This is a genomic window from Nonomuraea angiospora, from assembly GCF_014873145.1.
GTDB classification, from domain to species: domain Bacteria; phylum Actinomycetota; class Actinomycetes; order Streptosporangiales; family Streptosporangiaceae; genus Nonomuraea; species Nonomuraea angiospora.
The window spans coordinates 4,666,397-4,781,739 of sequence record NZ_JADBEK010000001.1; the positions used below are offsets into that span (position 1 = coordinate 4,666,397).

At 70.5% G+C, this 115,343-nt stretch carries 97 protein-coding genes and 1 tRNA gene (2 of these 98 running past the window's edge); 58 read left to right on the top strand and 40 right to left on the bottom strand.

What is annotated here, in order from left to right; translation table 11 throughout:
- Window positions 1–1,285, bottom strand: the 5' portion of a protein-coding gene (locus H4W80_RS21060) for an MFS transporter (RefSeq protein WP_192786660.1). It extends 26 nt beyond the left edge of the window; the window shows 1,285 of its 1,311 coding nt (coding positions 1–1,285); the start codon lies at window positions 1,283–1,285; the stop codon falls past the left edge of the window.
- Between the two features lie 207 nt (window positions 1,286–1,492).
- Window positions 1,493–1,969 carry a GNAT family N-acetyltransferase gene (locus H4W80_RS21065; RefSeq protein WP_192786661.1) on the bottom strand — a complete coding sequence of 159 codons (477 nt, stop codon included), beginning with the start codon at window positions 1,967–1,969 and terminating at the stop codon, window positions 1,493–1,495.
- A gap of 126 nt (window positions 1,970–2,095) precedes the next feature.
- On the opposite strand from H4W80_RS21065, the gene H4W80_RS21070 reads away from it, so the two are divergent.
- From H4W80_RS21070 to H4W80_RS21090, 5 genes are all read left to right on the top strand, one after another.
- Window positions 2,096–3,907 carry a hypothetical protein gene (locus H4W80_RS21070; protein ID WP_225966530.1) on the top strand — a complete coding sequence of 604 codons (1,812 nt, stop codon included), beginning with the start codon at window positions 2,096–2,098 and terminating at the stop codon, window positions 3,905–3,907.
- Between the two features lie 37 nt (window positions 3,908–3,944).
- Window positions 3,945–5,399, top strand: coding sequence for an aminotransferase-like domain-containing protein (locus H4W80_RS21075; RefSeq protein WP_192786662.1), 1,455 nt, complete (start codon window positions 3,945–3,947; stop codon window positions 5,397–5,399).
- Between the two features lie 41 nt (window positions 5,400–5,440).
- A complete protein-coding gene (locus H4W80_RS21080; RefSeq protein ID WP_192786663.1) occupies window positions 5,441–6,418 on the top strand; it encodes an aldo/keto reductase in 978 nt (325 codons plus the stop codon).
- A 265-nt stretch (window positions 6,419–6,683) separates the two neighbouring features.
- Window positions 6,684–7,415, top strand: coding sequence for a helix-turn-helix transcriptional regulator (locus H4W80_RS21085; RefSeq protein WP_192786664.1), 732 nt, complete (start codon window positions 6,684–6,686; stop codon window positions 7,413–7,415).
- Window positions 7,416–7,500: 85 nt separating this feature from the next.
- Complete coding sequence (locus H4W80_RS21090) at window positions 7,501–7,857, top strand: VOC family protein (RefSeq protein WP_192786665.1); 357 nt, start codon at window positions 7,501–7,503, stop codon at window positions 7,855–7,857.
- Between the two features lie 164 nt (window positions 7,858–8,021).
- On the opposite strand, the gene H4W80_RS21095 is transcribed toward H4W80_RS21090, so the two are convergent.
- The 3 genes from H4W80_RS21095 to aceE form a co-directional block, all read right to left on the bottom strand.
- Window positions 8,022–8,756, bottom strand: coding sequence for a maleylpyruvate isomerase family mycothiol-dependent enzyme (locus H4W80_RS21095; RefSeq protein ID WP_192786666.1), 735 nt, complete (start codon window positions 8,754–8,756; stop codon window positions 8,022–8,024).
- A gap of 10 nt (window positions 8,757–8,766) precedes the next feature.
- The gene (locus H4W80_RS21100) at window positions 8,767–10,260 is read right to left on the bottom strand and encodes an alpha/beta hydrolase (protein WP_192786667.1); all 1,494 of its coding nucleotides are present in this window, start codon (window positions 10,258–10,260) and stop codon (window positions 8,767–8,769) included.
- 182 nt (window positions 10,261–10,442) lie between these two features.
- Window positions 10,443–13,190 (bottom strand): pyruvate dehydrogenase (acetyl-transferring), homodimeric type, encoded by a 2,748-nt coding sequence (gene aceE / locus H4W80_RS21105; protein WP_192786668.1) that lies wholly within the window; start codon window positions 13,188–13,190, stop codon window positions 10,443–10,445.
- Between the two features lie 716 nt (window positions 13,191–13,906).
- On the opposite strand from aceE, the gene H4W80_RS21110 reads away from it, so the two are divergent.
- The 7 genes from H4W80_RS21110 to H4W80_RS21140 all read left to right on the top strand — a co-directional run bounded on the left by H4W80_RS21110 (window position 13,907) and on the right by H4W80_RS21140 (window position 17,271).
- A complete protein-coding gene (locus H4W80_RS21110) occupies window positions 13,907–14,089 on the top strand; it encodes a DUF1918 domain-containing protein (RefSeq protein WP_192786669.1) in 183 nt (60 codons plus the stop codon).
- A gap of 9 nt (window positions 14,090–14,098) precedes the next feature.
- Window positions 14,099–14,506 (top strand): secondary thiamine-phosphate synthase enzyme YjbQ, encoded by a 408-nt coding sequence (locus H4W80_RS21115; protein WP_192786670.1) that lies wholly within the window; start codon window positions 14,099–14,101, stop codon window positions 14,504–14,506.
- A 117-nt stretch (window positions 14,507–14,623) separates the two neighbouring features.
- Entirely contained in the window at window positions 14,624–15,052 is a 429-nt protein-coding gene (locus tag H4W80_RS21120; RefSeq protein ID WP_192786671.1) for a DUF3052 domain-containing protein, read from the top strand.
- Between the two features lie 36 nt (window positions 15,053–15,088).
- Window positions 15,089–15,544 carry a peroxiredoxin gene (locus H4W80_RS21125; RefSeq protein ID WP_192786672.1) on the top strand — a complete coding sequence of 152 codons (456 nt, stop codon included), beginning with the start codon at window positions 15,089–15,091 and terminating at the stop codon, window positions 15,542–15,544.
- Between the two features lie 14 nt (window positions 15,545–15,558).
- On the top strand, window positions 15,559–15,882 hold the full coding sequence (locus H4W80_RS21130; RefSeq protein ID WP_192786673.1) for a hypothetical protein: 324 nt from the start codon (window positions 15,559–15,561) through the stop codon (window positions 15,880–15,882).
- 298 nt (window positions 15,883–16,180) lie between these two features.
- Window positions 16,181–17,182, top strand: coding sequence for an ROK family protein (locus tag H4W80_RS21135; RefSeq protein WP_192793641.1), 1,002 nt, complete (start codon window positions 16,181–16,183; stop codon window positions 17,180–17,182).
- Window positions 17,183–17,199: 17 nt separating this feature from the next.
- Window positions 17,200–17,271, top strand: a tRNA-Val gene (locus H4W80_RS21140).
- 59 nt (window positions 17,272–17,330) lie between these two features.
- On the opposite strand, the gene H4W80_RS21145 is transcribed toward H4W80_RS21140, so the two are convergent.
- Complete coding sequence (locus H4W80_RS21145; protein ID WP_225963578.1) at window positions 17,331–17,780, bottom strand: site-specific integrase; 450 nt, start codon at window positions 17,778–17,780, stop codon at window positions 17,331–17,333.
- On the opposite strand from H4W80_RS21145, the gene H4W80_RS21150 reads away from it, so the two are divergent.
- Window positions 17,779–18,654, top strand: a complete 876-nt coding sequence (locus H4W80_RS21150; RefSeq protein WP_192786675.1) for a GntR family transcriptional regulator — start codon at window positions 17,779–17,781, stop codon at window positions 18,652–18,654. The genes H4W80_RS21145 and H4W80_RS21150 overlap by 2 nt on opposite strands.
- Here the strand turns inward: H4W80_RS21150 and H4W80_RS21155 are convergent.
- Complete coding sequence (locus tag H4W80_RS21155; protein WP_192786676.1) at window positions 18,651–19,238, bottom strand: DUF4240 domain-containing protein; 588 nt, start codon at window positions 19,236–19,238, stop codon at window positions 18,651–18,653. The genes H4W80_RS21150 and H4W80_RS21155 overlap by 4 nt on opposite strands.
- 1,420 nt (window positions 19,239–20,658) lie before the next feature.
- Here H4W80_RS21155 and H4W80_RS21160 point away from each other — a divergent pair.
- The gene (locus H4W80_RS21160) at window positions 20,659–21,435 is read left to right on the top strand and encodes a hypothetical protein (RefSeq protein WP_318786977.1); all 777 of its coding nucleotides are present in this window, start codon (window positions 20,659–20,661) and stop codon (window positions 21,433–21,435) included.
- 234 nt (window positions 21,436–21,669) lie between these two features.
- On the opposite strand, the gene H4W80_RS21165 is transcribed toward H4W80_RS21160, so the two are convergent.
- Complete coding sequence (locus H4W80_RS21165) at window positions 21,670–22,056, bottom strand: tyrosine-type recombinase/integrase (RefSeq protein WP_192786677.1); 387 nt, start codon at window positions 22,054–22,056, stop codon at window positions 21,670–21,672.
- A 358-nt stretch (window positions 22,057–22,414) separates the two neighbouring features.
- Between H4W80_RS21165 and H4W80_RS21170 the strand changes: the two genes are divergently transcribed.
- Window positions 22,415–22,723: a CPCC family cysteine-rich protein gene (locus H4W80_RS21170; protein ID WP_225963580.1), complete on the top strand. Its 309-nt coding sequence runs from the start codon at window positions 22,415–22,417 to the stop codon at window positions 22,721–22,723.
- A gap of 605 nt (window positions 22,724–23,328) precedes the next feature.
- On the opposite strand, the gene H4W80_RS21175 is transcribed toward H4W80_RS21170, so the two are convergent.
- The gene (locus tag H4W80_RS21175) at window positions 23,329–24,771 is read right to left on the bottom strand and encodes an ATP-binding protein (protein WP_192786679.1); all 1,443 of its coding nucleotides are present in this window, start codon (window positions 24,769–24,771) and stop codon (window positions 23,329–23,331) included.
- Between the two features lie 858 nt (window positions 24,772–25,629).
- Here H4W80_RS21175 and H4W80_RS21180 point away from each other — a divergent pair.
- Window positions 25,630–25,878: a hypothetical protein gene (locus H4W80_RS21180; protein WP_192786680.1), complete on the top strand. Its 249-nt coding sequence runs from the start codon at window positions 25,630–25,632 to the stop codon at window positions 25,876–25,878.
- A 124-nt stretch (window positions 25,879–26,002) separates the two neighbouring features.
- On the opposite strand, the gene H4W80_RS21185 is transcribed toward H4W80_RS21180, so the two are convergent.
- A complete protein-coding gene (locus H4W80_RS21185) occupies window positions 26,003–27,202 on the bottom strand; it encodes an MFS transporter (RefSeq protein ID WP_225963581.1) in 1,200 nt (399 codons plus the stop codon).
- Between the two features lie 515 nt (window positions 27,203–27,717).
- On the opposite strand from H4W80_RS21185, the gene H4W80_RS21190 reads away from it, so the two are divergent.
- Window positions 27,718–28,911 (top strand): FUSC family protein, encoded by a 1,194-nt coding sequence (locus H4W80_RS21190; protein ID WP_192786682.1) that lies wholly within the window; start codon window positions 27,718–27,720, stop codon window positions 28,909–28,911.
- Window positions 28,912–28,918: 7 nt separating this feature from the next.
- On the opposite strand, the gene H4W80_RS21195 is transcribed toward H4W80_RS21190, so the two are convergent.
- Both H4W80_RS21195 and H4W80_RS21200 read right to left on the bottom strand, forming a co-directional pair.
- On the bottom strand, window positions 28,919–29,215 hold the full coding sequence (locus H4W80_RS21195; protein ID WP_192786683.1) for a hypothetical protein: 297 nt from the start codon (window positions 29,213–29,215) through the stop codon (window positions 28,919–28,921).
- Between the two features lie 114 nt (window positions 29,216–29,329).
- Entirely contained in the window at window positions 29,330–30,055 is a 726-nt protein-coding gene (locus H4W80_RS21200) for a LysR family substrate-binding domain-containing protein (protein ID WP_318786978.1), read from the bottom strand.
- A gap of 55 nt (window positions 30,056–30,110) precedes the next feature.
- On the opposite strand from H4W80_RS21200, the gene H4W80_RS21205 reads away from it, so the two are divergent.
- Window positions 30,111–30,491 carry a DUF5997 family protein gene (locus tag H4W80_RS21205; protein ID WP_192786684.1) on the top strand — a complete coding sequence of 127 codons (381 nt, stop codon included), beginning with the start codon at window positions 30,111–30,113 and terminating at the stop codon, window positions 30,489–30,491.
- A 304-nt stretch (window positions 30,492–30,795) separates the two neighbouring features.
- Here H4W80_RS21205 and H4W80_RS21210 read toward each other — a convergent pair whose 3' ends face one another.
- Together H4W80_RS21210 and H4W80_RS21215 are read right to left on the bottom strand one after the other, a co-directional pair.
- Window positions 30,796–32,283, bottom strand: a complete 1,488-nt coding sequence (locus H4W80_RS21210; protein WP_192786685.1) for a hypothetical protein — start codon at window positions 32,281–32,283, stop codon at window positions 30,796–30,798.
- A gap of 112 nt (window positions 32,284–32,395) precedes the next feature.
- A complete protein-coding gene (locus H4W80_RS21215; RefSeq protein WP_192786686.1) occupies window positions 32,396–32,998 on the bottom strand; it encodes a hypothetical protein in 603 nt (200 codons plus the stop codon).
- Between the two features lie 146 nt (window positions 32,999–33,144).
- On the opposite strand from H4W80_RS21215, the gene H4W80_RS21220 reads away from it, so the two are divergent.
- On the top strand, window positions 33,145–33,354 hold the full coding sequence (locus H4W80_RS21220; RefSeq protein WP_192786687.1) for a hypothetical protein: 210 nt from the start codon (window positions 33,145–33,147) through the stop codon (window positions 33,352–33,354).
- Window positions 33,355–33,471: 117 nt separating this feature from the next.
- Here the strand turns inward: H4W80_RS21220 and H4W80_RS21225 are convergent, their stop codons facing one another.
- Genes H4W80_RS21225 through H4W80_RS21235 form a run of 3 tightly spaced genes read right to left on the bottom strand, consistent with a single transcriptional unit; the run spans window position 33,472 to window position 36,460 of the window.
- Window positions 33,472–34,560 carry a LacI family DNA-binding transcriptional regulator gene (locus H4W80_RS21225; protein WP_192786688.1) on the bottom strand — a complete coding sequence of 363 codons (1,089 nt, stop codon included), beginning with the start codon at window positions 34,558–34,560 and terminating at the stop codon, window positions 33,472–33,474.
- Window positions 34,561–34,590: 30 nt separating this feature from the next.
- Window positions 34,591–35,451: a PfkB family carbohydrate kinase gene (locus tag H4W80_RS21230; protein ID WP_192786689.1), complete on the bottom strand. Its 861-nt coding sequence runs from the start codon at window positions 35,449–35,451 to the stop codon at window positions 34,591–34,593.
- Window positions 35,452–35,458: 7 nt separating this feature from the next.
- On the bottom strand, window positions 35,459–36,460 hold the full coding sequence (locus tag H4W80_RS21235; protein WP_192786690.1) for an SIS domain-containing protein: 1,002 nt from the start codon (window positions 36,458–36,460) through the stop codon (window positions 35,459–35,461).
- 210 nt (window positions 36,461–36,670) lie between these two features.
- Between H4W80_RS21235 and H4W80_RS21240 the strand changes: the two genes are divergently transcribed.
- Genes H4W80_RS21240 through H4W80_RS21250 form a run of 3 tightly spaced genes read left to right on the top strand, consistent with a single transcriptional unit; the run spans window position 36,671 to window position 39,701 of the window.
- Complete coding sequence (locus H4W80_RS21240) at window positions 36,671–37,984, top strand: ABC transporter substrate-binding protein (protein WP_192786691.1); 1,314 nt, start codon at window positions 36,671–36,673, stop codon at window positions 37,982–37,984.
- An 11-nt stretch (window positions 37,985–37,995) separates the two neighbouring features.
- Window positions 37,996–38,871 (top strand): carbohydrate ABC transporter permease, encoded by an 876-nt coding sequence (locus H4W80_RS21245; protein WP_192786692.1) that lies wholly within the window; start codon window positions 37,996–37,998, stop codon window positions 38,869–38,871.
- Complete coding sequence (locus H4W80_RS21250; protein ID WP_192786693.1) at window positions 38,865–39,701, top strand: carbohydrate ABC transporter permease; 837 nt, start codon at window positions 38,865–38,867, stop codon at window positions 39,699–39,701. The genes H4W80_RS21245 and H4W80_RS21250 overlap by 7 nt, the downstream gene beginning before the upstream one ends.
- A 3-nt stretch (window positions 39,702–39,704) precedes the next feature.
- On the opposite strand, the gene H4W80_RS21255 is transcribed toward H4W80_RS21250, so the two are convergent.
- A complete protein-coding gene (locus H4W80_RS21255; protein WP_192786694.1) occupies window positions 39,705–40,727 on the bottom strand; it encodes a PHP domain-containing protein in 1,023 nt (340 codons plus the stop codon).
- 90 nt (window positions 40,728–40,817) lie between these two features.
- Here H4W80_RS21255 and H4W80_RS21260 point away from each other — a divergent pair, with 90 nt between their 5' ends.
- From H4W80_RS21260 to H4W80_RS21300, 9 genes are all read left to right on the top strand, one after another.
- Complete coding sequence (locus H4W80_RS21260; protein ID WP_192786695.1) at window positions 40,818–41,219, top strand: hypothetical protein; 402 nt, start codon at window positions 40,818–40,820, stop codon at window positions 41,217–41,219.
- Between the two features lie 3 nt (window positions 41,220–41,222).
- Entirely contained in the window at window positions 41,223–42,365 is a 1,143-nt protein-coding gene (locus H4W80_RS21265; RefSeq protein ID WP_192786696.1) for a glutathionylspermidine synthase family protein, read from the top strand.
- Between the two features lie 31 nt (window positions 42,366–42,396).
- Window positions 42,397–42,828 carry a DUF350 domain-containing protein gene (locus H4W80_RS21270; protein ID WP_192786697.1) on the top strand — a complete coding sequence of 144 codons (432 nt, stop codon included), beginning with the start codon at window positions 42,397–42,399 and terminating at the stop codon, window positions 42,826–42,828.
- Window positions 42,829–42,944: 116 nt separating this feature from the next.
- Window positions 42,945–44,069, top strand: coding sequence for a PucR family transcriptional regulator (locus H4W80_RS21275; protein ID WP_192793644.1), 1,125 nt, complete (start codon window positions 42,945–42,947; stop codon window positions 44,067–44,069).
- A gap of 103 nt (window positions 44,070–44,172) precedes the next feature.
- Entirely contained in the window at window positions 44,173–45,069 is an 897-nt protein-coding gene (locus H4W80_RS21280) for an ACP S-malonyltransferase (RefSeq protein ID WP_192786698.1), read from the top strand.
- On the top strand, window positions 45,066–46,022 hold the full coding sequence (locus H4W80_RS21285) for a beta-ketoacyl-ACP synthase III (protein WP_192786699.1): 957 nt from the start codon (window positions 45,066–45,068) through the stop codon (window positions 46,020–46,022). Before H4W80_RS21280 ends, H4W80_RS21285 begins: the two co-directional genes overlap by 4 nt.
- A gap of 76 nt (window positions 46,023–46,098) precedes the next feature.
- Window positions 46,099–46,338 carry an acyl carrier protein gene (locus tag H4W80_RS21290; RefSeq protein WP_192786700.1) on the top strand — a complete coding sequence of 80 codons (240 nt, stop codon included), beginning with the start codon at window positions 46,099–46,101 and terminating at the stop codon, window positions 46,336–46,338.
- A 37-nt stretch (window positions 46,339–46,375) separates the two neighbouring features.
- Window positions 46,376–47,608 (top strand): beta-ketoacyl-ACP synthase II, encoded by a 1,233-nt coding sequence (fabF, locus tag H4W80_RS21295; RefSeq protein ID WP_192786701.1) that lies wholly within the window; start codon window positions 46,376–46,378, stop codon window positions 47,606–47,608.
- Window positions 47,609–49,033, top strand: coding sequence for an acyl-CoA carboxylase subunit beta (locus H4W80_RS21300; protein ID WP_192786702.1), 1,425 nt, complete (start codon window positions 47,609–47,611; stop codon window positions 49,031–49,033).
- A 306-nt stretch (window positions 49,034–49,339) separates the two neighbouring features.
- On the opposite strand, the gene H4W80_RS21305 is transcribed toward H4W80_RS21300, so the two are convergent.
- Complete coding sequence (locus H4W80_RS21305; protein WP_192786703.1) at window positions 49,340–49,834, bottom strand: DUF3145 domain-containing protein; 495 nt, start codon at window positions 49,832–49,834, stop codon at window positions 49,340–49,342.
- Window positions 49,835–50,009: 175 nt separating this feature from the next.
- Here H4W80_RS21305 and H4W80_RS21310 point away from each other — a divergent pair, with 175 nt between their 5' ends.
- The 4 genes from H4W80_RS21310 (at window position 50,010) to H4W80_RS21325 (ending at window position 54,692) form a co-directional block, all read left to right on the top strand.
- Window positions 50,010–51,023, top strand: coding sequence for a S8 family peptidase (locus H4W80_RS21310; RefSeq protein WP_192786704.1), 1,014 nt, complete (start codon window positions 50,010–50,012; stop codon window positions 51,021–51,023).
- Between the two features lie 73 nt (window positions 51,024–51,096).
- Complete coding sequence (locus tag H4W80_RS21315) at window positions 51,097–51,624, top strand: RNA polymerase sigma factor (protein WP_192786705.1); 528 nt, start codon at window positions 51,097–51,099, stop codon at window positions 51,622–51,624.
- Entirely contained in the window at window positions 51,621–52,067 is a 447-nt protein-coding gene (locus H4W80_RS21320; protein ID WP_192786706.1) for a hypothetical protein, read from the top strand. The genes H4W80_RS21315 and H4W80_RS21320 overlap by 4 nt, the downstream gene beginning before the upstream one ends.
- Before the next feature lie 99 nt (window positions 52,068–52,166).
- Entirely contained in the window at window positions 52,167–54,692 is a 2,526-nt protein-coding gene (locus H4W80_RS21325; protein WP_192786707.1) for a CHAT domain-containing protein, read from the top strand.
- Window positions 54,693–54,723: 31 nt separating this feature from the next.
- Here the strand turns inward: H4W80_RS21325 and H4W80_RS21330 are convergent, their stop codons facing one another.
- The 4 genes from H4W80_RS21330 to H4W80_RS21345 all read right to left on the bottom strand — a co-directional run bounded on the left by H4W80_RS21330 (window position 54,724) and on the right by H4W80_RS21345 (window position 60,221).
- The gene (locus H4W80_RS21330) at window positions 54,724–55,542 is read right to left on the bottom strand and encodes a sulfurtransferase (RefSeq protein ID WP_192786708.1); all 819 of its coding nucleotides are present in this window, start codon (window positions 55,540–55,542) and stop codon (window positions 54,724–54,726) included.
- A gap of 54 nt (window positions 55,543–55,596) precedes the next feature.
- Window positions 55,597–56,781, bottom strand: coding sequence for an alkaline phosphatase family protein (locus H4W80_RS21335; protein WP_192786709.1), 1,185 nt, complete (start codon window positions 56,779–56,781; stop codon window positions 55,597–55,599).
- A gap of 32 nt (window positions 56,782–56,813) precedes the next feature.
- The gene (locus H4W80_RS21340) at window positions 56,814–57,401 is read right to left on the bottom strand and encodes a DUF5998 family protein (protein WP_192786710.1); all 588 of its coding nucleotides are present in this window, start codon (window positions 57,399–57,401) and stop codon (window positions 56,814–56,816) included.
- Between the two features lie 135 nt (window positions 57,402–57,536).
- Window positions 57,537–60,221, bottom strand: coding sequence for a GNAT family N-acetyltransferase (locus tag H4W80_RS21345; RefSeq protein WP_318786979.1), 2,685 nt, complete (start codon window positions 60,219–60,221; stop codon window positions 57,537–57,539).
- Window positions 60,222–60,389: 168 nt separating this feature from the next.
- On the opposite strand from H4W80_RS21345, the gene H4W80_RS21350 reads away from it, so the two are divergent.
- Together H4W80_RS21350 and H4W80_RS21355 are read left to right on the top strand one after the other, a co-directional pair.
- On the top strand, window positions 60,390–61,283 hold the full coding sequence (locus tag H4W80_RS21350; protein ID WP_192786712.1) for a carbohydrate kinase family protein: 894 nt from the start codon (window positions 60,390–60,392) through the stop codon (window positions 61,281–61,283).
- A 78-nt stretch (window positions 61,284–61,361) separates the two neighbouring features.
- Complete coding sequence (locus H4W80_RS21355) at window positions 61,362–64,070, top strand: ABC transporter substrate-binding protein (RefSeq protein ID WP_192786713.1); 2,709 nt, start codon at window positions 61,362–61,364, stop codon at window positions 64,068–64,070.
- Between the two features lie 6 nt (window positions 64,071–64,076).
- On the opposite strand, the gene H4W80_RS21360 is transcribed toward H4W80_RS21355, so the two are convergent.
- Together H4W80_RS21360 and H4W80_RS21365 are read right to left on the bottom strand one after the other, a co-directional pair.
- Window positions 64,077–66,182: a RecQ family ATP-dependent DNA helicase gene (locus H4W80_RS21360; RefSeq protein ID WP_225963583.1), complete on the bottom strand. Its 2,106-nt coding sequence runs from the start codon at window positions 66,180–66,182 to the stop codon at window positions 64,077–64,079.
- 54 nt (window positions 66,183–66,236) lie between these two features.
- A complete protein-coding gene (locus tag H4W80_RS21365) occupies window positions 66,237–67,058 on the bottom strand; it encodes a TauD/TfdA dioxygenase family protein (RefSeq protein ID WP_192786714.1) in 822 nt (273 codons plus the stop codon).
- Between the two features lie 156 nt (window positions 67,059–67,214).
- Between H4W80_RS21365 and H4W80_RS21370 the strand changes: the two genes are divergently transcribed.
- Entirely contained in the window at window positions 67,215–69,716 is a 2,502-nt protein-coding gene (locus H4W80_RS21370; RefSeq protein WP_192786715.1) for a DNA gyrase/topoisomerase IV subunit A, read from the top strand.
- 112 nt (window positions 69,717–69,828) lie between these two features.
- Complete coding sequence (locus H4W80_RS21375; RefSeq protein WP_318786980.1) at window positions 69,829–72,876, top strand: glycoside hydrolase family 3 N-terminal domain-containing protein; 3,048 nt, start codon at window positions 69,829–69,831, stop codon at window positions 72,874–72,876.
- Between the two features lie 85 nt (window positions 72,877–72,961).
- Here H4W80_RS21375 and H4W80_RS21380 read toward each other — a convergent pair whose 3' ends face one another.
- Window positions 72,962–73,333, bottom strand: coding sequence for a VOC family protein (locus H4W80_RS21380; protein WP_192786716.1), 372 nt, complete (start codon window positions 73,331–73,333; stop codon window positions 72,962–72,964).
- Between the two features lie 56 nt (window positions 73,334–73,389).
- On the opposite strand from H4W80_RS21380, the gene H4W80_RS21385 reads away from it, so the two are divergent.
- Window positions 73,390–73,953: a thioredoxin family protein gene (locus H4W80_RS21385; protein ID WP_192786717.1), complete on the top strand. Its 564-nt coding sequence runs from the start codon at window positions 73,390–73,392 to the stop codon at window positions 73,951–73,953.
- A gap of 556 nt (window positions 73,954–74,509) precedes the next feature.
- On the opposite strand, the gene H4W80_RS21390 is transcribed toward H4W80_RS21385, so the two are convergent.
- Window positions 74,510–74,827 carry a hypothetical protein gene (locus H4W80_RS21390; RefSeq protein ID WP_192786718.1) on the bottom strand — a complete coding sequence of 106 codons (318 nt, stop codon included), beginning with the start codon at window positions 74,825–74,827 and terminating at the stop codon, window positions 74,510–74,512.
- A gap of 139 nt (window positions 74,828–74,966) precedes the next feature.
- Here H4W80_RS21390 and H4W80_RS21395 point away from each other — a divergent pair, with 139 nt between their 5' ends.
- The gene (locus H4W80_RS21395; protein WP_192786719.1) at window positions 74,967–75,461 is read left to right on the top strand and encodes a beta-class carbonic anhydrase; all 495 of its coding nucleotides are present in this window, start codon (window positions 74,967–74,969) and stop codon (window positions 75,459–75,461) included.
- Window positions 75,462–76,409: 948 nt separating this feature from the next.
- Here H4W80_RS21395 and H4W80_RS21400 read toward each other — a convergent pair.
- Entirely contained in the window at window positions 76,410–78,476 is a 2,067-nt protein-coding gene (locus tag H4W80_RS21400) for a DNA gyrase/topoisomerase IV subunit B (protein WP_192786720.1), read from the bottom strand.
- A 247-nt stretch (window positions 78,477–78,723) separates the two neighbouring features.
- Between H4W80_RS21400 and H4W80_RS21405 the strand changes: the two genes are divergently transcribed.
- Entirely contained in the window at window positions 78,724–78,954 is a 231-nt protein-coding gene (locus H4W80_RS21405; protein ID WP_192786721.1) for a DUF7455 domain-containing protein, read from the top strand.
- Window positions 78,955–79,495: 541 nt separating this feature from the next.
- Here the strand turns inward: H4W80_RS21405 and H4W80_RS63695 are convergent.
- The gene (locus tag H4W80_RS63695) at window positions 79,496–80,236 is read right to left on the bottom strand and encodes a GNAT family N-acetyltransferase (protein WP_192786722.1); all 741 of its coding nucleotides are present in this window, start codon (window positions 80,234–80,236) and stop codon (window positions 79,496–79,498) included.
- A 331-nt stretch (window positions 80,237–80,567) separates the two neighbouring features.
- Here H4W80_RS63695 and H4W80_RS21415 point away from each other — a divergent pair, with 331 nt between their 5' ends.
- The gene (locus tag H4W80_RS21415; RefSeq protein WP_192786723.1) at window positions 80,568–81,314 is read left to right on the top strand and encodes a YaaA family protein; all 747 of its coding nucleotides are present in this window, start codon (window positions 80,568–80,570) and stop codon (window positions 81,312–81,314) included.
- Window positions 81,315–82,287: 973 nt separating this feature from the next.
- Here the strand turns inward: H4W80_RS21415 and H4W80_RS21420 are convergent.
- From H4W80_RS21420 to H4W80_RS21430, 3 genes are all read right to left on the bottom strand, one after another.
- Complete coding sequence (locus H4W80_RS21420) at window positions 82,288–83,940, bottom strand: RNA polymerase sigma factor (protein ID WP_192786724.1); 1,653 nt, start codon at window positions 83,938–83,940, stop codon at window positions 82,288–82,290.
- Window positions 83,941–84,182: 242 nt separating this feature from the next.
- Window positions 84,183–86,279, bottom strand: coding sequence for a SpoIIE family protein phosphatase (locus H4W80_RS21425; RefSeq protein WP_192786725.1), 2,097 nt, complete (start codon window positions 86,277–86,279; stop codon window positions 84,183–84,185).
- A gap of 246 nt (window positions 86,280–86,525) precedes the next feature.
- The gene (locus tag H4W80_RS21430) at window positions 86,526–87,089 is read right to left on the bottom strand and encodes an HhH-GPD-type base excision DNA repair protein (RefSeq protein WP_192786726.1); all 564 of its coding nucleotides are present in this window, start codon (window positions 87,087–87,089) and stop codon (window positions 86,526–86,528) included.
- A gap of 154 nt (window positions 87,090–87,243) precedes the next feature.
- On the opposite strand from H4W80_RS21430, the gene H4W80_RS21435 reads away from it, so the two are divergent.
- From H4W80_RS21435 to H4W80_RS21460, 6 genes are all read left to right on the top strand, one after another.
- Entirely contained in the window at window positions 87,244–87,468 is a 225-nt protein-coding gene (locus tag H4W80_RS21435) for a hypothetical protein (protein ID WP_185078019.1), read from the top strand.
- A 175-nt stretch (window positions 87,469–87,643) separates the two neighbouring features.
- Window positions 87,644–89,134 (top strand): hypothetical protein, encoded by a 1,491-nt coding sequence (locus H4W80_RS21440; RefSeq protein ID WP_225965114.1) that lies wholly within the window; start codon window positions 87,644–87,646, stop codon window positions 89,132–89,134.
- Window positions 89,135–89,222: 88 nt separating this feature from the next.
- Window positions 89,223–89,993: a thioesterase family protein gene (locus H4W80_RS21445; protein ID WP_192786727.1), complete on the top strand. Its 771-nt coding sequence runs from the start codon at window positions 89,223–89,225 to the stop codon at window positions 89,991–89,993.
- Window positions 89,994–90,015: 22 nt separating this feature from the next.
- The gene (locus tag H4W80_RS21450) at window positions 90,016–90,771 is read left to right on the top strand and encodes a LamB/YcsF family protein (RefSeq protein WP_192786728.1); all 756 of its coding nucleotides are present in this window, start codon (window positions 90,016–90,018) and stop codon (window positions 90,769–90,771) included.
- The gene (locus tag H4W80_RS21455; protein WP_192786729.1) at window positions 90,768–91,382 is read left to right on the top strand and encodes a 5-oxoprolinase subunit B family protein; all 615 of its coding nucleotides are present in this window, start codon (window positions 90,768–90,770) and stop codon (window positions 91,380–91,382) included. The genes H4W80_RS21450 and H4W80_RS21455 overlap by 4 nt, the downstream gene beginning before the upstream one ends.
- Window positions 91,379–92,215, top strand: a complete 837-nt coding sequence (locus H4W80_RS21460; protein WP_192786730.1) for a 5-oxoprolinase subunit C family protein — start codon at window positions 91,379–91,381, stop codon at window positions 92,213–92,215. The genes H4W80_RS21455 and H4W80_RS21460 overlap by 4 nt, the downstream gene beginning before the upstream one ends.
- On the opposite strand, the gene H4W80_RS21465 is transcribed toward H4W80_RS21460, so the two are convergent.
- Window positions 92,193–93,023: a PhzF family phenazine biosynthesis protein gene (locus tag H4W80_RS21465; RefSeq protein WP_192786731.1), complete on the bottom strand. Its 831-nt coding sequence runs from the start codon at window positions 93,021–93,023 to the stop codon at window positions 92,193–92,195. The genes H4W80_RS21460 and H4W80_RS21465 overlap by 23 nt on opposite strands.
- A gap of 60 nt (window positions 93,024–93,083) precedes the next feature.
- Between H4W80_RS21465 and sthA the strand changes: the two genes are divergently transcribed.
- Window positions 93,084–94,499 carry a Si-specific NAD(P)(+) transhydrogenase gene (sthA, locus tag H4W80_RS21470; protein WP_192786732.1) on the top strand — a complete coding sequence of 472 codons (1,416 nt, stop codon included), beginning with the start codon at window positions 93,084–93,086 and terminating at the stop codon, window positions 94,497–94,499.
- Here sthA and H4W80_RS21475 read toward each other — a convergent pair whose 3' ends face one another.
- The 5 genes from H4W80_RS21475 to H4W80_RS21495 all read right to left on the bottom strand — a co-directional run bounded on the left by H4W80_RS21475 (window position 94,500) and on the right by H4W80_RS21495 (window position 101,673).
- Entirely contained in the window at window positions 94,500–96,344 is a 1,845-nt protein-coding gene (locus H4W80_RS21475; protein ID WP_318786981.1) for a ricin-type beta-trefoil lectin domain protein, read from the bottom strand.
- A gap of 134 nt (window positions 96,345–96,478) precedes the next feature.
- Window positions 96,479–97,501: a LacI family DNA-binding transcriptional regulator gene (locus tag H4W80_RS21480; RefSeq protein ID WP_192786734.1), complete on the bottom strand. Its 1,023-nt coding sequence runs from the start codon at window positions 97,499–97,501 to the stop codon at window positions 96,479–96,481.
- 43 nt (window positions 97,502–97,544) lie between these two features.
- The gene (locus H4W80_RS21485; RefSeq protein WP_192786735.1) at window positions 97,545–99,116 is read right to left on the bottom strand and encodes a membrane dipeptidase; all 1,572 of its coding nucleotides are present in this window, start codon (window positions 99,114–99,116) and stop codon (window positions 97,545–97,547) included.
- A 326-nt stretch (window positions 99,117–99,442) separates the two neighbouring features.
- The gene (locus H4W80_RS21490; RefSeq protein ID WP_318786982.1) at window positions 99,443–100,108 is read right to left on the bottom strand and encodes a DoxX family protein; all 666 of its coding nucleotides are present in this window, start codon (window positions 100,106–100,108) and stop codon (window positions 99,443–99,445) included.
- A 35-nt stretch (window positions 100,109–100,143) separates the two neighbouring features.
- On the bottom strand, window positions 100,144–101,673 hold the full coding sequence (locus H4W80_RS21495; protein WP_192786737.1) for an MFS transporter: 1,530 nt from the start codon (window positions 101,671–101,673) through the stop codon (window positions 100,144–100,146).
- A gap of 260 nt (window positions 101,674–101,933) precedes the next feature.
- Between H4W80_RS21495 and H4W80_RS21500 the strand changes: the two genes are divergently transcribed.
- The 8 genes from H4W80_RS21500 (at window position 101,934) to H4W80_RS21535 (ending at window position 113,924) form a co-directional block, all read left to right on the top strand.
- Window positions 101,934–103,709 (top strand): tetratricopeptide repeat protein, encoded by a 1,776-nt coding sequence (locus H4W80_RS21500; protein ID WP_225963585.1) that lies wholly within the window; start codon window positions 101,934–101,936, stop codon window positions 103,707–103,709.
- A 15-nt stretch (window positions 103,710–103,724) separates the two neighbouring features.
- The gene (locus H4W80_RS21505; RefSeq protein WP_192786739.1) at window positions 103,725–104,621 is read left to right on the top strand and encodes a haloalkane dehalogenase; all 897 of its coding nucleotides are present in this window, start codon (window positions 103,725–103,727) and stop codon (window positions 104,619–104,621) included.
- Between the two features lie 64 nt (window positions 104,622–104,685).
- Window positions 104,686–107,037 carry an AAA family ATPase gene (locus H4W80_RS21510; protein WP_192786740.1) on the top strand — a complete coding sequence of 784 codons (2,352 nt, stop codon included), beginning with the start codon at window positions 104,686–104,688 and terminating at the stop codon, window positions 107,035–107,037.
- A 99-nt stretch (window positions 107,038–107,136) separates the two neighbouring features.
- A complete protein-coding gene (locus tag H4W80_RS21515) occupies window positions 107,137–108,120 on the top strand; it encodes an ABC transporter permease (RefSeq protein WP_192786741.1) in 984 nt (327 codons plus the stop codon).
- Complete coding sequence (locus H4W80_RS21520) at window positions 108,120–109,034, top strand: ABC transporter permease (RefSeq protein WP_192786742.1); 915 nt, start codon at window positions 108,120–108,122, stop codon at window positions 109,032–109,034. Before H4W80_RS21515 ends, H4W80_RS21520 begins: the two co-directional genes overlap by 1 nt.
- Window positions 109,031–111,043 (top strand): dipeptide ABC transporter ATP-binding protein, encoded by a 2,013-nt coding sequence (locus tag H4W80_RS21525; RefSeq protein ID WP_192786743.1) that lies wholly within the window; start codon window positions 109,031–109,033, stop codon window positions 111,041–111,043. Before H4W80_RS21520 ends, H4W80_RS21525 begins: the two co-directional genes overlap by 4 nt.
- Before the next feature lie 44 nt (window positions 111,044–111,087).
- Window positions 111,088–112,779 carry an ABC transporter family substrate-binding protein gene (locus tag H4W80_RS21530; RefSeq protein ID WP_192786744.1) on the top strand — a complete coding sequence of 564 codons (1,692 nt, stop codon included), beginning with the start codon at window positions 111,088–111,090 and terminating at the stop codon, window positions 112,777–112,779.
- 41 nt (window positions 112,780–112,820) lie between these two features.
- Window positions 112,821–113,924 carry a winged helix DNA-binding domain-containing protein gene (locus tag H4W80_RS21535; RefSeq protein WP_192786745.1) on the top strand — a complete coding sequence of 368 codons (1,104 nt, stop codon included), beginning with the start codon at window positions 112,821–112,823 and terminating at the stop codon, window positions 113,922–113,924.
- A gap of 4 nt (window positions 113,925–113,928) precedes the next feature.
- Here the strand turns inward: H4W80_RS21535 and H4W80_RS21540 are convergent, their stop codons facing one another.
- The gene (locus H4W80_RS21540) at window positions 113,929–114,180 is read right to left on the bottom strand and encodes a hypothetical protein (protein ID WP_192786746.1); all 252 of its coding nucleotides are present in this window, start codon (window positions 114,178–114,180) and stop codon (window positions 113,929–113,931) included.
- A gap of 101 nt (window positions 114,181–114,281) precedes the next feature.
- Window positions 114,282–115,343, bottom strand: partial view of an MFS transporter gene (locus H4W80_RS21545; RefSeq protein WP_192786747.1) — the 3' portion only. It continues 27 nt past the right edge of the window; the window shows 1,062 of its 1,089 coding nt (coding positions 28–1,089); its start codon lies off the right edge, out of view; the stop codon is at window positions 114,282–114,284.

Below are 115,343 nucleotides of genomic sequence, written 5' to 3' on the forward strand. Positions count from 1 at the left end.
CCACCACCGAGGCGCCGACCTTGCGGGTGTAGCACCACCAGGTCAGGGCGAAACAGGACACGTAGAAGACGCCGAAGGCGAGGAAGGCGGGCGCCGGGGTCCCGGCGGCGGCGAACGACATCCCGAACGCCCGGTTGATGAGGAACCCGCCCAGCGCTCCCACCGCCGAGATGATGCCGATGGCGGCCGAGGCCTGGCGCTTGCCGTACAGCAGGGACTCCTCGCCCTCGCCGCGCTCGGCGACGGCCTTGGCCTGGAAGATGGCCGGGATCATGCGGTACGTGGAGCCGTTGCCGATGCCGGCGGTGATGAAGAGGAGCTGGAAGGCCAGGAAGAACATCCAGAAGCCGCCGGAGGTGCTGGCCAGCCAGACCAGCAGCACGCCGCCGCCCATCCCGGCGAAGTTCCACAGCGTGACGGGGGCGCCGCCGAGCTTGTCGGCCAGCCAGCCGCCCACCGGCCTGATCAGCGAGCCCAGCAGCGGCCCGACGAACGCCACGGCGGCGAAGGGGGCGTCGGGGAAGAGGCTCTTGCTGAGCAGCGGGAAGGCCGTGGAGTAGCCGATGAACGAGCCGAAGGTCCCGATGTACAGGAACGACATGATCCAGGTCTGGGCCTTGCCCGCCACCGCGAGCTGCTCGCGCGGGTTGGCCCTGGCGCTGGTGAGGTTGTCCATGAAGAAGAAGGCGCAGGCGCCGGCCACGACGACGAACGGGATCCAGAACCACCCGGCCGCGGCCAGCCCGAACGCGCCGATCACCAGCGGCATGACGAGTTGGACCGAGCTGACGCCGATGTTGCCGCCCGCGGCGTTCAGCCCCAGGGCGATCCCCTGCTTGTGGCGGGGGTAGAAGTAGGTGATGTTGGCCATGCTGGAGGCGAAGTTCCCGCCGCCGACCCCGGCCAGCGCCGCGATCACCAGGAACAGCCAGTACGGCGTGTCCGGGTTGCCGACCGCCACGCCGAGCAGCACGGCCGGGATGAGCAGCAGCGCCGCGCTCACCACGGTGAAGTTGCGCCCGCCGAACCTGGCCGGGCCGAACGTGTAGGGGACGCGCAGCACCGAGCCGACCAGGTTGGGCAGCGCGACCAGCCAGAAGAGCTGGTCCGTGGAGAACTTGTAGACCCCCATCTTGGTGGCCACGATGCTCCACAGCGTCCACACGGTGAAGCCGAGGTGCTCGGCGACGATCGAGAAGATCAGGTTGCGCCGTGCGACGCGCTTGCCTGAGCTCTCCCAGAAAGCTGGGTCATCGGGGTGCCACTCGGCGATCCAGCGCGCCATCGACTTTCTCCTACACTCGGCGTCCGGGGGGAACTCCAAAGTAGGAAGCGCGCGTTACGCACTTTGACGATCCGTGGCTGTGCGTTCGTTACGTGTGATTCACCGGCGTAACAAGCCACGCACATGCGTCACGAAGGAAACATGCTCGTAATACGGCCTGACGATCAGGCGTAATCTTCTGCGCGGCTTGTCACGATACGTGAGCGATCAGTCCTGGCGGCCGGCCAGGCGCCGCAGCGGCTCGTCGGTCAGCCGGTACTTCAGCCACTCGTCCTGGCGCACCGCGCCGAGCTTTTCGTAGAAGCCGATGCTGGGCTCGTTCCAGTCGAGCACCGACCATTCGAAGCGCTGGTAGCCGCGCTCGGCGCAGATCGCGGCCAGCTCCTTCATGAGCGAGAGGCCGTGGCCGCCGCCCCGGTGCTGGGGGCGTACGTACAGGTCCTCCAGGTAGATGCCGTGCACGCCCCGCCACGTCGAGAACGTCAGGAACCAGAGCGTGAAGCCGGCCACCTCGCCGTCGTGCTCGGCGATGTGGGCGAAGGCGGCCGGCTGGTCGGAGAAGAGCGCGGTGTGCAGCTGCTCCTCGGTGACCCTCGCCTCGTGCGCGGCCTTCTCGTACTCGGCGAGCTCACGGATCATGTTGACGATTTCGGGCACGTCGGCGGGTGTCGCGGGGCGAATCATGGCACCCAGCGTATGGCCCTCCCCGATTGAACCCGCCCAGTGTGTCGAACGTCGTAGTTCTCAGAACGGTATTCGGGGACCGTGGCAGACGCTCAGTCAAGGCATCGGACAGGGGGAGCGGAACCGATGGGCGTTGCGCAGCGAACGGGGGTACTCCTGCCCTCGTGCCCCGATCTCAAGCTGGCCCTCGTGCTGGGCGAGCGGGCGCTGTTCGTGAACGGCGACCTGCAGACCGCACGGCGCTGGTTCGACTCGGCGTACCGGCTGGCCGAGCTCTGCGGCGACCCGTCGTCGCTGGCGCGGGCGGCCCTGGGCCTGGACGGGATCTGGGTCCACGAGCACAGGACGTGTGCGGAGTCGGAGATGGTACGCGCCCGCCAGCGGCACGCGCTGGCCGAGGCGCTGAGCCTGGCGCACCACTGCCTGCTCGGCCCCGGGCACGCGGCGATCAGGCTGGAGCTGGCGAGTGAGCTGATCGGCCAGGCCGCCGTCACCGAGCGCGGGGGCGACCTGCTGATGGGCCTGCTGTGGCGGACGGTCGACCTCTACCTGGCCGCCGACCCGCACGCGGAGCGCGGCCTGGAGGAGCTGCGCGGCCTGCTGGCCGGCCACGACCACCTCGCGGTCGGGTACGTGGCCGACGCGATCGAGGTCATGCTGACCATCCGGGCGGGCCGCTTCGCCGAGGCCGAGAAGCGGGCCGGCGAGTGCTTCGAGCGCGGCGTGGCCGCCGGCGACATGGACGCGACCGGCTGGTACGGCGGCCAGCTCGGCGCCATCCGCTGGTTCCAGGGCCGGGCCGCCGAGCTGCTGCCCGTGCTGTCGGACCTGGTCAGCTCGCCCACGCTGAGCCCGATCGACAACTCCTACCTGGCGGGCCTGGCGCTGGCCGCGGCCGTCGCGGGCGACCGGCGCGCGGCGGCCGGGCACCTGGCCAGGCTGCGTGTGGAGGAGATGCCGGGGTCGAGCACCTGGCTGGTCTCGATGTACTGCGTCGTGGAGACCGCCCACCTGCTGCAGGACCCGGACACGGCCGCGCGGGCGTACGCGCTGCTGCGCCCGTTCGCGGACCTGCCGGTGGTCGCCAGCCTGGGCGTGGCCTGCTTCGGCTCCGCGCACCACTCGCTGGGCATGGCCGCGCTCACCACCGGGGACCTGCCGACGGCGGTGGAGCACCTGCGGGCGGCCGTGCGGGGGAACCTCGCCCTGGAACACTGGCCGGCCGCCGCGCTGTCGAGGTGGCGGCTGGGCCAGGCGCTGGCGCTGCGCGACGGGGTGCGGGACCAGGCGGCCGCCCGGGAGCAGGCCGTCGCCGCGCGGGAGGCCAGGGAGCTGGGCATGGTGCTGCCTGCCGTGGTCGGGCGCTCGTCCGCGGGGCGGGACGGCTGCCGCCTGCGCAGGCACGGGCGGCGCTGGCAGGTCGAGCTGGGCGGGCGGCTCGCGCTCGTCGACCACAGCGTGGGGATGGGGGCACCTGGCCACGCTGGTCGCCAATCCGGGCCGGGAGATCCTCGCCGCCGACCTGGCCGCGGGGGCCTGGACGCGCGAGCCGGAGGGCGGGTCGGCCCAGCCGCTGCTGGACGAGCAGGCCAGGGACGCCTACCGGCAGCGGCTGGGCCGGCTGGAGGCGGAGATCGACGAGCTGGAGTCGATGAACGACCTGGAGCGGGCGGCGGGGCTGCGGCTGGAGCGCGAGTGGCTGGTGGCGGAGCTGGCGGCGGCGACGGGCATCGGCGGGCGGGCGCGGCCGTTCACGGGGAGCGAGGAGCGGGCCAGGATCGCCGTGGGCAAGGCGATCAGGCGGGCGCTGGCGCGGATCTCGGCGGTGGACCCGGCGATCGGGGAGGAGCTGCGCGCCACGGTGCAGACGGGGCTGCGCTGCTGCTACCGGCCCCGATAGTGGACCGGTGGTGGAACGGAATGTCACGCCCCAGGTGAAGGGGGCCGCGTAGCACTTTCACCTGGGGGATGTCTCATGCGTAGTCCGCGAAGGCTCAGCGTGCCGATCCAGCTCGATCGCGACCTGCCGGAGCCGCTGCACGACCAGCTCGCCGCCCAGCTCCGGCGGGCCATCGCCGGGGGCCGGCTGATCGGCCGGATGCCGTCCACCCGCACCCTGGCCGCGGTGCTGGGGGTCTCGCGCGGGGTCGCGCTGGCGGCGTACGAGGTGCTCCTGGCCGAGGGGCACATCACGGGCCGGCACGGCTCGGGCACGTACGTGTCGGGGCCGGAAGACGGCGCGGTCCCGCGGACGTTGGCCAGGCGCTCGGGCCAGGAAGACGGCGCGGCTCCGCGGGCGGTGGCCGGGCGCTCGGGCCCGGTGGACGCCCGCGAGGCGGTGGTGGACCTGCGGTGGGACCGGCCGAGCACGCAGGCGTTCCCGCTGGCCGCGTGGCGGGCGGCGTGGCGGCGGGCCAGCCACCAGGCGCCGCCCGTGGACGAGCCGCCGGCGGCCGGGCTGCCGGAGCTGCGCGCGGCGATCGCCGCGTACCTGCGCGAGTCGCGCGGCCTGGTGCTCGACGGTCACGAGGTGGTCGTCACGGCGGGCTACGCCGACGCGCTGGCGCTCATCCTGCGGGCCCGGCACGGCGCGGGCGGGGCGCTGATCGCCCTGGAGGACCCGGCCCCGCCGGGGCTCAGGCGGGCGCTCGCCCGGCTCGGCACCGTGCTCCCGCTGCGCACGGACGGTTCGGGCGCGCGTCCCGACCTCGTCCCCGCCGGGTGCGACGTGGTGGCCGTCCTGCCCGAACGCGGCGCGCTCGGCGCCCGGATGCCCACGGAACGCCGCCTGGCCCTGGCCGCGTGGGCGCGTGAGAGTGGCGGCCTCGTGCTCGAACCCGCCTTCGACGGCCTGTTCAACCCCTCGCTCAGCCCGCGCCCCAGCGTCCTGGCCCTGGGCGAGGCGGGGTCCACGGCCATGGTGGGCTCGTTCTGCGACCTGCTCACGCCGACGCTGCGGCTGGCGTTCGCGGTGGTGCCGCGGCGGCTGGCGGGGGCGATCGAGGAGGGCATGTCCGCGGGCCACGGCCAGCCGTCGTCCACCTGCCAGCTCGCGGTGCGCGACCTGCTCGCGTCGGGCTGCGTGGCCGGGCGCGCGGAGCGGCTGTCGGTCCTGTACGGGGCCAAACGGGCGTTCGTCCGGCAGGCGCTCGGGGCCTACCCCGACACCCGCCTGCTCGGGGCCGGCACCGGCGCGGCCGCCGCGCTGCTGCTTCCCGCGGCGGTCAGGGCCGGGTCGGTCGTCGCCGGCCTGCTGGCGCGCCGCGTCCTGGTGGCCGACCTCGCGGAGTTCTGCCACGAGCGCGGGGTCCGGCACAACGGCATCGCCTTCGGCTACGGGCATCTGGACCCGGTCACGCTGCGCAGAGCGCTGCACGCCCTGACCGGCACGCTCGACGACCACCGCCTCCCCCGCCGCTCGGCCGCCTAGCCCCGGGCCTGGGTACGGTTCCCATCCGGGAGACTGTTCCCATGGAACAACGCACGTTGGGACGAACAGGACGCCAGGTGGGCACGGTCGGCCTCGGCGCGTGGCAGCTCGGCGCCGACTGGGGCCAGGTGACGGAGGACGAGGCGTTCGCCACCCTGGGGGCCGCCGTGGACGCCGGGGTCACCTTCATCGACACGGCCGACGTCTACGGCGACGGCCGGAGCGAGCAGATCGTCGGCCGCTTCGCCAAGGGGCGGCCGGAGCTGACCGTGGCCACCAAGATGGGCCGCCGGCTGGAGCAGATCCCGGCCAACTACGTGATGTCCAACTTCCGGGCCTGGAACGAGCGCTCGCGCCAGAACCTCGGTGTGGACACCCTCGACCTGGTCCAGCTCCACTGCCCGCCGACGCCGGTGTACTCGACGGACGCGGTGTTCGACGCCCTGGACACGCTGGTGGCCGAGCAGAAGATCGCCGCGTACGGGGTCAGCGTGGAGACGTGCGACGAGGCGCTGACGGCGATCGCGCGGCCCGGGGTGGCGTCCGTGCAGATCATCCTCAACGCGTTCCGGCTCAAGCCGCTGGAGCGGGTGCTGCCCGCCGCCCGGGCCGCCGGGGTGGGCATCATCGCGCGGGTCCCGCTGGCCAGCGGCCTGCTGTCCGGCCGGTACGACGAGCACACGACCTTCGGCGCGGACGACCACCGCACCTACAACCGGCAGGGGGAGGCGTTCGACGTCGGCGAGACCTTCTCGGGCGTGGACTTCCGCACGGGCCTGGAGGCGGTCCGCCGCCTGGCTCCCCTGGTCCCGGAGGGCCTGACGATGGCCCAGTTCGCGCTCCGCTGGATCCTCGACCAGCCCGGCGTGTCGGTGGTGATCCCCGGCGCCCGCAACGCGTCCCAGGCCACCGCGAACGCGGCCGCCGCGTCGTCCCCGCCGCTGCCGCCGGCCACGCTCGAAGCAGTCTCGGCCGTCTACGACGACCTGATCCGGCCGCAGGTCCACGACCGCTGGTAGCCGTCCCCGTCCCCGTCCCCGTCTCCCCGTCCCCCCGTCCTCGTTCCCGCCTCCCCCACCGGCGAGCACCGCATCCGGGTCCCGCTACGGCGTTTCCCGCCCGAGGCCGGCCTGATCCCGGTCGAAGACCGCCGGCACCGGTGGGCCGGGACCCGAGGATGGCCTGCCCGGTGCGGTGAGAGCCCTATGGCGAAGGGGTGAGGCACGCGTGGCGGGGACGGCCGGCGGACCATGATTGTCGGTGGCGGCGCGTAGCGTCGCCGCTGTGAATCGTACCGACCGGCTCTACGCGCTCGTCGAAGACCTGCGCGCCATCGCGCCCCGCTGCCGCTCCGCCCGCGAGCTGGCCAAGCGGTTCGAGGTGAGCGCGCGCACGATCGAGCGCGACATCACCGCCCTGCAGGAGTCAGGGGTGCCGATCTACGCCGAGCCGGGCCGCAAGGGCGGTTACGCGATCGACAAGAAGATGTCCCTGCCCCCGCTCAACTTCACCCCGGCCGAGGCGGTGGCCATCGCGGTGGCGCTCAGCCAGGCCGGCGACCAGCCGTTCGGCCGGCAGGCCCGCAGCGCGTTACGCAAGGTCGTGGCCGCGATGCCGGGCTCCGAGGGCGATCTGGCCAGGGAGCTGGCGCGGCGCGTGCAGCTCGTCCACCCCCCGCCGGAGCCCGGCTCCGCCGAGATCCGGCCGCTCGGGGGCGAGGGCATCTCCCGGGCCATCGAGGAGGCGCTGCTGCGGCGGCGCGTGCTCAGGCTCGAATACGCCGACGCCAAGGGCGCGCTGACCTCGCGGGACGTCGAGCCGGGGGTGTTCCTGGGCGGGCGGGGCGGGTTCTGGTATCTCGTGGCCTGGTGCCGGTTACGCGATGACGTGCGGGTCTTCCGCCTCGATCGCATCGCCGCCGCGACCGTGACCGCCGAGCGCAGCCCCGACCGGCCGCTCGAAGGCTTCGCCGCCGACGTGCCCAACATGATCGTGGACACCGCCATGCTCGATTAGTCAATCGAAAACACCGACATAGGGTTGTCGCCCTCGCGTTAGATCGTTGTTTTGTTCGAGAAAGATCAGTGACGAGGAGACGACGATGGACAACACCGTGACCTGGTTCGAGATCGCGACCGACGATCCCGAAGGCGCCCAGGCGTTCTACGGCGGGTTGTTCGGCTGGACGTTCAGCGCCGGCGAGGGGCCGATCGACTACCGGATGATCGGCTACCCGGGCGGCGAGCAGGTCGGCGGCGGGCTGTTCAACACCAAGGGCGAGTTCCCGGCGCACGCGATCTTCCACGTGCAGGTGGCCGACGTCGAGGCGGCCTGCGCCAAGAGCGAGTCGCTGGGCGGCAAGGTGATCACGAAGGTGATCGACGACGGCGCCGGCACCGACTTCGCCTACCTGCGTGACACGTCCGGGAGCGTCTTCGGGGTCTTCCACCGCAGGTGAGCTTCCCTCACAGGTGAATCACCCGTTCGAGGGCCGGGGAGAACGCCTTCCCCGCTGACCCCCGGCATCCGGACGGGCCGCTTCCGAGGAGCGGTTTCACCCCGTGCCCTGGACACGCCGCCGATCGCCGAGCGGCGGCGCGTCCAGGGCCACCATCTCCTTCGTCAGAAGGCGGCCTTGGACAGCCAGCGCTTGAGGAGGTCCGCGTCGCCGTAGACGGTCAGCGCCTCGGGCGAGCGCCGGCCGTAGATCATGAGCAGCAGGTCCTGGGCCGTCCCCTGCACGGCGCAGTCGCCCTTGGCGTGCCCGCGCGCCCACTCGACCGTCCCGGCCGGGCCCTGGGTGATGGTCCACTCGCCGTCGGCGTCGTTCGCATGGAGGTGGATCGTGGCCCCCTCCGCCTCGAGCTCCGCCAGCGACCGGGTCACCCAGGTCGCGGACGGCAGGTTGTGCAGAAACTCCTCGATGCCGTCGATCGCGACCCCGGCCGGGACGACCGGGTCGATGCCGAGCGCGAGCTCCGCGTCGACCCGGTGGATCACCAGCTCGAAGAGCATCCGGCGGGGCCACCACGACGCCTGCCGGTCCGGGCCCCACGTCCACACCGCCGTCGAGGGGTCGGTGTCGCGGAGCGTGCCGAGCAGCTCGGCCGCCCCGGCACGCAGCCAGGCCGCGTCGCCGCTCTGGCCCTCGGCCAGCCCGCTGGGCACCTGGCGCGACCAGATCCGCTCCTGGGCCTGGTTGCGCAGCACGTGGACGGCCCACCGGTGCGTCTGGCCGACGTGCGTGATCAGCTCGGCGAGCGTCCATCCCGGGCACGTGGGCACCGGGACGGACAGATCCGTGGCCAGGGCCGCCAGGCGGGCGGTCTCGGCGTCGATGAGCGAGTCGTATGTCACAGGCCCCACCCTAGGCCGCCGGGCAGGTCGCGCCCTTCTGCGGCAGCTTGCCGTCGATCAGGAACGAGTCCACGAGCTCCAGCACGCACTTGCTGCCCGACAGGTAGGCGCCGTGCCCCTCGCCCTCGTACGTCACCAGCCTGGCGGTCTTGAGCTGGGCCGTCAGCCTGGGCGCCCACTCGTACGGCGTGGCGGGGTCGCCCTTGCCGCCGATCACGACGATCGGGGCGGAGCCGGTGGCGTTCACGTGCCGCGCCTGATCGCTGCCCTTGGCCGGCCAGACCCGGCACAGCCCGCCGGACCCCTCGCTGCCGAACAGCGGCGAGATCCTCATGGCGGCCGCCTCGGTGCGGCGCAGCTCGGCCTCGCTGGGCCGTTCGGAGGTGTCCACGCAGGTGATGGCCGGGAAGCTGGTCATCTGCGTGGAGTATTTGCCGTCCTGGGAGCGGCCGGTGTAGGAGTCGGCCAGGTAGAGCAGCGCGTCGCCGTGCCCCTTGATCGCCTCCGAGAGCGCCTGCTCCAGGAACGGCCAGGTCAGCTCCGAGTACAGCGCCGCCGCCACGCCCGTGCCGGCCAGGCCCTGGGTGAGCTCGCGGGTGCCGACCTTCAGCGGCTGGGTGGTGAGCTGCTTCATCAGCTTGTCGACGTTCGCGTTGGCGCTCTGCTGGTCCGTGCCGAAGTCGCACTTGTTCTTGACGCACGAGCGCAGGAAGCTCTCGTACGCCTTCTGGAACCCGCGCGTCTGCACCAGCGTGCGCTGCTCGAACGTCACCGTCGGGTCGAGCGGCGCGTCGAGCACCATGCGGCCCACCATCTTGGGGAACTCGGTGGCGTACACGGCGCCGAGCTGCGTGCCGTACGACATGCCGACGTAGTTGAGCTTGGGGTCGCCCACCGCGGCGCGGATCCGGTCCATGTCGCGGGCGGCGTTCACGGTCCCGATGTACGGGAGGATCTTGCCGGAGTGCTGCTGGCAGGCGGCGGCGAACTGCTTGTTGGCCGCCGCGGTCTCCTGGCGGGTCTGGTTGTTCGACGGCAGCGTGTCCAGCGCGGTGAACCTGTCCATCTCCGCGGAGTCGCCGCAGCGCACGCCGGAGCTGCGCTCCACGCCGCGCGGGTCGAAGCTGATCAGGTCGTATCGGGCGCGCAGCCCGGTGAGCGCCTTGGCGGCCTGGTCGAGCGTGTCGACGCCGGAGGCGCCGGGACCGCCGAAGTTGAACACCACCGAGCCCAGCCGGTTCTTGCCCGTGGTGGGCAGCTTGATGAGCGCCAGGTCCAGCTTCTCACCGTCGGGCTTGTTGTAGTCCAGCGGGACGGCCAGCTTCCCGCACCGTACCGAACTGTCCTGGCTGGCCGGTGGCTCGCCGCCGGGACGCTTGATGTCGGTGCACGGCCCCCAGCTGATCGTGCCGGGGTCCGCCGTCGACTGCGTGGCGGGCTCGGCCGGCACGGTGGAGCAACCGGCGACGACCGGGATGAGCAGGGCGGCTAGGACGCGTCGCATAGACAGACTTCTCCCTCGTCTCTCAGGGGGAAGTAGTGCCCACAATACGTGACGCCGCACCATACCTGGGTGAGGCGGCACGTACCCCTCCTGAACGTGCCGCCTCACAGGCCGTACGCCGCGGGCGGAAATGACGGCGCCCCCGCGAGAAGTTCTTCGCGGGGGCGCCGCTCCTGGATGACTCAGACGCCCATCGACTGGGTGTCGTTGCTCTCCGCGCCGCCCGCCTCGGTGACGCCGTTCTTGAGGTGGTAGCGGGCGATCGCCTCGCGCAGCACCTCGCCGTCGAGCTCGCCCCGCTTGACCAGGCTGGTCAGCACGGCCAGCGTGATCGAGGCGGCGTCGACGTGGAAGTGGCGGCGCAGCGCCGAGCGGGTGTCGGACAGGCCGAACCCGTCGGTGCCCAGCGAGGACCAGTCACCCGGCACCCACTGCGCGATCTGGTCCTGCACGGCCTTCATGTAGTCGCTGACGCCCACGAACGGGCCCTGCGCCTGGGAGAGCGCCTGGGTGACGTACGGGACGCGCTGCTCGGCGTCGGGGTTGAGCAGGTTGTGCTCCTCGCAGGCCAGCGCGTCGCGGCGCAGCTCGGACCACGACGTCGCCGACCACACGTCGGCCGAGACGCCCCAGTCCTCGGCCAGCAGCCGCTGCGCCTCCATCGCCCACGGGCCCGCCACGCCGGAGGACAGGATGTTGGCCTTCGGACCCTGGGTCTGCGGCCCGTCGGCGAACTTGTACAGGCCCTTGAGCAGGCCCTGCACGTCGAGGTTGGCCGGCTGGGCGGGCTGCAGGTAGGGCTCGTTGTAGACGGTCAGGTAGTAGAAGACGTCCTCCGGCTGGTCGCCGTACATCCTCCGCAGGCCGTCCTTGACGATGTGGGCCACCTCGAACGCCCACGACGGGTCGTAGGAGATCGCGGCCGGGTTGGTGGAGGCGATGAGCGGCGTGTGGCCGTCCTCGTGCTGCAGGCCCTCACCGTTGAGCGTGGTGCGGCCCGCGGTGGCGCCGAGCAGGAAGCCGCGGCCCATCTGGTCGCCCATCTGCCACATCTGGTCGCCGGTGCGCTGCCACCCGAACATCGAGTAGAAGATGTAGATCGGGATCATGTGCTCGCCGTGCGTGGCGTAGGCGGTGCCGGCCGCGATGGCCGAGGCCATCGAGCCCGACTCGCTGATGCCCTCGTGCAGGATCTGGCCCTGCGTGGCCTCCTTGTACGACAGCAGCAGATCCCTGTCGACGGCCTCGTACGTCTGGCCGTGCGGGGAGTAGATCTTGGCCGTCGGGAACATGGCGTCGAGACCGAACGTACGCGCCTCGTCCGGGATGATCGGCACGAACCGGTGGCCGATCTCCTTGTCGCGCATGAGGTCCTTCAGCAGCCGCACGAACGCCATCGTGGTGGCGACCTGCTGCTTGCCCGAGCCCTTGGCGAAGCCGCCGTAGACCTCGTCGCCGGGCAGCTTGACCGGCTTGGCGCGCATGACCCGCTTGGGCAGCACGCCGCCGAGCGCCGCGCGGCGCTCCTTCATGTACTGGATCTCGGGGTCGTTCTCGCCCGGGTGGAAGTACGGCGGCAGCTCCCCCTCCAGGGCCGAGTCCGGGATCGGCAGGTAGAGCCGGTCGCGGAACTCCTTCAGCTCGGCCTTGGTGAGCTTCTTCATCTGGTGGGTGGCGTTGCGCGCCTCGAAGTCCTTGCCCAGCGTCCAGCCCTTGATCGTCTGGGCGAGGATCACGGTCGGCTGGCCGACGTGCTCGCGGGCCGCCTTGAACGCCGCGTAGACCTTGCGGTAGTCGTGGCCGCCGCGCGACAGCTTGCGGATGTCGTCGTCGGTCAGGTGCTCGACCATCTTGCGCAGGCGCGGGTCGCCGCTGAAGAAGTTGTCGCGGATGTACTCGCCGGACTCGACCGAGTAGGTCTGGAACTGGCCGTCGGGCGTGGTGTTCATCTGGTTGACCAGCACGCCGTCGACGTCGGCCGCCAGCAGCGGGTCCCAGTCGCGGCCCCACACGACCTTGATGACGTTCCAGCCGGCGCCGCGGAAGTAGGACTCCAGCTCCTGGATGATCTTGCCGTTGCCGCGTACGGGACCGTCGAGCCGCTGCAGGTTGCAGTTGATCACGAACGTGAGGTTGTCGAGCTCCTCGCGGGCCGCCAGGCCGATCGCGCCGAGCGACTCGGGCTCGTCCATCTCGCCGTCACCCAGGAACGCCCACACGTGGCTGCGGCTGGTGTCCTTGATCTGCCGGTTGAGCAGATAGCGGTTGAACCGCGCCTGGTAGATCGCGCCGATCGGGCCGAGGCCCATGGAGACCGTCGGGAACTCCCAGAAGTCCGGCATGAGGCGCGGGTGGGGGTAGGAGGGCAGGCCGTGGAAGCCGTGCGACAACTCCTGCCGGAACGCGTCGAGCTGGGCCTCGTTGAGGCGGCCCTCGAGGAAGGCGCGGGCGTAGATGCCCGGGGCGGCGTGCCCCTGGAAGAAGACCTGGTCGCCCGACTCGCCGTGGTCCTTGCCGCGGAAGAAGTGGTTGAAGCCCACTTCGTAGAGGGAGGCGGCGGAGGCGTAGGTGGCGATGTGGCCGCCGACGTTGGTGCGGGCGTTGGCCCTGGACACCATGATGGCCGCGTTCCAGCGGATGTAGGCGCGGATGCGGCGTTCGACGTGCTCGTCACCGGGGAACCAGGGCTCGCGCTCCGGCGGGATCGTGTTGATGTAGTCGGTGCTCCGCAAACCCGGCACGCCGACCTGGTGCTCGCGGGCCCGCTCCAGCATGCGCAGCATGAGGTAGCGGGCTCTGGTGCGGCCTTCGGTCTTGACGACGTTGTCGAGAGACTCGAGCCACTCGTTGGTCTCGCTGGGGTCGACATCAGGCAGCTGGCTGGGTAGGCCGTCGCTGATGATCGAGAATCGCTGGCGTCCGGAAGCCACTGGGTCTCGCCTTCCGAGGATGACTGATGTCTGGTCTGGGTCGTCTTCCATCCTGGTCGCTAGCCGTAGAAAACGCATCTCTACTGACCGGTAACCAGTGGTGTCCCTGCTGGCAGAGACAGATCAGATGGCCTAGACCACCGATGGTAGGACGAATCGCCACCAAAGGTTACATCCCGGGAGCAATTTAACAAGACAGGAAAACGAACGAAATTTCGCTCGAATGTCTCTGGACTCCTGGTCCCCGCCTCCCTCCACTCTCCCCCGAAGGGAGGGGGTTCTCACCCCACGACGGCGCGGCGTGACGGGCGAGTCTAGCGGCCATCCTCCCGGTCCGGCTCCGACAGGGGCCGCCGGACGGAGAACCGGCCGTGGGCGCATCGTCGCTGATCATGCCCCTTGCACCGGCTTGCGCCCCGCGCCGCCTCTCACGACTTGTGACGCCCCTCACGACTCGCCTCGCCGCCTGTCACCGCTGATCGCCTCGGATCCATGTGGCCCCTTAGCCCCCAATTGACTCTCACCACCCCCAAGACCCTTGCGCTCCCATCCGCCCCGGCACACCCTGCCGCCCCGGTCCGTTCGGCACCCGCCGGGCGCCCACCCACCTCACCCCCGCGTAACGTTTCGGTCATTTTTCTCCGCCCCTCCGGAGGGGGAGCAAAACTTCCGAATCACTCTTTTCGGACGGCCTCCCACGTACCAATGTGGGTTGTATGAATGCTGCGGTAGGAGACCGGCTCCTGGTGCACGGGCATGCCGTTGGCGAGGGGGACCGGAGTGGTGTGATTGTGGAGGTCCAGGGCCTCGACGGGGGGCCTCCCTACATGGTGCGCTTCGACGACGGGCACACCGGCCTGGTGTTTCCCGGGCCGGACGCCGTCGTGGTGCATAAGTAAGATTTCCCTGTGAGATCTGAAATCATCTCCGTGGCTACAGGGTCACGAGAGACTGTGCACGACATCACCACTGAATGCGCTGATTTCGTGCACAGGCAGGGCGAAGACGGGCTGTTGCATATCTTTGTGCCCCATGCGACCGCCGGTGTCGCCCTGCTCGAGTTGGGCTCGCGCAGCGACGACGATCTTCTCGCCGCGCTGCGCGACCTGTTGCCGGCCGATGATCGCTGGCGTCACGCCCACGGCTCACCCGGTCACGGACGGTCACACGTCATGCCCGCGCTGATCCCGCCGTACGCCACGGTCCCCGTGCTGGGCGGGCGTCTGGCGCTCGGCACGTGGCAGTCGATCGCACTCGTCGACCTGAACGTCGACAACCGGCAACGTCAGGTTCGCCTGTCGTTTTTGTCTGATTGATTCTGGCCGACTACGGCCGCACCCGTGGCGACCGTTGACGACTGAGGGTCACAGCGTGTGGACTGTGCCGAAGCGATAAACCGCATAAGCGGGGCCACTCAAGCAGGAGGGATAAACGTGAGCGCGACCGCGGGTCAGGCGCAGGGCGAGCGCGGCCTGGCCGAACGGCTCGGCCTCAAGCCGGGTCAGGTGGTGCAGGAGATCGGTTGGGACGAGGACGTCGACGACGAGCTTCGCGACTCCATCGAGGACCTGACCGGTAACGAGCTGCTGGACGAAGAGAGCGACGACGTCGTGGACGTCGTGCTGATGTGGTGGCGCGACGGCGACGGAGACCTCTTCGACGCCCTCAGCGACGCCATGCGAGCACTCGCCGACGGTGGCCAGATCTGGCTGCTGACTCCCAAGGCAGGACGCGAGGGCCACGTGGAGCCGAGCGACATCGGGGAGGATGCCACTACCGCGGGCCTCTCACAGACCAGCAGCATCTCCGCCGCACCGGACTGGTCCGGGACCAGGCTCGTCACGCCCAAGGGCAAACGGTAGGGAGTCCGAGCGCCTTCCGTACGGCAGGATGAAGCCGTGAACGCACATCCTGCCGAGGTCGGCGCCCTGGCTCCGGATTTCGAGCTGCAGGACCAGCACGGCACCCCGGTGAGCCTGTCTCAGTTCCGGGGCTCCAAAGTCGTGCTGGTCTTCTACCCGCTTGCCTTCAGCGGGATCTGTCACGGCGAGCTGTCCGCGCTGCGCGACCGGCCGATCGACGGCGCACAGCTGCTGACCGTCTCCGTCGACTCCATGTTCACGCACCGTGCGTGGGCAGATCGCGAGGGTTATACGTTTCCGCTGCTCTCCGATTTCTGGCCACATGGACAGGTCGCGCGGGCGTACGGTGTGTTCGATGAGGCGAAGGGGTTCGCTCTTCGGGGGACCTTCATCATCGACGGCGAGGGCGTGATCCGGTGGTCGGTGGTCAATCCGGCCTCCGCCGCACGCGACCTCGCCGACTACGCCAAGGCACTCGCCGACATTTCTTGACCTCGGAGGGAACGATGCCCTGCTACCGATGCGGGGCCCGGCAGACCGACCCGGTGCGCGGCGCCAGCCCGTGGCAGCGCGGGGTGCGCCACGAAACGCAGGTGTTGATCTGCCCGGACTGTCAGCGGCTGCACGACCTCGACCTCGACGCGTGCGCGACCTGCGGGTCGGTCGCGCTGATCTGCCGGCTGGGCGAGGTGGAGTGCCGGTCCTGCGGCGACGTACGGCTGGCGCGCTCCGACGCGCTCGCGGGCTCTCCCGTCTCCCCACCGCCCTCACCCCCCGGCCTCTCGGCGGAGGTGGAAGCGGCCCTCAACCGCGTACTGGGCCGCACCTGAGCCCTGGGGACCGGATCCGAAGGCACGGAGCCCTGAGGCCGGGCACGAACGCGCGGGAGCCTGGATACGGGAACCGGCGGAGACACTGAGGCCTTCACAGCGCCGTGAGCCGCTCTGAGCCCTCAGTGGGGTGCCCTGAGCCCTGGGGCCTGGACCGGATCCCTCGACGGAGGGCGGGGCTTGCGCAAAGCTCAGCTCCGGTAATCCCGGCAGCGAATCCCTACGACTTATCCCCTGCAGCGAAGGGACTCTTTCCAGACATTTGCTGAGCTGCGCTATCGTCTCCTGCGTGTCCGACATGACTCCGAGCGTGAGCGACAGCCCGAACCCGAGTGTGAGCGTGAGCCCGAACCCGGCTCCGAGCTCGTTCGTCGTCGCGCTCGACGTCGGCGGCACGTCCATGAAGGGCGGCCTGGTCAGCGACTCCGGCGTGGTGCTGCTGAGCGAGCGGCGCCCGACCCCGCGGGCGGAGGGCCCGGAGGCGGTCGTGTCCGCCATCTCCGACTTCATCAGCCACCTGGCCTCCTCGGGCGACGGCACCCCGGCGGGCGTGGGCCTGGCCGTCCCCGGCCTGGTCTCCGACAACGCCGCCGTCTACGCCGCGAACCTGGGCTGGCGCGACGTCCCCGCCACGAGCTTCACCACCCTGGACATCCCCGTCCTGCTCGGACACGACGTACGCACCGGCGGCCTCGCCGAGAGCATCCTCGGCGCGGGCCGGGGCCTGTCCGACTTCCTCTTCCTCCCCATCGGCACGGGGATCGCGGGCGCCTCGATCATCCGCGGCGAACCGTACGGCGGCTCCTCCGGCTGGGCCGGCGAGATCGGCCACACCCCGGTCTTCCCGGACGGGGAGCAGTGCGCGTGCGGCCAGTTCGGCTGCCTGGAGACGTACGCCTCGGCCGCCTCGGTGGGCCGCCGCTACAGCCAGCGCGCCGACGTGGAGGGCGTCAAGGCGGAGCAGGTGGTCTCCTCCGACGACCCGATCGCCATAGAGGTCTGGGACGAGGCCGTGGAGGCCCTGTCGCTGGCGCTGGCCACGTACACGCTCCTGCTGGACCCCACGGTGATCGTCCTCGGCGGCGGCCTCGCCGAAGCCGGCCCCGCCCTCTTCGACCCGGTACGCACCCGCCTCGTCAAACGCCTCGCCTTCCGCGACGCACCCCCACTGGTGCCGGCCGCACTCGGCGTCGACGCCGGCATGCTCGGAGCCGCCCTCCTGGGCTGGCGCGCCGCCGGCCACCCCGAACTGGGCCCGGGGTGGACAGTGGATGTGCGATCGGGCCCCGTGGTGTCGTAAGGTGTAGTGCCGATCAGGGGCGGTTAGCTCAGCGGTAGAGCACTCGCCTTACAAGCGAGGGGTCACTGGTTCGAACCCAGTACCGCCCACCTGCGTGAACATTTGATCTCTGATCTTGAAAACGGCGTCTGAGTGACTAAGTGAGTGACTAACTCCCGAAGATCTTGTCCATCGCCGCAGCTCCTTGCATGATCACGGGCCGGATCTGGTGCCGGTAGACCGTCTCGGTGACCACCGTGTTGGAGTGCCCGACCAGGCGCGAGATGTCCTCGATGGGGACGCCGGAGTCTGACAGCACGGACACAAAGCTGTGCCGCAGCTCGCGAGGGGACCACTCCCGCCCGGTGAGCCCCGCCCCCTCCACCACCTTCCGGAAGTCATGCCGTACGTTGTGGGCCGTGACGGGTGTACCGGTCCGCGTGCAGAACACGAGATCCGTACCCTTCCAGCGATCTCCCGCCTTCTCCTGAGCGATCTCTTGGGCTTCCTTGAGCAGGCGCAGCGCCTCCACGCAGCGCCGGGGCAGCTTGAGCGACCGGCGGGACTTCACCGTCTTGGTGTCGCCCTTCTGCCGGACGGACCGAGGAAGGCGCACCATGGAGACCAACACCGACGGCAAAGACGCCCGCTGGCGCGTCATCGCCACCGACCTACGAGCCGCCATCCTGGACGGCCGCTACCCCCCCGGCGGCGCGCTGCCCAGCGAACCCGAACTCGTCAGGAAGTACGACGTCTCCCGCCCAACCGTCCGCAAGGCCATCGACACCCTCGTCTCCGAAGGCCTGGCTTACGTCATGAGCGGACGCGGCTCCTTCGTCCGCCCCATGCCCGAACGCCGCACCATCCTCATCACCGACCACGACCGACCCGACCTCGCAGCCCCCGGAAACCACCCCGATGTCCAGGCATTCGGCTGGGACCTCGCCCAACGCGACCGCGAACCCGAAGCCCCGCTCTTCACCAGCGAGAAGACCACCGCCAACCGCGACGTCGCGGTCATGCTCAGCGTCCGCCCCGGCCACCCGGTCATCCACCGCCGCAGCATGTGGCACCGAGGCCACACCGCCGCCATCCACGGTGTATCGGCCTGCCTGGAGATCAACTCCTACACCAACGCCGACATGCTCCCTGACTGGGACGACCCCAAGCGCCACGCCCAGTACCGCAAGCGCCCCGGCTTCTTCTACCAGTCCCTCATCCGCGAACACGGCCCCGTCCGCTGGATGACCCTCACCACCGCCCGCATCGCCTACGAAGACGAACGCACCGCACTCGGCATGGACTACGCCGAAGCCGTCCTCATCATCCGCCGCACCATGGCCCACCCCAACGGCCACCCCATCGAAGTCACCGAGGTCAAGGCCCCCGCCAACCGCTACGAGATCGGCTACCATCGCGAACTCGCCGACGACGCCGAAGCCGCGCTGACGTCGCAGGAACTCAGCGACAACGGCATTGATCTGGTGATCTAAGTGCGACCGTAGAACGCGCGGATGAATCGATGGCTGCGTGGCACCCTGCGGGCCGCCTCCTCATCATCTTCTGGATCCCAACGCTCGTCGGTGGAATGAGGCGTTTCGTGGAACGCATGACCACGAGCCTCAAGAGCATCGAACAAGGCGTCGCTGCCTGTGCCTGTAACTTTCTCCCAAGCTGTGAGAGCCACGTAGGACAGGGATTCGAGCTCCGGCCAGTCGTCGTTAGTTCGGGGGATTCGATCTCGTTGCATAGTGAGAAAGCGCTGGACCTCTGGCACGTCCGCAAGTGTGTCCGGGTCGCCGGCGACCTTCTCGAAGGTCTCACGGCCGAGGCCGACCAACCACATCTGGAAATACCGAAAGCTGTCGTTGCCGCCTATCAGGTGTAAGAGGGTGGCTGTGCCCCACATCAAGTTGGTGTCAACCTTGCGCCGAGCTTCCAGAATCCACGACTCGAAGTCGATGATTTCTTCGGCGGAACGCGACGCCAACCGCTGTTCCAGCCACCTCAGGCGCGCTTCGTTCGGCCGGTGTCGTGCCGAATGCTCGATCAGATGCCAGAACTCGTCGATGTCCACCCCGGCGATCCTGGCATGGATCGACGACAGAACCGACAGTGGGCACATTCCGATCTGGCTCAGAGTTTCTTTACTGGTTCAAGGCGACGGCGCTCCGCGCCGTGCGCACGGCCCCGCGCCTGCCTGCCGTCCCCGGCATGCGGCCTGGAGGCCGGTCCCGGGCGGCAGCGGCTCGGGCCGTACCACCGCACGGCCGCCGCGCCGCCGTACACCCTCCGTGGCCGACCTCCGCACCGTCGCCGCCGCTCCGCCGCCGGCCCCCACCGCTTCGCGGCCCTTCGGGTGCTTCGCATGGGCGCCGGCCGCTCCGCTCGCACAGGACAGGACGACTCTTCAAGCCTTATGCCTCCGGCGGGAGCGCTCAGGCACCGAGGTGGTCACCTCGCACACCATCAACTCAGGCAATCCCAGCAGCCCGACTCCTCCGCATCAAGCCCGGCCCTGATCGCAGGACAAAGCATGATCGAGGAACGGCGACCGGCGAACGTACACGCGAAGCCGGGCTTGACACTCCGTCCCCGGCCCGCTGCCGCTACGCGGTGAGTCGACGGCGTACGAGGTGAGTACGAAGCTGCCTCCCACCGGAACACGGTTGAGCGGCTATCGCGACGAGGGAAGAGGGGACGCGGGACGCACCGCCCTCTCTTCCGCGGGCGGTGCGGCCAGATGAACGCAGGCCGGGCAGGCGCGCGTAGCTGTGGGCAGGAAAGGCAAGCACCAGCCGAGGGTCGGCAGCGGACGCACTGCCTCGCCGCACAAGCTGACCTTCTGCTCGGCCCATACGGCATGCTGTATGGAGTTCCTCTCGTGGTGGGACAGGCCGAGCCGGTAGTCGCATGCTGGCTTCTCCGGTCTTGCCAGATCTTTGTGTATAAGCAGGTCATCCCAGTGGAATGCCCAGCGCTGCACCCCTCCGGGCAGTTCGTGCGGCTGTCCGTCGAGTTTGAGCAAGCCCAGGGTGCCGTTACGCAGCACAGCTACCACGGTCCCGCGACGACCGAGCAGCGCTGAGCCCCACGCTCGTGTCTGCGCTGGGCTGTGGAGCATGTCCACGATCTCGGCATGACAGCCGATTCGGAACGAAGGGCTTCTCACAGCGCCTGCTCCGCTGCTTCCTGCTCCTTCAACCGCTCGGCCAGTTGAGCGACGTCATCCGCGTCGATCGTCTGGCAGAGACCGTGGTCTACCTCGTACTGGGATAGGCGCCGGCTGTTTCGAGTTGCCCAGAGACGTCCCCCAGAACTACGCCAAATGCACCAACCAGGAAAAGCCTCTTGGAGGTCTCCGAGAATTACCGGGGTTGACATGGGATCAGCGTGCTTACCTTTGCGTGACGAACCCACCGCGTTATAGAGACGTCCAGGACGTTATGGCGTTACGCTCAAAAACGTCCCTGACGTCCTCCGTCCCGAGGTGTACCGTGGCCAACGTCGCCCTACGCAGCGCCATGCTGAACGCCAAGGTCACGAACCAGAGCTTGGCCGACCGGTGTGGCGTGGACGTCAAGACGGTGGAACGCTGGCTGCAGGACGAGGCTCGCGTCCCGCACCTGCGGCACCAGTGGGCCGCCGCAGAGGCACTAGGAGTTGAGACAGGCGTGCTATGGCCAGACGCAATTCGCAATACGGTGAAAACAGGGCCGGACAAGGAAGTATTGACCGTTTATCCGTATCGCTCCGCGTGCCCGAAATCAATCTGGCGCAACCTCATAAACGCGGCGCGCAACGAGATCGTGTTCGCCGGTTATACGAACTACTTCCTGTGGCTGGAACACCCGAACCTGGCGAAGGTCCTCAAGCGGAAAGCGCAGCAGGGCTGCAAGATCCGGTTTCTCGTCGGCGACCCGGACAGCGAGGTCACCCGTCGCCGCGAGGAGGTGGAGAACGTCCCGCTAACCGTGTCCACGCGCATCCGGATCACGCTGGCGGAGATCGAGCAGCTACGCGACGTCCCCGGCATCGAGGCCCGGTACGGCGACGAGCACATAGCCATGAGCGTGTTCCGCTTCGACTCGGAGATGCTCGTCACGCCACACCTGGCCAATCTGGTCGGACACGACTCACCCATGCTGCACCTGCGGCGCTACCAGGACGACGGCTTGTTCGACCGATTCGCCTACCACGCCTCCGAGCTGTGGAGCAACGGCCGTGACGTATGGCAGCAGCCGCAGCCCACGGGCCAGATGCTGGGTGACTAAGTGAGTGACAATCGCCCCGGACGGCCCTGGACTCCAGAGGACCGCACGGGACCATAACTCCAGGTGGGGGCGGGTATCGGCCAAGATCCCGCCCCCTCCTGATGTGCCTTACAAGCGAGGGGGTCACTGATTCGAACCCAGTACCGCCCACCTGCGACAAGAGCCCCGTCTCCGATCATGGAAACGGGGCTTCGTGCCATTAACGTGCCATTAGCCGGGGCGAGAGAGCCCTGATCAAGATCCATTGGGGTTGTTTGCGATCTTCGCGTTCATCGCGTCGGCGATCCTGCGGTCAGCCTCAGCCGTGCTGTGCTGATAGATCAGCGCGGCCCGGACCGAGTCATGCCCCATGCGCTGCATGAGATCTTTGAGACTCTCGCCGGAGCTCGCGGCGATCGTGTTGCCGGTGTGCCGGAGATCATGAAAGTGCAGACCCGGGAAGCCGATCTTTCTCGTGCTCTCGTCCCACTTGGCCGCGCGCCGGAAGTTGCTCCGACGGAGGATGCCGCCCTGCGAGCCGGTGAAGATCAGCGCGTCGGCCTCTGGGGCGGTGAACTGATCAAGCGGCGGCGCGGCGCGCCGCCATACCCCCGGCCCCCCGCCCGCCCGCCGTCCGGGCATGCGGCCTGGGGGCCGGTCCCGGACGGCGGCGGGACACCGGGCCGGACATCGCACGCCAGCCGCGCCGTACCGACCGAACGCTCCGACCGGGGTTGCCACGCCGCCGCACAGGTGCAGCCCTACGATCGCCACTGCATGGTCGGCCACCGTATGTGCTTTGGGGCGGTCGAAGGTCCAGGGCTTCGTTCCTCAGCCCTGGCCCACCGTATTCCCGTGTGCGGGTAGTGATCTCCAGACGCGGGCGGAACCGCGGCACGAGTCGCGGATCTCTACCAGCTATCCGGGCACGGGGCAGGAGCAGATACAGAGCTGCCGATTGAGATGCAGATGCTCGGAGCCGTACGGCATCATGACGGATATGACCCATCTCAGCATCGAGGAGATCCGCGAGCGGAAGCGATGGGTCTTGTCTGTGATGGCGGAACAGGGCGGAAACTTCCTTCGACTACCGCCGCGCGATCAGCCGTACACGTGCCCATGCTGCTTCCACCCGACCCTTCAGTACCGCGGCGGCTTCCAGATGTGTGATGAATGCTGTTGGGAGGACGACGGACAGGATGATCACAACGCCGATGTCGTCATGGGTGGCCCCAACGGGTCGGATAGCTTGACCACAGAGCGGCGGCGCTACCGAGAGATGCGGGGACTGCCGCCGCTAGAGCTGTGACAGCAGCGGCCACGAACGAAGGCAGATCCTTAGATCGGTTGGCTCCGACTCGCGGGATATACGCGGGATGGTCTTCCCCCAGCGGGGATGTCTGAGAGCCATATCCAGAGGTCAGTGGCCTGATGTATCTAGCAACGTCGACCCGCTGTAAAACCGTCGGCAGTTCAACTCCATGCGGTGGATCGCCCGTGGGGCGCCGGGTTCGCTTCCGTGCCATCTGCGTGCCGCAAGGCCGTGCCATACCGTGCCAGGTCCCGCAAGCGAGCGTCACGTCAGAGGCATGATCGCCGTGCCATTAGCGTGCCATTAGACAGAATCGATCATGACGTAGCGAGCGCACTACGAGTGCGGGGGTGCAGGTCCAGACGTACAGCCAAGGGATCATGGCTCCTTACAAGCGAGGAGTCACTGGTTCGAACCCAGTACCGCCCACCTGCATCAGAAACCCGTGGCGATCACCCTTTGGGGCTGTCGGGTCATTGGCCCGCGCAAGTGGGTTTCGGCGAGATTGGCCTGATCAGTCGTCGCCCAACTGGACAACTCCTAGGCATCAGGGCCTGTCTTGTCCGGCTGGCGAACTGGCGCGCAAGGGCATCAGCCTCCCCCTATTCCGAGAGTCTCCGGTAGGTTGTTGACCGTCCTTGGCCCCCCAGTTGCTCGACGAGTCCTCTCAATCTCAGTTCGCGGAGTGCCTTGCGGATGTTGGGTGCGGACAGGTTCAGTTCCTGCTTGAGTTCAGCGACACTGCGCGTCCCGGCCGCCAAGGCGTCGTAGACGCGTAGCTCCGTCTCGTTCAGGTCGGAGCCCGGACGGATGACGGGACCTGCCTGCTGCCGTAGGACGACAGTGAATCGGATGGCGGCATCGATGTAATGCGCAGGTGGGAGCTCGGCCTCTGCCAGGGCGTTGGCCACGATCGGAATGCCGGTTGCCAGCGCCTCGATCACTCGCGCGCCTGTTTCTGGCGTGCGAGCGTGTTGGCAGATCGCAACGAGTCGCGCATTGCGTGCGGAGGTGACAGCATCCCGGCCGAGCCGATCGACCGTGATGCCGTACAGGCCGCCCGGGTTGGAGACGATCAACCGGTCACGGCGGAGCCGAACCTCTACGGCCATGCCGGCCGACCAATGATCGAGGTCGCGATGGATAAGAGCATTCGCGATGATCTCGCGGAAGGCGATGTACGGATAGGCGGGCTGATCACGAACGGTCCCGTCCGGAGCCGACACGACGCTGGTGTCAAAGGTTCGCCGTGCCCAGTGCAAGGCGTCTTCCAGCATCCGCGGAATGGCCCCGGTGATCGTCGTCTGATTCCGAGCCCGCGATCCTGCGGGATCGGTCGGCAATGGCTCCGCCGAAGCCTGGATGACGAAGCGCGGAAACCACTCCTGTGGATGGACCCCCAAAGCCAACAGACCTGCGACGGTCGGAGTGCCGTCGGGCAGAGTCACTCCGGCACGCCGGAGCAACTCGACATCGTCAGGGAAACGGCCGAGGCCGTGGGGATCCCGTTCGCGCACCGAACGTAGGAATGCTGTGACAAGGTCGCCGTCCAGGTCCTCACGGGTGGCGCCTGTCACGGGTTGCCGGTCGAAGAGCGGTGGCTTACGGGCGGCAAGGAATGCCTGCTCTTCCAAATCCGACAGTGGGAAGTCCCCGTCGTACCCCCGCATGTATGCCGTGCCCGACGCCGCGATCCGACACGGCTTGGCCGACGGATCGCATTCATGCACTCTGGCGACGATGACCGGCGCCCCGTCCACTTCTGCGTCGCTGATCGTGAGCTGAACAGGCGGTGAGAACGAGCGAGCCTTGTGAGCGAGGCCCTGCTTGAGAGCTTGCGGATCTGAAAGCTGTACCGGACGAAAGCCGGTGGCCTCGTCGAGGCCGAGGATGATCGTCCCGCCACCTGGATGGTTTGCGAGCGCGCTCAGAGTTGAGGCGAGCGACTGCGGCAGCCCTCCTGCCGCCGACTTGACCTCGACATCGTCGTAGTCTCCCCCGGTCGTGCGGAGACGTGCGACCAACTCGTGCACGTGCTGGCTCATAGGTAAATGTAACCATGGACTGGTTACATTTACTCGAGTTCTGGTTACATTTCGTCCTGTTCCGATCCGGCGCCCCCAGACGCGTAGCCGCCCAGCGAGTCCGGCATCCCGGAGCCGACCGTCCAAGCACCACGCGGCCTGACGAGTTCCCGATCGACGTGATGCCGAGCCGCTCCATCCGGCGCCGCCGACTTCACCATCCTCCTGTTCGAGCGCCTTGCCAGTCCTCTCAAAGCCGCAACCACCGCTCGTTCGCCAGGGGACAGCCCATCTGAAAACACGGCCACGTCGTCCCACTGAGTGACTATCTGAGTGACAACAGCCAGGGACGAGCGTGGACGGCCGAGGACTTGGGCGGAGCGTTTGCCGAGACCAGAACCCACGTCACCCAAGATCCCACCTTCTCCTGACGAGCCTTACAAGCGAGGGGTCACTGGTTCGAACCCAGTACCGCCCACCTGCATCAAGAGCCCCGTCTCCGATCACGGAACCGGGGTTTCGCGCTATTAGCCGGTGCGAGAGACCGTTTGAAGATCCATCGGAGTGGTTCGCGATCTTCGCGTTCAGGGCGTCGGCCATCCTGTGGTCAGCCTCCACCGTGCTGTACCGGTAGATCAGCGCTGCCCGGACCGAGTCATGTCCCATGCACTAGATGAGCCCCTTTGAGACTCACGTCGAAGCTCGCGGCTATCGTGTTGCCGGCCTGCCAGGGATCATGGAGCGCAGACCCGGGAAGCCGATCCCTCTCCTGCTCTCATCCCCCGTGGCCGCGCGCCGGAAGTTGCTGCGACGAAGGATGCCGCCTCGCGAGCCGGCGAAGATCAGCACGTCGGTCTCTGGGGCGGCGAACTGGTCGAGGTGGTCGCGGAGCACCGGGATGGTCACTTCCGGGATCGCGACCGTACGAACTCCCGCACGGCCCACGAGGAACTCGCCCATGCCGAGCACGACGTGCTGTTGCCGAACGCGGACGGCCCGGGCCGCGAGTCGAGCAGCGGCGCGGCGTGCCTCCGTACGCCCCGCGCCGCGCGTGCGGCCTGGGGGTCGTTCTCGCGCGAGCGCCGCGCGGGGCACCGCCGTACGCCCGCCCCACCCGTACGCCCCTGACCCGCCGACCAAGCGCCGCACCGCCGCAGAGCGGACTGGCCCGTGATGCCAACCACCCAGCGGACCAAGGCCTGGGGCGACGGCGACGGCGACGGGGTGATCGGCCTGGAGGTCTGTACGCGACTCAGCCGCGTTCGCGCATCGCGAGGAAGCAAACGACAGCCGCCACCGTCAAGACCGGAACTCCAACGAGGATCGGCGCTCTCAACCCCCACTCGGCCGCCAGCAGGCCACCGAGGAGGGCTCCCAGCGGAGACGCGCTCATCACCGCGGTCATCGCCGCGCTGCTCACTCGACCGAGCATCTCGGCTGGAGTAAGCCGCTGACGAGTAGTACGGGCCACGACGGCCCACACGCCGAACGCAGCACTCGTGATGACCAGACCCACGGCCACCACGACGGCAGAAGCGGTAAGGCCGATCATCAGTTGCCCGATCGCGGCGAAACCGAGGCACCCAGCCAGAGCCCCCCCAGGTCCGATCATTCGCGTGACCCGTGTCGCGAAGAACCCTCCGGCGAGCCCCCCAACGGCGCCGACGCCCAGCAACACGCCATAGCCCCAAGCCGGTAGACCGAGGACCTGAGGCACGTAGAGCACGAGCACGGCGAACCAGGCACTGTCCATCGCCGCGAACACGGCACCCAAGCCCACGATCATTCGCAAGCGAGGATGTTTGATCAGCCACCGCAGACCGGCGCGCGTGTCACTCCAGATCCGGCCCTTGGTGCCGTACGAACCGGCTTTCGGCGCGAACACGTCAGGCAGGCTGAAGATCAGAGCGGCCGCCAAGGCCAGGGCTCCGCCGTTGACTGCGAACGGGAGCACCAGCGCCACGCCGAATAGATATCCACCGATCGGCGGCCCCACTAATTCGTTCCCCGCGACCTCGGCGTTGACCAATCCACCGTTGGCCCGGTCGAGATCGGCGTCTTTCACCAGAGGCGGAAGGAGCGTGGCCGTTGCGGTGTCGCGCAGCGTCTCGCCTACACCGCAGACGAACGCCACCAGGTAAAGCAGCGCGATCCCGGCAAAATCCAGAGAAACCGAAACGACCAGGACGGCCAGCATCGATACCCGAACCACATCGACGGCCGCAGCAAGGCGACGCTGGTCAAATCGATCAATGATCGCCCCGGCGAACAGCCCGAACAACAACCACGGGCTCTGCCCGGCGATGGCGACACCAGCCACCGCGACCGGATCAGAGGTGATGGCGGCTGCCAACAACGGCAAGGCGGCCATCCGAATCCCATCGCCCAGATTGGACAGCACCGTCGCCAGCCATAACCGGTGGTACGCCGGTCCCAATGACGCCGAAACCATCGGCTCCCTCTCCCGTAGATCTGATCATCTATGTGCAGGCAACCCGAGGCAGGCTTAGAAGATCAGATCACAGTGCCGTTCGAGAGGTCTATCTTGATCCACTCTCGGCGAACAAGCCGAAGTAGCCGCAGAAGGGATCACGCAGCCCTGGGCGTGCGCTGTCGGCTCGGCTTGTCGGTCGAGAGCAAGCCATGGTTTCTCCCGGTGCGACGAGGCAGGCGAACGGCTCAACATGCCCCTTGGACACCGGAACAAGGCCGAGACTCAAGATCCGGGATATGCGCGGGATGAATTGCGGACTGCCGGCGCCGCGGTCAATCAGAAGTGCAGGTCGTAGTGCTGACTGGACGCGCTGACACAGAAGGTGCGCGAGGGCGGGCGTAGGCAAGGCCATGGTCTTCGCCGCTCGGCGATCAGCCCTCGGATCGACTCGGCCGATCCGGTCGCGGTGGCCACGACTCATCGCACCGCCGTTCGCGTACATCTCGTGCCGCCATATGGGGAGATGTCCACCCATGGGCGATAGGTGGAGACATTTAACCGCATCGGCCGAGCGACAGGTCGCCTATGTCCGGGCGCAGCTCGCAGGGCTGGCCAGGCCGGATTCGCACCAGCGGTTACAGGTGCGGCAGATCGCCAAGGCCACCCTGGCGGCGGTGCTGGCCTGGCTGGTGGCCAGCCGGCTGTCGCTGTCCCAGGCGGCCTGGATCGCGCCGGCCACCGCCGTGATCATGGTGCACGCCACCGTCTACCAGACGCTGACCAACGGGCTGCGCCGCGTCGCGGCCGTGGCCACCGGGGTCATCCTGGCCGGCGCCGTCGGATACGTGATGGGCCTGGGCGTGCTGAGCCTGGTCCTCATCGTGCCGCCCGCGCTGCTGGCCGCGCGCTGGCGTCGGATGGGGCGTCACGGCAGCGACGTCGCCACCACCGCCGTGCTCATGCTGTCCTTCGGCGCCGCCTCCGAGGAGGGCTATCTGCTGGGCTACGTCGTGGCCACCGCCATCGGCGCGATGAGCGGGATAAGCGTGAACCTGCTGCTGTGGCCGCCGCTGTATCGCGACCGTCCCGTCCTGGCGGTACGCCGCCTCGGCCGTGAGACCGCCGCCCTGCTCGGTGCCATGGCCGAAGGGCTGCGCGACGGCTGGGATCTGTCCGAGCTGCCGGAATGGGAACGCCAGGCCGTACGCCTGGACGAGCATCTGGCCGCGGCCACCACCGCGGTGGCCGACAGAACCGAGAGCCGTCGCTACAACCTGCGCCTTCGCCTCCATCCGCGATCCGGCGCCGCCGACCCGAGCCCGGTGCTGCGGCTGCTGACGTCGGCGGCGGCGCACGTGCACGCCATCGTGCACGCCCTGTCCTACCTCGACCACCCCGCCGCTCCGGGGACCGGCCCCGGGCAGCCGGCCGACGTCAGCGACGACTACGCCCGCGACTACGCCGACCTGCTCGACCTGCTGGCCGAGGCGCTGGCCAGCAAGGTACGCCGCGGCGACCCCGCCCATACGCATGAACTGATCGGCCGCGCCCAAGCCCATGCCGCCCGCATCCATGAGCGGATGACCAGCGAGATCCGCCACGGCGAGATCGAGCACCCCGGCGGCTGGGCGCTCAGCGGCAGCCTGCTCACCGACGCCGACCGCATCCTGGCCATCCTCTCCGACCACCAGGACACCCTGCCCGGCTACGGCCGAGCGAAGACGTAAGGCGCGTTCAATCGAGCAGCCCGCCCGCCTTCCTCCGGATCGAGCGTGGCCGGCTCGGCCCGCAATGCCACCCAGAGCTTCGGATACGCAGTTCCGTACGGGCCCGCTCGAACAGCCGGCCGCCCCGCAGATGCAGCCGAAGCGCCTGTTCGGAATACCGCTCGGCCTCCTCGTCCGAGGCCGGCAGCACCCGGCAGCGCAGCGCCACCGCGCCGGCCCAGGGCACGGGGGTCTGCGCGGCCCACAGCTGCACCCGTTCGGACGCCGCCGTCGCGAAGTCGTCCGCGGCGCCACCAGGCTGCACCGACAGGAGTCGAGGAGGGGCAGTACCTGAGATGCGCGAAAGGGCACGCCCGATCACGGCCGGTTGTGCTTCATGACCATCTCGGTGCTGCTCCCTCGGCTTGACTGACGCAGGTCACCGGGGCCGGTGGCCCTTCCTTTTACGGTCGGCCGCGACCGCCCGGCGGCCGGAGCGGTTCTTCGCGGGTTTCTGTGGCTGCCGCTGTGCCGGTTTCTCCGCAGGGGAGGCAGGGGTACGGCCCCGCGAGCTGTTCACTGTCCGGCCACGCACGATGCCGATGAAGTCCTCCACCAGGTCGGTGGTCGCGTCCGTGGGCCAGGCCAGGGCGACCTGGGACTGCGGCGCGTCCGACACCGGCCGGTAAGTGAGGTCCCTGCGGTGGTGGAGGCGGGCCAGCGACTGCGGAACCAGGAGAAGCCCGGCGCCGGCCGCTACGAGCTCGATCGCCTCCGCCGTCGTGGCCGGGCGGGTGAAGGCGGGCAGTCCGGGCCGGACCGTCCACTCGATGGTGTCGTCCAGAGGATGGAGCACCTCCTCGTCGGCCAGGTCGGCGGCGGACACCTCGTCGACGGCGGCCACCGCGTGGTCCTTGGGCACCACGACCACCGTGGTCTCCACGTAGAGCGGAATCACGCTGAGCCCGTCCCTGTCGACCGGCAGCCTGACGAAGCCGGCGTCGGCGCCGCCGTCCCGGAGGAGACCCACCGCCTCGGCCGCGGCAACCGTGGCCAGGGTGATCGGCACGTCGGGCATCCTCTCCGACCAGATGTTGACCCATTTCGCGGGTGTCACCCCAGGCACGTACGCCAGCCGGAACACCTTGGTCTCCCCGTCAGTCACGTCCTCAGGGTATCGATGTCATGGAAACCCGTTCCGACTGACTACTCTTGACGTCATGACCTCGTCCAAACCGAAGAGCATCCAGACGATGAAGCCCGAGACGGCGGCCAAGAAACTGGGTGTCCTCCTCTCGGCCACTCCCGCCGAGTTCCAGGCGGGCGTCGTCTCCAGGGACGAGCTGAACGAATTGCAGTCGAGGCCGCCCGCCTGGCTCACTGAGCTGCGCCGCAACGGCCCGCACCCCAGGCAGGTCGTCGCCGCGAAGCTCGGGGTCTCCAATTCGGGCCTGATCAGAGCCGGGATCACCGAACCGCTCACCACCGCCGAGATCGATGCGCTGAAGGCGGAGAACCCGGCGTGGCTGGAGCACGAGCGGTCCGTCCAGGCCGAGGCCCGCAAAGAAGCACTCCGCCTCAAGCAACGGCAGGACAGCTGAGATCCCGCTCGTCTCCGGCCCGAGACAAGCCCGTCGAAACCAGAGAGCCGGTGATTTCACTCCGAGCCGCGCGATCGCCTGGTGATCGGCGTGATTCAGCGCATTGATGTATTGGTCAACAGCGACGCGGGGTCAGAGGCGCCATTCTCGGATTGGGGTGCACAGCCGATCAGGGCCGAGCACCCGACAAAAAAATGGATACCCACGCAGGAGCCAAGAGTGCAGGGAAGGTGTGGGCGTCACGCATACCAGGATTGCGTTGCGTCAGACTTCTGCAGCCCAGCGCCGTATCCGGTCTCGCCGGCTACAGACTCTTTGCCGTGCTTTTCGCGGAGAGGCCGCTGCCGGCTTGCTCGCGGGTGAGCAGGCCGCCCAGGGCAGCGGCGAGGACGGGCAGCCCTACGACCATGGCCGCGATCGCCGGCCATGGGGTTTCGAAGGACACCCGTGGCAGCGAATCCCATGAGGTCGACGCTGTCCACGGCCATATCAGCAACAGCCCGATGGGGCACCCGGCGACCGCGCCCAGCACCGTGCCGCACGCCGCGCTGAGCCCCGCGCGGCAGGCCCCGAACCACCGGACCGTCGCGGCCGAGCCGTCCCCGGCCCGCCTCAGCACACGGTCCAACCGTGGACGCGTGGCCTTACCGCCACCGGCGGCCATCGCGCCGCTGAGTGCGGCAAGGAGCGCCGCCGCAACGACGACCTGCCAGCCGGTCGAAGGCTGGAATCCTCGCTCGACATAGGTGTCCGAGACATCGCCCAGCCGGCTGTCGAGCCGTTCCTGCTCGTCCGCCGAGATACGACGGAGAGAGGGATCCACGATCAGCTCGTCCGGCTCCGTCCGGTAGCCGATGTTCCGGAGGACCTCCGCCGGGACGAAGATCGTCTGCATGTGAGGGTCGACGGTTCTGGCGACGATCGCCGGAATGGTCTTGCTCGTCAGCGGGTCGTCGTTCCCGGTGACGTCGTAGTGGATCTTGACCGTGTCCACCTTCACGTCAGCGGTCGTGATCACCACGGCCGCGCCCTCGTCGTACGGCGTCGACTGGTCACCTGTGAGATACCGCAGCAGCGTCTCGTCACCGATGACCTCGTTCGGGTAGACGGATTCGTCTGGCGGCTCGACGTTCTCGGCGACCACGCCGAAGTGCCGGAATTCACCCGCAGGATGGCTCGGAACCTCGCTTTGAGTGATGGGCACTCCGGGTAACTCCCGTTGGATCGCCGTACGCACGGAATCAGCGTGCTCCGCCGAAAAGTGCCCCACCAGGAGGGTGCCTGGCCGGGCCAGGGGAGAGTAGGCGGCTTCGCTCTGCGCCGTCACGCCGACCGCGATGATCGTCAACGCGACGCCGAGGGCTGTCGTCATCATCGTCATCGTGATCGCCGGCGCCGTGGCCACACGACGACCGGCCAGGTCGCGGGCCGCCAGGCGAACGGGCAGCGGCAGCCGCTCCGCGTACCGGCCGAGGATTTCCAGCAGCCACGAGGCGAACGGCCCCAAACCCAAGAGGAGCAAACCCGCGCCCGCCAGAGTCGCCAGCATGATCCTGGCCCATTCGATGATGCCGTAGCGCGACTCTTCACGCGCCGCCCACGCACCGAACGCCATCATGTAGACGCCGCCGAACGACGCGAACAGACCCCCGACCACATATCGCCGGCGTACACGCAGGTGGCGGTTGCGCGGTGCCGACAGCACCGCGACCGCCATGGATCCGAATGCCAACACCACGGGAATGCCCACGAAAACGGCGATTATCAGGAGCCCGCCAAGCTCGAAGATCATGGCCGAATGGTACTGAGCGCCGGCATTCTTTCGCGTTGGACTTCAGGCATGATGCCTCGCTTACCTGTGGTCCGCGAGCTGTGCCCGGCGCCTGATCAGGACCTCCGGCGGCTCACATGATCCGGTTTCGGCCGCCGAACGGATTCCACTGGACGACGATGAGCCCGCCGAATTGATCGGCCAGCCTTCGGCGCAGATCCTGATCGAAGGCATTGGCCTCGAGGACGACCCGGTTGAGCTCCGCGCGGATCCCCGTGCCAAAGGCGCCGGGTTCGCGAATCGGCCAGTCGCCATCGGCCGCCCGGCTCAGCGCCGCCTGGCTGTTCGCCACCGGCCGCACCTCCGGCACGATCTCGTACGTGACCCGTTTCCCCTCGGACCGGTACGCACCCGAGATCACCGGAGAGGCCAGTGCACGTCCCCGCGTCGTGACATAGGGAGCGACGAGCCGGTACGACCCTCCGTGGGCGATATAAGGGGGCGCGAGATCGTCCGGATAGGTCTCAGCCCTTAGCCGGGCTATTTCGTGCGCCCGGTTGAACGGCTCGATCCCCTCGTACGACCTGAGCAGGACGGGCGGAATGGCTTCGTAATACACCTCGACCGCATCATCCGTGGCGGGTTGGACGACCACCCGCCACTCACCGGGTAGAAACAAGGGCGCCGCCGTGACGGCGTAGACGACGAAAAGCGCGAAGATCATCTTTAATCGCATGCGCGCCGAGTGTAAGCGAGATCGGACCAAAGGCAAGGCGATCGGGTTCCGATGACACGCGCACGCCCCGCCCCCAGGAGCGGCTTCGCCCGGCATGGCCGATCTGGATCAACCTATCCTTCATCGTCTGTGGCCTGTTCGTCCTCGTGACCCAGACCCTGGGGCTGCTCACAGGCGAGCCCTGGCCTGGCTATTCATTGCTGTTCGACTGGAACCTGGGTTCATGGTGGTGGTTGGGGCGGCTCGTGGTGATCGTCGGCTGGGTCCTGCTCGTTCACCTGCATGTTCGAGATCTGCTGCGGAAGCGCAAGAAGAGCGGGGCGGACGTTACGGCCGTACCTTCACCTCGCCGGTGAAGGTACGGCCGCCGGTCGGGTGACCGGTGATGGTCGCGGCGACTCGTGCACGCCGACCCTCGCCGTCGGGCTGCCTGGAAAGCGCTTGCCAAGGCTTGCGTCTGGAGCGCCGATCGACTAGCGCGAGGCCGGCGGAGCGACCGAGGCGCGCTGGATGAGCTCGGAGCGCAGGGTGTGCATGGTGCGGGCCGGCTCGGCGCCGCCCAGGATGTCGAGCAGGACCTCTGCCGCCTTGGCTCCGAGCTGGTGCACCGGCTGGGCGATCATCGTCAGGGGCGGGTCCATGACCGCCGCCCACGCGCTGTCGTCGAACCCGATCAGCGCCACGTCGTCCGGATAGGACAGCCCCGCCTTGCGCAGGGCGCGCAGGGAGCCGGTCATGCCGTCCGTCTCCGTGCAGAACACGGCGGTGACCCGGTCGGGGAGGGCGAGCATGCGGCCGACCTCCCCCACCACCCGCGCCTCCGTCTTGGGCCCGACCATCACCAGCTCGGGATCGAACGGGATGTGCGCGTCGTCGAGCGCGTCGAGGTAACCCCGCAACCGCTCGCCGTCGGTCCACAGGTTGCGCGAGGCCGCAGCCAGCAGCTCGCGCCTGGTCGCCGGCGGCTGCGCCACCGGCGGCCCCCACACGAACCCGATGCGCCGGTGACCGGCGGCGATCAGCACCTCGACCGCCTCGCGGGCCGCGTCGCGGTTGTCGATGACGACCGCGTCGAGGTCGAGGGCGGCCACCGCGCGGTCGACGAGCACGACGGGGATGCCCCGGTCCATGGCCGCCCTGATGTGGGCGACCTGGTCGCGGTCGAGCGCGGCCGAGGCGACCACGACGCCGTCGACCCGCTTGTCGATGAGCACGTCGGTGGCCGCGATCTCCGCCTGGAGGTTCTCGTACGTGCTCAGCACGATCACGTCGAACCCCCGCGCCCGCGCGGTGTCGGAGATCCCCCGCAGCAACCCCGCGAAGAACGGGTTGCCGATGTCGGCCACGATCACGCCCAGGGTGTGGCTCACGCCCGTCGACATGCTGCGCGCGAGCGCGTTGGCGCGGTAGCCGAGCTTCTCGGCCGCCGCGAGCACCCGCGCGCGCAGCTCCGGGCTGACGTATCCGTAGCCGCCGAGCGTACGGGCCGCCGTGGCGCGGCCCACGCCGGCCTCGGCCGCGACCTCGGAGATCGTCGGCCCCTGGCCACGGTCAGCTGGCATGGATCCCTTCCCCCGTTCCTGATCGGCCCATCACATCGTAGTCAGCCGGCCGCGGCCGAAGGCGCCCTCGACGAAGCACTGATCGCGCGCCGATTCGGCCCCCCGGGCCAGCGCCCGCGCGACCCGGCCGAGCCCCGGCCGCTCCCCGGAGGTCCAGCCGTCACGCAGCAGCGAGACGGCGAACCCGGCGAGGAAGGCATCGCCGCAGCCCATCGTGTCCACGATGCCGTCGGCGCGCCGCGCGGGAGCGCTCACCAGGGCGTGGCCGTCGTGGGCGATGGCGCCGTCCACGCCGCGCGTGCCGACCGCGAGCCGGGCGCCCCGCCGTACCGCCTCGGCCAGGAGGTCGCCGGTGGCGGCCGCGTCGAGGCCGGAGCAGGACAGCAGCACGAGGTCGGCGTGCGGGCAGACGCGGTCGAGGTAGGCGGGGCTGCGGTACTCCTCCTCGCTGGACAGGTCGAAGCTGACCAGCGTGCGGAGCCCGGCCAGCTTCGGCAGCTCCGGCTCGCTGCGGGAGTAGACGCTCGAATGCACGAGGTCGAAGCCGCCCACATAGCCGAGCAGGCCGTCGTCGAGCACGAGAGGCTCGCGTACGGTGACGCCGCCGCCGTTCCAGCCGAGGAAGACGCGGTCGCCGTCGTCCACCCGCAGGTGCGAGACGCCGCTCTCGCCCTCCCGTACGACGCAGGCGTCGATCGAGACCCCCTCCGCGGCGATCGACTCCCGCAGGAAGCCGCCGAGCGAGTCGTCGCCGAAGACGCCCAGGTAGGCCGACTCGAGGCCGAGGCGGCGGGCGTAGACGGCGACGTTGACGCTGTTGCCGCCGGGGTAGTCGACGCCCCGGTCGATGAACCGGTCGACGATGTTGTCGCCGAAGCCGAGCACTCGCATGCGGGCCTCAGTAGTCCATGACCCGGTAGTAGCGGCGCAGGTCGAGGGAGTGGTCCCGGACCCGCTCCAGGTGCTTGCTGACGCGGCTCATCACGGTGTCGAGCACGAGCGGCGCGAGCAGGCCGCGGAACTCGGGGCTGATCCCGGTGAGCGGGTAGTCGCGGGTGTCGAAGACGGTGACGTCCTTGGAGACGCGCCGGGCGAACGCCTCGGCGCGGTCGGTGAGCGGCCGCGTCTCGTCCTCGCCCTGGAAGATGATCACGCTGGTGTCCTCTTCGAGCAGCTCGAGCGAGCCGTGGAAGAACTCCGCGCTGTGGACCCTGGTCGTGCGCAGCCACTGCATCTCCTCGAGGATGCACATGGAGTAGAGGTACGTGAACCCCCAGAGGTTCCCGCCGCCGACGAGGAAGTGGTAGTCGCTGTCCTTGTGGGCCTCGGCGAACGCGGCGGCCACCGGCTCGGCCTGCTTGGCGACCTCGACGAGGATCTGCGGGATGCCCTCGAACTCGGCGGCGAACTTCTCGTACCCGTCGAACTCGCCCCGGCGCGCGAGCAGCCGGGTCATGAACAGCAGCAGCTGCATGTCGAAGGGCCAGGTCTTGGGCTGCGAGACGAGCGCCGCGTCCACCTTCGTGGCCACGGGCGAGTCCGGGTGGCCGGTGAAGGAGACCGTGAAGGCGCCCTTGGACTTGCAGTACTCGATCGCGCGGACGGTGTCGTCGGTGGTGCCGGAGACCGAGGTGAAGATCGCCACGGTGTCCTCGCCCAGGCGGGCGTCACCGGAGACGATCAGCTCGGCGGCGATCGCGGCGCGCACGTCGAGCGTCGAGGCGCGCCGGGCCAGGTGCTCGTACGGCCACATCTGGGCGTAGGTGCCGCCGGCGCCGACGAGGAGCACGTGCTTGAACCCCTCGTCCACGAGCCGGTCGACCAGCTCCTCGATCCGTGGGCGCAGGCCCACCGCGCTCGTCACCTGGGAGAGAAATTCCGGCTCGTTGAACCCGAGCATCTTCGCATCCTTTCGAAGAAATGTCGCGCGACCGACCTGATACCGGTATCACGCGGCAGTCACGTTGACACAGAAGCCCTCGATACGTCAAACAACCAGCTACTTCAGGAGGACGACAAAAGATCTTGGCGACTGGGGCTGGTACCGGTATCAGATGCACTGTAAGGTCGGCCAACACCAAAAGGCGTTCCTGAAAGAGAAAGGAAGCCCATGCGCCCTCGCGCACTGCCGACGTTCGCGGCACTCCTCGGGACACTCACGCTGGCCGCCTGCTCGGGCGGCGGGCCCGCCCAGGCCCCGGCGGCCGACGCGGCCGCCACGCCGGAGTTCTCCGGCACGCTGAGCATCCTCACCAAGTTCGCCGGCGACCCGACGGGTCCCTACTTCGAGAACCTCGCGGCCGAGTACCAGAAGAAGCACCCGCAGGTGAAGGTCGAGCTGATCCAGGAGACCGACCAGAGCGTCAAGGACAAGCTCAAGACGCTCACGGCCTCGGACGCGCTGCCCGACGTCTACTTCACCTGGACCGGCAACTGGGCGGACAACTACATCCGCGGCGGCCGCGCCGCCGACCTCACCAAGGTGATCGGCCCGGACACGGAGTGGGGCAGGACGTTCAGCCCGGGCTCGCTGGCGGCCTTCGCCCGCGACGGCAAGAACTACGGGATCCCGCTGTACGGCAACGGCAAGTTCATGGGCTACAGCAAGAGCGCCTTCGCCAAGGCCGGGGTCGAGGTGCCGAAGACGTTCGAGGACCTCATCGCCGCCTGCGGCCCGCTGCGCAAGGCCGGGTACGAGCCCGTCGCCTTCGGCAACAAGGACGGCTGGCCCGCCCTGCACTACCTGCAGCAACTGTTCGCCTACAACGTGCCGGACGCCGTGCTGCAGGCCGACTTCGTCCCGGCCACGGCCAAGCTGGACGATCCGGGCTACGTCACCGCGCTCAAGCAGTTCAAGACGCTGGTCGACCAGTGCACCGACACGAAGAGCGGCACGAACGGCGTGCTCTACTCCTCGGCGCAGGAGGCCTTCGCCAACGGCAAGGCCGCCATGTACTACCAGGAGATCCTGGAGTTCGACAACGCGACGTCGGGCAAGCTCAAGCCCGCCGACTTCGGCATCTTCCAGCTCCCGGTCCCGGTCAACCACCCCGGCGACCCGGCGGTGCTGGAGGGCTCGCCCGAGGGATACCTGGTCAACGCCAAGTCGCCCAGGATCGCCCTGGCCGTCGACTTCATGAAGTTCGCCACGAGCGCGCAGAGCGCCAAGACGCTGTCCGCGCCGCCGTACGGGCAGCCCAGCACGGTCGTCGGGGCGGTCACGCCCGAGACCTCCAGCAAGGCCGTCTACGAGGGCGTCCAGCTCGTCAACAAGGCGCCGAAGCTCGCCATCTGGCTCGACATGGTCACCGTGCCCGAGGTGGCCGACGCCTGGCTGGCCGGCGGTGAGGCCATGGTCAGCGGTGGCAAGACCGCCGAACAGGTGCTCGAGAGCGTGCGCCAGGCCTCGGCCGAAGCCAAGTAGGGAGTCCGCACGTGCGCGCCACGCTCAGGCTCGTATGGGTCCTGCCCGCCCTCGTGCTGGTCGGAGTGTTCGTCTACCTGCCGCTCGTGCAGAACCTGCAGTTCAGCACGCTCAAGTGGGACATCTACAGCGGCAGCCAGGAATACGTCGGGCTCGACAACTACGCCAAGCTCGTCGACGACCCGGTGTTCTGGTCGTCGCTGGGCAACAACGCGCTGTACGCGGTGGTCTCCATCGTGTTCCAGGTGTTCGGGGCGCTCCTGCTCGCCGCGCTCATCGAGAGCATCGGCAGCGAGCGCTGGCGGCGCGGCCTGCGCGCGGTCTACTTCATCCCCTCGGCGATCTCGCTGACCGTCGCGGGGCTGCTGTTCTACTTCGTGTACGAGCCGAACCTGGGCCCGCTCAACCACGCGCTCCAGGCCGTGGGCCTGGGCGAGTTCGCCCAGGCGTGGCTGGGCCAGGAGAGCACGGCCATGCCGGCGATCATCGCGATGAGCCAGTGGCAGGGCTTCGGCTACTCCACGCTGCTGTTCGCGGTCGCCATCCAGCGCATCCCCTCGGAGATCTACGGCGCCGCAGCCATCGACGGCGTCGGCCCGATCCGCCGGTTCGTCCACGTGACGGTGCCGCTCGTGCGCGAGATGACCGGGCTCATGGCGATCGTCACGATCTCGGGCGCGTTCCAGGTGTTCAACGAGGTCATGGTGATGACCGCCGGCGGGCCCAACAACTCGACGCAGGTGCTGGGCACCTGGCTGTACCGCAGCGGGTTCGTCCGCAACAACTTCGGCTACGCCGCCGCGGTCGCGACCGTCCTGTTCGTGATCACGCTCGGCATCGCGGTGGCACAGCTGTGGGTCACCCGCAGGAGAAGGGTGGAATGGTGACGCGCCTGAGCTTCCTCGCGGTGATCGCCCGCGTCTTCATGTGGGCCTTCCTGCTGGCCCTCGCGGTCGTCGTGGTCTATCCGCTGCTGTGGATGACCCTCAACGGGTTCAAGACCAACGCCGAGCTGTTCGGCGACCCGTTCGCGCTGCCCCTGCACTGGAGCTTCGACAACTACCAGAAAGCGTGGAACCGCGGCGTCAGCGACTACCTGACCACCAGCGTGCTGGTCACGCTGACCTCGACGGTCGCCACGGTGTTCGTCAGCGCGTGGGCCGCCTACGGCCTCACCCGCGTGAACGTCCCGCTCAACCGGACGCTCACGGCGGCGATCCTCGGCGGGCTCATGCTCGCCCCCACCGTGGCGCTCGTGCCGCTGGTGAAGATGTTCCAGGCGATGGGGCTGTACAACACGTTCTGGGCGCTGCTCATCCTCTACACCGCCTTCCGCGTCCCGTTCACGACCTTCCTCATCCGGGCGTACATGATCGACCTGCCCCGCGAGGTGGACGAGGCGGCCGAGATGGACGGCGCGGGCCGGTGGACGGCGTTCTGGCGGATCATCCTGCCGATGTGCAAGCCGATCCTGACCTCGACGGTGCTGCTGCACATCCTCTTCACCTGGAACGAGTACCTCTTCGCGATGATCTTCACCAGCGGCACCGGCGTGCAGACCCTCCCCGTGGGCCTGACCAGCCTGATGAGCAAGCACGGCACCGAGTACCCGGTCGTCTTCGCCGGGATGGTGATCGCGGCGCTCCCCGTGGTCCTGCTGTTCTTCCTGGGCCAGCGCTACATCGTCAAGGGGCTCGCCGACGGGGTCGGCAAGTGACGCTCAGGCGGCCGTCCAGCCGAGCAGCCGCTCCAGCGGCCAGGTGTTGACGACGCGGTCGGCCTCGATGCCGCACCGCGCCGCCCGTTCGCAGCCGTAGTGCTGCCAGTCGAGCTGGCCGGGCGCGTGGGCGTCGGAGTCGATCGCGAACACGCACCCCATCTCGTACGCCAGCCGCAGCAGCCTCTTGGGCGGGTCCAGCCGGTCCGGCCGGGAGTTGATCTCCACCGCCACCCCGAACCGCCGGCAGGCCTCGAAGACCAGCTCGGCGTCGAACGACGACTCCGGGCGGCGCTCGCCGCGCCTGCCGCCGGCCTTCACGACCCGCCCCGTGCAGTGGCCGAGCACGTCCACCAGGGGGTTGGCGACGGCGGTGACCATGCGGCGGGTCATCTCGTCGCCGTCCATGCGGAGCTTGGAGTGCACGCTGGCCACCACCACGTCCAGCCGCTCCAGCAGCTCGGGTGACTGGTCGAGGGAGCCGTCCGCGTTGATGTCCACCTCGATGCCGGTCAGGATCCGGAACGGGGCCAGCCGCTCGTTCAGCTCGGCCACCACGTCGAGCTGACGTTCGAGGCGCTCGGCCGACAGGCCCTTGGCCACGGTCAGCCGGGGCGAGTGGTCGGTCAGCGCCAGGTAGTCGTGGCCGAGCCCGCGGGCCGCCTCGGCCATCTCCTCGATCGGCGAGCCGCCGTCCGACCAGTCGGAGTGGCTGTGCAGGTCGCCTTTCAACGCGCCGCGCAGCGCCTGCGTCTCCTCGTCGAGCTGCACGCCGTCGGTCGCCTGCAACCGCCGCAAATACGTAGGAACCTGCCCATCGAGGCTTTCGTTGACCACAAGGGCGGTGACCTTCCCGATGCCGGGCAGGTCGCCGAGACCGCCGGTGCGGGCCAGCCGCACGAGCTCGTCCCTGGGCAGGTCGGCGACGACCTGGGCGGCGCGACGGAAGGCACGTACGCGGTACGTGGGCTCTCCTGCGCGCTCCAGCAGGAAGGCGATCTCGCGCAGGGCCTCAACCGGTTCCATGTGAGCGAACATACCTCGGGGTCACGACACAGGATTGAACGGGGACAAGGGCCGCCGATAGGCTGAGCGGCCCATGAAAGCAGGATCTTGATGGCACAACCTCCGCAAACCCATCCCACGCCGCCGCCGCCCGCGCGCAAGGCGTCCAAGGCCATCCCGCTGACCATTCTCGGTGTTCTGTCCATCATGCTGGTCGGCTACTGCGCGGCCACCCAGGATGACGACGACGTCACCGCGGACTGCGTCATCCAGCTGGAGGACGGCACGTACGAGGTCGTCGACGACGACTACTGCGACGATGACGACAACGGCTCGTACCACTACTACGGCGGTTCGCGCGGGGCGTACATGTGGTACTACGGGGGCACGAGGTCGGGCAACAAGGTGCACGGCGGCACCACGTACCGGCCCTCTGACGTGAACATCTCCACCCGCAACGGGAAAGAGATCCAGCGGGGCGGCTTCGGCAACCACTGGGGCGGCGGGAGCTGACAGGTGCGCCGTGAGCATGGCACTCCCAGGGACGGCTGGGAGAAGACGATCGAGGGTCAGGGCCTGGCCTACCACCGGGTGGCGCACCCGTCGGGGCTGAGCAGACCGTACTGGGACGAGTCCATCCATTACATCTTCTCCATGGACGAGGTCGAGGCGCTGGAGGAGCAGGTCGAGGAGCTCCACGAGATGTGCCTGCGCGCCGTCGAGCACGTGGTCTCGGCCCGGCGCTTCGCCGACTTCGCGATCCCCGAGTGGGCGTGGGACGAGGTGGCGCGCTCATGGGAGCGCCGCGACTCCCACCTGTACGCCCGCTTCGACCTGCGCTACGACGGCACCGGGCCGGCGAGGCTGCTGGAGTACAACGCGGACACGCCGACCTCGCTCGTGGAGTCGTCGGTCGTGCAGTGGTTCTGGCTGCAGGACGTCCACCCGGGCGCCGACCAGTGGAACTCCGTGCACGAGCGGCTCATCGAGCGCTGGCGCGAGCTGCGACTGCCGCCCGGGCCCACCCACTTCGCGTTCACGAACATGGACGAGACGGGCGAGGAGGCCATGACCGTGGCCTACCTGCAGGAGACCGCCGAGCAGGCGGGCCTGCAGACCGTCGCCGTCGCCATGGAGGACATCGGCTGGGACTCGCTCAACCGCCGCTTCGTGGACGTCGAGAACCGCGTGATCCGCTCGGCGTTCAAGCTCTACCCGTGGGAGTGGATGCTGGCCGACGACTTCGGGCGGCACGCCGTACGGCACTCCACCTGGATCGAGCCGCTGTGGAAGACGCTGCTGTCCAACAAGGCGCTGCTGGCGATCCTGTGGGAGCTCAACCCGGGCCACCCCAACCTGCTGCCCGCCTACCTCGACGGGCCGCGCGACCTGACCTCCTACATCGCCAAGCCGCTGCTGGGCAGGGAGGGCGCCTCCATGCGCATCGTCACGCCCGAGGGCACCCAGGAGACGCCGGGCGTCTACGGCCGGGAGGGGTACGTCTTCCAGGGCTTCGAGGCGCTGCCCCAGTTCGAGGGGCAGCGGCCGGTGCTCGGCGCCTGGGTGGTCGCCGACGAGGCCGCCGGGCTGGGTATCAGGGAGACGACCGGCCTGATCACCGATGACACCTCCTCGTTCGTCCCCCACCTCATCGCCTGACTCCCCACCGCATCCCCCGATAGGAATCAACGTGACTCTTCTCGAGACCCTCGCCCGCGGCGCGGGCGCCATCGCCGCGTACGCCGCCGTCGGCGTGATCCTGATGATCGTCGGCTTCTACGTGATCGACTGGGCCACCCCCGGCAAGCTGAGCGAGATCATCCGCACCCAGCGCAACCCCAACGCCACCCTGCTCGCCACCTCCGCCCTGGCCGCCGTCGGCCTGATCGTGGCCGCCTCCATCTGGTCCTCCGGCGGCCGGCTGGCCGAGGGGCTGGCGGGCACCGCGGTGTTCGGCCTGGTCGGCATCGTGGTGCAGACCGTGGCGATGCTGCTGTTCGACCGGGTCGTGGGCATCTCCGTACGCGATCTCGTGAAGGAGCCCCAGCTGCAGCCGGGCGCGCGGCTGCTCGCGGTCACGCACATCGCGATCGGCCTCATCACGGCCGTCGCGGTCATCTGACGCCGGTCGCCCGGCCGCAGGAGAACGGCCGTCGCGGTCATCCGAACGGAGCTGGCACTCTAGGAGGCGTGACAGACCGGACCCGGGAGGACACCACCCGCAGGCTCGAGCGGGCCATGGGCTCGCTCGGCACGGCGGCGATGGCGCGCATGGAGGAGCAGCTGCCGTGGTTCCGCGCGCTCAGCGCGGAGGACCGGTCGTGGGTGGGGCTCGTGGCCCAGGCCGGCATCGCGGCGTTCGTCGAGTGGTTCTCGATCGCCGGCGAGGATCGCCCCACCCCCAGCATCGAGTTCTTCGGCACGGCTCCGCGCGAGCTCAAGCGGTCCATCTCGCTGCAGCAGACCGTCGACATCGTCAGGATCGTGGTCGAGGTGGTCGAGGCGCAGGCCCACGAGCTGGCCGCGCCCGGCGGCGAGGACCAGCTCCAGCAGGCCATGCTCCGCTACACCCGCGACGTCGCCTTCGCCGCCGCCCACGTCTACGCCCGCGAGGCCGAGGCCAGGGGCTCGTGGGACGCCCGCCTCGAGGCCCTGATCGTGGACGCCCTCGTCCGCGGCGAGGTCGACGACGGCCTGCACTCCTGGGCGGCCGCGCTCGGCTGGACCTCCTCCCCCGTGGTCGTCATCGCCGGCCACGCTCCCGACGACGACCCCCGCGCGGTCATCGACGGGCTGCGGGAGAAGGGCCGCCGCATCGGCATGGACCTGCTGGCCGGCGTGCAGGCCGACCGGCTGATCGTCATCGTGGGCGGCGCCGAGAGCGTCAACGACGCGGCCAAGCAGGTCGTGCACCGCTTCGGGATGGGCCCCATCGTCATCGGCCCCGAGGTCCCCGACCTGCACGCCGCGGCCAGGTCGGCCAGGGCGGCGCTGGCCGGGCTGAAGGCGTCGTCCGGCTGGCCCGACGCGCCGCGCCCGGTGCACGCCGAGGACCTGCTGGCCGAGCGGGCGCTCGACGGCGACGACGACGCCAGGCAGCAGCTCATCGAGAACGTCTACCAGCCGCTCGCGGGCACGCCCCTGCTCGACACCCTCGCCACGTACCTGGAGCAGGGCACCTCGCTGGAGGCGACGGCGCGGCTGCTGTTCGTCCACCCCAACACCGTCCGCTACCGGCTGAAGAAGATCACGGAGCTGACCGGCTACCAGCCCACGGAGGGCAGGTCCGCCTTCACCCTCCAGGTCGGCCTGATCCTCGGCCGGTTGTCAGAGAGTGCCGAAATGTGGCGTGCCCTAACGTAATGCCGCCGAAATCCCCACTGTAGGCTTCCTACAAAACCCCCCGGACGAAGTTCGTGCGGATCATTATCCGCGTGTCGGAGTTCTACAGGGCAAGGTGGGTTTTGTGCTTGTACTCGTCGCTCCGGGCCAAGGTGCCCAAACGCCAGGCTTCCTTTCTCCCTGGCTCGAGCTCCCCGGTGTGGCCGACAGACTCGGCGCCTGGTCGGAGGTCGTCGGGCTCGATCTGATCGCCTACGGGACCACCGCCGACGCCGACGAGATCCGTGACACCGCCGTCGCCCAGCCGCTTCTCGTGGCCGCCGCGCTGGCCTCCGCCGAGGTGCTCGGCGTGACGCCGGACGTGCTCGCGGGCCACAGCGTGGGCGAGTTCGCCGCCGCCGCGCTGGCCGGGGTGCTCACCCCCGAGCAGGCGCTCAGCCTGATCCGCGAGCGCGCCCAGGCCATGGCCAAGGCCGCCGCGGTCACCGAGACCGGCATGACCGCCGTGCTCGGCGGCGTCGAGGACGACGTGCTGGCCGCCCTCGACAAGCACGGCCTGACCCCCGCCAACATCAACGGCGCCGGCCAGATCGTCGCGGGCGGCACGCTGGAGCAGCTGGCCGCGCTCAAGGACGACCCGCCGGCCCGCGCCCGCCTCATCCCGCTGAAGGTGGCCGGCGCCTTCCACACCCGCCACATGGCCCCCGCCGTGGAGAGCCTGCGCGAGGCCGCCGCCGGCGTGGCCCCCGCCGACCCCGCCGTCACGCTCCTGTCCAACTCCGACGGCCAGGCGGTCGCCTCCGGCGCCGAGTTCGTGGAGCGGCTGGTCAAGCAGGTCAGCAGCCCCGTCAGGTGGGGCGCCTGCATGGAGACCATGGCCGGGCTCGGCGTCACGACGATGATCGAGCTGCTGCCCGGCGGCACGCTCACCGGCCTGGCCAAGCGCGGCCTGTCCGGCGTGCGGACGGTGGCGCTGAAGACCCCCGACGACCTCGACGCGGCCAGGGAGCTGACCAAGTGAAGATTCCCGACGTCGCCCCTGGCGGCAGGATCCTGGGCCTCGGCCACTACCAGCCGGCCAACATCGTCACCAACGACGACCTGGCCAAGAACATGGACACCAACGACGAGTGGATCCAGTCCAGGGTCGGCATCAAGGAGCGCCGCGTCGCGCCCGACAGCGAGTCGCTCGAGGACATGGCCACCATCGCTGGCGGCAAGGCGCTGGCCGCGAGCGGCCTGTCGCCCGAAGAGGTCGACCTCGTCATCGTGGCCACCTGCACGCTCGAGACCCAGATCCCCAACGCCAGCGCCGTCGTGGCCCACCGCCTCGGCATCAAGGCGCCGGGCGCGTTCGACGTCAACGCCGCCTGCGCCGGGTTCTGCTACGCCCTCGCCACCGCGAGCTCCGCCGTGCGCGGGGGTGCGGCCCGCCACGTGCTGGTCATCGGCGCGGAGAAGCTGTCGCAGTGGGTCGACTGGACCGACAGGTCCACCGCCGTGATCTTCGCCGACGGCGCGGGCGCCGCGGTGGTGGGTCCCTCCGACGTCCCCGGCATCGGCCCCGTGGTGTGGGGCAGCGCCGGCGACAAGTCCGAGGCGATCGCCATCAAGGACCGCCAGGACTTCCTCCGCCAGGAGGGCCAGACGGTGTTCCGCTGGGCGACCACCGCGCTCCACCCGGTGGCGCTCGAGGCCTGCGAGCGCGCGGGCGTGGACCCGTCGGAGCTGACGGCGTTCGTGCCCCACCAGGCCAACCTGCGCATCATCGAGGCCATCGCCCGTAAGCTGGGCGCCGACAAGGCCGTGATCGCCCGCGACATCGTCAACGCCGGTAACACCTCGGCCGCCTCGATCCCGCTGGCGCTCTCGCGCATGCTGGAGCGCGGCGAGGTCCGCTCCGGCGGTCTCGCGCTGCTGCTCGGCTTCGGCGCGGGGCTGACCTATGCCGGCCAAGTGATCGAGATCCCTTAGCCTCCCCCCGCACTTCATCCAGAGCTTGTACGGCACAGCCGTGCAGAAACCAGAAATCAAAAGGAGAACCAGCGACATGGCTGCCAACGAGCAGGACATTCTTGCCGGCCTCGGCAAGATCATCAACGAGATCACCGGCATCCCGGCCTCGGACGTGACCCCCGAGAAGAGCTTCGTCGACGACCTCGACATCGACTCCCTGTCCATGGTCGAGATCGCCGTGGCCGCCCAGGACGAGTTCGGCGTCGAGATCCCCGACGACCAGCTCAAGAACCTGAAGACGGTCAAGGACGTCCTCAACTTCATCCAGGGCTGACAGAGAAAACCAAACTGACTAGCAAGGAGCGCGAAACGTGAGTGCGAACCGGGTACGTGTCGTCGTCACCGGGCTTGGCGCGACGACGCCCGTCGGTGGAGACGTCACCTCGACCTGGTCGGCGCTCCTCGCCGGTCAGTCGGGTGTCGAGACCCTCACCACGGACTGGATCGACACCGTCCCCGTGAAGTTCGCGGGGACGGCCGCGGTGGACCCCACCGAGGTGCTGCCGCGGCCGGAGGCCCGCCGGCTCGACCGCAGTGAGCAGTTCGCGATGGTCGCCGCCCGGGAGGCCTGGCAGGACGCCGGCGCCCCCGAGGTCGCGCCGGAGCGGCTGGGCGTCGTGGTCTCCAGCGGCATCGGCGGCATCAACACCACGCTGAGCGCGTACGACACCTACCGGGAGCGCGGCTGGAACCGGCTGTCGCCGTTCACCGTGCCGATGCTCATGCCCAACGGCCCGGCCGCCTGGATCGGCCTCGACCTGGGCGCCCAGGCCGGGGTGCACGCCACCGTGTCGGCGTGCGCGTCCGGCGCGGAGGCGATCGGCCACGCGATGGACATGATCAGGGTGGGCCGCGCCGACGTGGTCGTGGCCGGCGGCACCGAGGCCGCCATCCACGGGCTCAACATGGCGGCCTTCGCCGCCGCGCGGGCCATGTCCACCCGCAACGACGACCCGCAGGGCGCGTCCAGGCCGTGGGACCGCGACCGCGACGGGTTCGTGCTCGGTGAGGGCGCCGGCATCGTGGTGCTGGAGTCCGAGGAGCACGCCAAGGCGCGTGGCGCGCGCATCTACGCCTACTGCGCCGGGGTCGGCTACTCCGCCGACGCCCACCACATCACGCAGCCCGAGCCCGAGGGCCGGGGCATCATCATGGCGATGACCCAGGCGCTCAACGACGCCGGCCTGACCGGCCTCGACATCAAACACGTCAACGCGCATGCCACCTCCACCCCTGCCGGCGACGTCGGCGAGGTGCAGGCCGTGGCCAAGGCCATCGGCACCCACCCGCTCGTGACCTCGACCAAGTCGATGACCGGTCACCTGCTCGGCGGGGCCGGCGGCATCGAGTCCGTCTTCACCATCAAGGCGCTGCAGGAGCGGATCGTCCCCGCGACCATCAACCTCGACGACCTCGACGACGGCATCGAGGTGGACCTGGTCTACGGCAAGAACCGCCCCCTGCCCGACGGAGACATCGCCGCGGTCAACAACTCGTTCGGATTCGGGGGCCACAACGTGGCCGTCGTGTTTAAGGGGGCATAAATGACCGTGCTGGACAACGGGGTGGCGGCCGACGGCACCGAACAGGAGCCTGCCGATCCCCGCGATCCAGTCGTCCGCCTGACCGCGCTGCTCGACGAGGGCTCGCTGCGGCCGATCACCTCCGAAGACAAGAGCGGCGTGCTGGCCGCCATGGGCCGCGTCGAGGGTGTTCCCGTCGTCGCCTTCTGTAGTGACGCCCGCTTCCAGGGCGGCGCGATGGGCAGCGAGGGCTGCGAGCACATCGTGCACGCCTACGACGTGGCCGTCCGTGAACGGGTGCCGGTCATCGGGATCTGGCACTCCGGCGGTGCGCGACTCGCCGAAGGCGTCGAGTCGCTGCACGCCGTCGGGCGGGTCTTCGCCGCCATGACCAAGGCGTCCGGCGTGGTGCCGCAGATCTCCGTGGTCGTCGGCCCCGCCGCCGGCGGCGCCGCCTACGGTCCCGCGCTGACCGACCTCGTCATCCTGGCCGAGTCCGGCCGCATCTTCGTCACGGGCCCCGACGTGGTCCGCAGCGTCACCGGCGAGAGCGTCGACGCCGCGGCCCTGGGCGGCCCGGAGCCGCACAGCAAGCGCAGCGGCGTCGTCCACGTCGTCGCCAAGACCGAGACCGACGCGTACGTCAAGGCGCGCCAGCTCGCCACGCTCCTCGGCCACCAGGGCCGGGTGCGCACGGGAGAAATCGAGGAAGTGGACTTCTCCACGCTGCTGCCCGACTCGGCCAGGCGCGCCTACGACGTCAAGCCGCTGGTCAACGGCCTGCTCGACGAGCCTGGCATCGAGCTGCACCCCAAGTGGGCGCCGAACATCGTCACATCGCTCGGCCGCCTCGGTGGCCGGACGGTCGGTGTGATCGCCAACAACCCGCTGCGGCTCGGCGGCTGCCTCGACGCCACGTCCGCCGAGAAAGCCGCCCGCTTCGTACGTATGTGTGACGCTTTCGGGGTGCCATTGGTTGTCCTCGTGGACGTTCCCGGCTACCTGCCCGGCGTCGGGCAGGAGCACGACGGGGTCGTGCGGCGGGGGGCCAAGCTGCTGCACGCCTTCGCCGAGGCCTCGGTGCCCCGGGTCACGCTGGTGACGCGCAAGGCGTACGGGGGCGCGTACATCGCGATGAACTCCCGCGCGCTGGGGGCCACCAAGGTGTTCGCCTGGCCGACCACCGAGGTGGCGGTCATGGGGTCGGTGGCGGCCGTACGCATCCTCAAGCGGCGCGAGCTGGCCGCGGCGCCGGAGGAGGAGCGGGCCGAGCTGGAGCAGCGGCTGGCCGCCGAGCACGAGAAGCTGGCCGGTGGGCTCGACCGGGCCCGGGACCTGGGGGTCATCGACGAGGTGATCAAGCCGGAGGAGACGCGCGGCGCCATCGCCAAGCTCCTCGCCCAGGCCACGCCCGCCCGCGGCGCCCACGGCAACATCCCGCTGTAGCTCTCTTCACGAGCGGCCCCGCACCGACCATCGGTGCGGGGCCGCTCGCGTACTTCCCAGAAGACCCCGCACTGACCATCGGTGCGGGGCCGCTCGCGTACTTCCCAGAAGACCCCGCACTGACCATCGGTGCGGGGCCGCTCGCGTGCTTCCCAGAAGACCCCGCACTGACCATCGGTGCGAGGCTGCTCGCGTGCTCCGCGCTGGCCATCGGCGCGGGGTATTTCGCGTGCTTCCCAAGAGGCCCCGCACCGGCGTGGGTGCGGGGCCTCTTGGGCGCGGCGTTCGCCCGTGGCGTGGGCAGGGTCAGACGGCGGCGTGGAGCCAGCGGACGGGCGCACCGTCGCCCGCGTACCGGAACGGCTCCAGCTCCTCGTCCCAGGGCCGCCCGAGCATCTTGTCCAGCTCGTCCTCCAGCACACAACGCCCCTGCGCGGCCATCATCATCGCCGCCCGGAGCCGTTCCTCGGGGATCATGATGTCGCCCGCCGCGCCGATGACCGCGGTGTAGGCACCGAGGGTCGGCGTGTAGGCATGGCGGGACCCGTCGACTCCCGGCGAGGCGTCCTCGGTGATCTCGAACCTGAGGCGCTGCCAGCCCATGAGTGAGGAGGCGATGGCCGCGGCGATGCCGGCGCGACCCTCCCACTCCGCCTGGGCCCGCACGACATTGGGCGCGGCGGGTTGCGGAGTCCACGTCAGATCAACGGGCACGCCAAGGACACCCGCGACTGCCCATTCGATATGAGGGCACAGCGCGGGCTGAGCCGAGTGGACGTAAAGGACGCCACGAGCAGACACCGGACCTCCCGTTTCGGTACGAGGTGCGCCTTCCCCAACGGCCTCGCCCCGGGATGATCACAAGTGACTAGGGAGAGACTACCGTCGGTCGCTATCCGGCACCAGAGGGGGGCCATACCAACTTGGTGCGGGAGTGGCATGTGACAGTTGGACCAGCGGGGAAACATACCGCCTCATGGAAATTGAATCTGTCGGCGCGTCGCTCATCCGGCCTGGTCAGGTGCTGACCGACCGCGCGGCGCTGTCGGCCGTCTCGCGCTGGACCCAGGCGGTCTCGGAGGCGGACGGCGTCTGCGTGATCCACCTGTCGCCCGGCGCCGACCCCTGCGAGATCACCGCCGAACTCCGCGATCGGGGCCTGCGGGCATCGCCGAACCACGTGTTCCGCGGCCAGCCCCTGTTCTTCGGTGGTCCCGCGTCCAGACCCTTCCCCACCCCGCCCATCGCCCACAAGCCGGGGCGCTCCCGCTCGGGCGTGGTCGTCGGGCTGCTCGACACCGGCATCGCCAAGCACCCGTGGTGGTCCGGCAGCGACTGGTACGGCGAGACCGCCCCGGAGTGCGCCGACGCGACGGAGGGCGCGCAGGCGGGGCACGGCACGTTCATCGCGGGCCTGCTGACCAGGCGGGCGCCGGGCGCGGAGCTGAGCGTGCACCGGGTGCTCGACGGCGACGGCATCGGCGACGAGGCGACCGTCGTCCGCGCCCTCCACCGCATGCGCGAGCGCCCCCCGCAGGTGCTCAACCTCTCCTTCGGCGGCCACACCTACGACGACCGCCCGCCACCGCTGCTGAGCGACGCCCTCGCCGCGCTGCCCGACACGGTGGCCGTGGCCTGCGCCGGCAACACGGGGTCCGACCGGCCGTTCTGGCCGGCGGCGCTGCCCTCCGTGGTGGGCGTGGCCGCAGTGGACGCCTCGGAGGAGCAGCGCGCCCCCTACTCCGGCTACGGCATCTGGGTGGACGCCTGCGCCCGCGGCGACTGGCTGACCAGCAGTTTCCTGGACGGCGGCGACTTCGCGGGATACGCGGCGTGGAGCGGCACGTCGTTCGCCACCGCCCTGGTGGCGGGCGCCGTCGCGGACGGGGCCAAGAGCGAGCCGGCCAAGGAGGTCGCCAGACGGCTCTTCGAGTCCGAGCGGGCCCGGCAAATTCCCGATCTGGGAGTTCTGATCCCGGCGAGTCTGTAGAGTTTACGCTCAGTCCTCAGCCAATCACGGGGAGGCATGATCGCCTACTCGTGCCGGACGGAAGGAGGCCGCGATGCGCGATTCAGCGGAGCTGCTCGCAGCGGCGGCCGAGGGCGACCGGACGGCCTGGGACGAGCTGGAGTCCAGGTTCGGGCCGCGCATGTGGGCTGTGGCCCGCGCGTGCGGCCTGAGCCCCTCCGACGCGGCGGACGCGGTCCAGGGTTCCTGGTTGCGCCTGCTGCAGCACCTCCCGAGCATCAGGGATCCGGCCGGGGTGGGGGCCTGGCTCGTGACGACCGTGCGCCGTGAAGCCCTCCTGCTGCTGCGCAAGGATCGTCCCGGGGTCTCCTCCTTCGAGGTCGTCGAAGACCCCGACCCGGAGTCCGCCGTCCTGGAGGCCGACGGCCGCCGCCTGCTCTGGAAGACGGTCTCCGACCTGCACGAGCCCTGCCGCTCACTCCTCCAGCTGGTCGCCGTCGACTTCGGCAACCAGCAGATGGCGTCACGGCTCGGACTGCCCGTGGGCAGCATCGGTCCGACCAAGGCCCGGTGCCTGGAAAAACTGCGCACTCTGATCTCGATACAGGAGACAGCGCAATGATCAACGATGAGTATTTCCTGGCAGCCCTCCGGTTGGCCTCCGGGAACGACCCGATCCCCGGCCACGTGTCCGCCGCCGCGCGCGACGCCTACCGGTTCCGGGTCCCCGGAGGGGTGACGGCCGACCCCACCGACCGTGGCGCCGCCGGCGGCGTACGCGATGACGAAGGCTCCCATCTGGTGCGCTTCGTCGTGGCGGGCCTCACCTTCGACCTGGAGATCACGATCGGCGACGGGCTCATCGACGTGGCGGGGCACGTCTCCCCGTACCCGGGGGAGGGCGCGCTCATCGACGTGCGCACTCCCCATCTGACGCTCACCCGGCGGATCGCCGGCTCCGGCGACTTCGCCGCCACCGGCCTGCCGCCGGGCTGGCTGAGCGTGGTCTGCCACCGCCCCGGCTACAAGCCCGTCCAGACGCGGTGGGTGCGCATCCGGCCCTGACGCGACCCTGATCCCCTTGCCGACCAGCCGAGAGAGCCGCGTCGCTGCTCTCGGCCGTTTCCGTACCAAGGCACCGAGTTTCCACCCCAAGGCACCCATATGAGCGCATCACCAGAGCGACCCGACGACCGAGATCCACTCGTCGTGGCGGCCGAGGCCGCTGTCATGCGCTCCCTGGTCGATCCCGACCACGCCCTGCGCGCCGCCCGTACCGTGCTCTCCTCCGCCCGCCGCGCCGGCGACCCCGAGGCCGAGGCCGTCGCGCACAGGGCCATCGCGCTGGCCGCCCGCGAGCTCGGCGATCTGCGCAGCGCCGAGCACCACCTCCGCGAGGCCATCGCCATCCCGGGCGCCCCGCCGGAGCGCATCGCCCAGGCCCGGCTCTCCCTCGTCACCGTACGCACCGAGCTCGGCCACCCGATCCAGGCCCTGCGCGTGGCCGCCCTGGCCTGGGCCCACCTCTCGCCGCTCGACCGCGCCAAGCTCGACACCCAGCGCGCGGTCGCGCTGGCCCGGCTCGGCCGCCACCAGGAGGCCATCGCCTCCTGCGACCGCGCGCTGCGGGTCCTCGTGACCGCTCCCGGCACCATCGACGACCGCCGGTTTCTCGCGGGCGGGCTGCTCAACCGCGGTCTCGTCCACTCCTACCGCGGCGACTGGGACGCCGCCATGCGCGACCTCACCGCCTGCCTGGAGATCTCCCGGCAGGCGGGGCTGCGGCACCTGGGACGCCTGTCCGCCGCCAACCTGCCTTTCCTCGCGGTACGGCGGGGCGACATCGCGGGGGCGTTCAAGCTCTACCGCGAGGCCGAGGACACCCTGTTCGGCTTCCCCGAGCGGCTGGCCACGATGCGGGCGGACTTCGCCGGCGCTCTGCTGGCCGCCCATCTGCCGGGCGAGGCCAGGGCCATGCTGAGCCTGGCCGTACCCGATCTCGAGGCGTCGGGGGCGCACGTGGCGCTGGCCGAGGCCCGGCTGAAGCTGGCCCAGGTGGAGCTGCTGACCGGTGACCCGCGCCGGGCGCTGGAGGTGGCCGAGCAGGCGGCCGGCGAGCTGGCCGCGCAGGACCGGACGTCCTGGCTGCCGCTGGCCAGGGAGGTCGTCCTGCGGGCCCGGCTGACGCTCGAACCCGTCACGCCCGCCCTGGTCGCCGACCTGGTCGCGTGCGCGGACGAGCTGGAGGACGGCCTGGCGCACCTGGCGGGCGCCGCCGCGCTGCGGCTGGTGGCGGCGGAGGCGGCGCTGGCCGTGGACGACCACCCGACGGCCTCGGCGCAGCTGGCCCTGCTCACCGAGCACGCCGAACGCGAAGAGCCCTTCGCCCCGATCGGCACCCGGCTCACCCCGCGGGACTCCGAGTCCGCGCGGGAGGCGGAGATCCCGGTGCCGGTACGGCAGCACGCGCTCGCCCTGGAGGCGTCGCTGCAGGAGGACGCCACGGGGGCCTTCCGGGCGGTCCGCGTCGGGCTGTCGGAGGTGAGCGAGCGGGTGGAGACGTTCGACGATCCATCGCTGCGCGCCCACGCGGCCAGGGCCGGGGAGCGGCTGGCGGGGTTCGGGCTGGGGCTGGCGGTGCGGGGCGGGTCCGCCGGGGAGGTGTTCGAGTTCGCGGAGCGGTGGCGGGCGGTGGCCGCGCCCTCGCACGCGTGCTCGCTGGTGGATCCCGAACGGGTGCGGGCGGAGCTGGGCTCCGGGGCGCTGGTGGAGTTCGTGGCGGACGGGGACGCGCTGCTGGCCGTGCTCGTCACCGGCGAGCGGGTGACGCTGCGGCGGGTGGGTGACGTCCGGCAGGTCAAGGAGGCGATCGTCCGGCTCCGTTACGCGCTGCGCCGCCAGTGCTCCGCGACGCCGCAGCCTCGCTGCGACCTGGAGAGCGTCGAGGTGGCGGCGCTGGAGGTCGAAGGGCTGCTGCTGCGCCCGCTCCTCGCCGAGCTGGGTGACGGGCCGCTGGTGGTGGTGCCGGTGGACGCCCTGCACACGCTGCCGTGGGGGGCGCTGCCGTGCCTGCGCGAACGCCCGGTCAACGTGGTCGCCAGCGCGGCCGGCTGGGTGCGGGCCCGGGAGCTGGCCCGCGCCCGCCGGAGCGGCCCGCCGGCGGTGGTGGCGGCGGCCGGGCCGGCCCTGGCGCACGCGCACGCCGAGGTGCGCAGCGTGCTCGCCTGCCATCCGGACGGGCGCGAGGCGCCGGGGCGCACCGGGCCGGTGCTGGAGGCCCTGGCGACGGCCGACGTCCTGCACCTGGCCGCACACGGGGTCTTCCACGCGCGCAGCCCGCTGGTGTCCGGAATCACGCTGGAGGACGGCTCGCTGATGGCCTACGACCTGCTGGACATCCCGCGGTCGCCGGGGCTGGTGGTGCTGTCGGCGTGCAACTCGGGGATGTCGCGTACGCCGGTGGAGGGGGCGCCGCTGGGGCTGCCCGGCACGTTCCTGGCCAAGGGGTCGGCGTGCGTGGTGGCGGGGCTGGTGCCGGTGCGGGACGAGGGGGCCTGGGCGCTCATGAGCATGTTCCACGAACTGCTGGTGGCGGGCCGGCCCCCGGACGCGGCCCTGGCCTCCGCCGCCGCCAAGACCGGCGAAACCGGCTTCGTCTGCTTCGGCGCGGGCGACCATCCGTTGTACTAGCGGCCGCCCGCCCTCTGGGTGAGCGGCCGCTTCAGCCGGTGGCGACCGGCCGGGAGGGGTCGGCCACCCAGTTGGACCAGGAGCCGACGTACAGCGCGGCGGGCAGGCCGGCCACCTCCAGGGCCAGCACCTCGTGCGCGGCCGTCACGCCGGAGCCGCAGTAGGCGCCTGCCTGGACCCCCTCCCGGACCCCCAGCCCGGTGAAGCGGTCCCGGAGGGCGGCGGGCGGGAGGAAGCGGCCGTCGGGCCCGACGTTCTCCGTCGTGGGGGCGCTGACGGCCCCGGGAACGTGCCCGGCCACCGGGTCGACCGGCTCCACCTCGCCCCGGTAGCGTTCGGCGGCCCGGGCGTCGAGCAGCACGCCCTGGGTGGCCAGCGCCGCCGCCTCGTCGGCCGTCAACGCCGGCATCCCGCCGGGCCGCGCGGTGAAGTCGCCGGACGCCGCGAGGTCGGGCGAGTCCTTCGTGGTGGGCAGCCCGGCCCCGGTCCACGCGGGCAGCCCGCCGTCGAGGACGCGGACGTCCTGGTGGCCGAAGTAGCGCAGCGCCCACCACGCCCTGGCCGCGACCGTGGACCCGGCGTCGTCGTAAACCACCACGGGGCGCCCGTCCGACACGCCGAGCCGCCGCATCGCGCTCTGGAACGCGCCCGCCTCCGGCAGCGGGTGCCGCCCGCCCGCGCCGGGCGGGGCCGCGAGATCCTGGTCGAGGTCGCAGTAGACGGCGCCCGGGATGTGCCCCTCGCGGTAGAAGTCCACCCCGGGCGGCCCGCCGAGCCGCCAGCGGACGTCGAGCACCGTCACGTCATCGAGCGCGGCGAGCTCGGCCGGTGTGATCAGCGGGCTGGTCAAGGCGTACCCCCAGAGAATTCGGCGCCGGAACTGGTCACAGTATCCCCGGCCAGGTCACGTGCGTGCCTGCAGGAGCGGCACGTGCTGCTCGGCCGCCGTCATCGAACCGTGGTAGCCGATGAACAGGGCCTCGATCCGGTGGCGGGAGGGCGCGATGATCGCCAGGTCGGTGCAGGGAACGGCCACGACGTCGCCGATGCGGCCCAGCCACGCGTCCCGCACCCGGGGGCCGAACCAGCCCGACTCCACCGCCTCCCGCCTGGAGACCACCCAGGCCTTCCCGCGCAGGGTCTCGCGCCACGCCTCCAGCACGTCCGGCCCGGCTCCGGGCTCGGCGTAGACGTGCCTGGCCCTGGCCTCGCCGCCGAGCAGCGCCACGCCCTCCGCCAGCTCGGGCACGCTCTCGGCGTCGATCTTCTCGGTGGCGTTGACCATGCCGTGGTCGGCGGTCACGTAGAGGGCGGATCCGGCGGGCAGGCCCGCCGCGAGCCGCTGGGCCATGTCGTCGACGATGGCGAGCTGCCGCAGCCACTCCTCGCTGCCCCACCCCGTCATGTGGCCGGCGGCGTCCAGATCGCCGTAATAGACGGTGACATGCGCCGCCCCTTGGCGCATCGACTCGTGTACGCGGGCCACGCGCTCGTCCACGGTGTCGGCGGCCACGTAGCGTACGCCTCGGTAGACGGCCTTCGTCAGGCCGGTGCCCTCGAACTCGGCGGGGCCGACGTAGACGGCGTCGAGCCCGGCCCGGGTGGCGCGCTGGTAGACGGTCGGGGCGGGCTGCCAGAGCTCGGGATCCATGGTGAGGCCGTCGGGGAGGGTCCACCGCAGGCAGTTGAACAGGTGGCCGGTGCCGGGGACGGCCAGCGTCAGGCCGAGCATGCCGTGCTCGCCCGGGGTCAGGCCGGTGCCCAGGGAGCAGAGGCTGGTGACGGTCGTGGCCGGGAATCCGGCGGTGAGCGTCCGGCCCGCCAGGCCGGACAGGAACGGGGCGGCCCCGGCGTGCGCCCTCAGCAACTCGGCGCCCAGGCCGTCGACCAGGAACAGGCACACGCGATCGGCCGGCTCCAGGACGAGCGGCCCGCCGCCTGCCGCGCTGGGCGGACTCGCCGGATCCGAGGCGTGCGCCGCACCGGGCGGACTCGCCGGGTCCGGGTCGGGTGCGCCTACGCCCAGCGCCGCCAGCAACGCGTCAGGCAGGTCCGCGAGTGACCCGCCGCCGTACCCCGGCACCAGCATGTCGTCATCCTATGCCCTGGCGGAGCTCTCCCTCAGGAAGCGCGGGCGGTGGCCTCGGAGAGGGCCTTGGCGAAGGCGAGGACGTGGGTGACCGCTTCCGGGCCGTCGGCCGCCTCGCTGACCCGGAGGGACAGGTCGTCGGCCGTGATCGCGCCCGTGTAGCCGTGGTCGGCCTCGCAGTTTTCGTCGCCGCAGGTGGCCGGCTCCAGGTCCACGTGGGAGATGGCGCCCCAGCCGATCGTGAGCGTCACCTCCGTGGGAGGCACGCCGGGGACGTAGGAGGCGGGGTCGGGCACCACGCGCGTGACGGCGACCGACTGGACGCGGCTCAGGCGCACGGCCTCCGTGGTGGTGGAGGCGTGGGACGTCGAGACGCCCTCCACCGCGGGATGCTCGTCGGTGTGGCAGACCAGCAGCCGGGTCGCCGACAGCACCAGCACCGTGACGTGCCTGCGCACCTCCATGGCGGGATCGAAGGTGGCCTCATGATGGACCACGAAGGCGGTCACCGCCTCCTTGCCCAGCGCGGATTCGACCGCATCGGTGACGAGGTCGGGATAGTAGCCGCTGCGCTCGATCGCTTCACGCAGGCCCGCGGCTGAGACTCGGGTTTCCCTCATGGGTCCATCCTGCCAGGGCGAGGCTGTGTGCTCACCCGCCGGATATAACGCTCTATAACGTCTTTTATCCAGGCATCAGGGGGCACTTCGGTTCACCCCATTCGCACCCGTCGGCCGCCCTTCGCTGAGAGCTGATCACGACAGCCTCCGGGGGCCGCCGTCGAGGCGTGGGCCCGCCGGGGTGCGGAGGGTGGCGCGGGCGCCGAGGACGATGACCCCCGACTCGCCGACGAGCACCTGGTCCAGGTCGAGCCGGGCCACCTCCGGCAGGTCGTGGGCCAGGCGGCCGACGCGTACGAGGAGGTCTTCCAGGGCGTCCACGGCCACGGGCGGGTAGCCGTACTCGCCGAAGAGCAGCGGGGCCGCGCGGACGGAGCGCACGAGCGCGGCGGCGTCCTCGCGGGTCAGCGGGGCCAGGCGGAAGCCCTGGTCGAGGAGGAGGCGCGCGGTCACCTCGCCGAGCCCGAACGAGACGAAGGGGCCGAACGCGGGGTCCTCCACGACGCCCACGACGGTCGGGACGGCCGGCTGCGGGGCCATGCGCTGGACGGCCAGCTCCACGCGTTCGCCGAGCTGGTCGGCGAACTCGGCGTAGGCGTGGCGGACCATCTCGGGCCCGGTCAGGCCGAGCCGCACGGTGCCGGCGCGCCGCGAGGCGCCGGGATCGGCCACCTTGAGCACGACCGGCCAGCCGAGCCGCTCGGCCGCCCGCACCGCCTCGTCCGGCGACCGCACCACTTCGGCGGGCCAGACGGTGAGGCCGTAGCAGGACAGGAGCTCGGCGGCGTCCACCTCGACCGGCGGGCCGGGCTGCGCGAACGCCCCCTCTTCCGACGCGCCGGTCCGCGCCGGAACGGTCGCGGTGAGGGCCGTCCCGACGAGGGCCTTGGCGCCGGCCGTGTCGATGCCGTCGAGCTCCGGCGGCGGCACCGCCGGGTGGGCGAACCACTTGGCGTAGCGGACCACATGGGCCAGCGCGCGCACGGCCTCCTCGGGCGCCGCGTACGAGGGGATCGAGCCGCGCGAGGGCGCCGCCCCGCACCCCGGCGGGCCGGTCTCGACGCGCAGGGCCGGGTGCATGCCCAGATGCCCCTGGAACGTCGCCAGCACCGGCTTGCCGGAGTCCTTCGAGACCCGCAGCAGCTCGGCCGCCACCGCGTCCGTGTCGCCGGGGATGGGCGGCATGTAGATCACGACGGCGGCGTCCACGTCGGGCGAGGCCAGCTCGCCCGCGAGGGCCGCGCCGAACTCGGAGGCCCCGGCGGCGGCGCCCAGGTTGACCGGCGAGCGGGGGTCGAGGCCCGCGGCGAGGCAGGCGTCGGCGGCCAGGAGGCCGAGCGCGTCGGAGTTGGTCACGAGCGCGACCCGGGGCCCGGCCGGCAGCGGCTGATAGGCCAGCAGCTGGCCCACGTCGAACAGCTGGATGAGGTCGTCGACCCTGATCAGCCCCGCCTGCTCGAACAGCGAGCTGATCGCCGAGTCGGGCAGCCGCAGCTCCTCGGCCGAGTGCCCGGCGGGGGTGCCGCCGCTCTTGACCACCACGACCGGCTTGCTGCGGGCGATGCGCCTGGCCAGCCGGGTGAACTTGCGCGGATTGCCGAGCGACTCCAGGTAGAGCAGGACCACCTCGGTCGAGTCGTCCTCCTCCCAGTACTGCAGCAGGTCGTTGCCGGACACGTCGGCCCGGTTGCCCGCGGAGACGAACGTCGAGATGCCCATGCCGCGCTGTGCCACCCGCTGGAGCAGCGCCGTGCCGAGCGCGCCCGACTGGCTGAAGAACCCCACCTTGCCCCTGCACGGCAGGGTGGCGGCGAGGGTCGCGTTGAGCTGGACGGCGGGGTCGGTGTTGGCGATGCCGAGGCAGTTGGGGCCCACGACGCGCAGCCCGTACGAGCGCGCGAGGCGAGCCAGCTCGTCCTGCCTGGCCTTGCCCTCCGGGCCCGTCTCCCCGAACCCCGAGGAGACCACGACCAGCCCGTGCACCCCCTTCTCCGCGCACTCCTTGACCACGTCGATCACGCCGGAGGCGGGCACGGCCACCACGGCCAGGTCGACGTCGCCGTCGATGGCCCCCACGCTCGGATAGGCCCGCACGCCCGCCACGGCCCGCACCTCCCGGTGCACCGGGTAGACGGGGCCGGTGAAGTCGGCGCCCAGCAGGTTGCGCAGGACGGTCTGGCCGACCCCGCCGGGCTCGCGCGAGGCGCCGATGACGGCGACCGAGCCGGGGGCGAGCAGCCTGGCGATGGAGCGGGACTCGGCGCGGTGCTCGCGGGCGAGCGTCACCTCCGTCGAGGTCTCGGTGGGGGTGAGGTCGAGCGTCATGCGTACGACGCCGTCCTCGAACTGGCTCTGGGCCGTGTAACCGGCCTGGCGCAGCAGGCCCGTCATGCGCATGTTGGCGGGCAGGACGTCGGCGACGAAGCGTTCGATGCCGTTCTCGCGGGCCGTGGCCGCCAGGTGCTCCAGGAGCACGGAGGCCACTCCCCTGCCCTGGTGGGCGTCCTCGACGAGGAAGGCGATCTCGGCCTCGCCGGGGGCGGTGCGGTCGTAGCGGATGACGGCGACCATCTCGGCGCCGATGGTGGCGATCAGCGCGACCCGGTTGACGTAGTCGACGTTGGTGAACCGCTCGACCTCCCGGTCGGACAGCCGGGGCCGCGGCCCGAAGAACCGGAAATAGATCGACTCGTCCGACAACCGCGAGTAGAAAGAGCGGAGGCGGTCGGCGTCGGCGGGCTTGATCGGCCGGACGTGCGCGGTGCCTCCGTCGGCCAAAACGACGTCGGCCTCCCAGTGGGCCGGATAGTGTGCCTCCACAGTGACGAGCGTAAACCCGCATTTCACATGCCAAGACCGGAGCCCCTGTTGGGCAACGCTTGTGCATCGACTGCAGCCCGGTGTCGTGGGACCGCCCCACGGGCAGCCCGGAAGCTGTTAGTTTTGCCGTGGCCAGGCTCGTTCTGAAGGCAGCAAGGTGGTGACATCATGACGCGGGTCGTCGTGGTGGGCGATCTCATGACCGACGCGGTCGCGCGCGCCCGTTATGCGCTCGCCAGGGCGAGCGACACCCCGGCGATCGTGACCATGCACGGCGGCGGCTCGGGGGCCAACATCGCCTCGTGGCTGGCCGTCGAGGGCGGCGAGGTGGCCTTCATCGGCCGCAGGGGCGCCGACATCACGGGGCGTAACCGTGACATGGAGCTGATGGGCTACGGCGTCGACGCCCGGCTCGTCATGGACCCGGAGCGGCCCACCGGCACCTGCGTGGTGCTCGTCACGCACAAGGGCGAGCGCACCATGCTCTCCGACCCCGGCGCCAACGCCGCGCTGTCGCCCGAGGACCTGCCGCGAGACCTGTTCTCGAGCGGCGCGCACCTCCACCTGTCCGGCTACACGCTGATCAACGAGGGCTCGCGCGACGCGGGCCTCGCGGCGCTCGACATGGCCAGGCGCGGCGGGATGTCGATCTCGGTCGACTGCGCCTCGTCCGCGCCTCTGGAGCGTACGGGCGCCGAGTCGTTCCTGGAGTGGACCAACGGCGTCAAGCTGCTGTTCGCCAACATCGAGCAGGCCAAGGTGCTGACCGGCCGCGACGACGCCGAGTCCGCCGCCAAGGTGCTGACGGCGTGGTTCCCGCAGGTCGTCATCAAGATGAACTCCGAAGGCGCGCTGTGGTACGCCAACGGCCGCCCCGACCCGGTCCACGTGGCCGCCGAGCCGGTCGACAAGATCGTGGACGGCACGGGCGCCGGAGACGCGTTCAGCGCCGGTTTCCTGCCCGCCTGGCTGGCGGGCAAGCCGCCGGCCGAGTCGCTGGCCGCGGGCTGCCGCCTGGCCGCCAAGGCCATCATGCACCTGGGCGCCCGCCCGCCGTTCTAGTCCCGGGGTCTCCGTTGTGAGCGGTCCCGCACCGCTATGGTGGAGAAAATCGGGATGAGGGCGAAATAAGGGAGCCGGATGCGCGGCGTGCGTCCGTTACGGCCGGGCGACCCCACGTCGGTGGGCTCGTACAAGGTCACCGGCTTTCTCGGTGAGGGCGGTCAGGGCAGCGTCTACCTCGGCGTCTCCCCGTCCGGCGAGCAGGTCGCGATCAAGTTGCTGCACGCCAGGTTCGCCGACGACGAGCAGGCGGTACGCCGCTTCCGCCGCGAGGCCGAGGCGGCGCGGCGAGTGGCGGAGTTCTGCACCGCGCGTGTGCTCGAGGTCGGAGCCGTCAACGACCAACCCTTCATCGTCGGCGAGTATGTGGACGGGCCCTCTCTGCAGCACCAGGTCACCAAGGAGGGCCCCGTCCAGGGCCCGGCGCTCATGCGGCTGGCGATCACCACGGCCACGGCCCTGGTGGCCATCCACGGGTCCGGGGTCGTCCACCGGGACTTCAAGCCCAGCAACGTGCTGCTCGGGCCGGACGGGCCCCGGGTGATCGACTTCGGCATCGCCCGGGCGCTGGACATCAGCCAGAGCCTGACCACCGGAATCGTGGGGACGCCCGCGTTCATGGCCCCCGAGCAGTTCCTCGGGGAGGCCTCTCCGGCCAGCGACGTGTTCGCCTGGGCGGGCACCATGATCTTCGCCGCCACCGGGCGCGGGGCCTTCGGCTTCGGGCCGCTGCCCGTGGTCATGCACCGCATCCTCAACCTCGACGCCGACCTGAACGGCGTGCCGCCGGAGCTGGCGCCGCTGCTGTGGGCCTGCCTGGCCAAGGACGCCCGGCGGCGGCCCACCGCCGAGCAGCTGATGCGGGACCTCATCCGCGCCGGCACCGCCCCGCCACCCGCCCCGGCACCTCCGGGATCGCAGCCGGTCAGTGGCCCTCAGGCGCAGGGCCCCCAAGGGCAGACGCCTCAGGGCCGAGGTCCGCTGCCCTATCCGGTGAGCGGCCCCGTGAGCCCGTTCCCGCCGAGTGCCGCGACCGAGCCTTCGCGGCAGCGCGGGCAGCGAAGGGCGCTGGTCTCGATCGGGGCGGCGGCCACCGCTCTCGTGACCGGGGTCGCGGTGTGGCTCGTGGCGCGGACCCATCCCGAGGACCTCGCCTCGGACCCCACGCCCGCACCCGTGCAGGCGGCGGCCTTCGGGGCGGCCGTGACGTCCGTGGCGGAACCTTCGGCCAGGAAGGGCGGGACTTTGCGCGTCGTCTCGCCGTACGAGCTGGAGTCCGTCGATCCGGGGAACATGTACCAGCCGTTTTCCCGGAACCTGGTCCGGCTCTACGGGCGTTCGCTGACGATGTTCAGGCCGGCGCCGGGAGCCGCCGGGACGCAGATCGTGCCGGATCTGGCCGAATCGCTCGGGGTGCCGGGCGACAGCGGCAAAACCTGGACGTACAAACTCCGGCAGGGCGTGAAATATCAGGACGGCACGCCGGTCACCTCCGAGGACGTCAAGTACGCGATCCTGCGGAGCATGGATCCCTCCCGCAACCTGGGATCGAGCTACTTCGACCTCATGCTCGACCTCCCGTCCGGCTACCAGGGCCCCGCCAGGTCACCGGGCGCGAACACCGACTCGGCCATCCAGACCCCTGACGACCGGACGATCGTCTTCCACCTCAAGCAGCCGTACGCGACGTTCGACAACGTCGTGCAGCTCCCCGAGACCATCCCCGTGCCGAAGGCCAAGGACACGCAGGACGGCGTCCTCGCCTCGGGCCCGTACAAGATCGAGAGCGTGTCCGCCGACAAGAAGCGGGTCGTCCTCACCCGCAACGACCAGTGGGCCGCCGCCACCGACCCCAACCGCGTTCCGCTCCCCGACCGGTACCAGATCGACTACCAGGTCACCGACGCCGATCAGCGGCTGCGGGCCGGCACCGCGGAGTTCGGCCCGTCCATCACCTCGTCGGACGCCGCGGCGGTGCTCGCCGTGCCGGCACTCAAGCAGCGGGCCGACGCCCCGGTGAGCGCGTCGGCGCGCATGCTGGCGATCAACCCGCAGGTGCCGCCGTTCGACCGGATCGACTGCCGCAAGGCCGTGGTCCGCGCGCTCAACCTCAAGAACCTCGCCCAGGCGTACGGCCCCGGATCCGCGCAGTCCCGGCTGCCCACCTCGCTCGTGCCGCCCACGGTCTCCGGCAGCCACTGGCCCGATCCGAACCTGAAGACCGAGGGCGACCGGCAGGCCGCCAGGCAGTCGCTGGCCGCGTGCGGGAAGCCGGCCGGGTTCTCCACCAACTACGTCTACCGGGACCTGCCCGGCGAGAGGCAGATGGCCGAGGTCGTACAGCGCGACCTCGCCCAGGTCGGCGTCGGCGTCAAGCTGCGGCAGGTCTCCACCGCGGAGTTCCACAAGAGCTACGGCGGCAACCCGGGCCGGCTCAAGGAGCAGGGCATCGGCCTGATCCCCAGGTCCTGGTCACCCGACTGGCCCGACCCCGACTCGTTCCTGTCGTCGATCGCCGACAGCAGGCAGATCACCGACTCGTACTCGTTCAACGTGAGCGTCCGCGTCAAGGCGATCGACGACCTCATGGACCGGGCCAGGGCCGAGCTCGACGCGGGCAGGCGGGCCGGCCTGTGGACCGAGGTGGAGCAGCGGCTCGCCGGCGAAGCCGTGCTCGTGCCGATGGTCTGGCTCAGCCCCCTGCTGCTGCGCGGCCGCAACGCCGTCAACGTCCACGTCAGCCCCGTCTACGACGACTACGACCTGCTCACCATGGGCGTCAGGTAGGCGGCCTCACGAGGTGACCGCCAGGGCGAGCGGGAGCACCGCAGGAGCGCCCGCGTGCCGGATCAGAGCCGCCCCCAGCGTCATGGTCCACCCGGTGTCGACGCGGTCGTCCACCAGCAGCACCGGCCCGCCGCACTGCGCGATCGCGGCGCCGAGTTCCTTGGGCATGGCGAGCGTCCCCCGGATCGCCTGCACCCGCTTCGCGCTGTTGAACTGCTGCCCGGGCGCCCCCGCCCGATAGCCCAGCTCGCCGAGGTAGGACAGCCGCCCCACGGACGCCAGCCGCTCGGCGAAGCTCCGCACCAGCGCGGGGCGCGTCGCGGACGGAACGCTGACCACGGCCACGGGCCGCTCGCGCCAGTCCCAGGCCGCCAGCACCTGCACCACGGCCTTGAACACCTCGTCGGGCACCGGCCCGTCGCCCCCGTGGAAGAGCTCCCGCAGCCGGTTGCCCCAGCCGATGTCGGTCAGCCGCCCGAGCGCGCGGCCGGGCTCGGCGCCCAGCTCCGGCTTGATCCGCCCGGACAGGTCGGCCAGCCCGGTGGGCCACTGCCTGCGGGCCTCGATCTCGACGCCGGGCCTGCTCAGCCGCTGGCGGGCGCCCTCGACGGCCTGCGCGCCGATCTCCGGCGAGCGGTGCCGCCCGGTGCAGTTGTCGCAGCGCCCGCACGGCGTGGCGGTCTCGTCGTCGAGGTGCCTGCGCAGGAACTGCTCCCGGCACTCGGACGTCGTCAGATAGGCCAGCATGGCCTCCTGCTCGGCCCTGCGCTCGGCGGCGATGCGGGTGTAGCGCTCGACGTCGTAGGCCCACGGCTCGCCGGTGGCCTCCCAGCCGCCCTTGACCCGCCGGACCGCGCCGTCCACGTCGAGCACCTTGAGCATCATCTCCAGCCGGCTGCGGCTCAGGTCGACCGCCGTCTCCAGCGCCGGGGTGGACATGACGCCGCGCTCTTCGAGGGTCTGGAGCGTGGTCCGTACGACGGGCTCGGGCGGGAACGCCAGCGAGGCGAAATATGACCAGATATCCCGATCCTCGGTGCCCGGCAGCAGGATCACCTCGGCCCGCTCGACCCCGCGCCCGGCCCGGCCGACCTGCTGGTAGTAGGCGACGGGCGACTGCGGCGCCCCCACGTGCACCACGAACCCCAGGTCCGGCTTGTCGAACCCCATCCCCAGCGCGCTCGTCGCCACCAGCGCCTTGAGCTTGTTGGTCAGCAGCGCCTCCTCGGCCGCCAGCCGCTCGGCCGGGTCGGTCTGCCCGGAGTAGGCGGCCACCTCGAACCCCTGGTCGCGCAGGTATCCGGCGATCTCGTGGGCGGCGGCGACGGTGAGGGTGTAGACGATGCCGGAGCCGGGCAGCTCGCGCAGCGTCTGCGCCAGCCAGGCCAGCCGCTGCTCGGCGCTGGGCAGGCGCACGACGCTCAGATGCAGGCTCTCCCGCTCCAGCGGCCCGCGCAGCACCATCGTGCCGTCGCCGTCGTCGCCCGGCAGGCGCATCTGCTCGGCCACGTCACGGGTGACGCGGGCGTTGGCGGTGGCGGTGGTGGCCAGGACGGGGATGCCCGGCGGCAGCTCCTCGAACAGCGTGGCCAGCCTGCGGTAGTCCGGCCGGAAGTCGTGGCCCCAGTCGGAGATGCAGTGGGCCTCGTCCACCACCACCAGCCCGGCGCTCTCGGCCAGCTCGGGCAGGACGTTGTCGCGGAAGTCGGGGTTGTTGAGCCGCTCGGGGCTGACCAGCAGCACGTCGACCATGCCCTCGGCGACCTCGCCGTAGACCTCCTCCCACGCCTCGGGGTTGGCGGAGTTGATCGTGACGGCCCTGATGCCGGCCCGCTCGGCGGCGGCGATCTGGTTGCGCATGAGCGCCAGCAGCGGCGAGACGATGACCGTGGGGCCCTCGCCGAGCTCGCGCAGGAGCGCGGTGGCCACGAAGTAGACGGCCGACTTGCCCCAGCCGGTGCGCTGCACGACGAGCACCCGCCGCCGGTCCAGCACCAGCGCCTCGATCGCGGCCCACTGATCCTCGCGCAGCACGGCGTGCTCGCCGGCCAGGGCCCGCAACCGCTCCTCGGCCTCTTCACGCAGCATCGCGACATCGGGGGCTTCACTCATGCCCCCCTTGTTACCAGCTTTCTCCGACGGAATGGGCCAGTGGGCCTCAAGCCGCTACTTGTCGGCGTGCTCGGGGAAGGCGTTGATGGTGACCCGGTGCATGCGGCGGCGCTCGGTGTAGTCGGCCACCGCGTAGTGCTGGGTCGGGCGGTTGTCCCAGAACGCCAGCGTGCCGGGTCGCCACCGCAGCCTGAGCTGGTACTCCGGCGACCGGATGTGGTCGATCAGGAGCGGCAGCAGCGCCTCGTTCTCCCGCTCCGTCAGCCCCACCAGGCGGGTCGTGGAGGCGCGGTTGACGAAGAGGGCCTTGCGGCCGGTCTCCGGGTGCACGCGCACCACCGGCCGCTCCACCGGCGGCCACTTGGCCTGGATCTCGGCCAGGTCGAACGGGTGCCCCTTCGCGATCGCCTTCTTCATCGACATCGTGATGTCGTGCACGGCGGTCAGCTCGTCGCACAGCCGCTGCAGCGACGGCGAGAGCGTCTCGTACGCCAGGTACGTGTTCGCCCAGCACGTGTCCCCGCCCACGCTGGGCAGCTGGACGCAGCGGAGCAGGGAGCCCATCGGCGGGGTGGGCTCGAAGGTGTTGTCGCTGTGCCACTCGTCGCCGCCCTCACCCTTCGGCGAGGTCTGGTCGAGGACGTGGATGGGACTGGCGGAGTCCTTCTTGAAGGCGGGGTGGTTGAGCGTGCCGAAGTTCAGGGCGAACTGCAGGTGCTGCTCGTCGTCGATGTGCTGGTCGCGGAAGAACAGCACGAGGTGCCTGAGCCAGCCGGCCCGCAGGGTGGCGACCTCTTCCTGCGACAGGGGTTTGCGCAGATCGACCCCGGTGACCTCGGCGCCGATGTGCATGGTCACGGGATGGAACTCGATCATGACGCCTCCGGATACAGGTGGGAACCCTCGGCCCGAACGTACGACCCAAGCAATTGCTTGGTCAAGGGTCGTCCGGGAGAGCCTTCCGTACACGCCGGGCGACTTGTGACGCCAACGAGTCGCGGGCACCCGAATACCTTCGGCACAATGTTCGACATGGCCCGACGCACGACTGCACCCCCGCCCGAGGACTTCGAGGAGCGGATCGTCGACATCGACGTCACCTCCGAGATGCGCACCAGCTATCTCGAGTACGCCTACTCGGTGATCTACCAGCGTGCCCTGCCCGACGCGCGCGACGGCCTCAAGCCCGTGCAGCGTCGCATCCTCTACTCGATGAGCGAGATGGGCCTGCGCCCGGATCGCGGCCACGTCAAGTCGTCGCGCGTCGTCGGCGACGTCATGGGCAAGCTGCACCCGCACGGCGACAGCGCCATCTACGACGCCCTGGTGCGCCTGGCGCAGCCGTTCTCCATGCGCCTGCCGCTGGTCGACGGCCACGGCAACTTCGGCTCCCCCGACGACCTGCCCGCCGCCATGCGATACACCGAGGCCAGGCTGGCCCCGGCGGCGATGCTCATGGTCGACGCCCTCGACGAGGACACCGTCGACTTCAAGCCCAACTACGACGGCCAGGAGACCGAGCCGGTCGTCATGCCGTCGGCGTTCCCCAACCTGCTGGTCAACGGCACCAGCGGCATCGCGGTCGGCATGGCCACCAACATGGCGCCGCACAACCTCAACGAGGTCGTGGCCGCCGCCCGCCACCTGATCAAGAAGCCGGACGCGACGCTGGACGAGCTGATGACGTTCGTGCCGGGTCCCGACCTGCCGACGGGCGGCTCGATCATCGGGCTGCAGGGCGTGCGCGACGCGTACGAGACGGGGCGCGGCACGTTCCGCATGCGGGCCAAGTGCGCGGTCGAGCAGATCACGCCCCGCCGCAAGGGCATCGTCGTCACCGAGCTCCCCTACAACGTCGGCCCCGAGCGCGTCGTCACCAAGATCAAGGAGCTGGTGAACGCCAAGAAGCTCCAGGGCATCGCCGACCTCAAGGACCTCACCGACCGCCACAAGGGCCTCCGGCTGGTCATCGAGATCAAGAACGGCTTCATCCCCGAGGCCGTCCTGGAGGAGCTCTACCGGCTGACGCCGATGGAGGAGACGTTCGGCATCAACAACGTCGCCCTCGTCGACGGCGAGCCGCGCACGCTCGGCCTGCGCGAGATGCTCCAGGTCTACGTCGACCACCGGCTCGAGGTCGTGCGCCGCAGGTCGGAATACCGGCGGCGCAAGCGCGAGGAGCGCCTCCACCTGGTCGACGGCCTCATCATCGCCCTGCTCAACATCGACGAGGTCATCCAGGTCATCCGCTCCTCGGACGACTCGGCCGAGGCCCGCACGCGGCTGATGGACGTGTTCGACCTGACCGAGATCCAGGCCTCCTACATCCTGGACACGCCGCTGCGCCGGCTCACCAGGTTCGACAAGCTGGAGCTGGAGCGGGAGAAGGAGACGCTGAGCGACGAGATCGCCAAGCTGACCGAGATCCTCTCCTCCGACACCAAGCTGCGCCAGGTGGTCTCGGGCGAGCTCGCCGACGTGGCCAAGAAGTACGGCATGCCGCGCCGCACGGTCCTGCTGGAGTCGCCGGGCGTCGCCCGCACCCCGGCCGCGGTCGTGGACCTGCAGGTGGCCGACGACCCGTGCCTGGCGCTGCTGTCCTCGACCGGCCTGCTGGCCCGCACCTCCGACGCCACGCCGCTGTCGGGCGAGGGCGAACGCTCGGCACACGACGTGCTGGTGTCGGTCGTCAGGACGTCCGTACGCGGCGAGGTGGGCGTGGTGACGTCGCTGGGCCGGCTCATCCGGATCCAGGTCGTCGACCTGCCGACCCTGCCGACCACGGCCAACCCGCCGTCCCTGTCGGGCGGGCACCCGGTCTCCGAATACGTCTCGCTGCAGCCCGACGAGAAGGTCGTCGGCCTGGGCTCCCTCGACCCCGACGGCCCCGGCCTGGCCCTGGGCACGGCTCAGGGCGTGGTCAAGCGGGTCGTGCCCGACTATCCGGCCAACCGCGACGACTTCGAAGTGATCACGTTGAAGGACGGCGACACCGTGGTGGGCGCGGTCGAGCTGGTCTCGGAGTCGCACGACCTGGTGTTCATCTCCTCCGACGCCCAGCTCCTGCGCTACCAGGCCGCGCAGGTGCGCCCGCAGGGCCGCCCGGCGGGCGGCGTGGCGGGCATCCGGCTCGACGGCGGGGCGCGGGTGATCTGGTTCGGAGTGGTGGATCCCGAGCGTCCCGCGCACGTGGTCACGATCGCGGGCTCCTCGACGGCGCTGCCCGGCACGCAGGTGGGCGGCGGCAAGGTCTCCGACTACGCCGAGTTCCCGCCCAAGGGGCGGGCCACGGGCGGGGTCCGGGCGCAGCGGTTCCTGAAGGGCGAGGACGAGCTGCTGCTGGCCTGGGCCGGCCCGGCTCCGGCCAAGGCGGTCTCGGCGGTGGGCAAGCCCGTGCCGCTGCCCGAGGAGATCGGCCGCCGCGACGGCTCGGGCGTGCGGCTGACCAACACCATCGGCGCGATCGGCGGCGCCCTCGCCTCCGGGCCCGAGGACCTGCCGTCCGGGCCTGCCCCGGCGGCCCCGGCCGAATAGACGTCCCTTTGCCGCTGCCGGGTGCCCGCGGGCGCCCGGCAGCGGCTGTTATGAATCACCGATCGGCACCGATCTCATCTGGGAGAGCGCTCTCTCTCCTACTGGAGGTACCGTGTTCCGATCCAGACGCCCGTTATGGGTGGCTCTGTCCCTGGTCGCCGCCCTGATCGTCGCCCCACGGGCGGCCGCGGCCGCCGGCCCCCTCACGATCACCGATTTCGAGTCGGACAGCGTTCCCTCGGGCGTGTACGCCTGGGGCAACGACGCGGCCTCGACCCCCGCGCTCACCATCGAGCCCGGCCCCGGCAGGCCCGGAGCCCCGGCGACCAACCGGGTGCTCAAGTCGGTCTACAACGTGAGCCAGTGGGGCGGCTGGTCACACGACCTGGCCGCCCCCCAGGACTGGTCCCCGTACGAGGGCTTCTCCTTCTGGGTGAACGGCGCCGCCTCGGGCCAGAAGATCTTCTTCGAGATCAAGGACGGCGGCGGCGGGGCGGGCGCGGCCGAGCTGTTCGAGTCGTCGTTCACCGACGACACGGCGGGCTGGCGGCAGGTGAAGGTGCCGTTCGGGAGCTTCACCAGGCGCGCCGACTACCAGCCCGGCGGCGCGCCGTCCGACGGCGAGCTGGACCTGGTCGCCATGTGGGGCTACTCGATGCGGCTCCCGGCCTCCTCCCAGGGCACGCTGGAGTGGGACCAGGTCGAGCTCTACGGGACCGCTCCCCCGCGCCCGGTCAGGCTGTCCACCGACCGGCCCGTCTACCCGGTGAACGAGAAGGGCGAGGCCAAGGTCAGCGTCACCGTCACCACCGCCGACGGCCGCCCCCTGCCCGCCGGCCTGGCCGTGACCTACCGGACCGGTACGGGCACCGCCACCCCCGGCGCCGACTACACGCCCGCCGAAGGCACGCTGACGTTCCCCGCGGGCACGGTGTCCGGGGCCGCCAAGGCGTTCACGGTCAAGACGCTGAAGGACGGCCAGGACGAGGTCGCCGAGACCATCCCGATCGAGCTGTCCGGCACGGGCACCAGGCCCCCGGCCGAGGCCCCGGTGGTCGTGATCAACGCGCACGGCCTCCCCTACCTGAACCCCCGCAAACCGGTTAGCGAACGCGTCGCCGACCTGCTCAAGCGGATGACGCTGGAGGAGAAGATCGGGCAGATGACGCAGGCCGAGCGCGGCGCGCTGGGCAAGCAGAGCGACATCGCCACGTACGTGCTCGGCTCCCTGCTGTCGGGCGGCGGCTCCACCCCCTCGTCCAACACGCCGCGGGCCTGGGCCGACATGATCGACGCGTTCCAGCTCCAGGCGCAGCGGACCCGGCTCCAGGTGCCGCTGATCTACGGCGTGGACGCCGTGCACGGCCACAACAACGTGGTCGGCGCCACGATCTTCCCCCACAACGTGGGTCTGGGCGCCACCCGCGACCCCGGCCTGGTCGAGCGGGCGGGCGAGATCACCGCCCGCGAGGTCAAGGCCACCGGCATCCCCTGGGACTTCGCGCCGTGCCTGTGCGTGTCGCGCGACGACCGGTGGGGGCGGGCCTATGAGTCGTTCGGGGAGGACCCGGCGCTGGTCTCGCGGATGGCCACGGTCATCGACGGCCTGCAGGACCACGGGGTGCTGGCCACGGCCAAGCACTACGTCGGCGACGGCGGCACCGGGTACGGCTCCTCGACCAGCGGCGACTACACGATCGACCAGGGCGTCACCAAGGTCGGCCGCCAGGAGCTGGAGGCGGTCCACCTGGCGCCGTTCGTGGAGGCGGTCAAGCGCGGCGTGGCCACCGTCATGCCGTCGTTCTCCAGCGTCGACTTCGGCGACGGCCCGCTCAAGATGCACGCCCACAAGGAGCTGATCACGGACGTGCTCAAGGGCCGGCTGGGGTTCAAGGGGTTCGTGATCAGCGACTGGCAGGCCATCGACCAGATCCCCGGCGACTACCCGAGCGACGTGCGCGCCTCCGTCAACGCCGGGCTCGACATGATCATGGTGCCGTACGCCTACCCGGCCTTCGAGAGCACGCTGAAGGCCGAGGTCGAGGCCGGGCGGGTGCCGCTCGGCCGGGTGGACGACGCGGTCGCCAGGATCCTGACCCAGAAGTTCCGGCTGGGGCTGTTCGAGCACCCGTACGCCGACCGGTCCGGGATCGACGACGTCGGCTCGGCGGCGCACCGGGCGGTCGCGCGCACGGCGGCGGCCAGGTCGCAGGTGCTGCTGAAGAACGACGGCGGCCTGCTCCCCCTGCGCCGCGACGCCAGGATCTACGTGGCCGGCTCGAACGCCGACGACATCGGCAACCAGACCGGCGGCTGGACGATCACCTGGCAGGGCTCGTCCGGGCCGATCACCCCTGGCACCACGGTCCTGTCGGCCATCCGCTCCCGGGCGTCCTCCGTGACGTACTCGCGCGACGCCTCGGCCGACCTGGCCGGGCACGACGTGGGCGTCGTGGTGGTGGGCGAGACCCCGTACGCCGAGGGGCAGGGCGACGTGGGCCGCGCCGGGCGCACGCTGGACCTGTCGGCCGCCGACCGGGCCGCGATCGACAAGGTGTGCGGGGCGATGAAGTGCGCGGTCCTGGTCGTCTCCGGGCGTCCGCTGCAGCTCGGCGACCTGTCGGGCGTCGAGGCCGTGGTGGCCTCCTGGCTGCCGGGCACCGAGGGCGCGGGGGTGGCCGACCCGCTGTTCGGGGCCGCGCCGTACACGGGGCGGCTGCCGTTCACCTGGTTCCGCTCGGTGGCTCAGGTGCCGATCAACGTGGGCGACGCGGCTTATGACCCGCTCTGGCCTTACGGGTGGGGGCTGCGTACCGACCGGGCCCGGGACCGGCTCAAGGCGGCGCGCGACCGGCTCGCCTCCGGTGACGGCTTCTCCAAGGCCGCGTCGCTGGTCCTCGCGCTGCCCGCGCGCGCTTGGAACGCCGACGGGTCCGTACGTGACGCGCGGGCCGTCCTGGGCGCCCTGGGCACGGCCGCGTCGCTGCTCGAACGGTCGAAGACGGACGCGTACACGGTGGACGACGCCGTGGTGTCGGTGGCCAGGGATGTCGCGCAGAGCGCGGGCAGGCGGCCCGACCTGCAGGCGGCGGCCGACCACGAGCTGGCGGCGGGCAACCTGAGGAAGGCGGTGGACCTGCTGGCCCAGGCCGCCCGTTGAGGTCATGAGGGACCGCCAGCCTGCCCAGGCGGCCCGTTGAGGTCATGAGGGGCCGTCCCCGCCGGGGCAGGGACGGCCCTTCACGTCAGGCGCGGCACAGGCAGAACGGATGCCCGACCGGATCCAGGAACACCCGGAAGCTGTCGTCCTCGCTCGGCTGGTGCTCGTGCTTGGTCGCGCCGATCTCGATCACCTGCTTCTCCGCCTCGTCCATGTCGGCCACCGTCAGGTCGAGGTGAAGCTGCTGGGGGCGCTCCGGATCCGGCCAGGTGGGCGGCCGGAAGTCGGAGACGCGCTGGAACCCCAGCCGCTTGGGAGCCCCGCCGTCGCTCACCACCGCCCACTCGTCATCCGCGTAGGTGACGGGCCATCCCAGCAGCCGGGAGTAGAACTCGGCCAGCCCCCGGGGGTCGGGACAGTCGAGCACGACCGTGCGGAACTCCGCGATACCACTCACTCGAATCACCTCTCATATTCGTTTTGCGGGCACATCCGCAGACAAGAATGGATGCCATGGCTGCCAACTCGTACATGGTGCCGCTCGGCACCCCAGCACCCGCCTTCGACCTGACCGCCATCGACGGCGGCAGCGTCTCACTCGGGGATCTCAAAGGCTCGCCCGCCACTCTGGTGGTCTTCCTTTCCAACCACTGCCCGTATGTGCGCCACATCGAGAAGGGCCTCGGCGCCTTGGCCGCCGACTACGGCGCCAGGCTCTCGATCGTCGCGATCTGCAGCAACGACAGCGTGAACTACCCGGACGATGATCCGACACACCTGGCGGAGCAGGCGGCGCGGGCCGGGTTCGCGTTCCCGTACCTGCTGGACGACACCCAGGAGGTCGCCAAGGCCTACCGGGCGGCCTGCACCCCGGACTTCTTCCTGTACGACGCGCACCTGCAGCTCGTCTACCGGGGCGAGTTCGACGGCGCGAGGCCGGGCAACTCGGTGCCGGTGACCGGCGAGTCGCTGCGCGCGGCCATCGACGCCGTGCTCGAGGGCGAGCCGGTGCCCGGGGAGCAGAACCCGTCGCTGGGCTGCGGCATCAAGTGGAAGCCGGGCAACGCGCCCGCGTGATCCGGGTTTCGCCCTGCTGATCGTGGCCCGCGTCGACCAGGACATGGGCAGCGCCCAGCCGAACAGCACCAGGAGGCGGCGACTGCCGATCGACTTCGGCAAGCCAGTCGCGGGGCGCCTCACTGCCCCCGGCAAGCCATTCGAGGCGCCTCACTGCCCCAGCAATCCGGTCGCAGGACGCCCCACTGGCCCCCGCCAAGCCCGTCGGGGTGCTGCCCCCGCCCTCGGCAAGCCATTCGGCGCCTCACTGCCCCAGCAATCCGGTCGCGGGGCGCCCCACTGGCCCTCGGCAAGCCAGTCGAGGCGCCGCCCCGCCCTCGGCAAGCCGGTCAGGATGCCGCACCGCCCCTCGGCAGTCACCTGGTCGCACCGCACCGACGACGCGGGGGTGGCGGCCAGGGAGGTGTGCGAGGACGCCGATGCGCCGCAGCCACGGGAGGGTGGCACGCATCTTCGCCGGGCTCGCCAAGCCGGGCAAGCTCGCCGGGTTCGACGCGCTCGTACCCGGCGGCCCCCATGTGGCTGAGCCCCCCGGGCGAGTGGGCGTCCCGGCCGCTCAGGCGTCGGCGGCGCTGACGGCGGGCGGGAGAGCCAGCAGCAGTTCGTGCGGCTCGCCGCCGTCCCAATGGCGGATGAGCTGGTTGCCCCCCTCACCGGGGTCGAAGCTTTCGCACCCCAGGGGCCCGTAGCAGCCCGCCTGGTCCAGCATGAGGATCAGCGGGTCGTCCTCGGGCAGGCTGGCCGCGTAGGCGGCGGTGTCGAGGAGAGCCAGGGCCAGCCTGGCGTTGCGACCGCCGTCCTTGGACTCCACGCGGTCGAGGCGGCGCCGGGCTTGGGCACGGAGATACGCGGCGAGCGATTCGGTCCTACTCACGACTAACCTTCTTCGATCACGTACATACGGCTACGACATCATCACGCAAGGTGACGGTTTTTCGTGGGACGTTTGCCAACTTCAGCCAGTCGCCACCCCGTCCATCACTGACTTTGGGCCGCAGTGCATCATTTGTTGCATGAGTGCGTTCGACGACCTGTATGACGCCAACGCGAGATTTGCCAAGAAGTTCGGAGACTCCGGCCTCACCGGCCGCGCCGGCCGTGGCCTGGCCGTCGTGACCTGCATGGACTCCCGCATCGACCCGCTCGGCCTGCTGGGCCTGAAGCCCGGCGACGCCAAGATCCTGCGCAACGCGGGCGCCCGGGTGACGGACGACGTCCTGCGCACCCTGGTGCTGGCCGTCTACCTGCTCGGCGTGGAACGCGTGCTCGTCATGCCCCACACGGACTGCGGCATGGCGAAGGTCACCGACCCGGACGTTCACGCCCTCACCCAGGAACGCGGGGTGGACACCCGCAGCCTGGAGTTCCACACGGTCCCCGACCAGAGCGAGGCGCTCCGCCACGACCTCACCCGCATCAGGACCAGCCCGTTCCTGCCGGAGGGCATGCCGATCGCGGGAGCCATCTACGACGTCCGCACGGGCCGGCTGACGCCTGCCGCGTTCTGAAAGAATTCACCTGACCTGAGTGGTGCCCGGTTGTGCGGCCGTACAACATGACCGGGCGCCCCGGACCCGCCCTGAGCGCGTACGAGAGGACGTGCTTTGGGCGATCTGAGCTCTCCCCCCGTCCCCGACGGCACGAGCGCGGACGACTTCGTCGGGGCACTGCGTCGGTTGCGGTTGTGGGCAGGCTCGCCGTCGATGCGACGTCTGTCCGGGCTCGGTGGAACCAAGGTGGTCTCAGGGACCGAAGTCGCCGTCATTCCCTCCAGCACGATCTCGTACGTGCTGACGGGGGCCGGGGCTGCCCAAACTGCCGCGCCCGGAGTTCGTGGAGGCGTACAGACGCGCAGCCCACGCATCCAAAGCCCCGGACACCCCACTCAACCGAGCAGCCCACGCCGAAGACCTCAGACCACCCGAGCGACCCGCGCGCCAAAGCCCTTGAGATGACGCCATCAGCCCGCTCACCAAGGCCCTTGAGACACCACGACCAGCCCGCACACCAAAGCCCTTGAGACACGGACACCACGACCAGCCGCGCCCAAAGCTCCTGGGGCAGCCCGACCAGCCGCGCCCAAAGCTCCTGGGGCAGCCCGACCAGCCCGCACCCAAAGCACCTGAGGACCGTCGCTGAGGAGCGCGCGGGGCACGCGCAGGGATCTGGAGCCCCGCTCCGCGCGTCAGAGCCTCAAGAGGCCACGCTGAGCAGCGACCCGGCGCGCCACCCCAGGAGATCGCCAAACGGCCCTGAATGGCACCTCAGAGCCGCTCCTGCATGCCTCGGGAGCGCCCCCGACCGTTCCCAGCGACCTCACCAGCCGCTCTGAGCGTCTCCGTGGGGGCCTTGGACAGTCTCGCCTGGGCGCCTGGGGCAGGCTCCCAGGCGCCGGCCGCGTACCCAACCTCACCCCACGGCAGAACGGCTACGCGTCCCACCGGACGGCAGGACGGCTACGCGTCGATGTGGTCGCGGTCGACCTCGGCGGCGCTGTTGACGATGAACTCCCGGCGAGGCGCGACCTCGCTCCCCATGAGCAGGTTGAAGATGGCCTCGGCCTCTTCGACGTCCTCGATGCGGACCCGGCGCAGGATGCGGTGGCGGGGGTCCATGGTCGTCTCGGCCAGCTGGTCGGCGTCCATCTCGCCCAGACCCTTGTACCGCTGCACGGGGTCCTTCCACCGCTTGCCCCGGCGTTCGAGATCGCGCAGCACCTTCTGCAGCTCGGCGTCCGAGTAGCAGTAGATGTACTTGTCCTTGCCCCGCCCAGGGTTGGTCAGCTCGATGCGGTGCAGCGGCGGCACTGCGGCGAACACGCGCCCCGCCTCGACCATCGGCCGCATGTAGCGGTGGAAGAGGGTCAGCAGCAGGCAGCGGATGTGGGCGCCGTCCACGTCGGCGTCGGCCATGAGGATGACCTTGCCGTAGCGGGCGGCCTCGATGTCGAACGAGCGCCCGGACCCGGCCCCGACGACCTGGATGATGGCGGCGCACTCGGCGTTCTTGAGCATGTCGCTCACGGACGCCTTCTGGACGTTGAGGATCTTGCCCCGGATCGGCAGCAGCGCCTGGAACTCCGAGTCGCGGGCCAGCTTCGCCGTGCCGAGCGCCGAGTCGCCCTCGACGATGAACAGCTCGCTGCGGTCGATGCCGTCGCTGCGGCAGTCGACCAGCTTCGCCGGGAGCGCCGAGTTTTCCAGGGCGCTCTTGCGCCGCTGGTTGTCGCGGTGCTCGCGGGCCGCGATGCGGGCCTTGGCGGCGGCGACGATCTTCTCGAGCACGGCGCGCAGCGGCTGCTTGAAGCCGCGCGGCGGGTTGGTGAACAGCTCCCTCAGCTCACGGGAGACCACGTGGGAGACGATGCGGGTGGCCGCCGAGGTGCCGAGCACCTCCTTGGTCTGGCCCTCGAACTGCGGCTCCGGCACCCGGACCGTGACCACGCCGGTCAGGCCCTCGGAGATGTCATCCTTGGTGACGGGGTCGTCGCCGTTCTTGAGCAGGCGCGTCTCGCGCAGCAACTCGTTGATCGTGCGCACCAGGCCGCGCTCGAACCCGGTCACGTGGGTGCCGCCCTTGGGGGTGGAGATCACGTTGACGAACGAGCGGACGGTCGACTCGTAGCCCTTGCCCCAGCGGATCGCCACGTCGACGGTGAGCTCGCGCTGCACCTCGGTGGGCGTCATGTGGCCCTGGTCGTCGAGGACCGGCACGGTCTCGTGGAAGTGGCCCAGGCCCTGCAGCCGCAGCACCTCGCACACGGCCTCGTCGCGGGCCAGGAACTCGGTGAACTCGGAGATGCCGCCGTCGAAGCGGAACTCCTCCTCGGTGCGCTCCTCCTGCCTGCTGTCATAGACGGCCAGGGTCAGGCCGGGCACCAGGAACGCGGTCTGCCGCAGGCGCACGTGGATCTCGTCGAGCGAGACCTCGGCGTCGGGCAGGAAGATCTGCTTGTCGGCCCAGAAGCGCACGCGGGTGCCGGCGAGGTTCTGGGGGAGCTTGTCGCCGATGCGCAGGCCGGACTTCTTCTTGAACTTCGCGGTGGGCCCGGGGCCGTCGAAGATCCCAGGGACGCCACGGCGGAAGCTGATCTCGTGGACCTTGCCGTCGCGGTCGACCTCGACGTCCACTCGCGAGGACAGCGCGTTGACCACGGAGGCGCCGACACCGTGCAGACCGCCGGACGCGCCGTAGGAGCCGCCGCCGAACTTTCCGCCCGCGTGCAGCTTGGTGTAAACGAGCTCGACCCCGGCCAGACCGGACTTGGGCTCGATGTCGACGGGGATGCCGCGGCCGTTGTCGCGCACCTCGATGGAACCGTCGGCGTAGAGCTCGACCTCGATGCGGTCACAATGACCCGCCAGAGCCTCGTCGACGCCGTTGTCCACGATCTCCCAGAGGCAGTGCATCAGCCCGCGGCTGTCGGTGGACCCGATGTACATGCCAGGGCGCTTGCGAACTGCTTCCAGGCCCTCAAGCACCGACAGGTGACGAGCCGTGTAACCCGCCTCCACTAGCGTCACTCCAGCTCCCCTGGTCTAGGCATCGAACACGTGTGCGCAGCTTACCGTTCTTCCCGCACGCGCGCGTACAAGCTTGCCACGCCGGCACGTTTGCCGTTACCAACCGGCTGATCGTCATTACTTTGGGACACATTCCGCTCTGGGCGTAGAGAGGGGGCGGTTGGGAACGTCCACGTCCGGTTAGATGTTGTTCCAAGTGACTGACGCCAGATCCTCGCTTCGGCGGGGGTGACCCGAAAGGCGATACGTGACTGGAGCTCTCGCCCCCGTTAAGCCGCTGACGGCCCTCGACCGCTGCGACCGCTGCGGCGCCCAGGCCTACATTCGCGCGACCCTGCCTGTGGGTGGGGAGTTGCTGTTCTGCGCCCACCACGGGCGTCAGCACATCGCAGCGCTGCGCGAAAAGGGTGCCGACATCCTGGACGAGTCGGCTCGACTCAGCGAAACCTCTTCAATTGCCCCCAACGACGAGCGCTGACGCAGCGCCTGTCGTGCTGAGATAACCACATATAGCGATAACGCAGAACGGCGACCCCGGCACCGCCCGGGGCCGCCGTTCTGCGTTCAGCCACTCGGGTATGCCCAAGGACACGCCGTTATGCACGGAGAACGGCGGTATGCAGGCGGAACGGATGGTGCACACGCAAACACGCGGCGAAGCGACAGATACGCGGCTTCGCAGGTGGACACGCCACTACGCGACAGATGCGCGACTTCACGGACGACACGCGACTTCACGGGAGACACGCGGCTTCGCGGACAGACGCGCAGCTGTGCGCGTAGCAGCGACCATTTCCTTGAGCGCAGACGCCGCCATCGGCTGTGCGCGCAGGCATCTCGCCGTGCGCGCTGCCATCCATCCTCGTGCGCTCACAGGCGTTCGAGTGCGCGGCATCGCAGGACGCCAGAGCCGCAAGGCCACCGGGACCGATGACGAAGCGGCCGTGCCCAAAGCAGTGGCGTGCCCAAACCAGCGGCGCGCCCGAAGCAGCGGCGTGCCCGAAGCGACAGGGACGCGGTCAGCGGACCCGATAGTGGTACCGGTCCACGATCTCGAATCCCTCACCACGATAGAGAGCCTGTGCGGCCACATTCGAGGCTGTCGTGACCAAGTAGGCGGATTTCGCATCCGCATGCCCCACGAGCGCCCGGATGACCGCGCGAGCCAGCCCTCGGCGGCGGGCCTGGGGCAGGGTGGCCATGCAGTAGATCCCAAGCGTGTCACTCTGCGAGGACACCTCATCCCGAGACGCACCGTACGTGCCGGTCTGGGGCACGGCCCGGCCGACGGCCAGCGCCACGCCGTCCTCCTCGAACGCCGCATACCAGGCGGGCACCCCGGTGCAGATGCGCTCCGCGTCCTCGAACCCGGTGCCGTAACGACCGTCCACGGCCCACCACGTCTCCAGCCAGCCCTGCCACGGCCGGTCCTCGATCCTCACCGGGTGAAGGGGCGGAGGGCCGTCGGGCGAGCCGGCCATGATGACGGTCGGATCGACCAGCTCATAGCGTCTCCGCTCCAACTCCTCGTCCAGCCCGGGCGTGGCGTTCGGCCCCAGCGAGAAGACGCAACGCTGCCCGCGCTCCCTGTAAAAGGCCTCCGCCGCCTCGATCGCCCCGTCCAGGTCGGTGGGCTCGTCCAGAGGGAGCACCGAGTTGGCCCGCTTGGTCACGCCACCGGCGTAACGAAGCACCCATCCGTCATGAATGCGCTGCTCGTAGGCGGGCCAGGCCTCATGGACAAGGAGGTCGAAATTCACCCGCGCAGCCTAGCCGACCTCCAAATACGCCCACCCTCCTGCATGCCGGGCGCCGGTTGAAACGCTTCAACAGCCTGCCTCCGGGGCGGGCCGGGCCGACGCCAGAGCAGGGCTCGCCGCCACGCCCCGGAGCTTGCGCCCGAGGCCGACGATTCAGCGAAGAACGTGGCCCAGCGGGCGCCGTTGCGGCGGCCGGCCACGCCCACCCGGTGAGCGTCACCCTGGACAGGGCCCGGCCATGGTCGGCGGGTGGCGCCTGCTTGGGCCACCGTAAAAGATCGTGACGGGACGGCGGGAGAGCCTCCGACCAGGGGCAATAAGGTAGGGGGTTGTGCTGATCCTGTTGCCGCCGTCCGAAGGGAAGGCGCCCGAAGGCAGCGGGCCGCCCGTCGGCGAGCTGTCCTTCCCCGCCCTCGACAAGGCCCGCAAGCGCGTGCTGAACGCGCTCGTACGGGCCTCCAAACGCCGCGACGCCCTCGACGTGCTCGGCCTCACGCCCGGGCTGGCGGGCGAGCTGGTCAAGAACGCCGCTCTCAAGACCGCCCCCACCCTGCCGGCCGCCGGCCTCTACACCGGCGTCCTCTACGACAATCTCGGGCTGGGCACCCTCGACGACGAGGCACGCAGGCGGGCGGAGGAGTCGGTGCTGATCTTCTCCGGCCTCTGGGGTGTGGTGAGAATCACAGATCTCATCCCGCCGTACCGGCTCTCGATGGGTGTCAATCTCCCGCCCCTGGGAGCACTGGCCTCCTTCTGGCGTCCGTTGATCGCCAAGGAGCTGGATCGGATCCCGGGGCTGGTGGTGGATCTCCGTTCGGCCACGTACGCGAGCGCCTGGCAGCCGGGTGCGCGGTCGGTGACAGTACGGGTGTTCCGGGACGGCAAGGTCGTCAGCCACATGGCCAAGGCGACCCGGGGCGAGATCGCCCGAGCCCTTCTGCGGCACGACACCGCCCCGGACAGCCCTGATGAGCTGGCCAAGATCCTGGATGCCCTGGGCTACACCGTCGACCTGGCCGAGCCCGCCCGCGCCAACCGCCCATGGACCCTTGACGTGCACGTCACCGATCCGGCGTGAGGGTCGCGGGGCGGCTAATCCCCCGGCGCGCCGATCGCAGGAGGCCGTTCAAAGGCGGGCCTGCCCTGATGGTGCGCGCCTCTCGACGGTGACGGTCGGTAGCGGCGCCCCTCTGACGGTGAGTGCGTCCTCACGAGTCCTGTCACCACGGGCTCGGGGTGGTGGTGGACGTGCTTTGAGCCAAGCGCCGCCGGGGGTGGTGGTGGACGTGCTGCGGGGCAAGCGCCGCCGGGGGTGCTGGGACTGCCGACCGTCGCGGGCGCGGGGTATAGGTCTGGGCTCGCGCACGGCGCATCAGCCCGGGCTCGGTCCGCGGCGGAGGCATGCTGCGGGTGCGGGCGATGATCGTCGGTGTAGCGCCCCGGAGATCTCACGCGATCGCCGGGTTGCCCGGGCGTGTCGTGCGACCGTGGACGCTGGATATGCGCCTTATCGGTGACGCGACCGGGGACGCTCCGTAATACGCCGGCAGCGCGACAGAGGCGCCAGGGGGCCACTAGGCCAGGGTGCCGAGGCGGGGCAGCGGGCCCAGGCGGGGCAGCGGGGGTAGGGGCAGCCGAGGGCAGCGGGGGCGATGGTAGTGCGCCAGGCCATGGACGGCGCCGTGGCGGCCGTCGGAGTGCGGCTGGTGGTGCCACTGCGGCGTTGGGACTGCGAGCGAGAAGCGACCGATGGTGCGGTGGCGGTGCTATCGGCCGGTGTGCCAGGGGCGGGCGATGCCGCCCCACTGGCGTTAGGACGGCGAGAAGCCACCAGCGGTGCACTGGCGGCGCCATCGGGCGGTGTGGCGGGGACGGGCGATGCTGCCCCTGCGGCGCTGGGACGGCGAGAAGCCGCCAGCGGTGCACCGGCGATGCCATCGGCCGGTGGGGCGGGGCGGGGCGGCGGCAGTGTGACCAGTCGCCGTGGGATGGGGGTGGAAAAGCCGCCGCCCCGCTCGGAAGAACCGGGCGGGGCGGGGGATTCGTGCGGGTCAGTCCAAGTAGTCCCGGAGGACCTGGGAGCGCGAGGGGTGGCGCAGCTTGGACATGGTCTTCGACTCGATCTGGCGGATGCGCTCACGGGTGACCCCGTAAACCTTGCCGATCTCGTCCAGCGTCTTCGGCTGGCCGTCGGTGAGACCGAAGCGCATCGAGACGACGCCCGCCTCCCGCTCCGACAACGTGTCGAGAACGGAGTGCAGCTGCTCCTGGAGCAGCGTGAAGCTGACGGCGTCGGCTGGGACGATGGCCTCGGAGTCCTCGATGAGGTCGCCGAACTCGCTGTCGCCCTCCTCACCCAGCGGGGTGTGGAGGGAGATGGGCTCACGGCCGTACTTCTGGACCTCGACGACCTTCTCGGGCGTCATGTCCAGCTCGCGGGCCAGCTCTTCCGGCGTGGGCTCGCGGCCCAGGTCCTGCAGCATCTGCCGCTGGACGCGGGCCAGCTTGTTGATCACTTCGACCATGTGGACCGGGATGCGGATGGTCCGCGCCTGGTCGGCCATGGCACGCGTGATCGCCTGCCGGATCCACCACGTGGCGTAGGTGGAGAACTTGTAGCCCTTGGTGTAGTCGAACTTCTCGACGGCCCTGATCAGGCCCAGGTTGCCTTCCTGGATCAGGTCGAGGAAGAGCATGCCGCGGCCGGTGTAGCGCTTGGCCAGCGAGACCACGAGCCGGAGGTTGGCCTCCAGCAGGTGGTTCTTGGCCCGGCGGCCGTCCTCGGCGATCCACTCCAGCTCGGCCTTGACGTCGACCGGCAGACCCTCGGTCTCCCCGCCGCCGAGCTGCTCCTCGGCGAACAGGCCCGCCTCGATGCGCTTGGCGAGCTCGACCTCCTGCTCGGCGTTGAGCAGGGGGACCTTGCCGATCTGCTTGAGGTAGTCCTTGACCGGGTCGGCGGTGGCGCCGGCGGCGGCCACCTGGGCGACCGGGGCGTCATCGTCGTCGTCGGACAGGATGAGGACCTCGTCCTCGGTCTTCTGAGCCGCGACGACCTCGGAGGGCTTGGGCTCGGCGTCGGACTCGTCCTCGGACTCGTCGTCACCTTCGGACTCGGAGTCCTCGGCCACGATCTCGTCGTCGTCGACGTCGAGATCCTCGAGGTCCTCCAGCTCCACGTCGCCGTCGAGCTCGATGTCCTCGTCGTCGTCCGCGTCAGCCCGGGGCTCGGGCTTGGGCTTGGTCTCGGCAGGCCCAGCGCTCTTCGGCTCGGCCTTCTTGGCGGCGGCGGGAGCCGCGGCCTTCTTCGCCGCCGGGGCGGCCTTCTTGGCAGGGGCCGCCTTCTTGGCGGCCGGCTCGGCTTCTGCGGTGCCCACGACCGCGGTCACGGTCTCGGGCTGCTGCTCTTTGGCGGCTGCCGCCGTCTTGGTCTTGACGGGGGCGGCAGTGCGGCGCTTTGCTGGACCACGAGACTTCTTCGGCGCAGCCGAATCCGCGGCGGTCACCACCACGGTCACGCCCTCTTTGCTGAGGTTCCGCAAGAACGCGGCGGCGTGCGACATGGGGATGTCCGCCTCCTCGAAGGCCTGACGGACATCCTCAGACTCGAGGAAACCCTGCGAGCGCCCACGCTCGAGCAGTCGCTGAATGACGGGCTCGTTCAGCTCTTGTGGCTTCGAGCGAGTCGAACTTGCAGGCGACACGAACACCTCTCGAACGAACGCGTGGCGACTATGGACCCAGATGCCCGCTGGGGGGCTGTTGCCTCTCTCGGAGATCGGTGAGGCCGTGCGGACCGCGACGGACCTGCACAGCATTCTGGCACGACCCCGCGCTCCATACGGCCACCTCCCGGCGGTTGACCTCCACCCTAGGCCGACCGAGACAGTAGTGCGTACGTAAGCGGGGCACTGATACCCGAAAGCAACCGTTATGACTGTTTCATTCAGTCACTCTTCGTGGCTGGCGGGACGTGAATTGCTAGCGCGGTAACGTCATCATCCTGTTCATATCCAGACAACATCCGGTCAACCAGGAAGTCCAGCAACATGTGCGGACTACTCACAACTTCAGGCGGAGCTTCGGTCACAACACTGCAAAGGTCTGCCAATCCGGCATCCAGCCCGCGCTTCCTGTTCTCGACGAGACCGTCGGAGTAGAGCACGGCGGTATGGCCGGGCGGCACCACGAACCGGAACTGCCTGCGGCTGGTCGGCCAGCCTAGCGGAGTGCCAGGCTCGCCGTCGACCAGGATCGCCGTGCCCTGCGGGGAAACCAGGACGGGAGGCGGGTGGCCGGCCAGGGCCAGGGTGCCCTCGCCGGTGACCGGCTCCACGACCATGTACGCCAAAGTCGTGACCTGTTCTTCCTCTTCCGTGGCCTCGAAGACCCGGTCGAGCCCGGTCAGCACGGCCGCGGGCGGCGGGTTGGTCAGCGCCAGCGCCCGCATGGCGTTGCGGATGCGGCCCATGCCCGCCGCGGCCTTGACGCCCTTGCCCATGACGTCGCCGACGACGGCCGCCACGCGCCCGTCCTGCAGCACGAAGGCGTCGTACCAGTCGCCGCCCACCTGGACGTGGCGGCTGCCGGAGCGGAAGCGCTGGGCCAGCTCCAGGCCCTTGATCACGGGCAGGCGGTCGGGCAGCAGGCTGCGCTGGAGCGTCTCGGCGGTGCGGTGCTCGCGCTCGAACAGCGTGGCTCGCTCGACCGCCAGCGCGCACTGGCCGGCCAGCGCCTCAAGGAAGACACCGTCCTCCTGGGAGATCTTCACCGGCCTGGTGAAGGAGAATCGGAGCGCTCCCAGAGCCCGCCCCGCCGCCAGCAGCGGCAGGCCCACCCAGGCCCGCTCGTCGCCGTGGGTGATGAAGTTGGCCAGGATCTCCTCGTCGTCGCCCGCCTCGAGCAGTTGGGCCTTCAGCGACTCGGGCGACTCGGCGAAGACCGGCCGGCGGCTGTTGACGGCCATGGTCATCACGTTGGAGTGGGACAGCGGGATCTCGTCACCCGTGATCCCGGAGGCCTCCATGATGCCCTCGCCGTTGATCAGCTTGAGCGCCGCGCGGTCGGGGTCGAGCAGCGCCACGGCCGAGCGGTCGGCGGCCAGGGCCGTGCGGCCCACGTCGATGATGACCTGCACCACCTGCTCGACCGTCAGGGCCTCGGCCAGCTGGGCCGTCGCGCCCTGGAGCCGGGCGGTGCGCAGGGCGGCCGCGCCGAGCTGGTCGGTCAGCCGGCCGCGCATCTCCTCGGCCTCGCGCTGCGGGGTGACGTCGGTGTTGGCGCCGACCCACTCCACGACCCGGCCGTGCCTGATGATCGGCACGGCCCGCACCTCGAAGTGCCGGTAGCCGCTGGCCCGGGTGCGCACGCGGTAGTTCCACTCGAACATGGTGCGCCCGCGCAGCGCCTCCCTCCAGGCCTCCTCGGTCTGCTGGCGCTCCTCGGGGTGGACGACCTCCAGCCAGCCGTTGGCGAGGTATTCCTCCAGGCCCTGGCCGGTGATGGCGCGCCACTGGGGCGCGTCCTCGACGACCGCGCCGGTGGGGGAGGTGATCCAGACGAGCTGCGACTGGGCCTCGACGAGCGAGCGGTAGCGCTCCTCGCTGCGGCGCAGCGCCTCCTCGGTCTGGCGGCTCTCGGTCACGTCGAGCCCCACGAGCGCGATGGCGCGCAGCTCGCCCGCCGCCTCGTCGTGGACCGGCGAGAACGACAGCGACCAGTGCCTGGTGTCGCCCTCCGCCGTCCGCACGCGTACGCGGCCCTCGGTGACGGGCGCGTCGGTCTGGATGACGGCCTGCACGGCGTGGGTGATGATCTGGCTGAGGTCGGCGGCCAGCACCTCGACCGGCTGCCTGCCGGCCATGCGCTCGGCGGGCACGTTGACGACGTCGCTGAACACGTCGTTGACCCGCTGGATGCGGCCGTCGCCGTCGAAGAACGCGAAGGCGAACTCGGCCTCCGACAGCATGCCCTTGAACAGAGCGGAGTCCGAGATGTCCACATCCGACTCCCGGGGACGGGGAACGGAGGTCTCGGCGCTCATGGTCCGCACCTCCGTCGCGTGCCAGGGTCTCCCACGCGGCACATCTCCATAACTGTGTATCGGCGTAGCGCAGCTCCGGGCGACCGGATTCTGCAGTACATCATCGGCGATGGGCATGTGCGGACGGAAGCCCCCGTCGCGGCCCGGTCGCCTTTAGGGTCTACGCATCCTGTCAAAGTCGCTCCACGTTGCGCAGCAAGATCAGGTTACAGCGCTCGATCGCCGGGGCCGAGACCCCGGCCCCAACTACTTCGCCGCGCGCTTCGCCTCCTGCTTGAAGGCTCGCACTCGGGCCAGGCTGTCGGCGTCGACCACGTCGGCGACCGACCGGCTCGACCCCTCCTCGCCATAGTGTCCGGCCGCCTCCCGCCAGCCCGGCGGCTGGACCTCCAACTGCTTCCCCAGCAATGCCAGAAAGATCTGGGCCTTCTGTTTGCCGTATCCCGGCAGGGCCATCAGTCGTTGCAGCAGCTCTTTGCCGTCGGCGGCGTCCGCCCACAACTTCTCCGGCCGGCCGTCGTAGTGCTCGACGAGGTAGGCGGCGAGCTGCTGGACCCGGGCCGCCATGGACTTGGGGTAGCGGTGCACAGCCGGCTTCTCGGCCAGCAGCGCCGTGAACGCCTCCGGGTCATAGGAGGCGATCTCCCCGGCGGTCAGGTCGTGGCCCAGACGCTGGGAGATCGTATATGGCCCCGTGAACGCCCATTCCATAGGAATCTGCTGGTCGAGCAGCATGCCGACGAGCAGGGCGAGCGGGCTGCGGCCGAGGAGCTCGTCTGCCTCGCTCCGCTGGGCGAGCTGGATGCGCATGGAGACAGCTTCGCACGAATGGGCACCGGGTGAAGTGAACACAACCGCCGCAGAGCCTTGACAGCCGCCCGAGAAAAGGTGAAATGAGAGCGCAAGTCGCCCTGCCGACATTCCTGGGGGTTTGCCCCCTGGTCTCCAGAGGAATCTCACTTCTATGCTCGCTCTGGCCACACGGTTCCTGCGGGAACCGGTCAGTCTCAGGCTGGCCGAAGAGTTCCTGACCGTGCCCGTGGACACGATCGACCGCTGCGTGGCCGACGTGTGCGCGTGTGCGCAGCATCTCGGCGTCTCGGCGACGCCGGAGATCGTGGAGCGCATCGCTCGCGAGCATCTGCTCGCGATCGTCAACTCAGCGCCCCCGCCCCGAAGTTCCCGGTAGACAAACAAAAGCCCGGAAGTCCAGTTAAGTCCCATCCAGAACTCCCCGATAACATCGGGGTCACCAGGCCGAGTTCTACGCACCGTTTACGCCTGGAATACGAGAGAGTGAGGGTGTGCGCCGACACCGACGAGATCCCCGGGAGAGCACCCCGCCAGACGACGTGTTCAAGGAGATGGTGCAGGCGGCTCGCGAGCTGCTCGCCGTTCGCACCCCTCTCGACGCGGAGCTGATGGTCTCCGACATGATCGGGGCCTGGTGGGGCAGGCGGGTCAGGGGCGGCGACGTGGAGCAGGTGCTCGGGGAGGGATTGGTCGACTACGCCGCCAAGGCCGGCACGCCGGCCTCGCTGACGCTGCTCATCTGCCTGGCCTATCTGGGCACGGCCCGCCAGGGCGCCAAGGCCGAGGGCGCGGCGCTGGCCATGATGGAGTCGGGGGTGGCCAGGCCGGGCTGGGCCGACCGGGTGGGCGCGGTCAAGCCGGCGGGCTGCTACGTCTCCCGCGACTCCTACGGCGACCAGGACACGGTGATCTGCACCTTCGCCTACCGGCGCGACGAGGACTCCCTGCCCGTCGACCGGCACGCGCTCGTCATGGTGGTCGACTACAACATGAGCGGCATGGCCCGGGACGCCTGGGTCTCCTCGCAGGTCGACAAGCTGCTGGAGCAGGCCAGGGCCGAGGCGGCGGGCAATCCCCTGCTGCTGTTCGAGGAGATCGAGCCCGAGCAGGCCAGGGCGCTGCTGGAGTCGGCCATGAAGGCCACCAGGGAGCCGAAGACGCCGCCGCCGGTGAGCGACAGCTACAGCGCCTACCACGCCTTCGCCCGCGCCAGGCTCAAGGCGCTGCCGCCCGGGCGCAAGCGGCCGGCGCCGCGGCACACCGAGGCCCCGTACAGCAGGGAGCGGCGGGCCATGCTGGCGGCGGAGTTCCTGGCGTCCGACGCGGCCGAGCACCTGTCCGACCCGTCGGCGGCCTCGCGCTGCGCCGACCACATCATCGACTACGGCTGCGACCAGGACTTCAACCGTCCGCTGCGGGTCAGCCCGACCAAATGTGAAACGTTCCTGCTCGACTGGCTGCCGCGCAAGGTGATGCTGAGCGTGGCCGAGCAGGAGGCGATGCCGCACGTGCTGTCGGCGTGGGTGCGCTTCGCCGCCCGCCGCACGGGCCTGCCGGAGCAGGGGCTCAAGGCCACGCTGGACGCGGTGTGGGAGGCGATCGGCAAGTTCCCCGAGGCCTACCGGGACCCGACGTCCTTCGGGCTCGACCGGCCGCTGCTGGAGCGGCTGCTGCCGGACGGCGACCTGTCGGCGCTGGCCAGGCGCGCCTTCGCGTTCCCCTACCTGCAGGGCGTGCACAACGGGATCGAGCTCGACAAGCTCAACCCCGCCGACGAGGCGGACCGGCGTACGCTGCTCGAGATCGACCACGGCGGCACGATCGACCAGGAGCACCTGGCCTGGCACGAGGAGATCGCCACCCGGCTGTGGGAGGGCGACCCGCCGCAGCTGTGGGAGGCCGCGCAGCGCCTGCTCGACCTCGGCCACGACCGCCACGACGTGCTCCACGTGCTGATCGAGATCGCCGAGCGGATCGGCGGCGACCCCGACGAGCTGGCGGCGGCGCTGGACGACATCGCCGACATCCCGGACGAGTTCTAGGAACGGTCCCCGCGACGGCCTGCCGTGGGCGCGGTTCCCGCGACCTGCGGCGGACCGCTGGACGTGACGCGCCGTAGAATTTTCTTCTATGGCGATGTACACCCGCTTGGCCGAAGGGCGTTACCGGGCCTCCGAGCACACGCAGGGCCCGTGGGACCCGCGCGCCCAGCACATGGGCCCGGTCACCGCCCTGATCGTCCACGAGCTGGACCGGACCGCGCCGCGCCCGGGCCTGGAACTGTCCAAGCTCGTGGTGGACGTGTTCGCCCCGGTGCCGGTGGCCGAGCTGGAGATCGCCACCGACGTGACCCGCGACGGCAAGCGCGTGCAGTGCCTGTCGGCGAGCGTCTCGTCCGGGGGCCGCGAGTACGCCAGGGCGAGCGCCTGGCGCATCCGTACGGCCGCCACACCCGCCTCACCGGTCCCCGGGCCGCCTGGACCGATCCCGCCGCCCTCGGCGGAGGTCGCCCGCTCGTGGCTCGGCTCGGGATTCGGGTACGGCCGCGCGCTCGACTGGCGCTTCACCGAAGGCGGCCTCACGCGGCCCGGCCCCGCCACGGTCTGGGGCCGGTTCACGGTCCCGCTGGTGGAGGGCGAGGAGATCACCCCGATGGAGCGCCTGGCGGCCTTCGCCGACAGCGGCAACGGCGTCAGCGCCGCCCTCGGCTTCGACACGCACGTGTTCGTGAACGTGGACCTGACCATCTCGCTGTTCCGGGCCCCGCAGGGCGAGTGGATCTGCATGAACGCCGCCACGGTCATCGGCCCGTCCGGCCGTGGCCTGACGCGCTCCACGCTGTATGATGAATATGGGGAAGTAGGCATGGGGATGCAGACGTTGTACGTCACATCGAGATAGCGCCGAGATAGCCTCTACTGCCATGGTGATCGACCTCAACGCAGACCTGGGTGAAGGCTTCGGGATCTGGCGGCTCGGTGACGATCTCGCCCTGCTCGACATCGTCACCAGCGCCAACGTGGCCTGCGGCTTCCACGCGGGCGACCCGGTGACGATCAGACGCACATGCGCGGCGGCGGTCGATCGCGGGGTGACGATCGGGGCGCAGGTGTCTTACCACGACCTCGCGCACTTCGGACGCAGAGAGATGGACGTCGAGCCGGAGGAGCTCTGCGCCGAGGTGCTTTACCAGATCGCCGCCGTCGACGGCATCGCCAGGGCGATGGGCGGCCGGGTCTCCTACGTCAAGCCGCACGGCGCGCTCTACAACCGGGTCTATCGCGACGAGATGCAGGCGACGGCTGTGGTCAACGCGGTGGCCGACTACGACCCCTCGCTGTCAGTGGTGACCCTGCCCGGTTCCGCGGTGCACGCGGCGGCGGCGGCCGTGGGCGTTTCGACGGTGAGCGAGGCTTTCGCCGACCGCGCGTACACACCCCAGGGGACGTTGGTGGCGCGAGGGAAGCCGGGCGCTGTCATCCACGACCCCGCCGAGGTGGTCGCGCGTGCCTGCCAGATGGCCATTGAAGGCTCTGTGACGGCCGTTGACGGAAGTTCCCTATCCATTTCCGCCCGGACCATCTGCATTCATGGGGACACGCCAGGCGCTGTTCGGCTGGCGAAAGAGGTGCAGAACGCGTTGCTGGCGGCCGGAGTGGTCCTGCAGGCGTTCACATGATCCGCGCGGTGGGAGAGCACGGGTTGCTCGTGGAGACCGGCTCACTGGAGCTGTCGCACCGGCTGGACGCGGCGCTGCGGGCCGATCGGCCCGCCGGTGTCGTCGAGATCGTAGCCGGCCCCAGAACCGTGCTCATCGTGGCCCCTAGAGCGAATCATGGACGGTTGCGGGCGCATCTGGCGGGCGTGATCGCACAGGAACGTGACAAAGGCGACGCGACGTCGGCCGATGCGGCGGTCATGACGATCCCCGTCGTCTATGACGGCGCGGATCTCGAGTCCGTGGCGGCACTGGCCGGGATCTCGGTGGACGAGGTCGTCTCCCGGCACGCGGCGCAGGAGCTGGTGGTGGGCTGGCTGGGGTTCGCCCCGGGGTTCGCCTATCTGACGGGGCTGGATCCGGTGCTGGAGACGCCCAGGCTCGACACGCCGCGCACGTCGGTGCCGGCCGGGTCGGTGGCGGTGGCGGGGCCGTACTCGGCGGTCTACCCGAGCGCCTCGCCGGGCGGGTGGCGGCTGATCGGGCGCACCTCCGTGCGGGTGTGGGACGTGACGGCCGACCCGCCCTCGCTGTTCAGGCCGGGCGTGCGCGTACGGTTCCAGCCCGCATGATCGAGGTGCTGGCGGCGGGGCCGTACGCGACCGTGCAGGACCTGGGGCGGCCGGGCCTGGCCCACCTGGGGGTGCCCCGCTCGGGGGCGGCCGACGCGCCGAGCCTGCGGCTGGCCAACAGGCTCCTGGGCAACCCGGAAGGGCTGGCGGGGATCGAGCTGACGTTCGGCATGGCGCGGCTGCTGTTCCACGACGGGGCGTGGGTGGCGCTGGCGGGCGCGCCCGTGGACAGCGCGGCGGGGATGGGGGCGCCGTTCTGGGTCGCCAAGGGCAGGGAGCTGCGGCTGGGCATGCCGGAGTGGGGGCTGCGCACCTATGTGGCCGTGCGCGGCGGGATCGCGGTGGAGCCGGTGCTCGGCAGCCGCTCCACCGACTCGCTGTCCGGGCTCGGCCCGGAGCCGCTGCGGGCGGGCACGCTGCTGCCCGTGGGGCGGCCGGAAGGCGTGATCTCCGTCGACCTGGCGCCGCCGCCCGGGCCCCGGCCCGCCGTGCTGCGGGTGACGCCGGGGCCGCGGGACGACTGGTTCGTGCCGGACGCGCTGGCCGGGCTGTGCGCGCGGCCCTACTCCGTGAGCCAGGACAGCAACCGCGTCGGCGTGCGGCTGAGCGGCGCCGAGCTGGTCAGGGCCAAGGAGGGCGAGCTGCCGAGCGAGGGGATGGTCACCGGGGCGATCCAGGTGCCGCCGAGCGGGCAGCCGATCGTCTTCCTCGCCGACCACCCGCCGACGGGCGGCTACCCGGTGATCGGCGTCGTACGCGAGGCGGACCTGCCGGTGGCCGCCCAGCTGCGGCCGGGCGACGAGGTGCGGTTCACAGTTCGACCTGCCCGGTGACGCAGGTCAGCACGGAGCCGCCCACCCACACGTCCCCCTCGGCGTCGGTGGAGATGTGCACCCGCCCCGAGAAGCCCAGCACCGTGCCCTGTCTGGCCACATACGGGGCCTTGGCCCGGCCCGAGCGCAGCAGCCACTGGGCCATGGAGGCGTTGAGGCTGCCCGTCACCGGGTCCTCGATGGTGGAGCCGTGCGCGTGCGTGAAGGCCCGCACCTCGAAGTCGTACGGCGACCCCTCGGGGTAGGGGCCGGCCACGCCCACGAAGCTGGGGACCAGGCCGGGGCGCAGCGCGAGCACGGACTCGGCGTCCGCGAGCAGCACCGCCACCCAGCCGGGGCCGTTGTCGGCCCACTCCATGTCCACGATGTCGGCGCGCCCGATCCCGAGGGACTCGGCGATCCTCCCGACCAGCGGCTCCTCCACGGGGCCCGACCGCACGAGGGGCGGCGCGTGGAAGGCCAGCCCGTCGCCGGTCCTGCGCACCCGTACCGGCCCGGCCGCGCACTCCTGGACGATCTCGCCCTCCTGGCGCGGCACTCCCCCGGCCTCCAGCCAGGCGTGGCAGGTGCCGAGCGTCGGATGCCCGGCGAAGGGCAGCTCCTTGGACGCGGTGAAGATCCGCACCCGGTAGTCGGCCTCGGGCGTGGTGGGCGGCAGCACGAAGGTGGTCTCGGCCAGGTTCGTCCAGGTGGCGAACCGCTGCATCTCCTCGGTCGTCAGCCCCTGGCCGTCGAGCACGACCGCGAGCGCGTTCCCGTGGTACGGGGTGGTGGTGAAGACGTCAACCTCGGTGAAAGGGCGCAACATAATCCGGAGTCTCGCAGACAGGTCTTTTCCCGTTAACACGGCACCAGCAGACTGGACGGTGTGGCGGACTTTGATGTTGTGGTCCTGGGTTCCGGACCAGGTGGGCAGAAGGCCGCGATCGCGGCGGCGAAGCTCGGCAAGCGTGTCGCGGTGGTCGAGAAACGACACATGATCGGCGGCGTGTGCATCAACACGGGGACGATCCCCTCCAAGACCCTCAGGGAGGCCGTCCTCTATCTCACAGGGCTCAACCAGCGGGAGCTGTACGGCGCCAGCTACCGCGTCAAGGACGAGATCACGGTCACCGACCTCGGGATGCGCACCCAGCACGTGATCGGCCGCGAGATCCAGGTGATCCGCAGCCAGCTCGCCCGCAACCACGTGACCGTGCTGCAGGGCACCGGCCGGTTCCTGGACGCGCACACGATCGGGATCACGCACGAGGAGGGCAAGTCCGAGGAGACGAAGATCACCGCCGAGAAGGTCGTGATCGCCACCGGCACCTCGCCCGCCCGTCCCGACAGCGTCGAGTTCGACGACCGGACGATCATCGACTCCGACGCGATCCTGCACCTCGACCGGATCCCCGAGACCCTGGTCGTGGTGGGGGCCGGGGTCATCGGCATCGAGTACGCCTCCATGTTCGCCGCGCTCGGCACCAAGGTGACGGTGATCGAGCGGCGCGAGCGCATGCTGGAGTTCTGCGACCTGGAGATCGTCGAGGCGCTGAAGTACCACCTGCGCGACCTGGCCGTGACGTTCCGCTTCGGGGAGAACGTGGCCGCCGTCGAGCGCCGCCCCGGCGGGGCGCTGACCCTGCTGGAGAGCGGCAAGAAGATCCCCGCCGACTGCGTCATGTACTCGGCCGGTCGCCAGGGCAAGACCGCCGAGCTGTGCCTGGAGGCCGCCGGATTGGCCGCCGACGCCCGCGGCCGCATCTCGGTGGACTCCAACTACGCCACCGAGGTGCCGCACATCTACGCCGTGGGCGACGTGATCGGCTTCCCCGCGCTGGCGGCCACCTCCATGGAGCAGGGACGGGTGGCCGCGCAGCACGCGTGCGGGGAGCCGGTCGAGGACACCCGCGAGCTGCCGCCCATCGGGATCTACACCATTCCCGAGATCAGCTTCGTCGGCCGGTCGGAGGACGAGCTGACCCGGGACAAGGTGCCGTTCGAGGTGGGCATCTCGCGCTACCGGGAGCTGGCCAGGGGGCAGATCATCGGCGACTCGTACGGGATGCTCAAGCTCCTCGTCTCCCCCGAGGACCGGCGGCTGCTCGGCGTCCACGTGTTCGGCACGGGGGCGACGGAGCTCGTGCACATCGGGCAGACGGTCATGGGGTGCGGAGGGACGATCGACTACCTGGTCAACGCCGTGTTCAACTATCCGACGCTGGCCGAGTCGTACAAGGTGGCCGCGCTGGACGCGATGAACAAGATGCGGGTGGTCGCCCGCCTCACCGCCGGCATGTGATCACGACAGCGTCCATTTCTGGTTGGCGGCGCCCGTGCAGGTCCAGATCTGCAGCCGGGTGCCGTCGGCGCTGGAGTTGCCGGTGACGTCGGCGCACTTGTTCGCGGCGGGGTTCACCAGGTCGCGGCCCGAGGTGTAGGTCCACTGCTGGTTGGCGCCGCCCGAACACGACCAGAGCTGGAGCTTGCTGCCGTCGGCGGTGCCGCGGTCGACCACGTCGAGGCACTTGCCGAGCGCGCGCAGCGTGCCGTCGCCCGGGCGGGTCCACTGCTGGGCGGCGGTGCCGTTGCAGGTGTAGAGCTGCACGGCCGCGCCGTCCGCGCTGCTGCCGCCGGCCACGTCGACGCACTTGCCGCCCAGGCCGGTGATCGCGCCGGCCGGGTTGCCGCCCGGCGTGCCCGACCAGGTGAAGGTCGCGGTGGTGCGGGCGGGCAGCGTGTACACGAACGACTGGTTGCCCCAGTTGACCCTGACCGACTGGGCCGAGGTGCCGCCGTTGTGGGCGATCAGGGCCTTGGAGCCGTCGGGGTTGCGCCAGGCGACGTTCTGCACGGTGGCGTTGGCGGTCGAGTCGATCCGGTACGCCCCAGGTCTGACGAACTTGGTGAGGTGGCCGGTCGTGTAGTACTCGATCGTGTAGTCCACCTGACCGGCGCGCGAGCCGCCCTCCTGCACCGTGATCAGGCCGGTGCAGGTGTCGCAGCCGCCGTTGTGCGGGCCCATCTGCTGGTTGAGCGCGAGGCTCCACTTGACCACACTGCGGCTCCAGTTGCGGGTGTAGTTCACGATGTCGGCCATGTCCTCGTTGTGCTGGTTGCCGATCCAGGTGCCGCCGGAGTGCTCGGTGCTGAACTGGGGCACCGACGGGTACTGGTCGTGCACCTGCGAGCCGACCGCCGGATCGCCGAAGTAGCCGTGCCAGGCGATGCCGCCGAACAGCGGGTCGTTCCGCAGCGCCGCGTCGGCCAGGATGGGGCCGCCGATCTGGCCGTAGTCGCCGTAGTTCCAGTCGTGTACGAGCACCTTCGTGGTGATGCCGGCGGCCCGGAAGGCCGGATACACGAAGTTCTTGGTCAGCTCGATGAGGCCGGAGGAGTTCCAGTTCATGCCGGGGTAGTTCATGGCGGTCGGGTTGGACGCCTGGCAGCAGTTGGGCTCGTTCTGGACGGAGATGTAGTTCACCGGGATCCCGGCGGCCTGGTAGCTCTGGACGTACTTGACGAAGTACTGGGCGTACATGGCGTAGTACTGCGACTTCAGCCAGCCCATCTGGTCCATCCGGCCGTTGTCCTTCATCCAGCCGGGCGCGCTCCACGGCACGGCCTTGACCCGCAGCTCCGGGTTGAGCTGCTTGGCCTGGACGGTCAGCAGGCGCACGTTGGTGTCGTAGCCGTTGGCGCCGAAGTCGTTGAGGTCGCAGCAGGTGTCGTCGAGCGAGACCATGCCGGGGCGCGACAGGTCGGAGGCGCCGATCGGGTTGCGGACGAACGACAGGCCGATCCCGTCCGCGGGCGAGAACAGCTTGCGCATGACCGCGTCCCGCGTGGCCGCGCTGACGGGGCCGCCGCGCAGCAGGTACGCGGTCGTGTCGGTGATCGACGCGCCGGCGCCCTCGAACTGCTGGTACGTGGTGCCCTCGTTGACGGTGATCGTCTGGTTGGCGCTGCCGCCGGCGGGGCCGAAGGCGATCGGGGTCTGTTGCGCGAGGCCGCGGGTGACGTTCCGGCCTCCTGCGTCCGAGGTGGTGGTGAGCCAGACGTTCACCGTCTCGCCGGCGGCGTACGCCGGGACGGGCACGGCCAGCGCCAGGGCGGCCGCGCAGAGGAGCGTGAGTATTCGGGACACGGCGTTGCTTCCCTTCCGGGCGGGGGGGTGATGCCCATGTAACAAAATGAAACAATAAAGAAACTTTCTTTTAGGTGACCACGGGTCATGGGCAGCGTCAAGGCCCATCTGAGGTGATGAAACAAATGAAACAGTCAGGCGGGGCCGGTGGAGCCGCGGACGATCAGCTCGGTTCCGAGCGAGACGTGCAGCGCCTCCACCGTGTGGCGGCTCAGCAGCCGCATCAGCAGCGTGACCGCCATCCGGCCCATCTCCTGCAAAGGCTGGCGCACCGTGGTGAGGGCGGGTGAGGTGGCCCTGCTGACGTCGATGTCGTCGAAGCCGGCCACCGACAGGTCCCCCGGAACGCTCAGCCCGCGCTCGGCCGCCGCCCACAGCGCCCCGACGGCCATCTTGTCGTTGAACGCCACCAGCGCCGTCGGCCGCTCCGGCAGGTCGAGCAGCTCGCAGGCCGCCAGGTAGCCGTACTCGGTGCTCGGCTCCGGCACGCTGCGCAGCAGCTCGGGCTCCGGCAGCACCCCGGCGTCCGCCAGCGAGGCCGTGTAACCCGCGAGCCTGGCCTCGCTCGGCAGCCACTCCACCGGCCCGCCGATGATCCCCACCCGGCGGTGGCCCAGCCCGACCACGTGCGCCATCAGCTTGCGCCCGCCCGCGAAGTGAGCGGCCGAGACCGCCGCGATGTCCTTGGGGGGCGGGGTCCTCGGGTCGATCACCACGAAGGGGAAGCCGCTGTCGCGCAGGCGTACCAGCTCGTCGCCCGGCTCCGGGGGCAGGACCAGGATCGCGCCGGCCACGCCCTGCCTGCCGGGCAGCCCGGCGAGCACCGGGGCGTCCTGGGCGGCCTCGCCCGCGCCGAGGATCATCTGCCTGCCGTGCAGCTCGATCGTCTCCCCCACCGAGGAGACGATGAGCCCGAAATAGTCGGTCAGCACGTACGGGCAGCGCACGTAGACGGCGCCGGCAGACGGGTCGTGGACCGTGCGCGGCCGCGGCGCCTGGTCGCCGAGGCGCCCGACGGCGCGCAGCACCAGCTCCCGGGTGTGCGGGGCGACGTTGGCCTGGCCGTTGAGCACGCGGGAGACCGTGGCGATGGACAGCCCCGTCTCCGCCGCGACGTCACGCACCGTCGCGCGCGCCCTGCCGGACCTGGCCGCCATCCACGCCCCTCGCTCCGCCCTGCCGCCAGAATAGCCGGGGTGGTCACGGCTTGGCCGCGGTGGTCGCCTCCCACGTGCGGAGGTAGGACTCGGCGCCGGCCGCCAGATCCCGGACGATCTCATCGCCGGCGATGACCCGCATGTCCTCGATCCAGTCGGGCACCAGGCCGTAGTTGGCGACGCCGTCCGTGTTGACGTCCCACACCCGCTGGCCGGTGCGCAGCCGGTCCAGGAGCACGCTGCCGTCGTACGACCTGAACGGGTACGTCACCCCGCCGGCGCCCGCCCGCGGGGCCGGCAGCCTGCCCATGCCGTTCACGTCGAGCCCGTAGCCGTAGCCGGCGACCTGGTGCGCCTGCCTGGAGGGTCTGGTACGGGCCCACTCGGCGACGAAGTGCTCCGCGTCGTGGCCGTACTGCGTGATCATGCCGCCGAGGGCGTAGATCCGGTCGAAGTAGAGCGGGTCGGCCCAGCTGTGGGAGGAGATCACGCCCGGGTAGCGGGCGGCTTCGAGCAGGTCGAGCGTGCGGTCGGCGGCCTTGACGCTCATGTGGTCGAGCTCGATCAGCATGCCGCGGCGGATCATGCCCTGGACCATGTACTCGCCCAGCGCCGTCAGGCCCCTGGTGTTGCAGTGCGGGGCGGGGGGATAGACCGGCAGCGAGACGCCGGGAGGCAGCAGTCCCGCGATCGGGTCGGGCAGGATGCCGCCCGGGTCGATCGGGTTGTCGTGCTCGGCGGTCGTACAGGTGCGGGCCTGCCAGAAGGAGCCGGTGCCGAGGAAGTTGCCCAGGTTGACGATCGCGCCCTGCGTGCCGGAGTCGAACCGTACGCCGCACAGGGCGTTGTCGTACTTGTGGCAGACGAACATGCTGCGTACGCCCAGCGCGTACATCTCGTCCAGGCCGCGGTCGATCTGCGCCCTGGTGCACTGGGGGATGCCCAGGATCTGCCGGCAGCCGAACGGCTCGGACGTCTCGATCCCCAGGACCACGGCCAGCTTGCCGGCCTGAATGACCTGCCGGGCCTCGGCCGGATCGGCCACGATCCGGAACCAGCCCCTGCCCGGCCCGCCCTGCTCGGCGTCGATGTGATCCTGCAGCTCCCTGGCCCGCTGGGCCTGGAGCCTGATGATGGTCATCTCGTCGCACGAGTTCTTCTTCAGCGGGTAGATCGCGCACAGCTGGCGGTTGGCCACCAGGTCGTTCACCAGGATCCGCAGCCCGCCCCGCCAGGCGCGCTCGACCCAGGTGTAGTACGCCTGCTGGTGGGTCAGCGAGTCGTACGCCGGCCAGTCCCTGAACGTGGGCCAGCCGACGGGGTCGTGGGTGCCGGTGACCGTGCCCTTGCGGGTGAAGTTCTCGAACCAGGCCAGCTCGCCGTTGGGGTAGTGGTCGGGACAGTCGGTCAGCGCCGTGGCGATGCCGTCCGGGTCGAACGGCTTGCCGCACATGAGCCTGCCTCCGAACGCCTCGTAGGAGAAGAGGTGGCTGTGGGCGTCGATGAAACCGCTGACCTGGGCCGCCTTTGCTGTGGCTGTGGCCTGGGGGATCACCAGGGTGCTGGTGAGGAGGAGCACGAGGACGATCAACCGGTGGGCTGAGCGACGCGGCATGGGGCACCTCACGGGGCTGGGGGTACCGGGGGCTCGCCCACCAGCATCCGCCGCGTCCGCGCGGCCAACAAGACCCAAACATGAGCCCATCTCACATGCCACCCGCCGCCTGACACCGGGAGCCCCGGACGCGACAACGGCCGCGCATCAGGACGCTCCAAGCGCACGCACGAGCACGAGGCGCAGCCGCGCGGGGTGAGCAGGGCGGGCAGCGCGATGCGGGGTGGGGCAGCGCGGCATGGGGCGGCACGGCATGGGGCCAGGGCCTCCAGGCGCATGTGACCGGCCACCTCCGCCTCAACCGGCGCCGGGTCGGCCGGGGTGGGTCAGTCGGAGGGTGGGCGGCGGGTGCGGGCCGGGGGTTTCTTGCGGCCGGCGACCAGCGTGTCGCCCGGCGCCGGGGCGGGGTCCTCCGCGCGGCGCGGCTCCCCGCTCTTGGCGCGCGGCCGGGGATGGGGCGCCGTGTCCTCCGTGGCCGCGGTGTCGGCGGGCTCGCCCTGCGGTTCCGCCTCGGGCGCAGGCGGCTTGTCCGGATCCCGGAGCGAGGCGATGACGCGGTCGGCCTCCGTGTCGGCCGCGAACTCGTTCGCCGCCTCCGACTCCCTCCGCCTGATCACCACCATGTGGTCCACCGACACCCGCCCCGCGCCCACCACGGCGAGCAGGAGGGCGGCGGCGCCGAGGAGGATGAGCTCGTTCAGGCTGATGGGGTTGAGCGGCGTGGCCACCACGAAGACCCCCAGCGCCTCGGCGAAGAGGATCAGGCCCGTGATCGAGACGGCCAGGCCCGCGATCAGCAGCGCGCCGCCGATGAGCTCGCTGAGCATGGTCACCGTGGCCCAGGCGCCGGGTGCGGGGGCACCCTGTGCGAGAAACTTCGCCCCGGTGGCCTTCAGCCCGTCTTCCAGCTTGGTCCAGCCGTTCGCGAAGAAGATGCCGCCCACGCCGACGCGGGCGACTAAAGCTGCAAGATCACGGAGGGCCTGTTTCACGGTAGTTGTCTGCCCTAATCGGGACATGGCACACCTCAATCACGGCTGAGCAGCGTGGCCACCGCGACGGCGGTCAGGCTGAGCAGGACGACGCTCACGACCACGGTCGTGTGCAGGGCGTTCACGAAGGCCCACCGGGCGGCGTCGAGCAGGGCGCCGCCCGCGCTGCCGCCCACCTCGTGCGCGACGTGCGCCGCGCCCGCGAGCGACTGCCTGGCCTTGTCCATGCCGCTGGCGGACACGCCGGGCACGGAGTGCAGGCCGGGGGCGTACACGATGGCGGTGATCGTGCCGAGCACGGCCACGCCGAGGCCGGCGCCCAGCTCGTACGCGGTCTCCTCGATGGCCGCGGCCCCGCCCGCCTGGGACTCCGACGCCGCGGACATGATCGTGTCGGAGGCGGCCAGCAGCGCGACCTGGACCCCGAACCCGATGCCCACGAAGCAGAACGCCAGCATCACGGGATGGCTCTCGACGCCCCAGGACAGCGTGGGGGTCAGGGAGAGCGCGACGAGCCCGAGCCCGCCGCTCATCGTGGTCCGCATGCCGATGCGCGGCAGGATGTGGGCGGCGGCGAGCCCGCCGGAGATGGCCGCGATCACCAGCGGCAACATCCTGACCGCCGCGCGCAGCGGGCTGTCGCCGAGCACGAGCTGCAGGTATTGGGCGAGCATGAGCTGCAGGCCCACCAGCGCGAACACGCCGAGCAGCACGCCGGCCACGCCGGTCGTGAACTCGCGCCGCCGGAACAGCCCGACCTCGAGCAGCGGGTGGCGCAGGCGCGACTGGCGGCGTACGAACAGGAAGAGCAGCCCCAGCCCGGCCAGGAACACCAGCACCGACGCCCACAGCGGCATCAGGCTGCCCGAGCCCGCCTCTTTCAGCCCGAACGCCAGCGCGAGGATGCCGAACACCGACAGCACCGCGCTCAGGCCGTCCCATCCCCTGTCCTTGCGCCCCGGCGAGTCCGGCAGCAGGCGGACGGCGGCGGGGATGAGGGCCAGCAGGATCGGTACGTTGATCAGGAAGACGGCGCCCCACCAGATGCCGACGAGCACGCCGCCGATGAGCGGGCCGACGGCCGCGCCGGCCGCCGCCACCGCGCTCCAGATGCCCAGCGCTATGGCGCGCTCGCGCCTGTCGGTGAAGATCTGGCGGATCAGGGACAGCGTGGCCGGCATGATCATCGCTCCGCCGATGCCGAGCAGCGCCCTGGCCAGGATCAGGGTCAGCGGCGTGGGGGCGAACGCGGCCCCGGCCGAGGCCAGGCCGAACAGCAGGTAGCCGCACAGCACCAGCCGTTTGCGCCCGTACCGGTCGCCGAGCGTGCCGAACATGATCAGCAGCGGCGCGACCACCAGCGAATAGATGTCGATGATCCACAGCAGTTGCACCGCGGACGGCTCCAGCGCGGCCGTGAGCGCGGGCACCGCGATGTGCAGGACGGTCGCGTCGACGGTGATCAGCAGCAGGCTCACGCAGAGCAGCACGAGAATGGACCAGCGGCGGTCCCCGTGCTCCCGATCGGCAGTCCGTACGAGGGGTGCGGCCTGTATGACGGTCATGGGCCTCCTTGCAGGCCGATCCGTTGACAGGGCCCGCACGTGCTCTTTGGTCGGCGGCGGGAGCCCGGCTCGACGCTCGCTCCTCCCGAGCTGCTGCGCCACGACTCCTCGCACTCCGGCTTGCGTCGCAGCTTAGGGCATGTCCAGCACTTGTCATAGCAGTATCGACTGATCCACAGATGCCCCAGTACCTCTCTAGAGAGATACAGCCATATGTCGGCATCTATCCAGTATTCGGCCTCGACCCGATCATGGAGACCGTGGGGAGCGACGGAAGTGACATAAAAGGCGATTTTTCCGACCGATCCTCACGTGAATGGTGTGACGAGGCCCTGACCAGGCTGAACGCCGGCCGCCCCGAGTCCGCGCTCGACGCCGCCCGCCGCGCCGCCGACCTGGACCCGGGCGCGGAATGGGCGTACCGCCTCATCAGCCTCGCCCACGAGCGGCTGGGCCGCGACGCCGACGCGCTGCCCGCCGCCGAACGCGCCGTGGAGCTGGCCCGCGGCTCCTGGCCGGCCCGCCTGCGCCTGGCCGCGGTCCTGCGCCGCTCCCCCGGCCGCTGGCGGGAGGCGGTGGAGCACGCCACGATGGCCGGGAAGTTCGCGCCGGAGCGGCCCGGCCCCGGGGTCATGCTGGGCGACCTGGCCCTGCTGGGCGGCGACCACACCCGCGCAGAGCGGTCGTACCGGGCCGCGCTCGCCGCCGACCCCGCCGACCCCCAGGCCCGCGTGAACCTCGGCCTGTCCCTGCTGCGCTGGGAGCACCCCCGCCCGCACCACGACCCCGCCTGGCCGGTGGACCCGCGCGAGACGGGCCGGGTCAGGCGGGCGCTCGAGGTCTGGTCCCGCCAGGTCCGCCTGCTGGTCGCGCTCGCCACGCTCGCGATCGCCGGGGCCGCGCTCCTCCTCGACCGGGGCGCCCAGGCCCAGCTCGGCGGGTTCGCCGTGCTGGTGCTGCTGGCGCCGCTCACGGTCAGGCAGGCGCGGCGGGTGGGCCTGTGGCCGTACGTGCCCGCGATGCTCTGCCGGGATCCCTGGCTCGGCGCGGCGGTGGTGTCGGCGGCCGTGTCGGTGGTCGCGTTCGCCGCCTGGCTGCTGCTGGGGGCGGTGCCTTCCGTTCCGTCCGCGCTCGACCCGGTCTGGGCGGGGCTGGCGGGCATCGTGGTGCTGGGATGGCCCGCGCTGGCCGCCGTACGGGCGCTGGCGGAGACGTGGCGCGGCCGCCCGCTCCTGGCGCTGGCCGAGACCACGCGCGCCCGGGAGGCTCCGGAGCACGCCCACGCAGCGCAGATCGACCGAACCGCCCGCAGGAACGCCGGCGTGCTGCTCTGGATCCTGCTCGGCAGGACCTGGTCCGTGCTGGTCCCGCTGGTGGGCGGGGCATTGGCGGTGGAGCCCAGGGCCGCCGTCGCCGCCCTGGCGGTGCCGTACCCGATGGTGCGCGGCTACCTGCGCGCCCGCCATCGCACCGACCGGTGGCTGCCCGCCGCGACCGCGCTCGTCGTCCTGGCCGCGGCCGCCTGCGCGGCGGGCGGGCTGCTGGAGGCCTGGCGGGCCGAGCCGGCGGCGACGTGGGCGTGGCGGATCGGGCTGGGCGCGCTCGCGGCGGCGCCGGTCGTGTACGGGGCGCGGGCGGCACGTGCCTGGTGGCGGGGCGGGCCGGGCCCGTGGCGGACCTCCCTGATCATGTGCGACCTGCCGGTGGGCGCCGAGCCGTCCGTCGTGCTCAACCCGGAGGTGCGCCAGACCTTCTCGTACGCCCGCAGCATCGTCCTGTCCTACGGCGACGCCCTCGGCCCCCGGGTCGCCGGCGCGGTGGCGACCGTCACCTCGTCGGGCGAGCTCCGGGTGATCACGGGCCTGGAGGCGTGGGACGCCGTCGAGGCCGACCCGGCGGTGTTCGCGGCGGACCCGCTGCAGCGGCGGTTCTGGGTGGAGGTACGCGGGATCGCCGTGCCCGGCTCCGACGCACTGCGCGTCACCCCCAAGCAAGTGCTCGTCGGCGAATTCCCCGGGCGACACCAGCGCCGCTAGCTAGAATCTTGTTCTATGCGTATCCTGCGCACGCCAGAAGAGCGCTTCGCCGACCTGCCGGACTTCCCCTACGAGCCCCGCTACGCCGACGTCCCCGGCGGCCTGCGGATGGCGTACGTCGAGGCGGGCCCCGCCGACGGCGAGCCCGTCGTGCTCCTGCACGGCGAGCCGAGCTGGTCGTTCCTCTACCGGCACGTCATGCCCGAGCTGGCCGCGGCCGGGCTGCGCGCGATAGCGGTGGACCTCATCGGGTTCGGCCGCTCGGACAAGCCCGCCGACCAGGCCGAGCACACCTACGCCAGGCACGTCGAGTGGACCCGCGCCCTGCTGTTGGACGCGCTCGGGCTGGGGCGCGTCACCGTCGTCGGCCAGGACTGGGGCGGCCTGATCGGGCTGCGGATCGCCGCCGAGCACCCCGAGAGGGTCGCCCGGATCGTGGCCGCCAACACGGGCTTTCCGTCGGGTGACATTCCCATGCCCGAGGTGTGGCACCAGTTCAGGAACGCCGTGCTCAAGGCCCCGGTGCTGGACATCGCCCGGCTCGTCCAGGCCGGCTGCAGGACGCGGCTGTCCGAGGAGGTGCGGGCGGCCTACGACGCGCCGTTCCCCGACGAGTCGTACAAAGCGGGCCCCCGCGTCATGCCGAGCCTCGTCCCGATCACGCCCGACGACCCGGCCGCGCCCGCCAACCGCGCTGCCTGGCAGGTTCTCACGACACTCGAACGGCCGTTCCTCGTGGCGTTCTCCGACGGAGATCCGATCACCGGGGGCATGGCGCCCATTCTGCTCAAGTCGATCTCGGGCACGTCCGGCCTGCGGCATCCCGTCATCAAGGGCGCCGGGCACTTCCTGCAAGAGGACGCGGGGGCCGAACTCGGGCGACAGATCGCCGCTTTCGTGACCTCCACCTAGCGTGTCAGGAGCGCCCAATCGTCGGTCCGGTGCGGTATAACCGGGGGCGGACCGGGGAGGCGTGATGCAGGAGTCCGGCAGGGCCCAGGCCGCGGGGCGGGCCGCGGCGCGGGATCTGTTCGAGAAGGTTCGGCTGCGTTATTACCAGATTCCCCCGGCCGTGCGCCGGGTCCTCTACGTGGTGGTGCTGGTCGCCGTCATGGGTCTGGGGGCGGCGCTCGGGTGGAACCTGCTCAACACCTTCCCCCTCGTCCTGCTGGGGCTCGCGTTCGTCGCGCTGACCATGCGCTTCCCGCGCGCCGCCGCCACCGTGCTGGTGGTCGCGGGCTGGGTCGTGCTGACGCTGCCCGTCTTCTCCGGGCTGTTCCCCGCGGGCTCCGGCGCGGTGCACCTGATGGTCGCGCTGGCCCTGCCCGCCGCCGCGGGCGCCCACCTCATCCGCTGGGTCGCGCCGTGGGTGACCACGCTGCTGGCGCTGGCCCCCGCCGGCGTGCTCGCCGTGCCGCTCTCGTTCGTCTCGGCGAACGTGGCGGTCTGGGTGGCGTACGCGGTGGCCGCCGCGGTGCTGGTCTACCGGTTCGTGCTGGCCCGCAAGATCAGGGCGGAGAACGCCGCGGCCGAGGAGCAGCAGGTGCGCGTCAGGGTGCGCGAGGGCAGGCCCGAGTCCCCGCAGGACAAGCAGGGCGGCCCGCCGCAGATCTCCGTCGAGGAGGCGCTCAGCGAGCTGGAGAGCATGGTCGGCCTGGCCCCCGTCAAGGAGCAGGTGCGCTCGATCGCCGCCTCCATCGAGGCGTCCCGGCTGCGCGCCGAGGCCGGCTACACCACCGACCGGCCCACCAGGCACTTCGTCTTCCTCGGCCCGCCCGGCACCGGCAAGACCAGCGTCGCGCGCGCCCTGGCCAAGATCTTCTACGCGTTCGGCCTGCTGGAGACCCCCTACGTGGTCGAGGCGCAGCGGGCCGACCTGGTGGGCGAGTTCCTGGGCGCGACCGCGATCAAGACCAACGAGCTGGTCGACCGGGCCCTGGGCGGCGTGCTCTTCATCGACGAGGCGTACGGGCTGGTCAACTCCTCCGACGGACAGCCCGACCGGTTCGGTGCCGAGGCGGTGCAGACGCTGCTCAAGCGCGCCGAGGACGACCGCGAGCGGCTGATCATCATCCTGGCCGGCTACGAGCAGGAGATGGGCGCGTTCCTGTCCAGCAATCCCGGGCTGGCCAGCCGGTTCGCCACCCGGGTGCGCTTCCCCGGCTACTCCCCCGCCGAGCTGGTCGAGGTCACCGAGCTGCTCCAGCGGCGCCGGGGCGACACGATGGACGCCGAGACCAGGCGGGTGCTGCTCGGCCTGTTCGACGACGTCCACCGGCGCGGCCTGGTCGACGAGCTGGGCAACGCCAGGTTCGCGCGCAGCCTGGTCGAGGCCGCCGCGCAGGCCCGTGACGTGCGCGTGGTGGGCGCCGGCGGCACCCCGACCACCCAGGACCTGGTGACCACCACCACGCCCGACGTGACCAAGGCGTTCGAGGAGCTGACCGCGCGCTTCCGCGGCTACGTCGCCACTCCCACGCTGGAGGAGGCGCTGGCCGACCTCGACGGGATGGCGGGCCTCGCGCCGGTCAAGCGGCAGGTCCACGCCATCGCGGCCCAGCTCCAGATGGCGCGCATGCGGCAGGAGCGCGGGCTGCCCACCCCGCCGCAGATGCGGCACTTCGTGTTCGTCGGCCCGCCCGGCACCGGCAAGACCACGGTCGCCAGGGTCGTCGGCCGCATCTTCGCCGCGCTCGGCCTGCTGGCCAGGCCCGACGTGGTCGAGGCGCACCGCGCCGACCTGGTCGGCCAGCACCTCGGCGCCACCGCGATCAAGACCAACGAGCTGGTCGACCGGGCCCTGGGCGGCGTGCTCTTCATCGACGAGGCCTACAGCCTGGTCAACCCCGGCTACCAGGGCGGCGACGCGTTCGGCGCCGAGGCCGTGCAGACGCTGCTCAAGCGGGCCGAGGACGACCGCGACCGGCTCGTCGTCGTGCTGGCCGGCTACGAGCGCGAGATGGACGCGTTCCTGTCCACCAACCCCGGTCTGGCCAGCCGGTTCAGCCAGCGCGTGTCCTTCCCCAGCTACTCGCCGCAGGAGCTGTCCGAGATCGCGGTGCTGCTGGCCGGGAAGGCCGGCGACACCTTCGACGAGGAGGCGCTGCGCGACCTCGACGACGTGTTCGCCTGGGTGTGCGAGGAGCGGCTGATCGACGGGCTCGGCAACGGCCGCTTCGCCAGGTCGCTGTTCGAGCGCGCCGCCATGCGCCGCGACGTGCGGCTGGCCGCCCACGCCTCGCGCGGCGGGTCCGCCAGCTCGGCCGACCTGACGACGATCACGAGCGAGGACGTCCGCACCGCCGTGGACGAGCTTTCCGGACGCTGACCATCTCGGATCCGACCATCTTCGGCGGTTCCCTGCGCGCGACCCGTCACATGGTGTAGCAATATAACTACGTGCGGTGCGCGTCGGAGGGGGAGCGCGATGGCGGGGTTTCTGGCCCGCAGGCTGCTCAACTACGCCGTGCTGGTCGTAGTGGCCGCCAGTCTCGCCTACCTTCTGGCTGCCACGGCTCTCAATCCTCGCTCCAACTACGCGGACCGCACGCCGAAACCGCCGCCTGCCGTCGTGGACGCGCAGCTCACGGCGCTCAACCTCAACGACAAGACCCCGCTGCTGCAGCGCTACGCCACCTGGGCGGGCGGGGTGCTGCGCGGCGACTTCGGCAAGTCCGTCGGGGGCGCTCCGGTCAATGAGGATCTCAAGCGGCGCATGGGTGTGACGTTCCGGCTGGTCGTGCTGGGGATGTTGTTCGGGAGCCTGCTCGGGGTGCTGCTGGGCGCCTTCGCGGCGGTCCGGCAGTACGGCTGGTTCGACCGGATCTCGACCGCCCTGTCCTTCGTGGTGCTGGCCGTGCCGGTGGTCGTGCTGGCCAACATGCTGATCCTGGCCGCCGCCTGGGCCAACGAGCACCTCTTCGGCCGCTCGGTGTTCCTGGTCAGCGGCGAGTACACCGACGGGCTGGAGGCCGGGTTCTGGGGGCACGTGGTCGACCGGCTGCAGCACCTGATCCTGCCGACGGTCTCGCTGTCGGTGGGGCTCATCGCGGTCTTCAGCCGCTACCAGCGCAACATGATGCTCGACGTGCAGGGCGCCGACTTCGTCCGCACCGCCCTGGCCAAGGGGCTGAGCAGGCGCCAGGCGCTCGTCAAGCACGCGCTGCGGACCGCGCTCATCCCGGTCGTGACCTATTTCGCGTTCACGTTCGGGGCGCTGCTGACGGGGGCGACGTTCACCGAGAAGATCTTCGGCTGGCACGGGCTGGGCGAGCAGCTGATCAACTCCATCTTCAGCAACGACGTCAACACCGTCGCGGCCATCTCCCTCCTCGCCGCCGTCGCCGTGCTGTGCTCCGCGCTGGCCTCCGACCTGCTGCACGCGGCGCTCGATCCGAGGGTGCGCGCGTGATGACGCTTTCCGACGAGGAGCTCGCCGAAGAACTCACCGACGGCACAGCGGCCACGGCGCCCTCCCGGCTGCGGGTGGTGGCCGGACGGTTCTTCCGCTCCCCGCGGGGGCGGCTCGGGTTCGCGGTGCTGGCCGCGATGTTCCTGCTGGCGTTCGCCGGGCCGATCTTCTCCAGGTGGACCTACACCGACAAGGACTTCACCGCGTTCATGCAGCCGCCGTCGGCCACCCACTGGTTCGGAACGCTCCAGACCGGGGCCGACGTCTACGCGGTCACGCTGCGCGGCATGCAGAAGTCGCTGGTCGTGGGGCTGCTCGCGGCCCTGATCTCCACGGCATTGTCGGCCGTGGTGGGCGCGTTCGGGGGCTACTTCCTCGGGTGGACGGACCGGACGCTGAGCTGGGTGACCGACCTGCTGCTCGTGCTGCCCGGCTTCCTCATCCTGGCGATCATGTCGCCGCTGTTCGAGGCCGGGCAGTGGCCGCTGTTCGTGGTCATGCTGGCGTTGTTCCTGTGGATGGTCACCTCGAAGATCGTCAGGGGGATGACGATCTCGCTGAAGGAGCGGGAGTTCATCCAGGCCGCCCGCTACATGGGCGTGTCCCCCGTACGGATCATCTTCCGCCACGTGATCCCCAACCTGTCGTCGCTGCTGATCGTGGACGCCACGCTCAACGTCAGCAGCGCGATCCTCACCGAGACCTCGCTGTCGTACTTCGGGTTCGGCATCCAGCCGCCCGACGTGTCGTTCGGGACGCTCATCGCCGACGGGTCCAGGACGGCGGTCTACGCGCCGTGGACGTTCTGGTTCGTGGCGGGGCTGCTGGTGGTCACCGTGCTCGCGGTCAACCTCATGGGCGACGCGCTGCGTGACGCGTTCGACCCCACGGCCTCGCGGAGGAGGCGGCGATGAGCCCGGTCCTCGAGGTCACCGACCTCAACGTGTCCTTCGGCGGCGTGCCGGCCGTGCGCGGGGTGAGCTACCACGTGGAGCCCGGCGAGGTCCTGGGCATCGTGGGCGAGTCGGGGTCGGGCAAATCGGTCACCTCGGCGGCCGTCATGGGGCTGCTGCCGCCTGGCGCGCGCGTCACCGGGTCCGTGCGGCTGCACGGCAAGGAGCTGATCGGGGCCTCCGAGCGGGAGCTGACGTCCTTCCGCGGCAAGGCCATCTCGATGGTGTTCCAGGATCCGCTCTCGGCGCTCACCCCCGTCTACCGCGTCGGCGACCAGATCGCCGAGGCGGTGCGCGTACACCAGCGGGTGAGCAAGGAGACGGCCCTGGTCAAGGCCGTCGAGCTGCTGGAGCTCGTGGGCATCCCGCGGCCGGCCGAACGGGCGCTGGCCTTCCCGCACGAGTTCTCCGGCGGCATGCGGCAGCGCGTGGTGATCGCGATGGCCATCGCCAACGACCCCGACGTGATCATCTGCGACGAGCCGACCACCGCGCTCGACGTCACCATCCAGGCGCAGGTGCTGGAGGTGCTGAAGAAGGCGCAGCGCAAGACCGGCGCCGCGATCATCATGATCACGCATGATCTGGGCGTCGTGGCCGGGTTCGCCGACCGGGTGCTGGTCATGTACGCCGGGCGTCCGGTCGAGGTGGGCGACGTGGACGACATCTACTACGGGATGCGGATGCCGTACACGGTGGGTCTGCTCGGCTCGATCCCGCGCGTGGACCGGGGCGCGCGGCAGCCGCTGGCGCCCATCGAGGGCAGCCCGCCCTCCCCCGAGGCGCTGCCGCCGGGGTGCCCGTTCGCGCCGCGCTGCCCGATGAGGATCGACGCCTGCGACGAGGGCGAGCCGCCGCTGTTCGACGTGGGGGCGGGGCACCGGGCGGCCTGTATCCGCTGGCAGGACGTACGCCCCCGCGAGCCCGTCCTCGTCCCCGTGGAGCGGGGGCGGCGCGAGCGCGGCGAGCGCACGGTGCTCGAGGTGCACGGCCTGGTCAAGGAATATCCGCTGCTCAAGGGCTCGATCTTCAAGCGCAGGGTGGGCACGGTGCACGCGGTCGCCGGGGTCGGCTTCGACATCCGGCAGGGCGAGACGCTGGGGCTGGTCGGCGAGTCGGGCAGCGGCAAGACGACCACGCTGACGCAGATCCTGGAGCTGGCCGCGCCGCAGAGCGGGCGCATCGTCGTGCTCGGACGCGACACCGCGCGGCTGAGCGGCCCCGAGCGCAAGGCGATCCGGCGCGACATGCAGGTCGTCTTCCAGGACCCGCTGGCCTCGCTCGACCCGCGCATGACGGTCCACGACATCCTGGCCGAGCCGCTGCGTACGCACGGGCGGCGGCGCCCCGGCCGGCGCGTCGCCGAGCTGCTCGCCCTGGTCGGGCTGGACGCCTCCCACGCGGCCCGCTACCCGCAGGACTTCTCGGGCGGCCAGCGCCAGCGCATCGGCATCGCCAGGGCGCTGGCCCTGGAGCCCCGGCTGCTGGTGCTGGACGAGCCGGTCTCCGCGCTGGACGTGTCGATCCAGGCCGGGGTGATCAACCTGCTCGGTTCGCTGAAGGCCAGGCTGGGGCTGTCCTACCTGTTCGTGGCGCACGACCTGGCCGTCGTGCGGCACATCGCCGACCGGGTGGCGGTGATGTATCTCGGCAGGATCGCCGAGATCGGCCAGGTGGACGCCGTGTTCGACGCCCCGGCGCACCCGTACACGCAGGCTCTGCTGTCGGCGATCCCGCTGCCCGACCCGGTACGCGAGCGCGCCCGGGAGCGGATCCTGCTCGAAGGCGACCTGCCCAGCCCGGCCAACCCTCCGACGGGCTGCCGATTCCGCACCAGGTGCCCGAAGTTCCGCGGCGAGCTCACCGACGAACAACGCACGCTCTGCGTGAACGTCGAGCCCGAGGTGCGTCCGCTGGGCGAGGACCAGGGGGCGGCCTGCCACTACGCCGAGAGGCGCGAAGTCGTATAGACCTCGCTCAGACCAGCTCGCTCAGACCAGGAGGAATTCGCTCGATGAAAGCATCACGTCTTGTCGTGGCCGCCGTTGTCGCGGCCTCGCTGTGCCTGGCGGGCTGCGGCAAGGGCACGGGGGGCGGGCCGGGCCGGGAGAGCGGCGGTGACGAACGTACGATCAAGGCCTACGACATCAACCCGCAGCCGCGCGACAAGGTCAAGGACGGCGGGACGCTGCGGTGGGGCATCAACGAGTTCCCCGCGCAGTGGAACAGGAACCACGTCGACGGCAACCTGGCCATGGCCGCCGTCGTCAGCAACGCGCTGCTGCCCTCGCCGTTCCATTCCGACGAGAAGGCGGAGATCTCGGTCGACCGCGACTACGTGCTCGACGCCGAGGTGACCGACCAGCGGCCCAAGCAGGTGGTCACGTACAAGCTGAACCCGAAGGCCAAGTGGTCCGACGGGAAGCCGATCACCTGGGCCGACTACGAGGCCCAATGGCACGCGCTGAACGGGCGCAATCCGGCCTTCCACATCGCCTCCTCCACCGGCTACCAGGACATCGAGCAGGTGGCGCGGGGGAAGGACGACTTCGAGGTGGTGGTGACGTTCGACAAGCCGTTCGGCGACTGGCAGGCGCTGTTCGGGCCGCTGCTGCCCGCCGCCACGAACCGGACGCCCGAGGCCTTCGACAACGCCTGGCTGAACAAGATCCCGATGACGGCCGGGCCGTTCAAGTTCGGGGGGTTCGACCAGACGGCCAAGACGATCACGATCGTGCGGGACGACTCGTGGTGGGGGAACCGGGCGAAGCTCGACAAGATCATCTATCGGTCGTCGGAGCAGGACTCGCTGATCTCGGCGTTCAGCAACGGGGAGCTCGACCTCATCGACGTGGGGCCGTCGGCGCCCGACTACGCGCGGGCGAAGGGCACGCCGGGGGCGCAGGTACGGCAGGCCGCAGGCCCCGATTTCCGGCATTTCACCTTTAACGGGTCCAGCGAGCTGCTCAAGGACCGCAACGTCCGCCAGGCCGTCCAACTCGGCATCAGCCGCCAGGCCATCGCGCAGTCGGACCTGCAGGGCCTCGACTGGCCGATCGCCCTGCTGAACAACCACTTCTTCATGAACACCCAGGAGGGCTACCAGGACAACGCCGGCAAGCTCGGGGCGTACGACCCCGGCCAGGCGCGGCGGCTGCTGGACGCGGCCGGGTGGAAGCTGAGCGGCTCGTTCAGGCAGAAGAACGGCAAGGTGCTCGACCTGCGGTTCGTGGTGCCGTCGGGGGTCCAGATCAGCAAGGCGGAGGGGGAGCTGGCGCAGACCATGCTCGCCCAGATCGGCGTGAAGCTGACCCTTCAGGCCGTGCCCAGCGATGACTTCTTCACCAAGTACGTCATCCCCGGCAACTTCGACATCACGCCCTTCGCGTACATCGGGACGCCTTTCCCGGTTTCCAGCAGTTTCGGGATCTATGCCAATTCCCCCGACGGCAAGACCTGGAACGCCAATTTCGGCCGTACCGGGTCGCCCGCCATCGACCAGGCCATGAACCGCGCCGCCCAGAACCTCGACCCGGTGCGGGCGCGCGCCGCGGCCAACGAGGCGGACGCGCTCATCTGGCAGGAGGTCAACGTACTGCCGCTCTACCAGCGCCCGCAGAACGTCGCCACCCGCCAGACGCTGGCCAACGTGGGGGCGCGCGGCTTCTACGACCTGCGCTACGAGGACATCGGCTTCACCGGCTGACCTCGTCGGAAGTGTCGGTGGCCGGGTGTAGAAGTGGACGCGTGACTACCAAGCTCACCTGGCCACAGATCCTGGCGTGGCGCCTGCGCAGACAGTTCGTGAGCGAGCCGGACGCGCCCGATCCCGTGGCGGTCGCCCGGCGGCTGTGCGGCGTCCAGACGCAGGTCGCCTCCTCGGCCCAGCTCGCGGTGGCGCTCCGGAGCGACAAGCCCGACCCGGGCGGGATCGACCAGGCCCTGTGGGGCGACCGCACGATGGCCAAGACGTGGATCATGCGCGGCACCCTGCACCTCGTCCCCTCCGACGAGCTGGCCGACTTCTGCGCGGCCCTGGGCACGTTGCGCTTCTGGGAGAAGGGCTCGTGGCAGCGCGGCCACGGGGTCACCGCCGACGAGATCGCGGCGATCATCGACGCGGTGCCCCATGCTCTGGCTCAGAGTGCGTCGGGAGCGGCGCTGACCAGGGAGGAGCTCGTCGACGCCGTGGTGGCGGTGACCGGGGAGGCCCATCTGCGGGAGGCGCTGACTTCTGGCTGGGGCGCCCTGCTCAAGCCGCTGAGTCGCCTGGGCGAGCTCTGTTACGGCCCGCCCCGCGACGGCAGGGTCACCTTCACCTCCCCGCGCACCTGGTTTCCCGGATGGCCCGCCGCGCTGCCGCCGCACGAGGAGGCAGGTGTACGGGTGGCGCGCGCCTTCCTGGGGGCGCACGGGCCGGCCACGCCGGAGATGTTCGACACGTGGCTGTTCGGCGGCGTGGCGAAGAAGACGGTGCTGAAGGGGTGGTTCCGCGACCTGGCGCCCGAGCTGAGCGAGGTGGAGACTGGCGACGGCCCGCCGCTGCTGGCCCTGACCGAGCACCTCGACGACCTCGCCGCCACCCGCCCGTCGACCGAGGTGCACCTGTTGCCGGGCTTCGACCAATACATCCTCGGCGCCCCACGCGGCCTCGCCCCGCTGATCCCGCCGCCCCTCAAGCCCAAGGTGAGCCGTCAGGCGGGGTGGATCTCCCCTGTGGTCGTCCATGAGGGGCGGGTCGCGGGCGTCTGGGAGGCCAAGAACGGCCACATCACCGTCGACCTCGCCGCCCCGGTCCCCCAGGGTCCTCTCGAGGAGGCCATCGCCCGCGTCCGCGCCCTGCTCCCGTAAAGGGTCAGGAGCCGGTGGTGGCCATGATGCGGTCGACGAGGCCCTGGCTGCCCTCCTGACGCGCACAATGCGCACAGCAGTACCAGTGCTCGCCCGACTGCACCCCATGCCCGATGACCTTGGTGCCACAGTGCTCGCAGATGGGCGCCATCCCCTCGATCGCACACTGGAAGCAGTCGAAGGTGTGCACAGCCCCCTGCGCATGCACCTCGAACGCCATGTCGTAGTCGTTGCCGCAGGTCTCGCAGACAGCCATGGTGATCCCCCCTATAGTCCATTCCGCCGGGGGAATACCCGGTTCTATGGCCTCTCTTCCTCAAAGGCCCACCAATTTCCCTAAATGTCCCTCGAAATCGGTCAGGAACGGGCGAAGCGGGCCACCAATGGCAGGCCCAGCAGGCCGAGGAGGGCCAGGGCGGAGGGCAGGCCGAGCCAGCCGCTCAGAACCGCGACGAGCAGCGGGCTGATCACGAACCCCGCGTACGAGATCGTCGACACCCCCCACACCAGCGTCCCGCTCGGGTCGTCGGCGGCGGCCCGGCTGAGGAGGGCGGGCACCAGCGGGCCCAGCGCCAGCCCGGTCACCGCGAAGCCCGCCATGGAGGCGAGCACGGTGCCGCCCAGCCCCGCCAGGATGATGCCCGCGCCGCCGCCCACCCCCGCCACCAGGTACAACGCCCGCAGCGGCACCCGGGGCAGCGCCTGCACGACGAGGCGACCGGCCGTCAGCGCCGCCATGTAGACGGAGGGCGCGGCGCTCGACACCAGGGGCGCGGCCCCCCGGTGCTCCTCCAGCAGCAGCACCGACCACTGCTCGACCGAGTTCTCGATGACCAGGACGCAGGCCGCCAGAGCCCCCACCACGACCGCGGCGCCCCACAGCCCGCGCCTGTCCGAGCCGCCGGACGCGGCGGACGTTCGCTCGCCCACAGGCAGCGCCAGCGCCGTCAAGGACGTGGCGATCACGATCACGGCGATGATCACGAGGACCGTGCCGACGCTCAGGCCCAGGGATCGGGCCAGGCCGGTGGCGGGAGACGCCGCTATGACGGCGACCGGGAAGGCCGCGTGGACGGGCTGGAAGAGGCGGCGGCCGGTCTCGCGCTCGGCGCGCCCCGTGGCCAGGTTCAGGGCGATGTCGAGCGCCCCGCTGGTCGCCCCCACGAGCAGCAGCGACAGCGCGAGCTGCCAGGGCGTGGCCACCAGCCCGATCCCGGCCACGCTGAGCCCGAACAGCGCCGTCGTCACCAGCAGCGCGGTCCGCTCACGCCCCCGTGCCAGCCGCCCGGTCAGCGCCATCGCGGGCAGAGCCCCCACCGGTACGGCGCTCAGCGCCAGCCCCAGGTCCCCCGCCGAGATACCGAGCTCCAGCTTGACGGCAGGCAGGAGGGCCGACCAGGAGCCCCAGAACACGGCCCA

What these genes read in the sequence shown, in the direction of transcription:
- H4W80_RS21065 (WP_192786661.1), bottom strand. Translation starts at nt 1,969, where the DNA reads ATGATTCGCCCCGCGACACCCGCCGACGTGCCCGAAATCGTCAACATG.
- H4W80_RS21070 (WP_225966530.1), top strand. Translation starts at nt 2,096, where the DNA reads ATGGGCGTTGCGCAGCGAACGGGGGTACTCCTGCCCTCGTGCCCCGAT.
- H4W80_RS21075 (WP_192786662.1), top strand. Translation starts at nt 3,945, where the DNA reads ATGCGTAGTCCGCGAAGGCTCAGCGTGCCGATCCAGCTCGATCGCGAC.
- H4W80_RS21080 (WP_192786663.1), top strand. Translation starts at nt 5,441, where the DNA reads ATGGAACAACGCACGTTGGGACGAACAGGACGCCAGGTGGGCACGGTC.
- H4W80_RS21090 (WP_192786665.1), top strand. Translation starts at nt 7,501, where the DNA reads ATGGACAACACCGTGACCTGGTTCGAGATCGCGACCGACGATCCCGAA.
- H4W80_RS21100 (WP_192786667.1), bottom strand. Translation starts at nt 10,260, where the DNA reads ATGCGACGCGTCCTAGCCGCCCTGCTCATCCCGGTCGTCGCCGGTTGC.
- H4W80_RS21110 (WP_192786669.1), top strand. Translation starts at nt 13,907, where the DNA reads ATGAATGCTGCGGTAGGAGACCGGCTCCTGGTGCACGGGCATGCCGTT.
- H4W80_RS21130 (WP_192786673.1), top strand. Translation starts at nt 15,559, where the DNA reads ATGCCCTGCTACCGATGCGGGGCCCGGCAGACCGACCCGGTGCGCGGC.
- H4W80_RS21135 (WP_192793641.1), top strand. Translation starts at nt 16,181, where the DNA reads ATGACTCCGAGCGTGAGCGACAGCCCGAACCCGAGTGTGAGCGTGAGC.
- H4W80_RS21150 (WP_192786675.1), top strand. Translation starts at nt 17,779, where the DNA reads ATGGAGACCAACACCGACGGCAAAGACGCCCGCTGGCGCGTCATCGCC.
- H4W80_RS21145 (WP_225963578.1), bottom strand. Translation starts at nt 17,780, where the DNA reads ATGGTGCGCCTTCCTCGGTCCGTCCGGCAGAAGGGCGACACCAAGACG.
- H4W80_RS21165 (WP_192786677.1), bottom strand. Translation starts at nt 22,056, where the DNA reads ATGCCCGGACGGCGGGCGGGCGGGGGGCCGGGGGTATGGCGGCGCGCC.
- H4W80_RS21170 (WP_225963580.1), top strand. Translation starts at nt 22,415, where the DNA reads ATGACCCATCTCAGCATCGAGGAGATCCGCGAGCGGAAGCGATGGGTC.
- H4W80_RS21175 (WP_192786679.1), bottom strand. Translation starts at nt 24,771, where the DNA reads ATGAGCCAGCACGTGCACGAGTTGGTCGCACGTCTCCGCACGACCGGG.
- H4W80_RS21185 (WP_225963581.1), bottom strand. Translation starts at nt 27,202, where the DNA reads ATGGTTTCGGCGTCATTGGGACCGGCGTACCACCGGTTATGGCTGGCG.
- H4W80_RS21190 (WP_192786682.1), top strand. Translation starts at nt 27,718, where the DNA reads ATGGGCGATAGGTGGAGACATTTAACCGCATCGGCCGAGCGACAGGTC.
- H4W80_RS21205 (WP_192786684.1), top strand. Translation starts at nt 30,111, where the DNA reads ATGACCTCGTCCAAACCGAAGAGCATCCAGACGATGAAGCCCGAGACG.
- H4W80_RS21210 (WP_192786685.1), bottom strand. Translation starts at nt 32,283, where the DNA reads ATGATCTTCGAGCTTGGCGGGCTCCTGATAATCGCCGTTTTCGTGGGC.
- H4W80_RS21215 (WP_192786686.1), bottom strand. Translation starts at nt 32,998, where the DNA reads ATGCGATTAAAGATGATCTTCGCGCTTTTCGTCGTCTACGCCGTCACG.
- H4W80_RS21225 (WP_192786688.1), bottom strand. Translation starts at nt 34,560, where the DNA reads ATGCCAGCTGACCGTGGCCAGGGGCCGACGATCTCCGAGGTCGCGGCC.
- H4W80_RS21230 (WP_192786689.1), bottom strand. Translation starts at nt 35,451, where the DNA reads ATGCGAGTGCTCGGCTTCGGCGACAACATCGTCGACCGGTTCATCGAC.
- H4W80_RS21235 (WP_192786690.1), bottom strand. Translation starts at nt 36,460, where the DNA reads ATGCTCGGGTTCAACGAGCCGGAATTTCTCTCCCAGGTGACGAGCGCG.
- H4W80_RS21240 (WP_192786691.1), top strand. Translation starts at nt 36,671, where the DNA reads ATGCGCCCTCGCGCACTGCCGACGTTCGCGGCACTCCTCGGGACACTC.
- H4W80_RS21250 (WP_192786693.1), top strand. Translation starts at nt 38,865, where the DNA reads ATGGTGACGCGCCTGAGCTTCCTCGCGGTGATCGCCCGCGTCTTCATG.
- H4W80_RS21255 (WP_192786694.1), bottom strand. Translation starts at nt 40,727, where the DNA reads ATGGAACCGGTTGAGGCCCTGCGCGAGATCGCCTTCCTGCTGGAGCGC.
- H4W80_RS21260 (WP_192786695.1), top strand. Translation starts at nt 40,818, where the DNA reads ATGGCACAACCTCCGCAAACCCATCCCACGCCGCCGCCGCCCGCGCGC.
- H4W80_RS21275 (WP_192793644.1), top strand. Translation starts at nt 42,945, where the DNA reads ATGGGCTCGCTCGGCACGGCGGCGATGGCGCGCATGGAGGAGCAGCTG.
- H4W80_RS21290 (WP_192786700.1), top strand. Translation starts at nt 46,099, where the DNA reads ATGGCTGCCAACGAGCAGGACATTCTTGCCGGCCTCGGCAAGATCATC.
- H4W80_RS21300 (WP_192786702.1), top strand. Translation starts at nt 47,609, where the DNA reads ATGACCGTGCTGGACAACGGGGTGGCGGCCGACGGCACCGAACAGGAG.
- H4W80_RS21310 (WP_192786704.1), top strand. Translation starts at nt 50,010, where the DNA reads ATGGAAATTGAATCTGTCGGCGCGTCGCTCATCCGGCCTGGTCAGGTG.
- H4W80_RS21315 (WP_192786705.1), top strand. Translation starts at nt 51,097, where the DNA reads ATGCGCGATTCAGCGGAGCTGCTCGCAGCGGCGGCCGAGGGCGACCGG.
- H4W80_RS21320 (WP_192786706.1), top strand. Translation starts at nt 51,621, where the DNA reads ATGATCAACGATGAGTATTTCCTGGCAGCCCTCCGGTTGGCCTCCGGG.
- H4W80_RS21325 (WP_192786707.1), top strand. Translation starts at nt 52,167, where the DNA reads ATGAGCGCATCACCAGAGCGACCCGACGACCGAGATCCACTCGTCGTG.
- H4W80_RS21335 (WP_192786709.1), bottom strand. Translation starts at nt 56,781, where the DNA reads ATGCTGGTGCCGGGGTACGGCGGCGGGTCACTCGCGGACCTGCCTGAC.
- H4W80_RS21340 (WP_192786710.1), bottom strand. Translation starts at nt 57,401, where the DNA reads ATGAGGGAAACCCGAGTCTCAGCCGCGGGCCTGCGTGAAGCGATCGAG.
- H4W80_RS21350 (WP_192786712.1), top strand. Translation starts at nt 60,390, where the DNA reads ATGACGCGGGTCGTCGTGGTGGGCGATCTCATGACCGACGCGGTCGCG.
- H4W80_RS21355 (WP_192786713.1), top strand. Translation starts at nt 61,362, where the DNA reads ATGCGCGGCGTGCGTCCGTTACGGCCGGGCGACCCCACGTCGGTGGGC.
- H4W80_RS21360 (WP_225963583.1), bottom strand. Translation starts at nt 66,182, where the DNA reads ATGAGTGAAGCCCCCGATGTCGCGATGCTGCGTGAAGAGGCCGAGGAG.
- H4W80_RS21365 (WP_192786714.1), bottom strand. Translation starts at nt 67,058, where the DNA reads ATGATCGAGTTCCATCCCGTGACCATGCACATCGGCGCCGAGGTCACC.
- H4W80_RS21370 (WP_192786715.1), top strand. Translation starts at nt 67,215, where the DNA reads ATGGCCCGACGCACGACTGCACCCCCGCCCGAGGACTTCGAGGAGCGG.
- H4W80_RS21385 (WP_192786717.1), top strand. Translation starts at nt 73,390, where the DNA reads ATGGCTGCCAACTCGTACATGGTGCCGCTCGGCACCCCAGCACCCGCC.
- H4W80_RS21395 (WP_192786719.1), top strand. Translation starts at nt 74,967, where the DNA reads ATGAGTGCGTTCGACGACCTGTATGACGCCAACGCGAGATTTGCCAAG.
- H4W80_RS21425 (WP_192786725.1), bottom strand. Translation starts at nt 86,279, where the DNA reads ATGAGCGCCGAGACCTCCGTTCCCCGTCCCCGGGAGTCGGATGTGGAC.
- H4W80_RS21430 (WP_192786726.1), bottom strand. Translation starts at nt 87,089, where the DNA reads ATGCGCATCCAGCTCGCCCAGCGGAGCGAGGCAGACGAGCTCCTCGGC.
- H4W80_RS21435 (WP_185078019.1), top strand. Translation starts at nt 87,244, where the DNA reads ATGCTCGCTCTGGCCACACGGTTCCTGCGGGAACCGGTCAGTCTCAGG.
- H4W80_RS21440 (WP_225965114.1), top strand. Translation starts at nt 87,644, where the DNA reads ATGGTGCAGGCGGCTCGCGAGCTGCTCGCCGTTCGCACCCCTCTCGAC.
- H4W80_RS21445 (WP_192786727.1), top strand. Translation starts at nt 89,223, where the DNA reads ATGGCGATGTACACCCGCTTGGCCGAAGGGCGTTACCGGGCCTCCGAG.
- H4W80_RS21450 (WP_192786728.1), top strand. Translation starts at nt 90,016, where the DNA reads ATGGTGATCGACCTCAACGCAGACCTGGGTGAAGGCTTCGGGATCTGG.
- H4W80_RS21455 (WP_192786729.1), top strand. Translation starts at nt 90,768, where the DNA reads ATGATCCGCGCGGTGGGAGAGCACGGGTTGCTCGTGGAGACCGGCTCA.
- H4W80_RS21460 (WP_192786730.1), top strand. Translation starts at nt 91,379, where the DNA reads ATGATCGAGGTGCTGGCGGCGGGGCCGTACGCGACCGTGCAGGACCTG.
- H4W80_RS21465 (WP_192786731.1), bottom strand. Translation starts at nt 93,023, where the DNA reads ATGTTGCGCCCTTTCACCGAGGTTGACGTCTTCACCACCACCCCGTAC.
- H4W80_RS21480 (WP_192786734.1), bottom strand. Translation starts at nt 97,501, where the DNA reads ATGGCGGCCAGGTCCGGCAGGGCGCGCGCGACGGTGCGTGACGTCGCG.
- H4W80_RS21485 (WP_192786735.1), bottom strand. Translation starts at nt 99,116, where the DNA reads ATGCCGCGTCGCTCAGCCCACCGGTTGATCGTCCTCGTGCTCCTCCTC.
- H4W80_RS21495 (WP_192786737.1), bottom strand. Translation starts at nt 101,673, where the DNA reads ATGACCGTCATACAGGCCGCACCCCTCGTACGGACTGCCGATCGGGAG.
- H4W80_RS21505 (WP_192786739.1), top strand. Translation starts at nt 103,725, where the DNA reads ATGCGTATCCTGCGCACGCCAGAAGAGCGCTTCGCCGACCTGCCGGAC.
- H4W80_RS21510 (WP_192786740.1), top strand. Translation starts at nt 104,686, where the DNA reads ATGCAGGAGTCCGGCAGGGCCCAGGCCGCGGGGCGGGCCGCGGCGCGG.
- H4W80_RS21515 (WP_192786741.1), top strand. Translation starts at nt 107,137, where the DNA reads ATGGCGGGGTTTCTGGCCCGCAGGCTGCTCAACTACGCCGTGCTGGTC.
- H4W80_RS21520 (WP_192786742.1), top strand. Translation starts at nt 108,120, where the DNA reads ATGACGCTTTCCGACGAGGAGCTCGCCGAAGAACTCACCGACGGCACA.
- H4W80_RS21525 (WP_192786743.1), top strand. Translation starts at nt 109,031, where the DNA reads ATGAGCCCGGTCCTCGAGGTCACCGACCTCAACGTGTCCTTCGGCGGC.
- H4W80_RS21530 (WP_192786744.1), top strand. Translation starts at nt 111,088, where the DNA reads ATGAAAGCATCACGTCTTGTCGTGGCCGCCGTTGTCGCGGCCTCGCTG.
- H4W80_RS21540 (WP_192786746.1), bottom strand. Translation starts at nt 114,180, where the DNA reads ATGGCTGTCTGCGAGACCTGCGGCAACGACTACGACATGGCGTTCGAG.